Origin of the sequence: Pseudomonas sp. S36, from assembly GCF_016647875.1 — a bacterium.
In the GTDB taxonomy this organism is placed as follows: domain Bacteria; phylum Pseudomonadota; class Gammaproteobacteria; order Pseudomonadales; family Pseudomonadaceae; genus Aquipseudomonas; species Aquipseudomonas parafulva.
Genome location: NZ_JACVVG010000004.1, coordinates 1 through 115,343 on the forward strand (window position 1 = coordinate 1; position 115,343 = coordinate 115,343).

General features: G+C 60.7%; 92 protein-coding genes, 1 tRNA gene and 4 pseudogenes (1 of these 97 running past the window's edge). 55 read left to right on the forward strand and 42 right to left on the reverse strand.

Features of this window, described 5'->3' with window-relative positions; genetic code table 11:
- Window positions 1-227 precede the first annotated feature (227 nt).
- Complete coding sequence (locus IAE36_RS03070) at window positions 228-881, reverse strand: LexA family protein (protein WP_201164700.1); 654 nt, start codon at window positions 879-881, stop codon at window positions 228-230.
- 129 nt (window positions 882-1,010) lie between these two features.
- On the opposite strand from IAE36_RS03070, the gene IAE36_RS03075 reads away from it, so the two are divergent.
- The 3 genes from IAE36_RS03075 to glsB all read left to right on the forward strand — a co-directional run bounded on the left by IAE36_RS03075 (window position 1,011) and on the right by glsB (window position 3,257).
- A complete protein-coding gene (locus IAE36_RS03075) occupies window positions 1,011-1,322 on the forward strand; it encodes a DUF6124 family protein (protein WP_028632302.1) in 312 nt (103 codons plus the stop codon).
- 423 nt (window positions 1,323-1,745) lie between these two features.
- On the forward strand, window positions 1,746-2,258 hold the full coding sequence (locus IAE36_RS03080; protein ID WP_201210111.1) for a DUF4880 domain-containing protein: 513 nt from the start codon (window positions 1,746-1,748) through the stop codon (window positions 2,256-2,258).
- Window positions 2,259-2,336: 78 nt separating this feature from the next.
- A complete protein-coding gene (glsB, locus tag IAE36_RS03085; RefSeq protein WP_201210118.1) occupies window positions 2,337-3,257 on the forward strand; it encodes a glutaminase B in 921 nt (306 codons plus the stop codon).
- Here glsB and IAE36_RS03090 read toward each other — a convergent pair.
- The 4 genes from IAE36_RS03090 to IAE36_RS03105 all read right to left on the reverse strand — a co-directional run bounded on the left by IAE36_RS03090 (window position 3,226) and on the right by IAE36_RS03105 (window position 8,326).
- Complete coding sequence (locus IAE36_RS03090; RefSeq protein WP_201210285.1) at window positions 3,226-4,479, reverse strand: multidrug effflux MFS transporter; 1,254 nt, start codon at window positions 4,477-4,479, stop codon at window positions 3,226-3,228. The genes glsB and IAE36_RS03090 overlap by 32 nt on opposite strands.
- Before the next feature lie 20 nt (window positions 4,480-4,499).
- On the reverse strand, window positions 4,500-5,426 hold the full coding sequence (locus IAE36_RS03095) for a diiron oxygenase (RefSeq protein WP_201210120.1): 927 nt from the start codon (window positions 5,424-5,426) through the stop codon (window positions 4,500-4,502).
- A complete protein-coding gene (locus IAE36_RS03100; RefSeq protein WP_201210121.1) occupies window positions 5,423-6,484 on the reverse strand; it encodes a SagB family peptide dehydrogenase in 1,062 nt (353 codons plus the stop codon). Before IAE36_RS03100 ends, IAE36_RS03095 begins: the two co-directional genes overlap by 4 nt.
- A gap of 459 nt (window positions 6,485-6,943) precedes the next feature.
- Window positions 6,944-8,326: an aminotransferase-like domain-containing protein gene (locus IAE36_RS03105; protein WP_201210122.1), complete on the reverse strand. Its 1,383-nt coding sequence runs from the start codon at window positions 8,324-8,326 to the stop codon at window positions 6,944-6,946.
- 121 nt (window positions 8,327-8,447) lie between these two features.
- Here IAE36_RS03105 and IAE36_RS03110 point away from each other — a divergent pair, with 121 nt between their 5' ends.
- Entirely contained in the window at window positions 8,448-9,317 is an 870-nt protein-coding gene (locus IAE36_RS03110) for a DMT family transporter (protein WP_201210124.1), read from the forward strand.
- Window positions 9,318-9,504: 187 nt separating this feature from the next.
- Here the strand turns inward: IAE36_RS03110 and tssM are convergent, their stop codons facing one another.
- From tssM to vasI, 3 genes are read right to left on the reverse strand one after another with little or no spacing between them, the layout of a single operon-like run.
- Window positions 9,505-13,113, reverse strand: coding sequence for a type VI secretion system membrane subunit TssM (gene tssM / locus IAE36_RS03115; protein ID WP_201210293.1), 3,609 nt, complete (start codon window positions 13,111-13,113; stop codon window positions 9,505-9,507).
- Window positions 13,088-14,578, reverse strand: coding sequence for a type VI secretion system protein TssA (gene tssA, locus IAE36_RS03120; protein ID WP_201210132.1), 1,491 nt, complete (start codon window positions 14,576-14,578; stop codon window positions 13,088-13,090). The genes tssM and tssA overlap by 26 nt, the downstream gene beginning before the upstream one ends.
- The gene (gene vasI / locus IAE36_RS03125; RefSeq protein WP_201210135.1) at window positions 14,566-15,198 is read right to left on the reverse strand and encodes a type VI secretion system-associated protein VasI; all 633 of its coding nucleotides are present in this window, start codon (window positions 15,196-15,198) and stop codon (window positions 14,566-14,568) included. The genes tssA and vasI overlap by 13 nt, the downstream gene beginning before the upstream one ends.
- 327 nt (window positions 15,199-15,525) lie before the next feature.
- On the opposite strand from vasI, the gene tssB reads away from it, so the two are divergent.
- The 19 genes and pseudogenes from tssB (at window position 15,526) to IAE36_RS03215 (ending at window position 44,161) form a co-directional block, all read left to right on the forward strand.
- The gene (gene tssB / locus IAE36_RS03130; protein WP_201210138.1) at window positions 15,526-16,029 is read left to right on the forward strand and encodes a type VI secretion system contractile sheath small subunit; all 504 of its coding nucleotides are present in this window, start codon (window positions 15,526-15,528) and stop codon (window positions 16,027-16,029) included.
- A 16-nt stretch (window positions 16,030-16,045) separates the two neighbouring features.
- Entirely contained in the window at window positions 16,046-17,536 is a 1,491-nt protein-coding gene (tssC, locus tag IAE36_RS03135; RefSeq protein WP_201210144.1) for a type VI secretion system contractile sheath large subunit, read from the forward strand.
- Window positions 17,533-17,943 carry a type VI secretion system baseplate subunit TssE gene (gene tssE, locus IAE36_RS03140; RefSeq protein WP_201210152.1) on the forward strand — a complete coding sequence of 137 codons (411 nt, stop codon included), beginning with the start codon at window positions 17,533-17,535 and terminating at the stop codon, window positions 17,941-17,943. Before tssC ends, tssE begins: the two co-directional genes overlap by 4 nt.
- 3 nt (window positions 17,944-17,946) lie before the next feature.
- The gene (gene tssF, locus IAE36_RS03145; protein ID WP_201210155.1) at window positions 17,947-19,713 is read left to right on the forward strand and encodes a type VI secretion system baseplate subunit TssF; all 1,767 of its coding nucleotides are present in this window, start codon (window positions 17,947-17,949) and stop codon (window positions 19,711-19,713) included.
- Entirely contained in the window at window positions 19,677-20,693 is a 1,017-nt protein-coding gene (gene tssG / locus IAE36_RS03150) for a type VI secretion system baseplate subunit TssG (protein WP_201210157.1), read from the forward strand. The genes tssF and tssG overlap by 37 nt, the downstream gene beginning before the upstream one ends.
- The gene (locus IAE36_RS03155; RefSeq protein ID WP_201210159.1) at window positions 20,690-21,235 is read left to right on the forward strand and encodes an FHA domain-containing protein; all 546 of its coding nucleotides are present in this window, start codon (window positions 20,690-20,692) and stop codon (window positions 21,233-21,235) included. Before tssG ends, IAE36_RS03155 begins: the two co-directional genes overlap by 4 nt.
- Window positions 21,232-22,032 carry a type VI secretion system lipoprotein TssJ gene (gene tssJ, locus IAE36_RS03160; protein WP_201210161.1) on the forward strand — a complete coding sequence of 267 codons (801 nt, stop codon included), beginning with the start codon at window positions 21,232-21,234 and terminating at the stop codon, window positions 22,030-22,032. Before IAE36_RS03155 ends, tssJ begins: the two co-directional genes overlap by 4 nt.
- A 52-nt stretch (window positions 22,033-22,084) precedes the next feature.
- Window positions 22,085-23,422, forward strand: coding sequence for a type VI secretion system baseplate subunit TssK (tssK, locus tag IAE36_RS03165; RefSeq protein WP_201210168.1), 1,338 nt, complete (start codon window positions 22,085-22,087; stop codon window positions 23,420-23,422).
- 55 nt (window positions 23,423-23,477) lie between these two features.
- Window positions 23,478-24,281, forward strand: a complete 804-nt coding sequence (icmH, locus tag IAE36_RS03170) for a type IVB secretion system protein IcmH/DotU (protein WP_442967439.1) — start codon at window positions 23,478-23,480, stop codon at window positions 24,279-24,281.
- A 132-nt stretch (window positions 24,282-24,413) separates the two neighbouring features.
- Window positions 24,414-24,929: an Hcp family type VI secretion system effector gene (locus IAE36_RS03175; protein WP_201210301.1), complete on the forward strand. Its 516-nt coding sequence runs from the start codon at window positions 24,414-24,416 to the stop codon at window positions 24,927-24,929.
- 70 nt (window positions 24,930-24,999) lie between these two features.
- A complete protein-coding gene (locus IAE36_RS03180) occupies window positions 25,000-27,168 on the forward strand; it encodes a type VI secretion system Vgr family protein (RefSeq protein ID WP_201210173.1) in 2,169 nt (722 codons plus the stop codon).
- 65 nt (window positions 27,169-27,233) lie between these two features.
- Window positions 27,234-28,088: a DUF4123 domain-containing protein gene (locus IAE36_RS03185; protein WP_201210303.1), complete on the forward strand. Its 855-nt coding sequence runs from the start codon at window positions 27,234-27,236 to the stop codon at window positions 28,086-28,088.
- A pseudogene (locus IAE36_RS03190) lies at window positions 28,081-31,072 on the forward strand (T6SS effector BTH_I2691 family protein). Before IAE36_RS03185 ends, IAE36_RS03190 begins: the two are co-directional and overlap by 8 nt.
- Complete coding sequence (locus tag IAE36_RS03195; protein WP_201210175.1) at window positions 31,069-31,962, forward strand: DUF6708 domain-containing protein; 894 nt, start codon at window positions 31,069-31,071, stop codon at window positions 31,960-31,962. Before IAE36_RS03190 ends, IAE36_RS03195 begins: the two are co-directional and overlap by 4 nt.
- Window positions 31,959-32,144, forward strand: a complete 186-nt coding sequence (locus tag IAE36_RS23890) for a PAAR domain-containing protein (RefSeq protein ID WP_328822850.1) — start codon at window positions 31,959-31,961, stop codon at window positions 32,142-32,144. The genes IAE36_RS03195 and IAE36_RS23890 overlap by 4 nt, the downstream gene beginning before the upstream one ends.
- Before the next feature lie 102 nt (window positions 32,145-32,246).
- Window positions 32,247-33,441 (forward strand): annotated as a pseudogene (locus tag IAE36_RS03200) (IS256 family transposase).
- A gap of 855 nt (window positions 33,442-34,296) precedes the next feature.
- Entirely contained in the window at window positions 34,297-35,463 is a 1,167-nt protein-coding gene (locus tag IAE36_RS03205; RefSeq protein WP_201210177.1) for a hypothetical protein, read from the forward strand.
- Window positions 35,464-35,513: 50 nt separating this feature from the next.
- A complete protein-coding gene (locus tag IAE36_RS03210) occupies window positions 35,514-39,731 on the forward strand; it encodes a hypothetical protein (protein WP_201210179.1) in 4,218 nt (1,405 codons plus the stop codon).
- Complete coding sequence (locus IAE36_RS03215) at window positions 39,728-44,161, forward strand: RHS repeat-associated core domain-containing protein (RefSeq protein WP_201210181.1); 4,434 nt, start codon at window positions 39,728-39,730, stop codon at window positions 44,159-44,161. The genes IAE36_RS03210 and IAE36_RS03215 overlap by 4 nt, the downstream gene beginning before the upstream one ends.
- Before the next feature lie 819 nt (window positions 44,162-44,980).
- Here the strand turns inward: IAE36_RS03215 and IAE36_RS03220 are convergent.
- From IAE36_RS03220 to IAE36_RS03245, 6 genes are all read right to left on the reverse strand, one after another.
- Window positions 44,981-45,056 (reverse strand) — tRNA-Gly (locus tag IAE36_RS03220).
- Window positions 45,057-45,120: 64 nt separating this feature from the next.
- Complete coding sequence (gene pgsA, locus IAE36_RS03225) at window positions 45,121-45,681, reverse strand: CDP-diacylglycerol--glycerol-3-phosphate 3-phosphatidyltransferase (RefSeq protein ID WP_028632295.1); 561 nt, start codon at window positions 45,679-45,681, stop codon at window positions 45,121-45,123.
- 33 nt (window positions 45,682-45,714) lie between these two features.
- On the reverse strand, window positions 45,715-47,538 hold the full coding sequence (uvrC, locus tag IAE36_RS03230) for an excinuclease ABC subunit UvrC (RefSeq protein WP_201210183.1): 1,824 nt from the start codon (window positions 47,536-47,538) through the stop codon (window positions 45,715-45,717).
- Between the two features lie 5 nt (window positions 47,539-47,543).
- A complete protein-coding gene (gacA, locus tag IAE36_RS03235; RefSeq protein WP_201210184.1) occupies window positions 47,544-48,182 on the reverse strand; it encodes a response regulator transcription factor GacA in 639 nt (212 codons plus the stop codon).
- A 63-nt stretch (window positions 48,183-48,245) separates the two neighbouring features.
- Window positions 48,246-48,635, reverse strand: a complete 390-nt coding sequence (locus IAE36_RS03240) for a helix-turn-helix domain-containing protein (RefSeq protein WP_201210185.1) — start codon at window positions 48,633-48,635, stop codon at window positions 48,246-48,248.
- 105 nt (window positions 48,636-48,740) lie between these two features.
- A complete protein-coding gene (locus IAE36_RS03245; protein ID WP_201210187.1) occupies window positions 48,741-49,175 on the reverse strand; it encodes a GNAT family N-acetyltransferase in 435 nt (144 codons plus the stop codon).
- A 212-nt stretch (window positions 49,176-49,387) separates the two neighbouring features.
- On the opposite strand from IAE36_RS03245, the gene IAE36_RS03250 reads away from it, so the two are divergent.
- A complete protein-coding gene (locus IAE36_RS03250; protein ID WP_201210188.1) occupies window positions 49,388-50,998 on the forward strand; it encodes an inorganic phosphate transporter in 1,611 nt (536 codons plus the stop codon).
- Window positions 50,999-51,004: 6 nt separating this feature from the next.
- On the opposite strand, the gene IAE36_RS03255 is transcribed toward IAE36_RS03250, so the two are convergent.
- Together IAE36_RS03255 and IAE36_RS03260 are read right to left on the reverse strand one after the other, a co-directional pair.
- Complete coding sequence (locus IAE36_RS03255; RefSeq protein ID WP_201210189.1) at window positions 51,005-51,502, reverse strand: PaaI family thioesterase; 498 nt, start codon at window positions 51,500-51,502, stop codon at window positions 51,005-51,007.
- Window positions 51,503-51,559: 57 nt separating this feature from the next.
- Window positions 51,560-52,942 carry an amino acid permease gene (locus tag IAE36_RS03260; RefSeq protein ID WP_060481459.1) on the reverse strand — a complete coding sequence of 461 codons (1,383 nt, stop codon included), beginning with the start codon at window positions 52,940-52,942 and terminating at the stop codon, window positions 51,560-51,562.
- A 300-nt stretch (window positions 52,943-53,242) separates the two neighbouring features.
- On the opposite strand from IAE36_RS03260, the gene IAE36_RS03265 reads away from it, so the two are divergent.
- On the forward strand, window positions 53,243-54,493 hold the full coding sequence (locus IAE36_RS03265) for a 2-aminoadipate transaminase (protein WP_201210190.1): 1,251 nt from the start codon (window positions 53,243-53,245) through the stop codon (window positions 54,491-54,493).
- 3 nt (window positions 54,494-54,496) lie between these two features.
- Here the strand turns inward: IAE36_RS03265 and IAE36_RS03270 are convergent, their stop codons facing one another.
- The gene (locus IAE36_RS03270) at window positions 54,497-54,799 is read right to left on the reverse strand and encodes a hypothetical protein (protein WP_201210191.1); all 303 of its coding nucleotides are present in this window, start codon (window positions 54,797-54,799) and stop codon (window positions 54,497-54,499) included.
- A gap of 183 nt (window positions 54,800-54,982) precedes the next feature.
- Here IAE36_RS03270 and IAE36_RS03275 point away from each other — a divergent pair, with 183 nt between their 5' ends.
- A complete protein-coding gene (locus IAE36_RS03275; protein ID WP_201210192.1) occupies window positions 54,983-55,408 on the forward strand; it encodes a hypothetical protein in 426 nt (141 codons plus the stop codon).
- Between the two features lie 73 nt (window positions 55,409-55,481).
- On the forward strand, window positions 55,482-57,593 hold the full coding sequence (gene fusA, locus IAE36_RS03280; RefSeq protein ID WP_201210193.1) for an elongation factor G: 2,112 nt from the start codon (window positions 55,482-55,484) through the stop codon (window positions 57,591-57,593).
- 36 nt (window positions 57,594-57,629) lie between these two features.
- Here the strand turns inward: fusA and IAE36_RS03285 are convergent, their stop codons facing one another.
- A complete protein-coding gene (locus IAE36_RS03285; protein WP_201210195.1) occupies window positions 57,630-59,072 on the reverse strand; it encodes a SulP family inorganic anion transporter in 1,443 nt (480 codons plus the stop codon).
- Window positions 59,073-59,184: 112 nt separating this feature from the next.
- Entirely contained in the window at window positions 59,185-60,348 is a 1,164-nt protein-coding gene (locus IAE36_RS03290; RefSeq protein WP_201210196.1) for a hypothetical protein, read from the reverse strand.
- 141 nt (window positions 60,349-60,489) lie between these two features.
- Between IAE36_RS03290 and IAE36_RS03295 the strand changes: the two genes are divergently transcribed.
- The 15 genes from IAE36_RS03295 to nuoN all read left to right on the forward strand — a co-directional run bounded on the left by IAE36_RS03295 (window position 60,490) and on the right by nuoN (window position 78,714).
- Entirely contained in the window at window positions 60,490-61,224 is a 735-nt protein-coding gene (locus tag IAE36_RS03295) for a secretin N-terminal domain-containing protein (RefSeq protein WP_201210197.1), read from the forward strand.
- Window positions 61,225-61,714: 490 nt separating this feature from the next.
- A complete protein-coding gene (aceA, locus tag IAE36_RS03300; protein ID WP_201210198.1) occupies window positions 61,715-63,040 on the forward strand; it encodes an isocitrate lyase in 1,326 nt (441 codons plus the stop codon).
- Window positions 63,041-63,750: 710 nt separating this feature from the next.
- Window positions 63,751-64,164 (forward strand): NADH-quinone oxidoreductase subunit A, encoded by a 414-nt coding sequence (locus IAE36_RS03305; RefSeq protein ID WP_003251427.1) that lies wholly within the window; start codon window positions 63,751-63,753, stop codon window positions 64,162-64,164.
- 9 nt (window positions 64,165-64,173) lie between these two features.
- Window positions 64,174-64,851 carry a NuoB/complex I 20 kDa subunit family protein gene (locus IAE36_RS03310; RefSeq protein ID WP_008096180.1) on the forward strand — a complete coding sequence of 226 codons (678 nt, stop codon included), beginning with the start codon at window positions 64,174-64,176 and terminating at the stop codon, window positions 64,849-64,851.
- A 79-nt stretch (window positions 64,852-64,930) separates the two neighbouring features.
- A complete protein-coding gene (nuoC, locus tag IAE36_RS03315; RefSeq protein ID WP_201210199.1) occupies window positions 64,931-66,712 on the forward strand; it encodes an NADH-quinone oxidoreductase subunit C/D in 1,782 nt (593 codons plus the stop codon).
- Between the two features lie 2 nt (window positions 66,713-66,714).
- On the forward strand, window positions 66,715-67,212 hold the full coding sequence (nuoE, locus tag IAE36_RS03320) for an NADH-quinone oxidoreductase subunit NuoE (RefSeq protein ID WP_028632278.1): 498 nt from the start codon (window positions 66,715-66,717) through the stop codon (window positions 67,210-67,212).
- A complete protein-coding gene (gene nuoF / locus IAE36_RS03325) occupies window positions 67,209-68,573 on the forward strand; it encodes an NADH-quinone oxidoreductase subunit NuoF (RefSeq protein ID WP_201162940.1) in 1,365 nt (454 codons plus the stop codon). Before nuoE ends, nuoF begins: the two co-directional genes overlap by 4 nt.
- Before the next feature lie 130 nt (window positions 68,574-68,703).
- The gene (gene nuoG, locus IAE36_RS03330; RefSeq protein ID WP_201210200.1) at window positions 68,704-71,418 is read left to right on the forward strand and encodes an NADH-quinone oxidoreductase subunit NuoG; all 2,715 of its coding nucleotides are present in this window, start codon (window positions 68,704-68,706) and stop codon (window positions 71,416-71,418) included.
- Window positions 71,415-72,422: an NADH-quinone oxidoreductase subunit NuoH gene (gene nuoH / locus IAE36_RS03335; RefSeq protein ID WP_028632275.1), complete on the forward strand. Its 1,008-nt coding sequence runs from the start codon at window positions 71,415-71,417 to the stop codon at window positions 72,420-72,422. Before nuoG ends, nuoH begins: the two co-directional genes overlap by 4 nt.
- 11 nt (window positions 72,423-72,433) lie before the next feature.
- Window positions 72,434-72,982 carry an NADH-quinone oxidoreductase subunit NuoI gene (gene nuoI / locus IAE36_RS03340; protein WP_016488223.1) on the forward strand — a complete coding sequence of 183 codons (549 nt, stop codon included), beginning with the start codon at window positions 72,434-72,436 and terminating at the stop codon, window positions 72,980-72,982.
- Between the two features lie 10 nt (window positions 72,983-72,992).
- Entirely contained in the window at window positions 72,993-73,493 is a 501-nt protein-coding gene (gene nuoJ / locus IAE36_RS03345; protein WP_028632274.1) for an NADH-quinone oxidoreductase subunit J, read from the forward strand.
- Between the two features lie 3 nt (window positions 73,494-73,496).
- Window positions 73,497-73,805: an NADH-quinone oxidoreductase subunit NuoK gene (gene nuoK / locus IAE36_RS03350; protein ID WP_003251446.1), complete on the forward strand. Its 309-nt coding sequence runs from the start codon at window positions 73,497-73,499 to the stop codon at window positions 73,803-73,805.
- Window positions 73,802-75,655 (forward strand): NADH-quinone oxidoreductase subunit L, encoded by a 1,854-nt coding sequence (gene nuoL / locus IAE36_RS03355; protein ID WP_028632273.1) that lies wholly within the window; start codon window positions 73,802-73,804, stop codon window positions 75,653-75,655. Before nuoK ends, nuoL begins: the two co-directional genes overlap by 4 nt.
- 49 nt (window positions 75,656-75,704) lie before the next feature.
- The gene (gene nuoM, locus IAE36_RS03360; RefSeq protein WP_201162943.1) at window positions 75,705-77,237 is read left to right on the forward strand and encodes an NADH-quinone oxidoreductase subunit M; all 1,533 of its coding nucleotides are present in this window, start codon (window positions 75,705-75,707) and stop codon (window positions 77,235-77,237) included.
- 7 nt (window positions 77,238-77,244) lie between these two features.
- Complete coding sequence (gene nuoN / locus IAE36_RS03365; RefSeq protein ID WP_201162944.1) at window positions 77,245-78,714, forward strand: NADH-quinone oxidoreductase subunit NuoN; 1,470 nt, start codon at window positions 77,245-77,247, stop codon at window positions 78,712-78,714.
- 95 nt (window positions 78,715-78,809) lie between these two features.
- Here nuoN and IAE36_RS03370 read toward each other — a convergent pair whose 3' ends face one another.
- Window positions 78,810-79,073 carry an ogr/Delta-like zinc finger family protein gene (locus tag IAE36_RS03370; RefSeq protein ID WP_060481467.1) on the reverse strand — a complete coding sequence of 88 codons (264 nt, stop codon included), beginning with the start codon at window positions 79,071-79,073 and terminating at the stop codon, window positions 78,810-78,812.
- 201 nt (window positions 79,074-79,274) lie between these two features.
- Between IAE36_RS03370 and IAE36_RS03375 the strand changes: the two genes are divergently transcribed.
- Window positions 79,275-79,667, forward strand: a complete 393-nt coding sequence (locus IAE36_RS03375) for a helix-turn-helix domain-containing protein (protein ID WP_028632270.1) — start codon at window positions 79,275-79,277, stop codon at window positions 79,665-79,667.
- Here the strand turns inward: IAE36_RS03375 and IAE36_RS03380 are convergent.
- Genes IAE36_RS03380 through IAE36_RS03390 form a run of 3 tightly spaced genes read right to left on the reverse strand, consistent with a single transcriptional unit; the run spans window position 79,664 to window position 80,654 of the window.
- Window positions 79,664-80,026 carry a hypothetical protein gene (locus IAE36_RS03380; RefSeq protein ID WP_028632269.1) on the reverse strand — a complete coding sequence of 121 codons (363 nt, stop codon included), beginning with the start codon at window positions 80,024-80,026 and terminating at the stop codon, window positions 79,664-79,666. The genes IAE36_RS03375 and IAE36_RS03380 overlap by 4 nt on opposite strands.
- Window positions 80,019-80,360 (reverse strand): head completion/stabilization protein, encoded by a 342-nt coding sequence (locus IAE36_RS03385; protein ID WP_201210201.1) that lies wholly within the window; start codon window positions 80,358-80,360, stop codon window positions 80,019-80,021. The genes IAE36_RS03380 and IAE36_RS03385 overlap by 8 nt, the downstream gene beginning before the upstream one ends.
- Window positions 80,361-80,369: 9 nt before the next feature.
- On the reverse strand, window positions 80,370-80,654 hold the full coding sequence (locus IAE36_RS03390) for a helix-turn-helix domain-containing protein (protein ID WP_236408545.1): 285 nt from the start codon (window positions 80,652-80,654) through the stop codon (window positions 80,370-80,372).
- Between the two features lie 220 nt (window positions 80,655-80,874).
- On the opposite strand from IAE36_RS03390, the gene IAE36_RS03395 reads away from it, so the two are divergent.
- Entirely contained in the window at window positions 80,875-82,947 is a 2,073-nt protein-coding gene (locus IAE36_RS03395) for a TonB-dependent receptor family protein (RefSeq protein ID WP_201210202.1), read from the forward strand.
- 55 nt (window positions 82,948-83,002) lie between these two features.
- On the opposite strand, the gene IAE36_RS03400 is transcribed toward IAE36_RS03395, so the two are convergent.
- Window positions 83,003-83,563, reverse strand: a complete 561-nt coding sequence (locus IAE36_RS03400; RefSeq protein WP_028632266.1) for an NADPH-dependent FMN reductase — start codon at window positions 83,561-83,563, stop codon at window positions 83,003-83,005.
- Window positions 83,564-83,720: 157 nt separating this feature from the next.
- Here IAE36_RS03400 and IAE36_RS03405 point away from each other — a divergent pair, with 157 nt between their 5' ends.
- Window positions 83,721-83,939: a hypothetical protein gene (locus tag IAE36_RS03405; protein ID WP_028632265.1), complete on the forward strand. Its 219-nt coding sequence runs from the start codon at window positions 83,721-83,723 to the stop codon at window positions 83,937-83,939.
- A gap of 179 nt (window positions 83,940-84,118) precedes the next feature.
- On the opposite strand, the gene dnaQ is transcribed toward IAE36_RS03405, so the two are convergent.
- From dnaQ to IAE36_RS03420, 3 genes are all read right to left on the reverse strand, one after another.
- Window positions 84,119-84,823: a DNA polymerase III subunit epsilon gene (dnaQ, locus tag IAE36_RS03410; protein WP_236406218.1), complete on the reverse strand. Its 705-nt coding sequence runs from the start codon at window positions 84,821-84,823 to the stop codon at window positions 84,119-84,121.
- A 131-nt stretch (window positions 84,824-84,954) separates the two neighbouring features.
- Window positions 84,955-85,401 (reverse strand): ribonuclease HI, encoded by a 447-nt coding sequence (gene rnhA, locus IAE36_RS03415; RefSeq protein WP_201210205.1) that lies wholly within the window; start codon window positions 85,399-85,401, stop codon window positions 84,955-84,957.
- A gap of 13 nt (window positions 85,402-85,414) precedes the next feature.
- Window positions 85,415-86,188: a methyltransferase domain-containing protein gene (locus IAE36_RS03420; protein WP_060481473.1), complete on the reverse strand. Its 774-nt coding sequence runs from the start codon at window positions 86,186-86,188 to the stop codon at window positions 85,415-85,417.
- A gap of 85 nt (window positions 86,189-86,273) precedes the next feature.
- Here IAE36_RS03420 and gloB point away from each other — a divergent pair, with 85 nt between their 5' ends.
- The 7 genes from gloB to IAE36_RS03455 all read left to right on the forward strand — a co-directional run bounded on the left by gloB (window position 86,274) and on the right by IAE36_RS03455 (window position 96,052).
- The gene (gloB, locus tag IAE36_RS03425) at window positions 86,274-87,053 is read left to right on the forward strand and encodes a hydroxyacylglutathione hydrolase (protein WP_201162953.1); all 780 of its coding nucleotides are present in this window, start codon (window positions 86,274-86,276) and stop codon (window positions 87,051-87,053) included.
- Between the two features lie 100 nt (window positions 87,054-87,153).
- Complete coding sequence (locus IAE36_RS03430; protein ID WP_028632260.1) at window positions 87,154-88,584, forward strand: lytic transglycosylase domain-containing protein; 1,431 nt, start codon at window positions 87,154-87,156, stop codon at window positions 88,582-88,584.
- Window positions 88,585-88,685: 101 nt separating this feature from the next.
- Window positions 88,686-90,515 carry an extracellular solute-binding protein gene (locus tag IAE36_RS03435; RefSeq protein ID WP_201210206.1) on the forward strand — a complete coding sequence of 610 codons (1,830 nt, stop codon included), beginning with the start codon at window positions 88,686-88,688 and terminating at the stop codon, window positions 90,513-90,515.
- Window positions 90,512-92,347 carry an extracellular solute-binding protein gene (locus tag IAE36_RS03440; RefSeq protein ID WP_201210207.1) on the forward strand — a complete coding sequence of 612 codons (1,836 nt, stop codon included), beginning with the start codon at window positions 90,512-90,514 and terminating at the stop codon, window positions 92,345-92,347. Before IAE36_RS03435 ends, IAE36_RS03440 begins: the two co-directional genes overlap by 4 nt.
- Window position 92,348: 1 nt before the next feature.
- Window positions 92,349-93,422 carry a microcin C ABC transporter permease YejB gene (locus IAE36_RS03445; RefSeq protein WP_028632257.1) on the forward strand — a complete coding sequence of 358 codons (1,074 nt, stop codon included), beginning with the start codon at window positions 92,349-92,351 and terminating at the stop codon, window positions 93,420-93,422.
- A gap of 1 nt (window position 93,423) precedes the next feature.
- Window positions 93,424-94,443: an ABC transporter permease gene (locus IAE36_RS03450; RefSeq protein WP_201210208.1), complete on the forward strand. Its 1,020-nt coding sequence runs from the start codon at window positions 93,424-93,426 to the stop codon at window positions 94,441-94,443.
- A gap of 1 nt (window position 94,444) precedes the next feature.
- Window positions 94,445-96,052 (forward strand): ABC transporter ATP-binding protein, encoded by a 1,608-nt coding sequence (locus IAE36_RS03455; protein WP_201210209.1) that lies wholly within the window; start codon window positions 94,445-94,447, stop codon window positions 96,050-96,052.
- Here IAE36_RS03455 and IAE36_RS03460 read toward each other — a convergent pair.
- Window positions 96,007-96,462 carry a hypothetical protein gene (locus IAE36_RS03460; protein WP_042141255.1) on the reverse strand — a complete coding sequence of 152 codons (456 nt, stop codon included), beginning with the start codon at window positions 96,460-96,462 and terminating at the stop codon, window positions 96,007-96,009. The two genes, IAE36_RS03455 and IAE36_RS03460, sit on opposite strands and share 46 nt — an antisense overlap.
- 87 nt (window positions 96,463-96,549) lie before the next feature.
- Here IAE36_RS03460 and IAE36_RS03465 point away from each other — a divergent pair, with 87 nt between their 5' ends.
- Window positions 96,550-96,930 (forward strand): MerR family transcriptional regulator, encoded by a 381-nt coding sequence (locus IAE36_RS03465; RefSeq protein WP_201210210.1) that lies wholly within the window; start codon window positions 96,550-96,552, stop codon window positions 96,928-96,930.
- Here IAE36_RS03465 and IAE36_RS23990 read toward each other — a convergent pair.
- The 3 genes and pseudogenes from IAE36_RS23990 to IAE36_RS03475 all read right to left on the reverse strand — a co-directional run bounded on the left by IAE36_RS23990 (window position 96,911) and on the right by IAE36_RS03475 (window position 99,842).
- Window positions 96,911-97,360, reverse strand: coding sequence for a methyl-accepting chemotaxis protein (locus IAE36_RS23990; RefSeq protein WP_236408551.1), 450 nt, complete (start codon window positions 97,358-97,360; stop codon window positions 96,911-96,913). The genes IAE36_RS03465 and IAE36_RS23990 overlap by 20 nt on opposite strands.
- 87 nt (window positions 97,361-97,447) lie before the next feature.
- A pseudogene (locus IAE36_RS23995) lies at window positions 97,448-98,023 on the reverse strand (PAS domain-containing protein); the annotation flags it as partial.
- Between the two features lie 34 nt (window positions 98,024-98,057).
- A complete protein-coding gene (locus IAE36_RS03475; protein WP_201210212.1) occupies window positions 98,058-99,842 on the reverse strand; it encodes a sensor domain-containing diguanylate cyclase in 1,785 nt (594 codons plus the stop codon).
- Between the two features lie 243 nt (window positions 99,843-100,085).
- Here IAE36_RS03475 and IAE36_RS03480 point away from each other — a divergent pair, with 243 nt between their 5' ends.
- Entirely contained in the window at window positions 100,086-103,016 is a 2,931-nt protein-coding gene (locus IAE36_RS03480) for an aminotransferase (RefSeq protein WP_201210213.1), read from the forward strand.
- A 116-nt stretch (window positions 103,017-103,132) separates the two neighbouring features.
- Entirely contained in the window at window positions 103,133-104,038 is a 906-nt protein-coding gene (locus IAE36_RS03485; protein ID WP_028632250.1) for a LysR family transcriptional regulator, read from the forward strand.
- Window positions 104,039-104,056: 18 nt separating this feature from the next.
- Here IAE36_RS03485 and IAE36_RS03490 read toward each other — a convergent pair whose 3' ends face one another.
- The 11 genes and pseudogenes from IAE36_RS03490 to IAE36_RS03535 all read right to left on the reverse strand — a co-directional run.
- Complete coding sequence (locus tag IAE36_RS03490) at window positions 104,057-104,752, reverse strand: response regulator (RefSeq protein WP_201210214.1); 696 nt, start codon at window positions 104,750-104,752, stop codon at window positions 104,057-104,059.
- A complete protein-coding gene (locus IAE36_RS03495) occupies window positions 104,749-107,403 on the reverse strand; it encodes a sensor histidine kinase (RefSeq protein ID WP_201210215.1) in 2,655 nt (884 codons plus the stop codon). The genes IAE36_RS03490 and IAE36_RS03495 overlap by 4 nt, the downstream gene beginning before the upstream one ends.
- 97 nt (window positions 107,404-107,500) lie before the next feature.
- Window positions 107,501-108,052: a potassium-transporting ATPase subunit KdpC gene (gene kdpC / locus IAE36_RS03500; RefSeq protein WP_028632247.1), complete on the reverse strand. Its 552-nt coding sequence runs from the start codon at window positions 108,050-108,052 to the stop codon at window positions 107,501-107,503.
- A 10-nt stretch (window positions 108,053-108,062) separates the two neighbouring features.
- Window positions 108,063-110,117, reverse strand: a complete 2,055-nt coding sequence (kdpB, locus tag IAE36_RS03505) for a potassium-transporting ATPase subunit KdpB (RefSeq protein WP_201210216.1) — start codon at window positions 110,115-110,117, stop codon at window positions 108,063-108,065.
- Window positions 110,118-110,126: 9 nt separating this feature from the next.
- Window positions 110,127-111,821 (reverse strand): potassium-transporting ATPase subunit KdpA, encoded by a 1,695-nt coding sequence (gene kdpA / locus IAE36_RS03510; RefSeq protein WP_201210217.1) that lies wholly within the window; start codon window positions 111,819-111,821, stop codon window positions 110,127-110,129.
- Between the two features lie 9 nt (window positions 111,822-111,830).
- Window positions 111,831-111,920 carry a K(+)-transporting ATPase subunit F gene (kdpF, locus tag IAE36_RS03515; RefSeq protein WP_033727914.1) on the reverse strand — a complete coding sequence of 30 codons (90 nt, stop codon included), beginning with the start codon at window positions 111,918-111,920 and terminating at the stop codon, window positions 111,831-111,833.
- Between the two features lie 281 nt (window positions 111,921-112,201).
- Window positions 112,202-112,543, reverse strand: a complete 342-nt coding sequence (locus tag IAE36_RS23615; RefSeq protein WP_236408561.1) for a hypothetical protein — start codon at window positions 112,541-112,543, stop codon at window positions 112,202-112,204.
- Between the two features lie 210 nt (window positions 112,544-112,753).
- Window positions 112,754-112,978, reverse strand: a pseudogene (locus IAE36_RS23620) (RHS repeat-associated core domain-containing protein); the annotation flags it as partial.
- A gap of 105 nt (window positions 112,979-113,083) precedes the next feature.
- On the reverse strand, window positions 113,084-114,127 hold the full coding sequence (locus tag IAE36_RS03525) for an AI-2E family transporter (protein ID WP_201210220.1): 1,044 nt from the start codon (window positions 114,125-114,127) through the stop codon (window positions 113,084-113,086).
- Between the two features lie 12 nt (window positions 114,128-114,139).
- On the reverse strand, window positions 114,140-114,934 hold the full coding sequence (locus IAE36_RS03530) for a DUF4892 domain-containing protein (RefSeq protein ID WP_201210222.1): 795 nt from the start codon (window positions 114,932-114,934) through the stop codon (window positions 114,140-114,142).
- 109 nt (window positions 114,935-115,043) lie between these two features.
- Window positions 115,044-115,343, reverse strand: partial view of an alpha/beta hydrolase gene (locus IAE36_RS03535; RefSeq protein ID WP_201210224.1) — the end only. 555 nt of this gene lie beyond the right edge of the window; the window shows 300 of its 855 coding nt (coding positions 556-855); its start codon lies beyond the right edge, outside the window; it ends in the stop codon at window positions 115,044-115,046.

Below are 115,343 nucleotides of genomic sequence, written 5' to 3' on the forward strand. Positions count from 1 at the left end.
GAGACCGAGCGCCGCCCGCGCGGCGCATCGCGAGCTTTGCTCGCTCCTACGGTTGTTTTGGGCCAGTTACGCCTGTGACGGGCGCGCGCGACCGCCTTGTGGGTACGGCGCAAGATCGTGTTGCGCCCCCAGGAGTTCGCCGGCAGATAGCGCAGCAGAAAATGGCCCAAGGCACCCGTAGGAGCGAGCAAAGCTCGCGATGCGCCGGCACGGCGCTAACAGCACCGTCAAAACGACCCGTGCACACGCACCACCACACCCAGGAATTCGCAGCCGTCCTCACACAAAACCGTGGGATACCGCGCATTCAAGGGCCTGAGCATCTTGTCACCGCCCTCTTCCACCAATTGGCGCAACACCGCGGGACGCCCAGGTTGCCGCGCGATAACCAGGTTGCCTGGTTTCGCATCAAGCCCTGTGTCAACCAGTACTCGCATACCTTCAGGCACGCTCTGGCCGCTAGTTGCATTCATCGAGTCATTCTCAACAGCCAACCAGAACGCGTTGCCCGCAGGCATGTAATCAGTCTGTTCGTGGACTTCGCTGGCGTCCGGAAGCGGCCCTTGCAGGTCAGCCCATGCCAGCACTGGAAACCTGAAGCTGGCGTAAAGCAGTGCCTGGGGGGAAATCGGCCGTGCCGGCCCATAGTGTGGTGATGTCTCGCGCACGATATCGCGCTCAACCACCATCACTTGCGCTTCGAGATAGATAAGTCCCAGCTTTTCGAGCTTTTCATTGATGGTTTCCAGAGTCGGCCGTCGCGTGCCACGCAGCCAATGACCCACACCACCCTGGGTCATACCAAGGCGCTCAGCCAATTTCAGCTGGCTGAGGTTATGTTCGCGCTTGTAGCGCTTGAGAAATGCATTCCAATTTTCCATGGCCGAAACAATACGGACTGTATTACTGCCAGCAATACACAATCCGAATTATTTTTAAGCCGCCAAATAGTACAGATTGACCTATCCTAGGGTTTCAGTGTGTTTGACGGGAACTCATAAGGTATCGCGATGAAACCATCGAAAAACGACGAAACAGATCTCGACAGCGAAGCAGCCCGCCGCGCCCTCGATTACTACCTGAACCCCAACCCTCCACGCCCCACGCTGGAGAACAAAATCTGGACGCTGCATGAAGGCGTTACCAGCGAGCAGGCCCAGGAGCACGCCATCGCTCTGCTGCGATGCGCCGCCGCAACCGCCCAGGAAACGGCCACGCACCAGCATGGCAGCCAGCGGGAGCTCACGTTTGCGTTGATGCACATGATGGACATGGCGCGCGCACTGCTGGAGCACAGGCGCGGGCTGGAAACAGACGGGTAGAAAGAAGGGAAACGTGGTGGCCGCGTTAAGGCAATGGCCCCGATTGCCGGGACAAGGAAGCGCTCCGGTGATTTTTTTTACCGGATGAACAAAAAATCATTTGACTGCCAAATGATAACGATTATTATTGCACTCAGCTGATCGCGAGATCCGCTGGATAATCTGGAGCTTAGGTCGCTCTCAGATTATCTCCTCATCAGGCTAATCACGGTTTTTGACCCGGCTTTTTGCCGGGTCTTTTTTTTGGCTCTTCAGGCTAATGAAGATCGTGATGGCGCGGATGATAGCAAAGGTGTGTCAGAGCGTGAACGCTCATTACAAAACTTTGCTGAATCAGCACTTGAGAATCAATCTCGTTTCACCTACGCTCACTCCCATCACGGAAGACATCACGCCCCTACCCTTATCAGCAAGGAGCTGTCCATGACCCGCCTGCTGCTGCGCCTTGAGGCCCCAACCCCCAGCACCGCCGATGGCGACACTGCGCTACTGCACGCATTGAAGCGGCTGCCCCGGCGGGTACAACAAGTGTTTTTGCTCAGCCGCCTGGACCAGCTCGACTTCACCCGCATCGCCACACGCCTCGACTTGCCGGTGCGCAGCATCGAGCGCCACATGGCCCAAGCCCTGCACGCCGGCCTGCCGCGCCGTGACGTGTTGGCGAGCGTTGCCGGCCAATGGTACGTACGCTTGCAAAGCCCAGGCGTGTCCGCCTGCGAACGCATCGACTTCCGCCGCTGGCTCGATGCACACCCCGCCAACCTGCAGGCGTTTCACGATACCGAAATGCGCTGGCGCAGCCTGCTGGCACCGGCACGGCAACTGGGGCATGACGGTTGGTACCGCCAGGGCAAAGCCGCATTGTCTTTAGGGGGTTGTTCACTGGCCGTTGGCCTGGGTGTGGCAGCGCTGGTGGTGCTGGGGCTCTGGGCCTGATCCACACATCCGTTACGTGCCTTGCCGCCGTGGAGCGTCGTCTGTGACTACTCCACCTTCGTCCCCAAGGCCGTTGCGATGCAAGACATGCTGCAAGAGATCCTCGACCAGGTCCGCCCCCTGCTAAGCCAAGGTCAGGTTGCGCAATACATCCCCGCCCTCGCCCAAGTAGACCCCAACCAGTTGGGCATCGCCGTGCACAGCCTCGACGGCCAGCTGCACTGCGCTGGCGACGCACATACGCCGTTCTCCATCCAGAGCATTTCCAAGGTGTTCAGCCTGGTCCAGGCGATCAACCACAGCGGCGAAGCCATCTGGTCCCGCCTGGGCTACGAGCCCTCCGGCCAGGCGTTCAACTCGCTGGTACAGCTGGAGGTGGAAAAAGGCCGCCCGCGCAACCCCTTCATCAATGCCGGCGCCCTGGTGATCTGCGACATCAACCAGTCACGCTTCGCCACCCCCGCCCTGTCGATGCGCGACTTCGTCCGCCGCCTGGCAGGCAACCCGCGCATCGTCAGCGACGCCGTGGTCGCCGAATCCGAATACCAACACCGCGCCCGCAACGCGGCCATGGCCTGGCTGATGACAGCCTTCGGCAACTTCCACAACGACGTGGACGCCGTACTGGGCAGCTACTTCCACCACTGCGCGCTGTCCATGAACTGCGCAGATGTCGCCCGCGGCTTCGCCTTCCTGGCCAACAGCGGCTACTGCCCACACAGCGGCGAACACATCCTCACCCCCCGCCAGGCCCAGCAGGTAAACGCGATCATGGCCACCAGCGGCCTGTACGACGAGGCCGGCAACTTTGCCTACCGCGTCGGCCTGCCCGGCAAGAGCGGCGTGGGCGGCGGTATTGTCGCGGTGGTGCCGGGGCGGTACAGCATCTGCGTGTGGTCGCCGGCGTTGAATGCCTCGGGGAACTCGCTGGCGGGGATTCGGGCGTTGGAATTGTTGAGTGAGCGGATTACGGCTTCGGTGTTTTCGGCGGTGTTGTGAGGGAGTTGTGGTTACCACGTGGTTGGCGGCGGCCAGAAGCGCATCGCTGGGTGCGGTGGTAATCCGCTGTAGGCTGGCAGTGCTTGAGCACCTGAAGCAATAGCCATCCAAGCATACAGAAAGCAAGAAACATGAAACCAAGGTTCATCGGCGTCACCGTCTTCATGGCTGCCATGAGAGTGCTTGCGAGTCCACCGACCGCAAACATGAGAGTGGTGTTCAGTGCCGACGCCGCTCCGGCGTGACGGGGGTGCCGTGACAACGCCTGAGTGGTAGCGGCAGGCCGTACCAGTGTGGTACCCGCTGTACAAACGATCATCGGAACCATCAGCCCCGCCAAGGTCACTCCTTCTGTCATCTGCCAAAGCAGGAGCAAACAACTGGCAAACCCCACAAGCAGCAACCCCACTCCAACCTGGAGAAGTGGGTTGACCTTACGATTAAACCAGCCAGCGATCACGCCCCCCAATACGTACGACAGCCCATAGCACATGAACACCAAAGAAAATTCATGTGCGGAGAGCTCCAGCGTCCCCATGAGTAAAATGGGGGCTGTGATAACAAATGAAAAATGGCAAGCAAAGGCGAATGCTGATAACAGGGACAAAGACATGTAGGTCCTGTCTAACAACATCTTCCTGTACACATGGAGGATAGGGTCGCGACTACCCGATATCGTATGTTCGGGCGGGATGAATATAATCAGTAGGAATGCAACTAAATTAAGCACTGTGAAAACCAAAAAACTGGACTGCCACCCGAACGACGTTTCCAACATAACGCCAGCCACTGGGGATAAACAGATGAACACCCCACTTGCAGTCGTCAGCATGATACGTACCGCGTTTAATTGCCGCCCTTCATACAGATCTTGCACAAGTGCCTGGCTCAGCACAAAACTACCACACCCCAGCCCCTGAACGAACCGAAAGAACATGAAATCCGTGTAGCGGTTCGCAAGCATGCAACCGACAGCGCCTAGTGTGGCTAATGTCAGTCCAGCCATGAGTAGCCGCTTACGACCGATCCTGTCGGAGAGCGGCCCTATCAATAGTTGTGACAGCGCGACCACGAGAGCAAAACCACTCGCTGAGTACGCTATGTGACTCACATCAACGTCAAACCTGTCCGCGAGCGATGGAAAAGAGGGCAGAATTACATCTATTGGGAACACACCCATCAAGGTCATCAACAATAACAGAGCGAGCAAATAGATACGCATCACAGGTTGATACACGCCATTCACGAAAGTAAGCCTGCGGACTTGAACAATTGGTGATAATGCGTATTACGCAACATATCCGTCCGGCTAATTGCTTGAATTGTTGAAGCAGACAGAGACCTCATTCTTTCCACCCAGCCTCGCTTGAGGTCGGGAAGCACGTGAGACGCCGTAGTGGGGTGCGAGGCGAAAAGCGAATTCACGAAACGCGCTTCGGGCCGACTGAATACCGCCAGCACCTTAATTAAAGTTTCAACCACGTGATCACGCTCACCCGCCCCGAGCTGGCGCCAAAGAATCGAAAAACACTCGATAAAATATATTGAGTGACGCCCTTCGTCATGCAGGTGATCCATAAACATATTTGCCACAGGCCTGACGAGATCATCACGTGTCAGCTCAAGCAACTCGCGAACAATGACAGTTTCTGAAACGAACGCTATACAGAATCGGGTTAGATCTTTGTAGACCTCTGCACTGCTTGAGATAAGGCTATGCATATTTAAGATTCGAGAGGAACTCACCCTATCAAGGGCATAGCGAGTCGCCAATTGATCTGCCAAGTGAAGTGAAAATAGCGCATGATAGCCTTCATCCACATACAGTTGGATTCCCATTCTACGGTCCTCCGCGCTAAAATACTCACTAAGCCCACCGACTGACATACACTGAACAGCCTCATTCACCTGACCCATCTCAAGTTGAGCCGTGTAATCCATGAAATACAATAGATAGTGAATATGGAGAATTTTCCTATTCTCAACCGGCAAGGCACATACAGCTGGATGACTCAATGCAGGACCAAGCAGCGACGGGAACCACATTTCGGGGTCATTGATGGAAAAATCGTCTGGCGTTAGCTCATAGCAGTAGGCTTTCGAGCGCACTGTACTTGATGAGTCCCACGCTTTGAAAACTCTTGACCTGCGATTTAATACACCCATCATTTTTGATCCGCCTCCCGAGACGTCAATAAATCACGCATGCAGTCGGGTATGGCAGCACCCTCGCTGTATCCGCAGGCCACGAAAAATAGGACGTGCTCACAGGGGTTATCTAGCGCGATTCTTTGTTCAACGAGCGAGTCATTCAGAGCACCGGTTAACCAAGTCTGCATACCCGTCGCAGTGGCTGAAAGTTGGAAAGTCTGCGCAACATGCCCAACCTCAATCAGGGCCATCCTGTAGGCTCTCGAGTGCTTGTACTTCCACCACAGCTTGTCGAAACGCGACGTCAGAAATAATCCGACAGGTACATTATTAACGAAGTGCTGACCGGCGACTAAATCGCCGAGTTTTGAAACCAGCCCACCACGCCAGTGTAGGCTATGGTGCTGGGGATCATAGTAATAGAAGCCAGGGTGTAGACCCGTTACGTTTGAGACATATACATACCCTTCCGTCGCGTTGAGTCCACCTGCAGAAGGGCTCAAACGGCGCTGGGCAAACGGGTCACTCGTCATCGTACAGTCTGTCCGAGAACGTGCGACTGAGAAGCCTAATGTTTGCTGAAGGATACGACCAAGATCAACCAAAGAGACAGGCGTGTCTTTAAAATTTCTAACCGTTATACGCTGCCCCATTACACGGCTGACTTCGTCGCTATCATCCCATTGAGGCAACAAAAACCCGTCACCCTCTGCCGGGCCTGATGAAAATCTCTCTTGTTGCAGAGCTTCATCACAGTGAGCAAGATAGTGGACTGCCCACTCTGTTTCATTCGATGGCTGGTCGTCCGTTATAAGATCTTTTGTTCCAATATGGAAGATCCGTGAAAGGATATCCCAGTCCCACGGATGGGTTTGCGCACCCTCCTCTGCAATGATCCCGACACCTCTAAGATCAGTCATAACATCAACGCCGTCATCATTATCAGCGCCGCCATAAATGTGATTGATCACTTCAATCGCATTTGCTCTGGAGAGTTGGTACTGCTTATGCTGCTTGAAATCCCAGCACACCAATGAATCTTGGAAACCTATAAAAAAGCAATTTTCATTTATCATTTAACCTCCCAATTGAAGCGCAGGCCGGCACTGCACTTCAATTTTCAACACTCAGGGATTACTTGCACGCCTGAACCACAAGCGCAAAGTTTGCCAACTGGGTAGTTTCCATTTGGATAATTTTCATTTTTGTATCTCCATTAAGATGCCGCGTCATTGCGGCACTTCAGAGAGTAGTGCAGATGGAAAGATGTACAAGCTGGAGTGCCGTCGGAAACTTCCCAGGTAGTTGTGGGACTTTTTACCTGCGGGAATTTTATTAGCTAAAATCGTCACTTACATCGCCAGCAAACTCCCTAGTTGAAGCACTAAATGCTTCAGGTGGTCGCTGTTCAGCCGCAACTTCAAGCGCCTGCTCGGCCGGACACCGTTGGCGGAAGTGGCACGGATGAAGCAGGCCTATGCGTTGCCGCGCCGACTACACCCTCGCCGTTCGTGTCATCACACTAGCGCTCGCGACTATGCACCCAGCGCCCGTTTCAGCACTTCGTAGATCCTGGTGTCTTCCGCTTGGGCAACGTTGAACCGCAGGTAATCCCCCGCCGTCATGGACTGGCTGAACGCATTGCCGGGCGCCAGCAATACACCTTCCTTCAGGCAGGCCCGGGCCAAGGTTGCGGCATCCTTGCCTTCAGGCAGTTGGCACCAGACGTACATGCCTGCCCGGGGAATTATCCAGGGCTTGATACCGACGGCCTGAAGCCTCGCGACCGTGCTGTCCATGGCCTCGGCCAACCTGAGACGAACGCTCTCTAAGTGCTTTCGGTACCCGCTATCGGTAATCGCCTGATGGATGATGCCCGCGGCCAAGCGCCCAGCCCCGAAGGTGGTGGCAATCTTGAGGTCGACCAAGCTCTCAATCCAGTCGCCACGGGCGGCGATATAGCCACAGCGGATGGAAGCAGAGATGGTCTTGGAGAAGCTGCCTATCTGGATGACGCGATTGAGACCATCGAAGGCCGACAGCCGTGGCGCGGGGGTATGCTCGAAATCCGCGAAAATGTCGTCCTCCACGATCACCAGGTTGGATGTGTCGGCCAGCTTCAGCAACCGGTGCGCCGTGACCGGAGACAAAGTGGCCCCGGTCGGGTTGTGGATGCCGGAATTGGTCATGTACAACCTGGGCGCGTGCTTTAGCAGAGCCGCGCCGAACGCATCGATGTCTGGGCCGTTCTGCGTGTAGGGCACGCCTACGATGTTCACCCTGTGTGCTTTCAGTAGCGCGTGAAAGTTGAAATAGCAGGGGTCGTCAACCAGGACGGTGTCCCCCGGCTCCAGGAGAAAGCGGCAAATCAGGTCGATGGCCTGGGTGCCGGAGTCTGTGAGCATGATGTGCTCCAGCGGCACTTCAAGGCCGCTTCCTGCCAGCCGTCTGGACAGGAATTGCCTGAGCGGCGGATGCCCTAGCGGCGAAGCGTACTCGGTGAGTTGCAGTGTGTCGGAACGGGCTGCTATTCGAAGCGCCTTGCGCACGCCGGCTTCGTGCATCCAGGACGCAGGTAGCCACCCGCACCCCGGTTTCAGCGCTTCGCTGGAGCTTTCAAGCGACTGGCGCGAAATCCACAGTGGGTCGACTTCACGATCGAGCCTAGGGCCGAGCTCGGTCAGTGCCAACGGCGCCACGGGCCCGGCTACGTAGTAGCCCGAGCCAGGGCGTGAGCTGAGTACACCCTCGGCCATCAACCTTTCGTAGGCCTCGAGAACGGTGGAAACCGATACCTGCATGGCTTGCGCCATTGCCCGCACCGAGGGAATACGCGCACCTGGTGTGTAGGTTCGAGAGGCAATCCTGGACTGGACCTCGCCCATGACTGTCCGGATCAGCGTTGCACCGCGTTTCATCTCACCCTCAACTGTGCTGGATTGATGTGCATAACAGTTCGACCAAACTGTACTGGATTGTACATGGCCCGGTTGCGCCCGTAAGTGATGTACTGAACCCGCACTTACAGAGGGCTGGGCAATGCAAAGATCAACAAGCGGATGGATCAACGGCTTCATAGGCGTCGCAATCTTCGCGGGCTCCCTGCCGGCGACCCGTGTGGCAGTGACGGGCTTCGAACCAACGTTCCTGACCTCTGCCAGGGCAACGATTGCCGCCCTGTTGGGTGCGCTTCTCTTGCTGGTGCTGCGCCAGCCTCGACCTGAACGGCGTAACGTGTGGCCATTGGCTGTAACCGCGCTGGGCGTGGTTATCGGGTTTCCGCTGCTGACGGCCCTGGCCCTGCAGCACGTCACCTCTGCGCACTCCATAGTCTTCGTGGGGCTGCTGCCACTGTGTACCGCAGGGTTTGCCGTGCTGCGGGGCGGCGAGCGGCCCAAGCCATTGTTCTGGCTGTTCTCGATGATGGGCGCCGGGATCGTGGCAGGTTACGCGTTGATGAATGGCGGTGAGGCTTCCGCGGTGGGCGACCTGCTGATGATGGCAGCGGTAGTCGTCTGTGGCTTGGGTTACGCGGAAGGGGCACGTCTGTCGCGAACATTGGGGGGCTGGCAGGTGATCAGCTGGGCGTTGCTGGTGGCGTTGCCGCTGATGCTGCTGCTAACCATTATTAATCTTCCGGCGCCAGCTGCCTTCGCCAAGGTAAGCGCGCCTGCGTGGTTCAGCCTCGGCTACGTTTCACTGTTCAGCATGCTGATCGGGTTTGTGTTCTGGTACCGAGGGCTGGTCCAGGGTGGCATTGCAGCGGTGGGCCAGCTGCAACTGTTTCAGCCGTTCATAGGGCTTGGGCTGGCAGCGTTGCTGCTGCATGAGCAGGTCAGCTGGACGATGCTGGTGGTAACGCTGGGGGCCGTCATCTGTGTTGCAGGGGCAAAGAAATACGCGCTGTAGAGTAGGAACCGGGACAGGGAATAAAGCGTGGCGTATGCGCGGATGTGGACGGTTGCTCCATTTTCATGTGCCTAGTGTGCAGGATACTGCGGACGTCGCGATGGGTCGGTAGCGGTCAGTAGTGACAGGCGGCTTTCGACCCGAGGCGGCCTGTCACACACGGCAATAAGTTCTCCCCTCTCATTGCTTACAGCCCGGCCTGCGTCATCGGCCCGCCCCCTGGCGACGCCTGTAACAACCCCCGGGGCAGTCGGAAGCCTTTAAAAGGCGCTTGCGTAATGGGGTTGAATGCCTTCTCAGCGTTGAGCCTGTAACGCATCAGGCCATCGCCGGTTCTGAAGCTCAGGTCTACGCTGGTCGCAGTACGCCCATTGAGCGAGCCACGGCTAAGTAAGCGGAACATCGACCACGGACCACGGTACTCAAGGCTGCTGCTATTACCGTTCTGTCTGAGCAATGTCAGGTTGCTGCGGACCTGCTGCCTCAGGGTATTTGGCCACACGATACCCGTGATCTGGCCTAGGCCATGGGTGTAGGAAATCAGTTGCCCATCCAAGTCAAGCAAGCTGGTGCGCTGATTGGCACTCAGCCCCAGTGGCTCAATGCTGAACTGCACGCTCAGGTTACCGTGCTGATCGAAAAACGCCTCACGGATACGGTCTGCCTGCTCCAGCTGCTCCAGCACATCACCGCGCACCAGTGACCGACCCTGCTGGCCGGCTTGCAAGGCTTCGAGGTTATCCTTCAAGAAGACTTTCAGATACTGATCATGAAACTGCTGCAGTCGCCCCTTCGGCCCGAAGAAGGCTTCAAAGTCGTCGAGAGAGGCATCGGGCGCCCTTACAACGAAGGGGTAGCGCTCAGCCAGGCGCTGCTGGAAGAAACTATACACCTCGGCATCCCAGCGCCGCTCCAGCTCACGCAGGGCTTCCACATTCAGCACTTGTGCGGTTTGATCGGCCAGTTTTCTGACGTGGTGATTGATCGGTTCGGGTAGCCCAGTTGCCACCCGTTGCAGGGTGCCGATGGGGTCTTGACCCGTCATCGAGAAACGTTGAATTACGGCCTGCAGAGCGGCTTTGCCTCGTTCGGGGCTATCCTGCACTGCCTTGGCATAGTCGTGCACAGCGGCGATGGCATTAAGGGTTTCGTCGTAGTAACTAGGTTTCTCTGCGGCTGCCTGCAGCATGGCACTCAGCCCGGTGAAGGTACGTTGAATAGCCCAGGCGTGTCGCTGCTCAAGCTTGTTAGTCGTCGGTAGCAGCGATTCGGCATCCCCAGATGCAGCTGCAACCGTTGGCGATGAGAGCGACGTATTACTTCTGACAGTATCCAGCAGCCGATGCATGGGCGCAGCCGGCCCGGTCAGTTGCCCCAGCACCGCTACCCCGTGTTCCAGGTCGCGGAAGTCTGCCACCGCAAATGCATTCAAGGCACCTCGCCAGCTATCGATAAAATCAGCACTGTATAAGCTGCGCAGTCGCTCGCCCAGGGCTTCCCGGTCGGCATCCGAGTACTCGAGCTGGTCACGCTCTCCAAGCGCCCACTGGTCGATCATCGCCATCTCTGCAAACCGTTGACTACGAGGTTCGAAGTATTCTTTGAAACCTTTGGCGGTGAGCATATGCGCTATAAGCAAACCTCTACTTTGACTCGAGCCTGGCGAGGGCTGATAGACCACATCGAACGCAGGCCCGATCTGGTGGCGCAGATCCAGACTGGCCGGCAACTCGTTCCCGGCCTGCTGCTTGAGGCTTGCATACACTCGCTCGGGCAATGGCACCTTTTTCAAGACCTGCTGCACGCCTGCCACGCGCAGGCTGTATTGGGGTAAATCGGTGTCGGCATAAGCCAAGGCGTACTTCAGGTGCCGCATCAGGTCGCCTTGCAGTGGCCCTTGACCTGGAAACTTCACCTGCCAATGGCGGGCCATCCAGTCCTCCACCCATCCAGCCCGGCGACTGTTGCGGTCTTCGAGCATTCGGTAGACCCGAAGCGCAGCCATTTGCTGTTCACTTCCCGGCGGTGCAGCCTCCATGGCTTCCACAACGCCACTGGCCAAGGCGGGTAGGAACCGCTTGGACAACAATGTGATGTAAGCCTCATCAACGCGGGGGCCTATGGCGCGCCCCTGGTACAACCCAAGGTCAGAAATACCCGGCCACGCGGTGCGGTAATCGCCAAACACCGATACGGCATTGCGGATCTGGCCCAACGGCTCCAACAGATTGCGACCTGTGGGGTCCAGGCGCTGGTCCACTTCGTGGTCACTGTATTCCTTGCTCTTGGCAAGCACGCTGGCGGCTTTGGTACCATTGATAGCGTAATAGCGCTGCCAGCCGGCCATGACCACACAAAAAGCCAGTACTCCAACACCCGAGCCGATCCAGAACAGTTGGCGCTTTTTGCCCGCTACCCTGATGTTGTCCCCGGCAAGCCCCGCCTCTTTGTAGATGACGCTGCTGAAGGCGTGCTGGATGAAGTAAACCAGCGCCTTGACCTGCCCCTTGCCCTCTCGTAACGGCAGCTGGGTTCTATAGGGCTGGGCCGCTTCGCGAACGAACGCATTGAACATGTCGCCTTGCTGCACGACCGAAGACCAATAGACGCCACGTACCAAGGCAGGTGTGGTGAAACGATCACTGGCGAGTGTTTCTTGCAGAAGGTTCAGCAGTATCGGGCCTAGCCCAATCAACTGAGCATGTAGCGAGAACAGGCGTGAACGTAGCGGCGCATCCCCCAGGGCATTGAGCCGGTCCAACACCTGCTCGAATACCGTGCCGATCAGTTGATCATAATTTCTGCCGTATTCATCCAGCCATGCGTCGACCGAACCGGTTGCATCGAGCTTGAATGTGAAACCAAGCATCTGCTCCCTGGAGGCGGCCGAAAGGCCCGCATAGAATTGATCGAAGCCGTCCAGCAAATCGAACTTTGTCAGCACGACATACAGCGGCAGGCGCGAGCCCAATGTATTGCCCACCTCGTATAACCGCGCGCGCAGCCCATGAGCCAGCGCTACCCGTTGAGCTGGCGTGCCATGGAGCAGCGCTGGCAAGTCGACAACCAGCAAAAGGCCGTTGAGAGCCCGCTGGCTTCTGTTATGCACCAGCCAACCCAGCATGTGCTCCCACAGCCTGGCCGATGTTGCAGGTGGTATATCTGGCACGTCTGCCGGGTCCGTGACTGGACCTGTAAACGATCCCTGACGGATGAAAGCGCCCGGCGGGTCGATAATCACCGCGTCGTTGCTGATCCACCAACCTATCGGGTAGACCAGCGCTTGAGCTTGTCGCCCCCGCGCTTGCGCTTTATCGATGCGTGTCAGCGAAAAATTTTGCTCGGTATGATCCAGCAAGCTCGTCTTTCCCGCCTGTTGGTCGCCCAGCACCAGATACCAGGGCAGCCGGTACAGAGCACGTCGCCCGCCTGCGCTGTCCAGATAGCGCGCCAGCCCTTGGTCCAATGCCCTCTCTTGCGTCTGAACGAAAGGCAGCACAGGGTCCAACTGTGCGGCCGCTGAGCGGTTGCGCTCGGCCTGCAGGCGTCGGAAACGGGTGCGCAGTATCAGAAGCCAAAACAACAATGGCACCCATACAAGCGTAAGGCTCGCCAGGGCGCGGTGCGCCACGCTGGCCAGTGGCTGCTGTTCGCGCCAGCTCCATTCTGGGCCCAGCCACCAGATAGCCACCAACATTAGCGCCGCGCCCAGCCCTAGCAGCAGCGGCATGGCCGCGCCGACACGGGTCACCAAAGGCAGACCCCAGCGCTTAAGATGCTTCCATCGTTGACTCATCATGACTCCCGTTCGTTGATCCCGCCGGCCCGCGGTTAAGGGGTGACGCATACTGCCCAAGGCGCTTGAACACCTCGGGCTCCCAGCGGCTCGCTGTGGTTTCCTGCATGGTTCGGGCTACGCTTGCACACAGGTCCTGGGCCAACCAGGAAACACCTCGAGCGGCTAACAGGTCTGCGGCGATAACGGTGGTGTGGCAGCGCTCGCGCAGGCTGTGCAAGTCTGTTTGCATGCCCTGCAGCCTGAGCAAGACCGCCTCCACACCAGTGGTTTCCAACTGGCAGGCCAACTCTTCTCGCAAGGAGGCAAACTCCAGAGGGGCGGCACCCGGCTCGCAGCCAACCTGTGCCCCCTTGAGCCACGCCAGGCATTGGTCATCGACAAAGACCTTGCCGTTGCTAAAGCACAACTGCTCAAGCGCAGGCATGCGCTGCACGAAGCGCGCGGTCGCCGCGCGAATGGCCTCGGCCACCTCACCCATCGCCAGCCGCGTAGCGGCGGTGGCTGCCAGAAAGCTGCCGCGAATCCAGTAAGGGCAAGCCGTAAGGCTTTTTTCGATCCGCTGCAGCAAGACTGTGTCGATTGCAGTGCCGGCAAGGGCGTCTTCGTAGCCCCCGACAATTTCCGGTGGTACTGCCATCAGCTCAGTACGCTTGCCTTGCAGGCTGTGCGGCGGTGCCTGGATGTGCGCCCACAAACCAAACCGACGAAGTTGGTAGCCAGTTGGATCGTATGGGTCTTGCTGATTGACGAGCTCGGCCATGGCCAGCATCGCGCGCCGGGACTCACGTTCATTGCCCAACGGCGCACGTGACAGGGGCGCTGCGATCACTTCAGCGAGCTGCGCAGGCTGGATCGGTCTGCCCGGCGGGTTGTTGATGGTAGGCTGGACATGATCGTCTTGATCCTGCGCGTGCTTGTGCAGCAAGCGCGCCAGTTCTTCCAGCATCGCGTTATCGAGCTGCGCGGCATCGCACTGCAGTAGGAGGCGTTGCAGCGCGTCTTGCGCGGTAGCGGCTTGGGCGGGGCTATACGTGAAACGATCCAGGCGCGGCAAGGCGTGGATCAAGCGCTCAAGCATCAACCCGACCAACTTGCGTGTACCGAGATATCCAGTAGGGCCGGGCTTCGGGTACGCGCTTTCCCAATAGATCTCCACCATGCCGGCCAGTAGCGCCAGGGTAAAAACCCAACGTTCCCAGCATTGGCTGCGCAGCCAAGCGGCACTGAGGTGGGCGGTGATGCGCAAATGTTTACACTGATGCGCCAGGTAGTGCCGCGACGCTTCTTCGATAAAGGCCCAATCGATGGAGGGCGCCTGTAGACCACCCAGCTTGACCATCTCCTGATCAATGGCCTGGTAGGTTTCGTCCTCCACGTCGAACAGGCCGGCCACCTCCCTGGCGTCGATAGGCGCTAGCAGCCGGGCGATATCCTGCGCAGTGACTTCGGCTACCAGCGACATGCTTTACGTGCCTCAGCAATGAGCGGATCAAGCCCTTGAGCGTCGAAGGTCAGACCATCAATTGCCTGGTTGTCACTCTTGACCTCAATGCGATGGGCCTTGACCAACTGTTTGATCTGCTCGATGCCTGGCAAACCTCTGCCAGCGTCCAGTACCTGCCCGTTCTCTGTCACCTGCCAAGCAGTGGAGGCTGTCGAGGCACGCTCCCCTTTCAGGCGCACCATCACACGCCCAGCATCAACGGGTTTAGCGGTTATCAGTTGCAGCCTGGAAATATTCTGAATGCAACTGATCACCAGAAAGGGGTGCGGTGTTGACGAGGCGATTGCAGGGGCTGAGATCATCAGCCCGTCCTCTGCGCGCTTCAGGCGAAATGCCAGGTCTTCATGCGACCGCGTTGCCTCATGGGCCATTACACGAAGCCGTGTAGGCGAGTCCCGCTCTGGTGGAGACCATTGCACAGTTGCCCGATGCGCAGGCGTTCCGGCAGATCTGTCGAAACATGCCAGGCGCTCCAGATTGGACACGATCCCCAGGCAGTCCTGATCGGGGTACCCCAGCACCGGAATCAAACCCAGTATTAATGTAAAAACTAAGCCATAAGAATTTTTACCAAACATTGTAAGTAGATTCCCTATCAATGACGCGGACACCCTATACAGGCGGCGGCATTAAAACTTCCTTACAAGAACCGCCGTGGCGCTTGAATCGACGAAATCCTAGACCATAAAAAACATGTGCCACAAACAAATATTTTTTTACACTTTTAAACTCGACTAACTAACAGACCAAGGCGCATGGTTTTTAAAAGCGCATCCAAAGCCCTGAGTTCAGATCAGCGTGTTATTTCATTCAAGCACCCTGCAAAAGCGAAACTTCCTACAACTTATTCTCACAACCTACACTTACAACTTTACGGAACACACAAACCAAGGAGAGATTCTGCGATGTCAAAATCCACAGGGTCGGTTGCGCCAAAAGAACGCATCAACATTAAGTACGTACCCGCCACGGGCGACCAACAGGCTGAAGTGGAGCTCCCGCACAAGATGTTGGTATTGGGCGACTTCGGCCTTGCAGATGCCCGCGCACTGGAAGACCGCTCGGTCATACGTATTGACAAGCACACCTTCAATAACGTGCTGAATGACGCTGATGTAAGCCTGTCGGTGTGTGTGCCCTCCCTGCTCAGCACAGCCCTAGATGGGGAGCTCGCGGTCGACCTCACGTTCGACTCCATCAATGATTTCGGGCCTGACCGCATTGCCCGCCAAGTGCCTGAACTGAACAAGCTGCTGGACCTTCGCGAGGCATTGGTTGCACTCAAAAGCCCGCTGGGCAACGTGCCGGCGTTTCGCAAGCAGTTACAGGACCTGCTGAACAGCCCGCAAGCGCGCAAACAACTCGCCGAAGAACTGGACCTGGTGCTTGAGGCGCCAACAGAAGACTGAGACAACGGAGCGTCACATGCCAAAGCCCATCAGTACCCCTATCGCCGTTGAAACAGCTGACGGGATTATTAGCAATGCCACCTTGCTCGACCAGATTATGGCGCACACTCAGTTGCAGCCATCCCAGGAGGGTTATCAGGTGGCGCGCCAAGGTGTTTCGGCCTTTATCGCCGATATTCTCAAATCCCCCGACCCAGATCAGAGGGTCAACAAGCACCGCGTGGACCAGATGATTGCCGAACTGGACCGTGTGCTCAGCAAACAAGTGGATGCCATTCTGCATCAACCTGAGTTTCAGCAGTTGGAGTCCGCGTGGCGCAGCCTCAAACTCCTGGTCGACCGAACGGACTTTCGCGAGAACATAAAACTCGAAGTATTGCATGTCACCAAGGCAGAGTTACTCGACGACTTCGAACATGCGGCAGACATCACCTGCAGTGGCATCTACAAACATGTTTACACCGCAGGATATGGCCAATTCGGTGGTGAGCCTGTTGCCGCGATGGTGGGCAACTACAGTTTTGGGCCGTCTTCGCCAGATATCAAACTGCTGAGTTACATGGCCTCCATCGGTGCCATGTCACATGCCCCGTTCCTGGCGGCGCCCTCCCCTGAGTTCTTCAATTTGAATAGCTTTGAGGCGCTGCCCAACCTGAAGGAGATCAAGGACATCTTCGCCGGCCCACGGCACGCCAAATGGCGTGCGTTTCGTGAAAGCGAAGATGCCCGACATACCGGGTTGACCGGGCCACGCTTCATGCTTCGTTCCACCTATCATCCCCAAGACAACCCGATTCACAGCTTCAACTACTGCGAAGATATCGGCGGGCGGCACGACCACTACCTATGGGGCAACTCCGCCTTCTTGCTGGCCAGTTGTATTAACGACAGCTTTGCCCGTTACCGCTGGTGCCCGAACATCATCGGCCCGCAGTCGGGCGGCGCGGTTGAAGACCTGCCGGTGCACCTGTACGAGTCCCTGGGTCAGCTGCAGGCCAAGATCCCTACTGAAGTACTGATTTCTGACCGCAAAGAGTTCGAGCTGGCAGAAGAGGGCTTTATCACCCTGACCATGCGCAAGGACAGCGACAACGCCGCGTTTTTCTCGGCCAACTCGGTACAGAAACCCAAGCACTACCCCAAGACACCGGAAGGCCAACAAGCGCAGACCAACTATAAACTGGGTACGCAGTTGCCCTACTTGTTCATCGTCAACCGGCTCGCGCACTACATCAAAGTACTGCAGCGCGAGCAGATTGGTAGCTGGAAGGAGCGCAAAGACCTTGAGTCCGAACTGAACAAATGGATCAAGCAGTACGTCGCCGACCAGGAAAACCCCTCTGCCGATGTACGCAGTCGGCGCCCACTGCGTGCTGCAAGCGTCGAGGTGTCAGACGTCGCGGGAGACCCAGGCTGGTATCAGGTTTCGCTCGCCGTGCGCCCGCACTTCAAATACATGGGCGCAAATTTCGAGATCTCGCTCGTCGGCAGGCTTGATACCCAATGAGTGGGTTTTTCGATCGCCTGGTGGCGGATCAGTTCGCGAGCCAAGCGCCTTCCAGGCAAGAGAGCGCTTCGCAGAAGTTTGCCGCTATCAAGCGCCATTTGGAAACCTTGCTCAACGCTCGCCAGGGCTGCTCGCAAAGCAGCCCCGACTTGGGCCTACAGGATTTCAATGGACACGATGCCAGTAGTGGCGACCTGCTTAAGCAGGTGAGCGCGGATATCCGCCGCGCCATCCAGCGCTTTGAGCCACGTGTACAGGTGCGAACACTCAAGGTCGTCCCGGATGCCAATGCCCCGCTGGAGCTGCATTTCAAGCTGGACTGCATCGTGCTGGTCAACAACCACGCGCAGCAGTTGCAGCTTGAACTCCTGGTCAACGGCCATAACCGCCACACCCGAGTGAGGTAACCCATGTCGCTCAAGGATCGGTTCAACGAAGAGTTGCGTTACCTCCGTGAGCTGGGAAACGACTTCGCCCAGGACAACCCGCAACTGGCCCGCCTGCTCGGCAACGGTGCCAGCGACCCCGATGTCGAGCGGCTGCTGGAGGCATTTGCATTTCTCACGGCAAAGTTGCGCCTGAAACTGGAAGACGACCTGCCTGAGCTGACGCACCCCATGCTGCAGTTGCTATGGCCGAACTATCTGAGGCCCCTTCCGAGCGCCACGATTATCCGGTTTTTGCCGCGCCAGCAAGCGCTGAGCCAGTCCCATGGCATTTCCAAGGGCGCACGACTGTTCTCCAAGCCTGTAGATGGGGTGCAATGCGAATTCCGAACCTGCACGAACGTGAGCATCCACCCGTTCGAGATCGAGCGAATCAGCACAACACAAACTCTCGACAGCTCGGTGGCGCGAATCGGCCTACGAACGCTGGTCGAGCGGCCGCTGAACACGCTCGGCTGCGCCAGCCTTGATTTCCATCTGAGCGCGGATGCCCAGACGGCTCGAACGCTGTACCTGTGGATCGCCCAGTATCTCAAGCATGTCACTGTAACGATCAATAGCCAAAGCCGCCGGCTACCGGTCGGCTGCATCGCTTTCCCAGGCTTTGGCCCAGAGGAAGCACTACTGCCCTATCCCCAGAACGTATTCGACGGCTACCGGATTCTGCAGGAATACTTTGTATTCCCCGAGCGTTTCCACTTCTTCAGCGTAACTGGTCTGGAGAAGATCTGGCCCGCCCAACCCGCTCAGCAAGTGTGTATTGAACTTCACTTCACCCGCCAGCTACCTGACTCATTACGGGTTGGCAATGCTGACCTGTGCCTGTTCTGCACACCGGCCGTGAACCTTTTCAGCCACAGCGCCGAGCCCATCGACCTGTCCAGCCGGCACGCCCAGGTTGAGCTTACGCCCAAGGGTGAGGCACGGCACGCCTATGAAATATTCAGCGTCGATCAGGTCATCAGCACCCGAACGACCACTGATGGCAGGGCCGGTGAACACCTTCGCACGTTCCGCCCCTTTGAGTCATTCGCCCATGAGATCGAGCATGTGCAAGGACGCACGGCACTCTATTATCGCTACACACTGGAAGACTCCCTGCGAGGCGATGGGGTAACACACCGCATCGCATTTGTACGTGCAGACGCCAATGCCTACATCGGCGAGCTGGAAACGGCGTCCATTGACCTGACCTGCACCAACCGCGACCTACCGCTGGCGCTGGGCATCGATGACATCAATCTGATTTCCGAGGTTACACCGCCGCTGGCCACCTACAGCAACCTGTCGGTACCCACCCGCCCCTATCGGCCGGTACTGGACGGCCAACTGCAGTGGGCGCTGATTTCAAACATGTCGCTCAACTACCTGTCACTGCTCTCCGCCGAACCGCTAAAAGCGGTGATTTGTGCTTACGACTTCGCGGCCCTGCACGACATCCAGCACACCCGCACTACCCGCAAGCGCCTGGACGGCATCCGGGGTGTTCATACAGAACCTCTGGACTGGTTGATCAACGGCCAGCCTGTTCGGGGTTTGCGCACGCAATTGGAACTGGACCAAACCGCGTTTCTTTGCGAAGGCGACCTGTACTTGTTCGGCTGCGTCCTTGCGCACTTCTTCGCGCTGTACGCCAGCATCAATTCCTTCCATCAACTGGAAGTGATCAATACCACCAACAACGAGCGCTACACATGGCCAATCCAGACCGGCAAGCAACCGCTGATCTAGCCGACAAGCTGCTCGCCGTGGCGCACCAGTACAACTTTTTCCAGTTGCTGGAGCGCCTGCATGGCCTGCACGGGGATGACCTGGAGCCACGTTGGCCGGCTCAGGCCACCCGGCTACGCGTACGGCTTGCCAGTGACCCGCGGCTTAACTTCCCTGTCTCCGACATTTACAACGCCGAGCACATGCCTGGGGCAGCAGAGCGCTACCGCGTGTGCGCCACGTTCATGGGGCTGCACGGCACAGACTCACCTTTGCCCTCCTATTACCTGGAGCAAGTAGCTTATGAACATGCGCAGGGCATCGGTGTCCGGCCAGCATTCTTCGATTTCTTCAATCACTACATGCTCAGCCTGCTGCACCGTATCTGGCGCAAATACCGCTATTACATTCGCTTCCAGCCAGGTGCTAGCGATGGTTTCTCGCAGTATATTTTTGCCCTGATAGGGTTGAACGACAAACAATTGCGCGGTCATACGGCACTGCCCTGGAGCCGACTGCTCAGCTTTGCTGGCGTGATTGCCAGTCGCAGCCGTGCACCCGGAACGGTCGCCGGCATCATCGCGCATTGTTTCGACCTGACGCGTGTGCATATCCGCGAGTTCGAGACCCGCATGGTCTGCACCACGGCAAGGCAGTTGGTTAGCCTGGGGCGATGCAACGGCGAGCTGGGCAGCAGCTTCATGGTAGGCAGCCGCACACGCACACGCAGCAGCAAGTTCACCATCGTGATCAGCGACCTTGCCCCCGCGCAGTTGCATGACTTGCTGCCCAGCGGGATCAATTTCAGCCGCTTACGGGCGTTGATCGACTTTTTACTGCGCGATGGTCTGGCCTACGACCTGGAGCTGCGAGTCAAGCAGAACGCACTGTCGCCGTTCTGCTTGCACCGTGCCAATGGTGCATACCTGGGCTGGACCAGCTTCATCGATGACAGCCACGGCCATGTCAGCCCTGTCGTGCGATTCCGAGGGCGCTCATGAAGACCCTGACCTTGAGCGTCATCAACCTCGACCAGCTACAGCACGCCATCAGTGGCCGCCACTCATTCGATTGCGCAGGCGGCACCATCGGCAGTGACGGCACTACGTGGCAAATCAATGATCGCGACCACTCTGTCGCACCCCTCCACTGCGAAATTCGGTGGATCGAGGGGGGGTTCTGTGCACTCGACCGTTGTGGGCGTACTTATCTGAATGACAACAGCCAGAGTTTGGGGCCGCTGACCGCAAGGCGGTTACTTGAGGGTGACCGACTGCGCATTGGCGGCTATTGGCTGCGAGTTCAGTTTGCACAAGCCGATGCGCGATCGCTGGGGTATCTGCTAAGCGCTGAGCAGAGCACCCTGGACCACTGGTTGCTGGATGCTCCGGCCGAACCATGGGAACGCTCGGCAGCCGCTACTCCGTTAGCCGCAGACATCTGCTCGATGTTCGAACCAGGCATTGGCAATGATCCTTTGGCAGCATTCGATGCCGCACAGCACACCGCTCTGGAGCGCCTGATCGCAGGAGAGCACTCATGAAACGCCTTTCGCTCTCTGGTGCTCTGCTAATGACGCTAATCGCACTGTCGGGCTGCAACGCTCTGAGCAAAATTGGCCAGGTAATCATGGACCCCTCGTTGCCCGTGGGGCCACCGAAGGATCACCCGACGCTCATCGCCTTCAGCATCAATGCCAGCCCATCACTCAATAGCAACCCGAGCAGCCTGCATGTAGCGCTGGAGCTGGAGCTGGAGCCTGTCCTGGAGCCCAGCCCCTATGCCGTTAGCCTGAGCGCAGGCGACCCCTATGGGCTGATCGAAAAAGTCGGTGCCTTGTACGAACACCTCCAGGCACAGTTCCCCGCGATGTCGCCCGCCGATGATTTCTCGGGTGATAGTGATGACCTGGCGCGCTCCCCGATGGAGGAGAGCACCCCAGGCAGTTATGACGACCCGAGCGTAGCACTGACCCTACCGCAACAGCGCACTACAGGCATCGAACCCGTCGCTACGCCGATGGCTATCAAGATCCTGCAATTGAGCGATGACTCGCTGCTGCGCAACAGCGTGTACGAACAGCTGGACAAGGACCCTGCCGCAGCGCTGAGAAGTACCTACGTCCGCGATGACGATTACCTGCTTAGCCCTGGCCAGTTCAAGTTCATACCTCTTGCACCTATCGAGCCTGAAACCCGGTTTGTTGCAGTGATAGCGGACTACCGAAGCCAGGAAGACGCCGCCTGGAGCCAAGTGCTGCGCATTCCGCCCCGCGGCCACCAGATCATTCTCTCAGTGCTGCTTACCGACACACAGCTCCTGCTGAAACAGGAGGACTGATGGCACCTCCCATGCTGCCATTCTCGCCCACTCACATTGACACGGAGCGCCCATGAGTTCACGTAATCCCGTCCTGTGGCCTGAAGGCCTGTTTGTTAAACCACAGCACCTGCAACAAGCTGGGCGTGCCGCTGAAGCGGCCTTGCACCAGCGCCTGGGCAGCCTGACTGCGGCATTTTATGGCTTCAGCGAGCTGCAGCTTAACGACGAGTACCTGAGCCTGGGCAAGGTCGCCATCACCCGGGCACGGGGCATCATGCCGGATGGCACGGTCTTCGATATCCCGGCCGATCTGCCACCGCCGCAACCCCTGGAGATCGACGACCACGGCAGTAATGACAGCGAAATTTACTTGTGCCTGCCACTGCGCACGGAAGGCGGCCGTGAGGTGAGCTGGCCCGGTGAGCCCGCCAACTTACGTTTCTGTGCGCAAACTCAGGAAATTAAAGACACTCACAGCGCTGACGGCGACCTGGTGCAGGTTGACCTGGCGGTGCCCAATCTGCAACTCAAACGCAAGTCCGATGACAGCAGCGCTTACACGCGGCTGGCGTTGGCCCGGATTCTGGAACGGCGCCCAGATGGCAGCCTGTCGCTGGATGAGGGCTTCTATCCCACCAGCGTTTGTGTACGCGCAGTGCCTGCACTGCAACGCTTTCTGGAGGAGATCACACACTCTCTACGCGAGCGCGCACGTAACCTTGCTGCCCGTATCGGCGCTTCCGGGCAGTCTGGTATTGCCGATATTCGTGACTTCAACCTGTTGCAGGCCATGAACCGGTGGTGGCCTTGCTTCCAGCACTTGGCCAGGCAAGGCCAGATACACCCTCAGCAGCTGTATCTGTGCATGAGTCAGGCCTGCGGTGAGCTTGTGACGTTCACCGACGAAAGCAGGCTGCCGCAGGAGTATCCCGCCTACCACCACACCGCACTGCGCACATCCTTCAAACCACTGGAGGAGACGCTGCGGCGGGCACTGAGCACGGTCCTACAGCCTCGCGCAGTTTCACTGCCGTTGGAAATGCTCGATTACGGCTTGCTGACAACCACGATGGACGACCGCCGCCTGCTCCACGAAGCCGATTTCGTTCTGGCGGTGCGAGCGGATATGCCACCGCCAACATTGCGCCAACTGTTCGTACAAAAAGCCAAGGTGGTACCTCTGGAATCGCTGAATGAGGTGGTGCCGTTGCAACTGCCGGGGATTCCACTGATACCGCTACCCGTAGCGCCTCGGGATCTGCCCTTCCATGCAGGGTTCACGTACTTCGAGCTGGACCGCCGCGCCTCAGCCTGGGCAAGCCTGGAGGCATCCAACGGCTTCGGCATCCACGTGGCAGGTGAGTTCCCGGCGCTTGAACTGCAGTTCTGGGCAATCAGGAGCGAGTGACGTGAACACAGAAAACACGCGGGTATGCGAAACCGGTCGGCAGAGCTGCCCCCCGTTGGGTGGCACCCTCATCACAGAGCTGTCAGCACCGAAGGGCGCTGAACCCCATAACCCCGCTCCTTCCAGCGAGTCCATACCGCCGAGCTACGCAGCCGACCCCGATTTCCAACTGCGTGGTGGTTACAAAAACCTGATGCTGGATGCTGCCTCGCCTCTGTTTGGCCTGGTGATACGCCTGCGGACGCTGGATGCACTGCCCAACATCCAACAGGTGCACCAACAGGTACGCAACCAGATCGAAAATGCAAGAGAGGAGATGCGCCAGCACGGCTATGAACACGCGCAAATGCTGGCGTACTCCTACGGCCTTTGTCTGTTCATCGACGAAGCTGTCATGGAGAGGCCTTGGGGCAAGACCAGTTGCTGGAGCCAGGAGCCCCTGCTTAGCGTCTTCCACGACGAAACCTGGGGTGGGGAAAAAGTCTTCACGGTGCTCTCGCGGCTGATGCAGGAGCCGCAACGGTATCGGGACGTCCTGGAGTTCATGTACTTCGCACTGTGCCTGGGCCTGAAGGGTAAGTATGCCATCGCCCCCAGAGGCGAAGAGACCCTGAACGCGCTGATACGCCAGTTGCACGGGGTCATTCGCGAGCTGCGGGGCCCTGCGCCTGAAACCGTCTGCGACCCCTACACCAATGTCGCTCCAAGCAACTTCCGCATGGGTCGGCAATGGCCATGGTGGAGCCCCCTGGCTGGCTGCACCGTGGCCATGGCGGTGGCTTATGGCATCTACAGCTATCGCTTGCACCTTATTACCACTGAGGTGCTGGAGTCGCTGAACGGCATTTTGCAGCAGTAGAGAACCGGGACAAGGCTCAAGAGACTTCAAAGCATTGGCAAGGTGAATGCCTTGCTGAAAAGCCCATCGTTTCCGATGGCCACGCGGCTCTGAGTACGCGTGTTTATCCACATGGACGCAGGAGAGACTGCCATGCCAACACCCGCTTACATCAAAATTGAAGGCCAGACTCAAGGCAACATCACCGCAGGTGCCTTCACTGCCGACTCGGTGGGCAACGTGTTCGTCGAGGGCCATGAGGACGAGATCCTGGTGCAGGAAATCAGGCACCAGGTAACTGTACCCACCGATCCGCAAAGCGGCCAGCCCGCCGGCCAACGCGTGCACAAACCCTTCATCTTTACCAGCTCGCTGAACAAAGCGACACCCTTGATGTATCAGGCCTTGGCCAGTGGCGAAATGCTGCCGAGCGTAGAGGTAAATTGGTACCGCACCTCGGTGGAAGGCAAACAGGAGCATTTCTTCACCACCAAGCTTGAAGACGCCACCATCGTTGACATCAATACGGTGCTGCCACACGCCCAGAACGCAAAAAATGCGAACTACACACAACTGATCGAAGTGGCGATGTCCTATCGCAAAATTTCCTGGACCCACGTAACTGCCGGAACCGAAGGTTCCGATGACTGGCGTAAACCAATCGTCTGAGCCGGCTGATCATCCCTGGCAGGCGCGCCCTGCTGGGGGTTTTGGAACATGCAGACGGCGGAGGGTGCCTATGCCTAGCCAATCTGATTTGCGTTACAGCTTCCAGCCGCTGGGCGGCAGAGCTGAATTCGAAGTGGTGTCGTTTGAACTTCGTGAGGGCATCAGCACGCCCTTTCAGCTCGACCTGAAACTGATCAGCTTTGAACATGATATCGACTTCGGCCAGCTACTCGACAAACCGGCGCTGTTCACACTCTGGAATAGCGAGCGCCCGGTACGTCACGTACACGGACTGATCAGCCGTTTTAGCCAGGGCGAAAGTGGCTTCTACCGCACCTATTACCACGCGCTGGTGGAGCCTCAGCTTGCGCGGGCAAGCCTGCGCTCCAACTGGCGCATCTTTCAACAAAAAACAGTCCCGCAGATTATCGAGCTGATGCTCAAACGCCAGGGCATCGATCAGTATGAGCTGCGTGCCAGCACGGATCACCGTGTCCGCGAATTCTGTGTTCAGGCGGGCGAGACTGACTTGGCATTCATCGCACGGCTGGCTGCCGAGGAAGGCTTTGTCTACCGCTTCGCGCACAATGAAAAACACCACCGGCTGATCATCTCTGACCGAGTACAAGCATTCGGCCTGATCAGTCATGGGGCCGTCACAACGCAAGAGGACGGCCAAGGCGCTAACGACGATGGCGAAGCTCTAGACCCCAACACCGTCCTCTATCACACCAACAGCGGTGGCGACCAGGCGAGGCCGTGCCTGCGGCACTTGCACTACAGCGAGCAGGTGCGCACTGCGCGCCAGGTGCAGCGCGACTACACATTTACCCACCCAGCCTATCGCCAGGAACACACAGCGTCCGGCCCTTTTCTGCAACATCAATCGAACGACTACGAGCGCTTTGACTACCCGGGCCGCTACAAACGCGACGCCGTCGGTAAGCCGTTTACAGAAAACCGCATCACTGCGCTACGCCATGATGTACGCATCGCCGAGGTTAAGGGCGATGACATGCGCCTGCAACCGGGCCTGAGCTTCACTCTGATGGGCCACCCACGTGTAGACCTGAACGCCCACTGGCGGGTGAAATCGGTTATTCACACAGGCAGCCAATTCACCAGCCTGCAAGACGAAGCCGCAGGGGTGGATCAAGGTACTCGTTACCAACAGACCGCAATGCTGGTGCCAGGCAGAACTGAATGGCGCCCTGCCCCGCTGGAAAAACCCCGCGTTGACGGCCCGCACATGGCCACTGTGGTGGGGCCGCCTGGCGAGGAAATCTATTGTGATGAGTGGGGCCGGGTAAAGGTGAGCTTTCCCTGGGACCGTGATAGCAAGAACAATGAGTTCAGCTCCTGCTGGGTAAGGGTGTCACAAGGTTGGGCGGGTGGCAGTTGGGGTTGGATGGCCATCCCGCGGATCGGCCAGGACGTGATCATTCACTACGTGAACGGCGACCCAGACCAACCGATGATAACCGGCCGTACTTATTGCGGCGATCAGCTCCCTCCGTACGACCTGCCCGCCCACAAGACGCGCATGACCATCAAGAGCCAGACCCACAAGGGGAATGGGTTCAACGAGCTGCGTTTTGAGGATGAACTGGGCCAGGAAGAAGTATTCATTCATGCACAAAGAGACCAGAACAACGTTGTAAAGCAGGATGAAACCAGCCACATCGGCAACAACCGTAGTGAACGAGTAGATAACGACGAGTCCGTCACCATTGGCCGAAACCGCGCTACATCTGTTGGCAACGACCAACGAAACGAGGTGGGGCAGGACGCGTTTCTAAAGATTGGCCGGAACCATGAGGTTCACGTGGCTAAAGACCGCCAGGAGTTCGTCGGGAACCATAGACACGATCAGATCACTGCGGATCTTAACGTTCGCGTGGGTGGCAATGTTGAGCAATACGTGGAGGGTTATGTTGATCTGGAGGCACGCTCAGAAATACGTAACCGTACCCGACATTACACGATGCGGGCAGCTGAAACGCTCGTTATCCAAGGTCCTGGAGGGTCGATTCGCATTGACGACACTGGGATTACCCTGGACGGGTCCGTCATTCGGATCAATGGCCAACTCATCAAAACACCTACTGGCGGCGGTGCTACCTTCCCGATGGTGAGCGCTCCTACTGCAGGCCAGCCCCTCGACACGCTCTGCGGGCGACGGGCTGACGGCACTTGTCGATTGCCCAACTGCCCTTGCAAGCGGAGGGCAGCGCAATGATGCAGGCACTGTCGACGCCGGAGACTGGGCTTGATATCAGTCATCAGTGCCGGTTCTTACTGCTGATGACCCAAGCATTGGAATACTGGGCCTACATACCCGTGCCCTCGGAGGGCCCGTGGAAACCCGCCTACGCCCCCTCGATTCTCGACTTGATCAGCACAATAACAACACCGCCCCGACACGCCTGGATATGGAAACGCACCGCCATGGACGACCGTTATGATTTTGGTCCGCTGTTGTTGGACGTCTCTGAAACGCCCGAACTTCTGGCGCACGCAATCACTACCTGGATGCCGATGGAAGGTGCTATTGCAGTCGATGCAGAGGTGGAGCTTGGAACCTTAGGCCGACACTTATCCAGTTTGGCAACAGTGATGATGCCCGACCAGGGCAACGCCATCTTCCACTTTCAACCGGCGTACCTCTCACCTTGGCTCAATGCATTGACTGATGATAATCGTGCGCAGTGGCTCGGCCCCATTAGCCGGATGGCCTGGCGAGTCAATCATGGGCCCACGCATCAATGGGGTGCTATTGAACACACCCCAACTGAGCCCAGGGATTTGAGTAGCCCACCGCTTACGCTTCACACGCATGAACTTACTCAGTTGCAAGCTGGGTTGCATGAGCATTTTGTCCGCTCACTAGCACATGAAGTTTTGGCAGTACCTGCTTTCGCACACCGCGATCTGCCAGAAGTGCAGGCGTGGATTGAAAAGCTTCTGCCACAGATGAAGCGACTTAACTTCCGTGACGAGGACGTTGCGAGTCAGTTTATACGGCTGGTGGCCGCGCATATGTGGCTGATGAGCAACGACGAGGCGGCGAGGATTTATACAAACCCTGAAGAGTCTCCCCAAGCAAAGCTGCGTCAACTACAAGCGCTGATACAGCGTCAGGAGCACGCTGATGAGTGAATCCTACGTGAGCAGTGCCTCCTCTGCCCCGCCTTGCGGGGTACGCTTACCCATCTTGCCTGTGCGCTACGCGATCGTGCCACGCGACAACAACGCGTCACCCTTCCGCTATGCCGAAGCACCGTTCAAATTGGAACAAGGCTTCAGCCCATTGAAGCATTCCAGCTATACCCTGCGAGCGCTGCGGCCCGGCTACATCTATGTATTCATGAAAGGCGCTGCGAGTGAAAAGCTGGTCATTCACGAGTATGACGGTCAGGGTCACTACAAAGAATTGCGTTACAAAGCGCTTGAAGACTACAACCGTCGAGATCGCTATCTCTCAGGCATGTCGATGGGCTGGGTCTGGGCTGATGCCGATCCAAGCACTGCAAAAGAAGTATGGATCGCCTACAGCTCGCATTTGTGGACCAATGCCGCAACCGCGCGAATAACGTCCTCGATAGCCGCACGTAAACGACACATGGTTGCGCTGGACATGGCCGAGCTGACGGCGACTAATCAGGTGCATTCTGGCCAATCCCATGTACTGCCAGTAAGCGCCCTGCAAGAGCTGGTTGAGGACTTCAAGCCCGATCACCAGCGCATGTCACTCAGCTGGAGCAGTCATCCGGTAATGGAAAGTCTACCGGTAGCAAGCCTGACTGCAGCGGCGCGGGAGTATCGCTGGGTACAACCTAAGGTGCCGGTAGTCGTGGCACTGGCCGATGCCGAGGGCATGGCATTGGACCTTGGGCTAACTGCATCCGCCTACCAACATCAACTCAGTGACTTGCTACCGTCAGAGAATCTAGAGCATCCCAGCGCTGCACAAAGCTCGGATAAAGATTCCGTCCCCGTCTGTTACCAGCGAGACGTGGAGCAACTGAGCCCTGAAAGCCAAGATTTTCACCACCGCAACCTGATTGCCATTCTATTGAACAAGACGCTGGAAAGCTTGTACCCCGCTGATGCGCCAGCCGCACACCGGGTAGGCATTCACTTCAATGCGTCCGGTTCAGGTCAATCCCCAGCTGTCGCCAGGTACCGAGCCCTCACCCACCCAGATTACTCCCCAAACGGCGCACGTCTGGGGTTACGCATCGATACGGAAAAGTACTTCCGGTTTCTCGAGGAGCGCGAGCAACTCGACCAGCGCATCACGAGCTTACGTAACCAGGCGCTAGAGAGCAGCGATGACCATGATTGCTGGCTGGGCACTGCAGAGCGCGCGCATCTAGATGACCCCTACAGCCTGGCGGCAGCATTGGCGTGCTATGACCGGGATGAAGAGACGTCGGCCAGGGGGTTGGAAATCCTATTGGCACTGCTGATTGGACAGATGAGCCAGCCCCTAGTTGGAACTGAAGACCAGGATGCACGCTTCAAACGACTCGAACGTTGGCTGGACCAACACGACAGCCCACTTTATACAGCCTTGGCCCCATTTAACGCTTTCAAGGACAAGGCTGACGCGATCGGCAGCCTGCTCGGCGCTACTGATAACGTAATTGAGGGGTTGGCAGGCCGCTTCCCTGCCAGCGCGGGCTTCACAGATTTCACAGCCCAGGCGGTTAATGCAGTCGTGCTAAAGCGGATGCGTGGTAAAACACGCTGGGTAGCCAGCCGTAGTCTACGCCAACAAGTGCTCTTGGCTGCGCGTGAGGCCAATGCTGAGAAAGCGCTGGGCTTACTTGCTGCACGCTATCAGATAACCGACCAAGCGATCACGAACAATCCATTTAGCCAGGAGGTGGAGAAATACCTGAAAAAGGGGATGGCCAGTATTGAGGAAGTTAAAAAACTACGCCTCCATGGAAGTCGAACAGTCGCCCTAGAGCTGACCACTAGCCTCCATGTGAAACCTAAATTCATGGGGGTACTCACCTCAGCCGCTGGCGGCGGGCTCAATGCAGGTATGCTGTGGTTCAATGTTATAGCGATGAAGACTGCATATCATAGCTTGCAGAAAAATAATGACAATGAGTCCACTGCATCTTTCGCCGCATCGATTGTTGGCGTTATTGGCGCAGCGGCGGCAACATCTGTGAGTGCCCGAGCCACACAAAAATTGCTGATACTTAAATTAGGTCCATCACTTCCCGGCTTGGCATTTGGGAACGGTCTGGTAAAAGTTTTAGGTAGTAACGCATTTGCCAGGTTCTCAGGCTATCCAGCAATTGCATTGAGTTTTTTCTCGGACGCTTTAAAAGTAAGCCGTCAAATCGACAACGGAAATATTAAGGCTGCGATTTACACCGCAGCCAGTGGTTTAACCATCGGTGCGGGCTCCGTTATCGCGCTTGAAGCAGGACTCGCTGTTGCGGGCGTAACCTCTACCATTCCATTCGCCGGCTGGGCCGCTGCGGGATTGGTTGTGCTGGGTACTGCAATCGTCATGGGTGGTATTTACCTCCAGGCCTTGGCTCATGAACACATTCACCAACCAATTGAGCTCTGGGCTGCGAGATGCATATTTGGAAATCGATTGAACGACGGTGAGCGTCGAATTGAGATTATTTTAGACCACGAAAAAAAATTGCCTGCCTTTCGCTCAATTCAAGAAGAAATCAAGTCATGGAACGAGCAGCTCTTCTGCCCTAGATTGCTCTCAGCAGAAGAAATTTTGAGCCTAGGAGTTCCACAAATCGGCACTCAATGGCACTCTACAAATACATCGAGCTTGCCGGATTGGGGCGTTTTCTATTACCGCAACACAGCTGCCAATTTGGTAGCGGCCGAATTCGCCGTATTTCTGCCCGGCTTTGTAATCGGCTCAAGTGAATGGTCGGCCAGTTTGGATGAAATAAAAAATGATAAAACCCAAAGCGCTGTCACTGCAACCCCTACAGCGCATATAACTGATAAAGGAATTATTCTGCACTTTGCAACAAAGCTTGAAAGATGCGCGTTCAATTTCATTACACATTCTGTACAAGCCAAATAAAGCACTTGATAACAATTATCATTCAGAAAGAACGTTTACCCTCGGAGAACAGCGATGACCACTCACTGGCTATTTCAGTCAAGCGATTGCTCTGGCTACAAACCCGCCATCCGCGGGCAGCTCATCAGTTTATCAAATAACACTTTATGCTTGAGAAACCCGTGGGTGACAGATTCGGTTTTCATGGGAAAAATATACTGCGCAATGACGTTATGCTTAATTGTGGGCTTTGGTTATATTCTAATCCCAGGTAATAATTGGAAAAGTTATCTAGTGGACCCAATACTGTTTGGGTTGACTCTTTTTTCACCTTTCATTTTCTTCCCCTTCCTCCTCTACCGCATCTGGTTCATCAAGCGCCTGTCCTGCATCTGCTTCAACCGCTCCACTCAAAAAATCTACTACCGACGCCTCAGCAAAACGCTAGTCTTCGACTGGCACAACACAGGCGGTGGTGTTTTCAAGCGCATTGAAAACGGTGGCGCATCCTTCACCAAAATGTACGCCCTCGCCTTCGCGCCTTACCGTGAAGATGGCACGCTCCACCAAAAGGACTGCCTTTGGGTGGACAGTAACGAGCCCACCGAATCCGACATCCAGTACGTGGCCGAGGTTTGGGAGTATCTCCGCCACTTCATGGAACATGGTCCAGCTAAGCTTCCCGCACCGGGTGAGCCTGACTGGTGGCATAAACCACTTCACGCCATTTGCCTGACGCCAGCCGAGGCCTGGCGGCACTATGCGCCTTGGCGAACCGGGGAACCTGGAGAGATGCAGGGCAAAAAGAACTGGCAGTTGCCGTTCTGGGCTGTGTTATTCCCCTACAACCTGACGCTAGCCATTTGCTGGTGTGGCGTTTGCTGGCTGTTCAATGTCAAAGCAGCAACCCCTCCCCCCGAGGCCTTCGAGCTAGCCCCCGGTCCTGCCAGCAAAAGGAATGGCAAATGAGACCTATCGGGCTCATCGATCACGGCCACAGCTGCCCGATTTACGGTGAAGGCACGGTGGGAACAGGCGCCAGCGCTAAGCTGGTTGATGGCAGAGCCGTGGCACGGGTAGGCGACCGCATCACGTGCGGGGTCATGATTGAAACGGGTGATCCGCCGATCGTGTCCCGAGAAGTGGTGTAACTGAACCAACCGAATGCGTCCTGTGGGCGAAAGAGAGTGGTCATCGTGGTTCTTGGCTAACGTTGAGTTTGCGAAGACCTAACACTCACCATGGAAACCACGATGACCAAGCCCACTATCGCACTGACCGAGTTGGTTGAGAAAGGGGCAGACGCTGATCTGCTCAAGCAAATGATCCAGTTCGTTACCCAGCGCATGATGGAGTTCGATGTCGAAAGCCTGTGCGGCGCCGGCTTCGACGTTAAAAGCCCTGACCGGATCAACAGCCGCAACGCCTACCGGGATCGCCTCTGGCAAACCCGCGCTGGCGATGTCGATCTCAAGATCCCGAAACTGCGTCAGGGTAGCTATTTTCCCGGCTTTCTTGAGCCTCGTCGTACTGCCGAGAAGGCCATGGCGGCGGTGATCCAGGAAGCCTATATCCAAGGCGTTTCAACGCGTTCGGTGGACGAGCTGGTCAAGGCCATGGGCATGACCGGCATTTCCAAGAGCCAGGTGTCACGGCTGGCTGGCGAGATCGATGAACGCGTCCACGCCTTCCTTGATCGCCCTTTGGAAGGCGACTGGCCTTACCTGTGGATCGACGCCACTTACGTCAAGGTGCGGGAGGCCGGACGCATCGTCTCGGTCGCCGTAATAATTGCCGTGGCCGTGAACACTGATGGTGGCCGCGAAGTCTGGGCATGCGGGTTGGGCCGTCGGAGGCCGAGCCGTTCTGGACGGACTTCCTGCGAAGCCTTATGCGGCGGGGCTGCGTGGCGTGAAGTTGGTCATCTCCGATGCCCACGAAGGTTTGAAGGCTGCGGTTTCCAAGGTCTTCAACGCGACCTGGCAGCGCTGCCGAGTGCATTTCATGCGCAACGCCATAGCCCATGTCGGCAAGGGCCAGCGCACGATGGCAGCGGCGCTTCTGCGCACGGTTTTCGCCCAGGATAGCCGCGCTGAATGCCACCAACAGTGGCGCTTAGTTGCAGACCAACTGCGCGAGAAGTACCCCAAGATCGCAACACTCATGGACGGGTGCGAGGACGAAGTGCTGGCGCACATGGCGTTTCCCAAAGCGCATCGACAGCAATTGCATAGCACCAGTCCACTGGAGCGGCTCAACGCAGAGATCAAGCGCCGCACCGACGCCGTGGGCATCTTCCCCAACGATCCCGCGATCACAAGGCTGGTAGGGGCGATGCTGCTGGAGCAGAACGACGAATGGTGCCTGCAACGGCGATATATGCAGTTGGAGGCCTTTGAATCCGTCAGCGATAATCCACAGGCCAAGCTGTCGGCCGTGATCAACTAAACAGCAAACTCAGTGGCCAGCGCCGTGATGAGTTACACCACTTCCTGGGACACGATCCCTGCGGGCCAATACAGCAGTGTGTTGAGTGCATCGGCTGCAGGGTTTTCTGCTGTCCCCTCCTTGTTGAATGCCGATGGCAATCAGATATTTACCGTCCAGCGTGGTTGTGAGCCCTTCATACTTGCTTGCCTGCTTGCTTGAGTGTCTGGCTATCCAGGTACCAAGGCTGCCCAGCCAGCGGATTTTGATCGTCCAGCCCGATTGTAAAAATGGCAGGGTCACCAGGGTTGGGCATCTGCTTGTCGTTTGCCAGTACCACCTGCTTGTGCGAGTATAAGTCGAGCCTCAGGCGATCGTTTGATCGCGACCTGCTTTTAGCGTGGGTCGGCGTGAAGATATCTGCGATTCACGTCCCAAGCTTCATTTGATACTTCATAATACTTGGCCATCGCAGAATTTCTCTGCGTAGATGGCTGAAAAATTTACAGAATTTTGGCTTTCAGGGCACAGCAGTCCAGTTTGTCGGAATCTCAGATAGCACCTAGACCAAAAATATGAGTGGTAGTTGCGAAACACCACATTAGGCCACCGCGACTGCGGTCTGGCGCGTGAGCGGCGGGCTCGTTAGATCGCCCTTTTTGCCGGCGCCACAAGAGGCTCGGGTGGCGGGCATGGCAGTTTAGTCGATCATCAGGTTTATAAATCGATGCACTTGCGGCGCGACGGATGACTTTCTCGGGACTTAGTACAAAACCTGATAATTTTGTCAGGTGACAAAAGGCGATCCGAGCCGCAGCATCCGATTCAATGACTTTGCGTAGCAAATCTGACCGCCCACTAATCAGGAAATCAGCCATGAGTCGCTTCCTGGATGCTCGTATCGAAGGTTATAACAAAAGTGTTATCGACAGCGCAGGACTGACGAGAGGTCAGCGAATTCGTGTTAACGGCGATGGCTGTTGGTTTCTGGAGGCCGAGTCCACCCAGCTCCGCGTTCTGTATGTGGATAAGAATGGCAAATTTACTGAGGACTATGCTCACCGTTATCCCGTCACCTTGAGTTATGCGAGCATTTCAACGATCTCCGAGGTACCGCGCGCATCGATCAGCTTAGAAAGTCAAGACCCTTCTCACTATCAGCGGCTGGTACGAACCTATCAAGCGGGTTTTGCTGATCTGACCCGTGCAGGCGCCAAACTCGTAACACTGGACGGCATCGAAGAGCAATCAATACGGAGCGTGCCTGTATTGATTGAAATCAAGCCCGATGTGGTCGACACTCCCGACGCGATATATGGATATGGTGGGGCACTCGCCGACACGTATGGCGTTCTTTGTTATATGGATGCACCTCCATCCATGAACAGTACACACGTCAGCGTCTCGAGCGATCATATACTTGAAGAGTATGCATTTTCACTCGGCAGGGCTTATAGCATTATCAACCACTTTATAGTAGCGCCCATCGATAGCGTCAAGAAATCGAACATCCACGCCATTTACACATTGACGGACCTGCCTGAACTCGCCGATCTCAAGACGCTGTTGGTGAGGCGCGCTCAAACACGGAGCGCGCTGATTGCCGCAGGTGCGATCAGCGTAGAGCGCGCTCAGTGGGCAAAATTGATCGATCGATCAGGCCCCTTTCTGGTGGAACTCCACTCACCAGAAAATTTGGCGTCTTTTGATTGGGATGGAAAGGAAACAGTCTCGGTTGAACAAGTGGCAACGGCTTATGATGGCACGTTTGGCATGATCAGCAATATTGAGAGTTGGTCAGCATCTGAAGGCAGTCTGCAGGTCACCTGTGATCAAAGCACAAAAAAAATATATGAAGCACTCGTCACTCAGGTGGACGCTGCTTCGCGCTATGCGACGGTCGAAGACATTTCACTTGGTTGGGATAGTATAAAAGCCATCTACCGTATCGCCGATAAGTTGGAGCACGCCCCCCAAGAACGTGTACTCACCTGGTGGGGGAAAGCGAAACACCAGCTGATAATGATACCCTCCCGAACATGACTGGCTTCGAGCCTGCGCAGCTTGGCGCTGGCCAGGAGGTCTGGCGTAGCTTGAATTACCTGCTCGCGGATCGGGATTTGCAGGTTGATGAATACCTTCACGCCTGGGTCATCAATGAAACCGATGGAAGCATTGTCAAGCACGTGGCATGGAAAGCCACAAAGGCAACTTTAGCATTGGCCAACTGGCCAGAGGATTTTTTAAAAGCTGTCAATGCTGCTCCAGTTGACCCCCAGGGTTACAAATGGCTGTGCGCGGGTCATTTGACCGCAGCAGGTGAGCTGAGTGTGGCCAAGAGTGGCAGCCCTACCACGGCGGCTTTCACCGCGCTCACGTCCACCGGCAAAGATAAGCTCAACCGACTTTGGGTCTATGGAAACGGGCTGCGGCTTTTCACCAATGCTCCGTTCGTGGCCAATCAGGTCATTGTTAGTCGACTGTCCGATAGCCCCCCGCCGCCAGGTGAAAGCATTTCGGTGCAAGTGCGCGATCGTACTTCCTTGCGTTTGTATGAAACCTATCTGTTCGAGCCACCAATGGACCCCAAGCTTTCCAGCGACCCCAGCGCCACTGCAGCCGTATGGAGCAAGGGGCTGTGTAGCTACATCAATGCAAAGTGCCAGGATAGGCGTTACGGGCTACTGCGGGCGGGCGTACTGGGCAGTGATGGCGTCACCATTGAACCCGCCGAAAAAGGTAATGCCTTATGTGTTGCACAACACGCTGACGTGTCAGTGGAACTGGACTCGATGGTTTGGCAGAAGTACCGCACAGCCACTACGTTCACGCCACAGCCAGGGTCCGTCATCCAGATCCTGCTCTATGATCGCTATAGCGCGGTGCAACTGCCCGGCTCCCCTCTGCGGTACACAGTGAAAAGTACCGACGCTACAACAGCGAAATGTCTTGAATCACTCGCTCAGGCACTTCACGCATCGGACTTGGGCGAGTACCTACGCCTAGGCACGCTTGAGTCGGCGCAAGGCAAACCTACTGGCACCGAAGACTGGATGCTTTGGCATATGCCTTTACCTGTCAGGGTAGTGGTCACGGGTGTACCCGGGTTGACTAGTGACTATGAGCAGGCGCTTGAGACGCCAGAAGGGCAGCCACTAACGCTGGGTGGACTGCACGAAAATTTCAAGGAAGGACTGATGCTGGCACTGAGTGACCGCTGGACCGGGCAAGTCATGGATTCCTGGAGCTTCACGCAGGCAGTAGATGCATCGGACGCAGAGACCGACGCTGCGCGCTTTACGAAGTGGGTCAATGGGTTGGGTGAGCTGGTCGTACCGAGCTTTGCGATGTGGGGTACGCATTCAGCGCTCCTGACCAAGCCAGACATAGAGGCCAGCGACTTGGCCGATCAATCCCTATGGTTACCCACGGACGCTGAAGTTGTGCTGGTTGCTCACCGTCTCATCGCAGCGCCTTCATACAAGCCCAGCAAGCCGCCAACGCTCGAACAACGAATAATTTACAAGCGCAACCGGCTGATATGGGAAGAGGCACAGCATTACAGTTACTACAAGGAATGGCCTACCGAGACGAATTATTCGGAACAGTTTTCGAAGATTTTAAATTGGGAGGGTGATGTTCTTACCCCTCGCGATAGAAGTGAAATACGGCCTCGCTATAGAAACTACCCAACCTCTGTCCAGACGGTTACTTATGCCGACTTTCAATTTAAAGGTCCATCAGCCAATACACCCGTACTGGTGGCGTCCAGGCTTGCACGGGACGATTTTTTTTATGCGCGGAATGATGTCTGGCAACTTCAATACTCATCCGACCATGTCACCCAGCGTCTGGCAAGCAGTGAGGGCCACGTTGTCGTTCAATTTAACAAGCCAGATCACGACTATCTTTACCTATTGGGCGTACTGAGAGTTACTCAGGCGTCCTGTAACAATGAAAGCTCGAATGAGAAAAAGATGAGCCGCTCCGTAAGGGAGGCGATGCGGAGTGGGTGGTTTGATGCCACTGTAAAAAAACTCAGCAGCATCGATGCGTTGAGGCCTCAAGATACAGCTTGCTTGAAACAGGCCGACGAACTGATCTCAGAGTTGGCAAATACGGAGCTGCTGGCAGCAATCAGGTACTATAAAATCGCTGTGCTGCGTCACGCGAGCCGAGAGGACCGTGAATGGTTGAAAAGTAATTACAATGTTGGTTTATCTACAGGTCGGTCAGCGTTTTATGATCTTCCTTTGGTGACAGCATTAAAGGACAGCCTAGATGTTGCAGCATCCCAGGCAAGTCGAGATGAAATAAACGAAATTTTTGACAAGCTCGCCACACTGCCGGCAACATCACCTGAGTTTTCGAGCATAAAATCCAAACTTCTTGAACTTGCTAGGTATATGGTGCTCGGAGAGGATAAGACGCTCTCTGAAGCAACCTGGACCATCCTACAAGCTTTAGGCAAATTGAACATTACACATGAGTCGCTACTCGTTCAATTACTCTGCGGTGAACAGAACCCAGACCAGCATCACCTTCACCTTCAATTAACGCCAGCGGCCTGGTCTAAAGGAGTTCGCATCATTGACTACTCTGCGGACCTTTCTCCAGACATACGCCGTCTCTATGAGCTTTCACCGAACTTGCGTTCCTGGAACGGAGGCATTCACCTTTACATACCTGAAGGGGCAACGCTCGATCGCACCGATGGATTGTGCAGCGCCAGCTATATCAACCGCTCAGGCATCACCCCCGCCTTCAAGAATACAGTGTATTCACACGGGGCCTTGGAGCCCATGCCACTCACCATCGAAATGCCGTTCAAAGGCCGCACCTTCATCCCCAAGGACTCGCTTTGCGCCGACTACGCCGGCACCCTCGGTTCCGAGCTCTATGATGTCAGCGGTGCCAGCGAAAATGGTGTCGATAGCAAAACAGGCCTGTTTCACGCCCATTACCCCATGGGCGTCATACGCGGACTGGCAGGCAAAGGGCCGGAGCTTGACCTGACCCTGCATTACGCCGCCACCCGTGCCAACGAAAGTGCGTTGGGCGACGGCTGGGCATTTCGCTTCAGTGTTTACGACAACCGCCTCCACCGGTTGACACTTCATAGCGGTCAGACCATTACCCTGACTGACAAACACGTCGATCAAGCGAAAGGTAAAAAACGGCTGACCATCAATGGCATTACGCTCACCGGTGCCACGGGCAATCACGGCGCTTTGACCAGCTTGACCGTCGTGTTCCCAAGCGGGCGCAGTGAAATCCTGGCCAAGCCCGACCCTCATGATGGCAAGGAAGCAAGCGAAAACTACAAAGCAGCTTTCGTCAGCAAGGCAAAAAAACTCAAAGAAAACCTTGAGCAATGGCTCAAGGAGTCAGGTGTCAGCAAAGAGCAAAAAGAAACGCTACAGGCCAAAATCCAAGAGCTGAGCAAGCTCGAGAGCGATATCAAGCGCAAGGCGTATCTCCTGGTTCCTCGCAGTATCACGGCATCGCAAGGCGGTGTGCTCACGTTGTCCTGGGAAGGTAAAGAAGGCCACGTGCACTTGCAGCATATCGCTGATGGCGACATCAAGCTAATGATCGCCAGCCACGAGACACCTGTGGCAGAGGGTGAATACAGCTCGACATTCACAGTGTGGCCGGGTACCGAAGAGGCCTACACAGTCAAACTGTGTATCAAAGACTGTCTGCTCACCCAACTGACCCGTCAAGGCAAGAACGATGCAAAGCCGGTGCAGAGCGTGGTGTTCGGGTACGAAGGTGAACCGGTTCTGGACCGCGTGCTGTGCTCGATCACTGAGGAGGACGGCTCGCTGGAGGCCGTCAGTTATGGACCGACGTGGAAGGACTGGGATACCAGTAGCGACAGCCTCATTCCCTTGTCGCGGGTTATGCGCCACACGCTGGTGCCTGGTGCGGGTCAACTACCCATCACCCACATATGGGAGTGGCAAGGCAGCAGTTTGCTGGTGAAAGAAGGCTCAACGTTCTCGTCGACCTGCAGCTTGGACACCGGAAGCCATCTCGAAGGGCCTTCTACCTCACGTACCTGGACGCTCAAGAATGGTTTCATCGTCGAAACCCAGGTCATCGAGAAGCTTTCGCAACTAGTCCGGCAAACCACCCGCATGATCTACCCCGACTCGATCGCCAGCAGTGATCCCGCAGTCAGGTTCCGCCTGGCTACGCAGCCGATCAGCACGACAGTGACCACTGAAGATTTGCGTGCTCATTCTCAGCCCACTGCACCAGTGGACACCATTGTCGATAAATCCGCAGAGGAGCGTCATCCATGACTACCGACCTCAATGCAAGCCGCAGTGGCGAGGCGTTCACTGCAGCAGGAACTGTGAACAAGACGTCGAGCTTCACATACGATCAAGATTCAGCGTTGCTCACCAAAGCCGTGCTGGACGATGGTCAGACGACGCATCTGTGCTATTACCCGGTAAAGGCAAGCGCCGACAAGGCGGATCGTAGCGATCAGGTTCTTGTGCTGGCCTCGCTGTTGAAAGGGTTCAAGTTGGAGAAAGATGAGTCTGCTCTTTCTACAATAGCGCTGGGATGCCCTGAAATTCCCGATGTCAGCAACCCGCCTCTGCTTGCGCAATGCAGTTATCTGACGTTCCCGGACGGCAGTTACTCGGAAATGAACATCAGCCTTTATAGCTACACGAGCGCTCACAAAAACAGCGCTGGCGTGTTGATCCCTGACACGACACTAAGTCTGGAGGGCGTTGAGGTGGACACCTCCACTACGCCATGGACGCTTGCCAAAGCACCTGGTCGCCAAGGGCTGGTCGTCACCTTGCAGCAGGTCATCAACACATTAAGTGATACGGCTGTGATGACCGAAACGATCTCGACCCGTTGGTTCAAAGACAATAATGCCCGGCAGACGCAAAAGCTGACTGAAACCACCAACATCGATACCAGCGCCGGCACCTTGCAGGTGAAGAGCCAATCGCCTCTCAGAGTGGGAGCACTGAATCTCACTGCCACCTTGGCCCAACACATTCGCTCCGCACGCAGCGGCCGCGTGCTGGCCGATACCGAGCAAGATGAATTGGGTAGGCCAGTATCGATGGCTTACTACACGTACGATGCCTGCGACCGCTTGTTGATGAGCACCACGTATGCCTGGGATGCCAAAAAATTCTCCCCAGGGCCTAAAGAGCTTGAGGCCCTGTCGGTAACGACGCAGCAATGGATAGAAACAGGCAACGGAACCTGGATCGTCACGTTTGGCCCAGATGGTCGCAAGGGCCGCACCCTGCTCGATGGTCTGCAACGTCCTGTTCGGCGAGAACTGCAGCGCACAGCAGGTAGCGACGACTCAGCCCAGAATTACGTCTGCCTTGAGGAAGTCGTTTACGGCGCAGACGGCGAGCCGCAACAGCAGTGCATTTATGACTACCACCCAGGAGGGTTATGCGTTCGTAACGACGGCGCGAGCTTGCCTGCTTCACTAAGGGACTGGTTCTGGCAAGCCGAGGCGTGTGATGACCAGACCAAGCCAGATGGTACGCAGGTTCAACGGGTCGAAACATTCACCGGCACAATGCTACGAGGCCCTCTGCATAGCGTCGAGAACACCCAGACCAACCAGGCAGATGGCAGCGTCATGCTGGCGGTCAGTCATAAGCGCTGGGGCGCGGCGAGCCAAAAAATGGAGGCTACTGGACTGAGTCGCCAGCAACGAATCAACAACCGTGGCTTATGCGATCAGGTCATCGAGACGGTAGGCAACGTTAGCCGGGAATGGACGCTCGCCTACGATGACCTCGGCCGCCGCACCCAGACGACCGCGCCGGACGGCACCGTCGTGACATGGGCGTTCAAAGGACTCAGCACTGTTCCTACCAAAGTCAGTATTCAGGCCAAATCAGGTGCCGTGCGGGAATTGGGCAGACAGGCTGTGTGTGGTGTGGGAAACGACGGCTCGGATATCGAATCAAGAGTAGTGGGCGCCGAGGGCTCAACGCAAAAAATCACCTTCATAAGCGATGGTTATCAACGCCCTGACGGTACGAGTGTGTGGAATGAAAGCAGCGCCGATGGCAACAGTGTGTCGTGGTACACAAAGGGCAATCAAGCGAGTGCTGTCAAGGCCAAGGTGACAACCTTCACCTACAACGAGATCACCCAGGCCATCAATATCGAGCGCCTCGAAGCATCAGTAAACCTACAAAGCAAAATCAGCACCGAGAGCCTCTCGCCACGCTTGTTGGGGCAGACTTTGACAACCCGCACACTGCGTGGCATGCACCAGCGTGAGCATGTTCAGCAGTCGCTACGGGGCGACATCAGCCAAGCGAGCTTCAACAACGGCATCGCCACCCGCGTCTGGCACGATGGACAGAACAGACGGGCTCGGGTACGACGCATGGGACTGGACTATCGCTACCGCTACACTGGGCAGGGTGAGATCGACCGATTGCTTGTGAGTGATCGAGCTAACGGTAGAACACTGCTGGTGTCCTTCGATTACGATAACCTTGGCCGGGAAACTCGGCGTGCCTACCACCTCAATGGCGAGATCAAGAGCCGCTATGAACAAACATGGTCGGTAAGCGGGCAGCTCTTGACCAAGTCGTGGTTCCGTAACGGTGAAAGCGAGGCGACGCGTAGCGAAACCTTCGCCTATGAAACCCATCGCAACGAGCTCAAGCAATGGAGCGTTCGGGCATTCAAAGGCTACGAGATTCAAGACAACAACCAGAAAGGCATCCAAGACCAAGCCTACACTTATGACGCGCTAGGTAACCTGCTTACGTGCGTCACGACCTTCCTTGACGGCGCAAGCGAAAGACGAGAATTCCTTTACGGCAATGCATCGCAACCTACCCAGCGCACAGGCATCACCGTGACGCACACCCCTAACGGAGGCAAAGCGGGCAAGCCGATAACGCACACCCTGGTCAGTGACAAGAACGGCAGCCTTGCCACTGATGGCTCAGACCACCAATTTGTCTACACGCCCGTTGGCCAACTTCAATCTGTGACTAGCGTCAAGGATCGCACGCTGCTTGCCAGTTATGAATATGATCATATTGGTCGCCTGGCCTCTCAATGGGATGAAAAGAAGCAACAGCGGCGGGTCATGCAATACAAGGGCGACCAACTGTGCGGAGTAGTATGGTTAGATGCGAAGGACACGCCAGTCCGGGGCACTGTGTTGGATGAGGAAGCCAGTCTGGTAGTGCAGTGCGAGGAGATGAGCGAGGCGGCTCACGCCGCTCACTACTGCTTCAGATTGCCCGATCCGCAAAATGGTGGCGCAGAAGAGTACTCGATGGATGCCCACGGCGACTGGGTAAGTCAATCAATAGGCTTCACGCCGTGGGGCGAAGCTTCCCTGGATAGCCTGAATGCGCTCAACAGTGGTCTTGGCTACAACGGCCAGTGTGTCGACCCGGTAACAGGCGCCTACCACTTGGGTAACGGCTACCGCGTGTACGATCCTCGCTTCCAGGCTTTTTTCCAGAGCGACAGCCTGAGCCCGTTTGGTGAGGGCGGGCTGAACGACCGTGCGTATTGCGCAGGTCGGGATCCGGTGAACTGGCATGATCCGAGCGGGCACATCATGATCAGTCGCCGGGAAGAGGCTTCGACACTTGCGTCCCTGGACGAAATGATCCACGAAACTACCCCGCCTCATCATGAGCCTGCGGCGTGGTGGGAATGGCTAGTATTAGCGGGTGTTCTGGTGTTAGGGGTCATTGGCGCGATCCTTACAGGCGGTTTGCTCGGCGTCGTGTTGCTCGCCGTTGCTGGCCTTGCATTTGGATTGGGAGCAGCGGAACTGGCCCTGCGCCAGAGTAACCCTGCGTTATCGTCGAAATTGGGCTGGGCATCCATGGCGGTCGGTCTGTTTGATGCGTCTGGAAAAGGTATGGCCAAGTTGGGTAGCATGCTGCTTAGAGGTGCAAGCAAAGGTGTAAAAGCACTGAATACGTTGCGCTCCTCAATGCTGAGGCGGGTTGAAGGCTTGTACAGCTCACTGTCCAGAGGTGCTCGCCGTGGCTTCGGTAACATCAAGGAGCGGCTGTTGTACCGTGTTGAAACGGTATCTAAAGCGCCAGTCAAAACAATCCCTGGACGAGTATCGAAACAACAGAGGGATGCGCTCAATGCGAGTCGTCCTGCTACACCTCCCACCAATGTCTCACCACCGCGAACGCTTCATGTGCCTCATGTCGTCGCTGTCGACGACCTGGGTGATTATCAGCTTTATCGCAGAGCCTATGACCCATCAGACAGGGTCGTCATGTCATTCCACGGAATGAACTCAATGAGAGGAGGCAAAGTAGAAATTCCAGCACATGCGCAACTCAATCACTATGCCCCCGCCACGGGTACCGCGAACACCGATATCGCGTATATACGAGGAACGAATACAGTTGCACGAGATGTAGGGTTGGAGCGAGTCGCCGAAGGGACTGGCAATGTGACCAAGGTCGTACCAGGCAGTCACTTTACTTCCAACTATGTCATCGAGCATTTTGAAAAATTCTCCGATTTGCACCTGCGTCAACTGGTGGAAAAATACAATGTCGATATTTTGGTGCTCAAGCCGAAGTCGGGACCGCGACCACTCGCCAACGCCTTCAATACCCTGGACAGCGCTGGTCACTCCTACAAGGTTTATGACTTTGTCGCCTGTCGTGCATCCGAACTGAAAATGAATATTCCGTTCATGAAGTTACCATCTAGCAAAATCTAGAAAAGTGGACCACCCAAGTTTTTGCTATAAGTCGAAGGGTTTGAGGACTGGGATTTTTCGACGTTAGGGTCATGGCGCATCATGATGAACAGTCAGTTGGATTATCTCGGCCTGGGTCCTGTGAGCCACAGTACCCAGGCGAATTAGTTACTTCCATCCAGACTTTCGGACAGCCGATTTCGCGCAGCATCATAGACGAGATCCCGCGCATGCCATGCTCGGTCAGCAACCCCGCATACCTATACGGTGCAAGACCGTATCTAGCAATTCTGGTAGTAGCCGGATTGATTTCAATGGCTGACTATAGGAAGCAGAGTGCAATAAAACAATCAGTTGAGGTGCCTATGCATACCGAAAATGATGAGGGCGAACTCGTTATTCTCTCTCGACCTGAATACCTATGGAGAGAGGACGGCGATTCGCTGAAAAGGGTTGCCGAGGAGGGGCTGCCTGTCGCTCAACCGCTGTGTGTGGATCGAAACCGGAAACTCTATGGAAATTATAGGTGGGTGAGCCCGGAGGGCCGTGTGAAACAGGGGTACTGGCTACGCGACGAAACTCAGTCATCGCCTACCAACTTTGAATGAGTCTGGGTATGTAGTGTCCCAGCGCACACTGAGCTACGTGGCGGATGGGTCAATTACCCGTTGCCTTTATGAATAGGCTCCGGTAAGCATAGAAAATTGCTGTATTTAAATAATCTACCAAGATGCTATGGCCCATGGTGGATACAGATAAAAATGGCAGAAACGAAAAAAGACGCCTGAGCGTCTTTTTTCGATGACCTAAGAAACCAACAGGCCTCTGCAGATCTATATTTGGAGCGGGAAACGAGACTCGAACTCGCGACCCCGACCTTGGCAAGGTCGTGCTCTACCAACTGAGCTATTCCCGCGTCGTGATGGGTGCCATTTTAGCGATATCCAAAACGGCGTCAACCCCTTGATTCAAAAAAACTTTTATTTCTGCTCGGAGCCTTCGCGCAAGTGAGGCCAGGCGGCCAGCAGGTAATGCACCATCGACCACAGGGTGAGCCCCGCCGCCACCAGCAACAACCCGTAACCCAGAATCACCCAGAAGGTAACAGCCGGTGGGTTACCCAGCAGAATCACCAACGCCAGCATTTGTGCGGCAGTTTTCCACTTGCCCAGGTTAGACACGGCCACGTGCGCCCGGGCGCCCAGTTCGGCCATCCATTCACGCAGTGCCGACACCACGATTTCGCGGCCAATGATAACGGCCGCTGGCAGGGTGAGCCAGAAGTTGGCGTGGGTTTGCACCAGCAGCACCAGGGCCACGGCCACCATCAACTTGTCTGCCACCGGGTCGAGGAAGGCACCGAACGGGGTGCTCTGCTGCAACCGACGCGCCAGGTAGCCATCCAGCCAGTCGGTGGCGGCGGCTACGGCGAACACGCTGCTGGCCGCCATGTAACTCCAGTGGTACGGCATGTAGAACAGCAGGATGAAAATCGGGATGAGCAGAACGCGTAGAACGGTGAGCAGGTTTGGAATATTCATCGGTACGACTGGCCGCGGGTTGAACCCGGCATTCTACTCGCTATGCAGGCTGGCATAAATCGACTCGGCAAGCTTTTTACTGATGCCCGGGGCTTTGGCGATCTCGTCGACACTGGCGCGGTTGAGCTCTTGCAGGCCGCCGAAATGTTTCAGCAGGTCGCGCCGGCGCTTCGGGCCGACACCGGCCACATCTTCCAGGCTGGACACCCGCCGTGCCTTGCCGCGCCGGGCGCGGTGGCCGGTAATGGCAAAGCGGTGGGCTTCGTCACGGATCTGCTGAATGAGGTGCAACGCCGGGGAATCACCTTTGAGGGTGAATTCGTGGTGCACGTCGTTCAGGTACAGGGTTTCGAAGCCAGCCTTGCGGGTGACGCCCTTGGCAACGCCCAGCAGGGTCAGCTCGCTGAAGCCCAGCTCCTGCATCACGTCGCGGGCCATGTTCAGCTGGCCTTTGCCGCCGTCAACCAGCAGCACGTCTGGCAGCTTGCCCTCGCCGTCGCGGATGCGGCCATAGCGGCGGGTCAGCGCCTGGTGCATGGCGGCATAGTCGTCGCCTGCGGTAACGCCTTCGATGTTGAAGCGCCGATAGTCGGACTTCACCGGGCCTTCAGGGCCGAACACCACGCAACTGGCCACGGTGGCTTCGCCGCTGGAGTGGCTGATGTCGTAGCACTCCAGGCGCTGGGGCACTTCGTCCAGGCCCAGCACTTCGGCCAGGGCGTCGAAACGGGCTGCCATGTGCTGGCGGTTGGCCAGGCGAGCGTTCAGCGCCTGTTCGGCATTGGTCACCGCCAGCTGCTGCCAGCGGGCGCGGGTACCGCGCACCCGGTGGCTGATGGTGAGCTCGCGGCCGCGCAGGGCGTGCAGCGCCTCGGTGATGGTGACGAAGTCTTCGTGCACCACGTTGACGATCAGCTCGCCCGGGAGCTCGCGCTCGGGGTTGCCCACGTAGTACTGGGACAGGAACGCCGCCATCACCTCGGCCACGTCCTCCTCGATGCCCACCTGGGGGAAGAAGTTCTTGCTGCCCAGCACCCGCCCGCCGCGCACGCTGATCATGTGCACACAGGCGCCGCCCGGGTTGACGAAGGCGGCGATGACGTCGACGTCGCCCGTGCCGCCCTCGATGTACTGCTGGTCCTGTACGCGGCGCAGCAGGCCGATCTGGTCGCGCAGCTCGGCGGCCTTTTCGAAATTGAGGGCCATGGCGGCCCTTTCCATTTCGGCGTTCAGCTCGTTGCCCAGTTGCTGGCTGCGCCCTTCCAGAAACATCACCGAGTGGCGCACGTCTTCGGCGTATTCCTCGGGGGTGACCAGGTTGGTGCAGGGGCCCTTGCAGCGTTTTATCTGGTACTGCAGGCAGGGCCGGGTGCGGTTGGCGTAGTAGCTGTCTTCGCACTGGCGCACCGAAAATGCCTTTTGCAGCAGGCTCAGGCTCTCGCGAATGGCGCCGGCACTGGGGTACGGACCGAAGTAGCGGCCCTTGGCCTTTTTGGCGCCACGGTGGATGCCCAGGCGTGGGAACTCGCCATCGGACAGGAACACGTAGGGGTAGGACTTATCGTCGCGCAGCAGAATGTTGTACGGCGGCCGCCATTGCTTGATCAGGTTCTGCTCCAGCAGCAACGCCTCGGTTTCGTTGGCGGTGATGGTGGTTTCTACCTGGGCGATACGGCCTACCAGCGCAGACGTTTTGGGCGCCAGGCCGGTTTTGCGAAAATAGCTGGCCAGGCGCTTTTTGAGATTCTTGGCCTTGCCAACGTACAGCAGCCGGGCGTCGGCATCGAACATCCGGTAAACGCCCGGGCGACCGCTGCAGGTCGCCAGGAATGCGCTGGCATCAAAAACTTGGGACATGAGGTTTACAGGCTTGCGTCGACCATACCGTGGCGAACGGCCAGCAAGGTCAGTTCGACGTCGCTGGTGACCGAGAGTTTTTCAAAGATCCGATACCGGTAAGTATTGACGGTCTTGGGCGAGAGGCACAACTTGTCGGAGATGATCTGCACTTTCTGGCAGCCGACAATCATCAACGCGATCTGGATTTCGCGCTCAGACAGCGTATCGAACGGTGAGCCCTGGGGCTGGAACGATTTCAACGCCAACTGCTGGGCAATCTGGGGGCTGATGTAGCGCTGGCCGGCGAAGGCCAGGCGAATGGCCTGGACCATTTCGTCAAGGCCGGCACCCTTGGTCAGGTACCCTGCTGCGCCGGCTTGCAGCAGGCGCGTGGGGAACGGGTCTTCTTCGCAGACGGTAACGGCAATCACCTTGATGTCCGGGTGGCTGCGCAGCAATTTGCGGGTAGCTTCGAGGCCGCCGATGCCGGGCATTTTCACGTCCATCAGCACCACGTCGGGCTTCAGCTCGCGGGCAAGCTTGAGCGCCGATTCGCCTGAATCACCCTCACCCACCACCTGCAGGCCGTCGATATCGGCCAGCATGCGCGTAATACCGGCTCGTACCAGATCGTGGTCATCGACCACCAAAACCCTAATCAAGCACACACCTCTTCAGCAGGGCGATTGGATCCCGCCACCTTAACAAAAAATTTCACAGCGGGCCTAGCGTATTGCTTCCGTCAGAAACGGCTGACGGGTGGTGCCTGATCGCCTGGTGCCCTGCTGTACTTGCCTGTCGTCGGCCAAACGCCCCAACAGGTGCCAGATCGCCGCCTGGTCGTCGCTCGGCAACTGGCGGAAGGCACTCAGCAGGCCGGTTTCGCCCGTGCTAAGGCCCGCCAGCGGGGGCGGTGTGCGCTGGCCACTGAGCACATAAAGCGCATCCACCCCGCTGGCTGCCACTGCTGCCAGGTAGTCCGCACGCGGCGTGCGTTCGCCGCTTTCGTACTTGCCCTGGGCGTTGGGTTCAACCCCGCCGATATCACCGAATACCCGCTGGGTCATGCCCAGCCTTTCACGTTCTTCCCGCAGGCGCGGGCCGATTCCATTCATCCGGGCATCTCCTTATCCCTTTGCATGTGCATGGGGGCCAACCCCCACATGGGTCCATGGGGCCACTATGCCGATGCAACCCATCTACCACAAGCCACCCTGGCGTTATTGGTCGATCACGCGCTGCATGCGCACGAAGCATTCGTCCTCGCCCATTTCCACGAAACCGTGGCGCTGGTACAGGCCCCTGGCAGGGTTGCTGCGGAACACCATCAGCCGCAGCAAGCCCAGTTGCCGCTGGCGGCACCACTGGGCCAAGGTTTCCAGCACCCAGGCACCCACGCCGCAGCCCCGGTGCGCTGGCAACAGGTGCAGCTCGCGAATGAACAGCGCCTGGCGGTCCTGGCTCAGGCTGCAAAAACCCAACACCGTATCGCCCTGGGTGACCAGCCACTGCTCGCGCCAGCCCCAGGCTTGGTCGAACGCCTGCTCCACCCACAGCAGGTCGTATTCCCGGTAATAGGGCAGCATGGCTTGCCGGGTGAGGTTACGGGCGAAATCCAGGTCGTGGTCTGTGGCGGGGGTCAATTGCAGCGCCATTCACTTGCCCTTTATGAAAACCTGCAGTGTGAAAGGCCGGGTAGCCGAACCCTTCGTGCGGCCATCATTGTGCAGGCATCCTCAGGTTCAACCTAGCACCACCTGCTACCTGCGGCCTGGGTATTTCATTGACCGAGGTCACGGTGACATCAGCGTATGTTTTTATGCTGGGGGCCATTCGGCACCTTCGCCCAATGCCAACTGGAGCCCCCATGGCAACCCCGTCACTGGCCATGCACCCGCAACTGGTCCAGCGTGATTCGCGCCCGCAACTGCAACATCGGCCTGGGCGCGCCGCTGTACTGCTGTTTTTCGGCATACTGCTTGCCTGCATTGCCTACACCGCCTGGAGCCTGAAGCAGGATGTAACCGCCAGCGGCACCGTGGTCACTACCTTCACCCCTTTTGTGCTGCTTGGGCTGGCGTTGCTGATCGCCCTGGGGTTCGAATTCGTCAATGGCTTCCATGACACCGCCAACGCGGTGGCCACGGTGATCTACACCCATGCCCTGCCGGCACCCGTTGCGGTGGTGTGGTCAGGGTTGTGCAACTTCCTCGGGGTGCTGCTATCAAGCGGCGCGGTCGCATTCGGCATCGTCGCCCTGCTGCCGGTAGAGCTTATTCTGCAGGTTGGCTCCACCACCGGCTTCGCCATGGTCTTCGCGCTGCTGCTGGCGGCCATTATCTGGAACCTGGGCACCTGGTGGCTTGGGCTGCCGGCCTCGTCGTCCCATACGTTGATCGGCTCGATCATCGGTGTGGGGGTGGCCAATGCCCTGATGCACGGGCGCGCAGGCACCAGTGGCGTGGATTGGGCGCAGGCCAGCAAAGTGGGCTACGCCCTGCTGTTCTCGCCGCTGATTGGCTTTGCCTGTGCCGCGCTGCTGCTGGTGGCGCTGAGGGCGCTGGTGAAGCGCAAGGCCCTGTACCAGGCGCCTGAAGGCAACACACCACCGCCCTGGTGGATTCGCGGCGTGCTCATCCTTACCTGCACCGGTGTGTCATTCGCCCATGGCTCCAACGATGGGCAAAAAGGCATGGGCCTGATCATGCTGATACTGGTGGGTACCTTGCCCATGGCCTACGCCCTCAACAAGACCATGCCGGATGACCAGGCACAAGGCTTTGCTGCCATAGCGCAGGGTACCCGGCAGGCGCTTGGCAGTGCCGCGCCCATTCAGGGTGACCCGCGCCAGGTGCTCACGGCGTTTCTGGTTCAGCCGCAGGCCAGCCCGCAACTGCTGCCGGCGCTGGCCGCGCTCAGCGGCATGATTGGCGAGCAGGTCGCAGGCTACGGCTCGCTGAAGCGGGTACCCGCCGAGGCCATGGCCAACATACGCAATGACATGTACCTGGCAAGCGAAAGCATCCGCCTGATCGACAAGAACAGGCTGGTAGCGCTGGATGCCACCACAGCCCACCAGTTGAAACAGTTCAAGGCGGCACTGGACGACGCTACCCGCTACATCCCGCTGTGGGTCAAGGTGGCGGTGGCCATCGCCCTGGGGCTGGGCACCCTGGTGGGCTGGCGACGCATTGTAGAGACCGTGGGCGAGAAGATCGGCAAGCAGCACCTCAGCTACGCCCAGGGCGCCTCGGCAGAGGTAGTGGCCATGTGCACCATCGGCGCGGCAGACATGTTCGGCCTGCCGGTATCCACCACCCACGTGCTGAGTTCTGGCGTGGCCGGCACCATGGTGGCCAGCGGCTCAGGGCTGCAGAAACGCACACTGCTGAACCTGCTGATGGCTTGGGTATTGACCCTGCCCGCCGCCATGCTGCTTGCCGGCTGCCTGTACTGGGTGTTGAGCCAGGTGTTCTGAACGCCTTCAGCTGTGCCCGTGGGCCTTGAGCCTGAGCTTGTCGGTGTCTACCCGTACGAAAACAGAATCGGCGGTGACGGTTAGCGTATCGCCGGCCCACACCTCGCAGACCACGCGGCTCTTGCGCCCCACTTCCCCCTCTACCCGGGCCTTGAGCAACAGCTCGACGCCCATGGGCGTAGGCTTCAGGTAGTTCAGGCCGAGGCTGCCGGTCACGCAGTCGATGCGGGGCAGGCTGCCAGGCTCGCGCCCTTCGCAGCGGTAGTGGTAGGCCATGGCCGTCCAGTTGGAGTGGCAGTCCACCAGCATCGCCAGCAGGCCGCCGTAAACCAGGCCAGGCCAACCGGTAAATGTACTGTCGGGGGTGTGGCGGCAGACCAGGTGAATACCGTCCGCATCCCAGTAGCTTTGCACGTGCAGGCCGCTGGGGTGGGCGCAACCGCAGCCGTAGCAGATACCTTCTGGTGCGGCCAGGGCCTGCAGGCAAGTGAGGGTGTGGTTCATACGCTTCCTGTGCTTGTTGGAATGGGGGCGCGCAACGCCCCCATTAAAGCAGAAGCCTCAAGCCGTTTGGGCAAGCTGCGCGCCGCGCCGCTGGGTCAGCGACACCAGCAGAATGAACGCCGTCACCGCTGCCGTCATCAGCGTCTCGTAGCGGTAGGCGTCGCTGAACAGCATGTACCCCAGCACCATGACGATGGTGCCGATCACCAGCCAGGTCAGCCAGGGGAACAGCCACATCTTCAGCTCCAGCGGCCGCCCTTCCCGTTCGGCGCGGGCCCGCATGCGCAACTGCGACACGGCGATCACCAGGTACACCAGCAAGGCGATCGCACCGGTGGTAGACAGCAGGAAGCCGAACACCTTGCCCGGGAACACATAGTTGACCAGGCACCCAGCGAAGCCGGCCAGGGTAGAGAACACCACCGCCACGGTCGGCACGCCGGAGCCGGCGATGCGCCGGGTAACGCTGAGCGCCTGGCCGCGGGCACCCAGCGAATAGAGCATGCGCGAGGCGGTATACAGGCCGGAGTTCATGCAACTGGTCACGGCCACCAACACCACCACATCCACCAGCAGCTTGGCACCGGGCACATTCAACACCTCCAGTGCCCGCTGGAACGAACCCACCGCCTTCAGGCCGGGGTCGTTCCAGGCCACCAGCGACACCACCAGGAAGATCGATGCCAGGTAGAAGATGGCGATGCGGTACACCACCAGGTTGGTGGCACGGCGGATCTTATCCTTGGGGTTGGCCGTTTCGTCTGCCGCAATGGTGACGATTTCGGCACCGAAGAACGAGAAGATGGTAATCAGCACACCGCCCAGCACAGTGCCGAAACCGTTGGGCATGAAGCCGCCCTGGTCCCACAGGCGGCTGACCCCGGACACCTGCGCCAGCGGCCAGAAGCCGGTGACGGCCAGGGTACACACCACGATGAAGGCGATGATCGCCACCACCTTCACCAGCGCGAACCAGTACTCGAAGGCCCCGAAGTTCTTGACGCTGACCAGGTTGGTGCCCGATAGCACCAGCATGATCACGAAAGCGAACAGCCAGGACGGCACCTGCGGGAAGTACGCATGCAAGATATCGGCGCCGGCAATGGCCTCCACCGGAATGATCAGCACCCAGAACCACCAGTACAGCCAACCGATGGTAAAACCGGCCCACGGCCCGATGGCTTCGCTGGCGTACGTGGAGAACGAGCCACTGGTGGGGTTGGCAATGGCCATTTCCCCAAGCATGCGCATCACCAGCAGCACCAGCAGGCCGGTCATGGCATAGGAGATGAGAATCGCGGGGCCTGCCGTGGCAATCGCGTTGGACGAGCCAATGAACAGGCCGGCGCCGATGATGCCGGCGATCGAGATCATCGACACCTGGCGGGACGTAAGGCCATGTTGCAGTGAACGCTGTTTCTTATTGTTTGGGGAAGCCATGAGAACCCTCTACTGGATCGGCCATGCTTTTGATGGATCCGGGCCAGTATTCAACCTGCGACGGGGGGCAACAAACGACCTTTTAGAAGTATGTGATTCCACCAGGGAATGATATGGATGCCCATGCCCTCATCACCGGCTAACAGAACCTCACTGCATCGAAGAAGCCTGGCGCTCAGTTTGCCCTTCAGCTTAATTTTGCAGGAATACACGGAATGACCCCAATCGAATAATTCGTTTGCGCGGCTGCCGGCCAAAAGGCTTGGATAAGCACCTGACCGACCACAGGTGCCCGTACCCATGCTCCAGGAAAGTATCAGCCAGTCCATTGCCATCGTTCACCCCATCACCCTTTCCCATGGCCGCAACGCCGAAGTGTGGGGCACCGACGGCAAGCGCTACATCGACTTCGTCGGCGGCATCGGCGTGCTCAACCTGGGCCATTGCAACCCAGCGGTGGTGCAGGCCATCCAGGCACAGGCCGCCCAGCTGACCCACTACGCATTCAACGCCGCCCCGCACGGCCCCTACCTGGCGTTGATGGAGCGCTTGAGCCAGTTCGTGCCGGTCAGCTACCCGGTGGCAGGCATGCTGACCAACAGCGGTGCCGAAGCGGCGGAAAACGCCCTGAAGGTAGCCCGCGCGGCCACCGGCAAGCGCGCGGTCATTGCGTTCGACGGCGGGTTCCACGGCCGCACCCTGGCCACCCTGAACCTCAATGGCAAGGTGGCGCCCTACAAGCAGCGGGTTGGTGAATTACCGGGCCCGGTGTACCACCTGCCCTACCCCAGCGCCGACACCGGTGTTAGCTGTGACCAGGCGCTGGCGGCCATGGAGCGCTTGTTCAGTGTGGAGCTGGCCGTAGAAGACGTGGCCGCATTCATTTTCGAACCGGTACAGGGGGAAGGCGGGTTCCTGGCCATGGACCCTGGGTTTGCCCAGGCGCTGCGCCGCTTCTGTGATAGCCACGGCATTCTGCTGATCGTTGACGAGATCCAGTCCGGGTTTGGCCGCACCGGCCAGCGCTTCGGCTTTACCCGGCTGGGCATCGAGCCCGACCTCGTGTTGCTGGCCAAGAGCATCGCAGGCGGCATGCCGCTGGGGGCGCTGGTTGGCCGGCAGGCGCTGCTGGCCGCGCTGCCCAAGGGGGGCCTGGGCGGCACCTACTCCGGCAACCCGATCGCCTGTGCGGCAGCGCTGGCCAGCCTGGCGCAAATGACCGACGCCAACATCGCGACCTGGGGTGAGCACCAGGCCCAGGCCATTGCGCAGCGGTTCGAGCAATGGAAGGCCAGCGGGCTGTGCCCGGCGCTTGGCCGGCTGACCGGCGTGGGGGCCATGCGTGGCATCGAGCTGGTGGACGCCGAGGGCAAGCCCGCGCCCGCCCAACTGGCCAAGGTGCTGGAAACGGCGCGGGCCAAGGGGCTGCTGCTGATGCCCAGCGGCAAGGCCCGGCACATCATCCGCCTGCTGGCACCGCTGACCATCGAGGCCGAGGTGCTCGAAGAAGGCCTGGATATCCTCGAGCAGTGCCTGGCGGCGTTGAACTGAGGCTTACAGGCCCAGCTCTTCAGGGGTGAGCATGTCGGACTCGAACGCGATCCAGCCACCTTCGAGTTCGGCGTGACCATTCACGATCGGGCCGTAGTAAGTCAGGCCGTTCTCCAGGGTGACGCAGATGTGCGTGGCTGGCTTCTCCGGGGCAGCGAGGGTGCCTACGAAATGCACCTTCTTCAAGGTTTCGGTCACTGCCTCCAGGCCCACGCGCATGGCCGTATTTTCTGACGCTTCGGCGTCGCCGCCACGGTCTTCGGCGCTGATGGTGACGGTGGCGGTGTACGGGTACTTGCTGCTCAAACGGGTTACCTCAGGGGGTGGGTAGGGTTGTAGGGGCGTAGAGTACGGCAGGTGGTTGGGGTTGTCTCTAATGACCTGATCACGGGGCCAGCTACCTTGCAGCCAGCCCTGCAAAAGATGATCTGCCTGCCCCGATCTGTTAGGGTGCCCGCCGATGCACGCCACACCACACGAGGATACCGAGTGAGCGCCGAAGAACCCCTGATCGCCGACCTGTTCGATGTGGACAAACGCCTGTCCCTCAAGCCCGTGGTGGATTTCAACAGCTACCTGCGCAATGCCTTCGGCGAAGGGCCGTGCCGCTGCCACCGCTGCACCGAAGGCCAGGACCAGGCCGGCTACAGCCTTGCGCACAACTTTACCTTCGACAACCGCCAATGGCACCGGCGCTTCGCCAGCACCTGCGCCAGCGACGTGGCCCAGGTACTGAAAAAGGCCTGGCTGTCGTACACCAAGGCTGACCTGGGCCTGTTCGGCACGCTGGACCTGACCACCGTCAAAACCTTCACCGAGGCCAGCCTGCACCCACGCCTGCTGGCCCTGTTGCCCGCCAGTGGCCTGGCCCGCGAAGTGGACGGCCAGTGGCAGTTGCAGGCCCCGGCCGACTGACAGCCAGGCGGTACGGCAGGATCCCCCGCGTCTGCTAACGTGGGGGGATCCGCCTCTGCGCAGGTAACCTGTCATGGCCCGCACAACTCCCATCGAGCTGTACCGCAACATTGGCATCGTTGCCCACGTGGATGCCGGCAAAACCACCACCACCGAGCGAATCCTGTTCTACACCGGGGTCAACCACAAGATGGGCGAGGTGCATGACGGCGCCGCGACCATGGACTGGATGGCCCAGGAGCAAGAGCGCGGCATCACCATCACTTCAGCCGCCACCACGGCGTTCTGGCAGGGCTCGGCCAAGCAGTTCGCCCACAAGTACCGCTTCAATATCATCGACACCCCCGGCCACGTCGACTTCACCATCGAGGTGGAGCGTTCGCTGCGCGTGCTCGACGGCGCGGTGGTGGTGTTCAGCGGCGCCGACGGGGTAGAGCCGCAGTCCGAAACGGTGTGGCGGCAGGCCAACAAGTACCATGTGCCGCGCCTGGCCTACATCAACAAGATGGACCGCCAGGGCGCCGACTTTCTGCGGGTGGTCAAGCAGATCGACCAGCGTCTGGGCCATCACCCGGTGCCCATTCAGCTGGCCATTGGCAGCGAAGAACACTTTATGGGCCAGATCGACCTGGTGAAGATGAAAGCCATCTACTGGAACGACGCCGACCAGGGCACCAGCTACCGCGAAGAGGACATTCCCGCTGAGCTGCAGGCGCTGGCTGATGAGTGGCGTGCGCACCTGGTGGAGGCTGCTGCCGAAGCCGACGACGCACTCACCCTGAAGTTTCTGGAAGGCGAGGCGCTGACGACCGACGAAATCAAGGCCGGCCTGCGCAAACGCACCCTGAACAACGAAATCGTGCCCACCGTGCTGGGCTCATCGTTCAAGAACAAGGGGGTGCCGCTGATGCTCGACGCGGTGATCGACTACCTCCCTGCCCCCTCCGAGATCCCGGCTATCCGTGGCACCCACCCGGACGACGACACCAAGCACCTGGAGCGCCACGCCGACGACAACGAGCCGTTCTCGGCCCTGGCGTTCAAGATTGCCACCGACCCCTTCGTCGGTACGCTGACCTTTGCCCGGGTCTATTCCGGCGTGCTCAGCTCTGGCAATGCCGTGCTCAACTCGGTCAAGGGCAAAAAGGAGCGCATTGGCCGCATGGTGCAGATGCACGCCAACCAGCGCGCAGAAATCAAGGACGTGTGCGCCGGTGACATTGCCGCGCTGATCGGCATGAAGGACGTGACCACCGGCGATACCCTGTGCGACCTGGACAAGCCCATTGTGCTGGAACGCATGGATTTCCCCGACCCGGTGATTTCCGTGGCGGTGGAACCCAAGACCAAGGCCGACCAGGAAAAAATGGGCATCGCCCTGGGCAAGCTGGCCCAGGAGGACCCGTCGTTTCGCGTACGCACCGATGAGGAAACCGGCCAGACCATCATCTCCGGCATGGGCGAGCTGCACCTGGACATCATCGTCGACCGCATGCGCCGCGAGTTCAACGTGGAGGCCAACATCGGCAAGCCGCAGGTGGCGTACCGCGAAAAAATTCGCAACACCTGCGAGATTGAAGGCCGCTTCGTTCGCCAGTCGGGTGGCCGTGGCCAGTATGGCCATTGCTGGATTCGCTTTGCGCCGGGTGACGAAGGCACCGAGGGGCTAACGTTCATCAACGAGATTGTGGGCGGCGTGGTGCCCAGGGAATACATCCCGGCCATTCAGAAAGGCATCGAAGAACAGATGAAGAACGGCGTGCTGGCCGGCTACCCGCTCATCAACCTGAAGGCTGCGGTGTATGACGGCTCGTATCACGACGTGGACTCCAACGAGATGGCCTACAAGATCGCCGCCTCCATGGCCACCAAGCAACTGGCACAACACGGCGGCGCGGTATTGCTGGAGCCGGTGATGAAGGTAGAGGTGGTCACCCCCGAGGAGTACCAGGGGGACATCCTGGGTGACCTCAGCAGGCGCCGGGGCATTATCCAGGATGGCGATGAAACGCCGGCCGGCAAGGTCATCCGCGCGGAAGTGCCGCTGGGCGAGATGTTCGGCTACGCCACGTCGATGCGCTCGATGAGCCAGGGCCGGGCGAGCTTCTCCATGGAGTTCACCCGCTATGCCGAGGCACCGGCCAGCATCGCCGACACCCTCGTCAAGAAGAACCGCGGCGGGTAGGGGCGGTTTTAGCTGTAAACAGCCGGGCCTGAACCGTTAATGCTGCTCCCCTGCCCGCTTCAACAGCTTCTTGCACCGCTCAGACAGGTGCACCACCCGCAAATGCTTGCCGGCCTTTGCATAGCGCTCACGCAGGGTTTTCAGGGCGGCAATGGCTGAGTAGTCGACAAAGCTCAGGTGCTGGCAGTCCAGCGTGACCTGGGCGGGGTCGTTGGGCGTGTCGAACTGGTTGAGAAACGACGTGGTGGAGGCAAAGAACAGCGTGCCATGCACCTGGTAACGCTTGCCGCCTTCCCCGTCATCATGGCTGTCGGCATACAACTCTCGGGCATGCTGCCAGGCAAAGTTCAGCGCCGCGACGATGATGCCGAACAGCACAGCCATGGCCAGGTCGGTCAGCACCGTGACGATGGTCACCGCAATGATTGCCAGCACGTCGCTGGCCGGCACTTTGTGCAACACCCGCAGCGATGCCCAGGCAAACGTCTGCTGGGCCACCACGAACATCACGCCCACCAGCGCGGCCAGCGGAATACGCTCGATCAGTGGCGACAGGAACAACACGAACAGCAGAATCATCACCCCAGCGACCACCCCCGACAAACGGCCACGGCCACCGGAACTGAGGTTGATCACGGTTTGCCCGATCATCGCGCAGCCGCCCATGCCGCCGCACAGGCCAGACACCATGTTCGCCGCGCCCAACGCCACGCACTCGCGGTCGGGGTAGCCGCGGCTCTCGGTGATTTCATCGGTAAGGTTCAGGGTAAGCAGGGTTTCCAGCAGGCCGACCATGGCCATCAGCACCGCATAAGGGGCAATGATGCGCAGCGTTTCCAGGTTCCAGGGCACATCTGGCAGCGCCAGCGGCGGCAGGCCACCGGCAATGTGCGCCATGTCACCCAGGGTGCGGGTGGGCAGGTCGAGCAGGTACACCAACAGGCCCACGCCGAGGATCGCCACCAGCGCCGGGGGCACCGTGCGGGTCAGCTTGGGCAGCCCGTAGACCACCAGCATGGTCAGGCCCACCAGCCCGGCCATCAGGTACAACGGCGTGCCCATCAACCATTGCTCACCTTGCTTGAAGTGCTCCAGCTGGGCCATGGCGATAACGATGGCCAGGCCGTTGACGAAGCCCAGCATCACCGGGTAAGGCACCAGGCGCACCAGTTTGCCCAGGCGCAACACACCGAACAGGATCATCACCACACCGCCCAGCAATACCGTTGCCAGCAGGTATTGGGCGCCGTGCTGCACCACCAGCGCCACGATCACCACGGCCATCGAGCCCGCAGCACCGGAGATCATCCCTGGCCGGCCACCGAACAGCGCAGTCAGGGTGCAGATGATGAACGCGCCGTACAGGCCCATCAGCGGGTTGAGGTGGGCCACCAGGGCAAAGGCGATGCACTCAGGCACCAGCGCAAACGAAGTCGTCAGGCCGGCCAGCAGGTCGGCACGTAGGTTGGCAGGTTTCATGAGCATCCTGTGTTGCGGCCCGCGAAGGGCAGTGAAAAAGCAGGGGCGCGATGTTACGGAATTTGTCTGACAGCGGCCACCGTTCATCATCAGCGGCCTGCCCAGGTGACACCTACGCCAAACTGCCTTTCACCAACCACTCGGCCATGGAAGCATCTTCCAGCGCGTACTCGCCACGGTTGGCCTTCCACACCAGTTCCTTTTCGCGCAGCGCGTCCAGGGCTTTTTGTACGTTCGGCGTGCTGGCGTTAGGTTCCGCCTGCTGGCGCTCAAGGGTGCGGTTTACGTCGGCCAGGGTCTGCTCGCTGAACGGCGTGAACGGCTGGCCGGCCAGCGCCCGCCCAGCCATCACCGCCAACACCGCCTGCTGCAGCGGCGACAGGTCGTTCCAGGCACTTTCGTAGTCGCTCCACACGCCGGCTTGGTGGTTCAGCGCACCTGTACGCAACAGCGCCCCCAGGTTACCCGCCGCGCCGAGCCCCACACTTACCTCAGCCAGCAGCTTGCCGAGCATTTCTGGCCGCCGCCCTACCCGCTCGAAGGCATCCTCCAGGTCATCGGCCTTGAACTGGTTGCTGTCTGCCAGCCGGCTGTTCCACACATGGGTGATGAACTCGACAAAATCACGCCCCAGCAAGGGGAACGGGGTAATGCTGGCGCCGTAGAACGGCTGTTTGCTCTTGAGCACCAGGTTGGCCAGCTTGTCGCGACTGGAACCTGTGAATACCAGGCGCAAGCCGTCTGGCCGGTCACCCCGGTTAAGCTGGTCGCGTGCAGCCTTCAGGGCAAACATGGCATTCAGCCCGCCTGCGCTGTTGAGTGCATGCTGGGCTTCGTCGATGATCAGGATGACCATTTGGCCAGCCACCTGGTGCAGCACGGCCAGTGCCTGTGCCAGGGTCGTGCCGGCAGGCAGTTGCGGTCGGGTAAAGTCCCAGCTCAAGGTACGCAGCAGGTTGATCTTGTCGATGCCGGCCTTCTTCGCCGTTTTGGCCAGCGTGCCCTCGAAGCGGGCCAGTGCCGTGCCGATGGCCCCGCTGATGAGTTCGGCCGGGTCCGTATCGCGGTCCGACCACAAGTCGACGTACACCGGCAACCAGCCACGCTGCACGCACGCCGGCACAAGGTCGTTGTTGAGGAAGGTGCTCTTGCCGGTGCGCCTGGGCGCGGCCAGGAACATACCCGAGCTGTAATCCACCAGTGATTCACCGGCAAGGTCGCGCACCAGGGTCTCTGCCAGCGCGGTACGGCGGAAGATGGGGCGGGACGGGCTCATAGGTTTATCCTTGATTATCTAGCGAACTATATTTTATAGCTTAACGGATAAATATAGATAATAGGGCCTGGATCACTCAGGCTCAGCCACAGTGCTTTAGATTTGCCAACATGCCTATTCCACCATGCGGGGATCAACGCCATGCCGCTACGCCCTCTTGCCTTCGGCCTGCTGCTCATTGCCAGCTTTGCTGCCCACGCTGCCACCGAGGTACTGCCACTGCAACACCGCAGCAGCGCCGAACTGCTGCCTACCGCCAAGGCATTCATCGGCGGGGATGGAACGGTGACCGCCTTCGAGAACAAGCTGGTAGTGAACGCCAGCACGCAGCGCATCGATGATTTGCGCACCTTGTTGCAGCAGCTGGACACCGCCCCGAAACGCCTGCTCATCAGCGTGGACAACGACGACAGCAACTACCAGGATGACCGCGGCAACGGCCAGGTCATCCGCCACAGCACGCAGAACCGCGAAGGGGGCGTGCAACAAATCCAGGCCAGCGAGGGGCAACCGGCACTGATTCAACTGGGCCAGAGCATTCCTATTACCCAGGTGGGCACCGATGACTACGGGCGCCTGCGCAGTGATACCCAATACCGCAATGTAACCCAAGGCTTTTACGTAACCCCAAGCCTGAGCGGCGACACCGTCAGGCTGCAAATAAGCACCAATCATGACCGAATGAGTAGCGAACGTGCAGATGTAGTGAAAGTACAGAGCACCGACACGACCATCACCGGCAAGCTCGGCGAGTGGTTGCCCCTGGCAGGGTACAACCCGCAAAGCATCGCAGGGCGTAGCGATTCAAGCCGCACTTACGGCACGCAGCGGGGGGATAGCATGACGCTGCGGGTGAAAGTGGAGCTTCTTGAGTGAATCCAGGCCACTCAAGGGCTCGACCAACGGCCTTGAAACTGACTGACGAGTCGTATTAGACCAAAGATGTAGTAGACCTAAAAAAGCACTACAAAACGTTTGACAGGCTCTTTTTACCAAGGGCATGATGGCCTCGCTCCCGCTAATCAGGGGCCCTGAACGGGGCCTTCGAGGTGCACTCCGCTCACCCCAGGGGTAACCTCGCGTCCACACGGCCCACAAGGCGGTTCGACAGGATTGCGACTGCAACGAAGAAGTTGTCCCGAGGGACGGAAGCGCATCACCGCAGTACTGGCAACCGCAGCGCTGGGCAGCAAGGCAACCACGAGCCGACCTGCCGAAGCACATGTTTGCCTGGCCTGCATACCCTTCCCCTTCGCGCCTTCACCTTCGTCGTCGCACGCCTGCATACAGGACAACCGCCTGGCCCCTGACCGGCCCCGAGCATCAGCACAATTACCCCAAGATCGATGCGACGAGGTTTATTTCCATGGCACTGACACGCGAACAGCAAATTGCAGCCCTCGAAAAAGACTGGGCCGAGAACCCGCGCTGGAAAGGCGTGACCCGTACCTACACCGCCGCCGATGTCGTTCGCCTGCGTGGCTCCCTGCAGCCGGAGCACACGCTGGCGCGCCAGGGTGCCGAAAAACTGTGGAAGCTGGTCACCCAAGGTGCCCACCCGTCCTTCCGCCCAGAAAAAGACTTCGTCAACTGCATGGGCGCCCTCACCGGTGGCCAGGCCGTGCAGCAGGTAAAAGCCGGCATCCAGGCCATCTACCTGTCGGGCTGGCAGGTTGCTGCCGACAACAACTCGGCCGAGTCGATGTACCCCGACCAGTCGCTGTACCCGGTTGACTCGGTGCCCACCGTGGTCAAGCGCATCAACAACTCGTTCCGCCGCGCCGACCAGATCCAGTGGAAGGCCGGCAAGAACCCGGGTGACGATGGCTACATCGACTACTTCGCGCCGATCGTTGCCGACGCCGAAGCCGGCTTTGGCGGCGTGCTGAACGCCTACGAGCTGATGAAGAACATGATCGAGGCAGGCGCTGCCGGCGTGCACTTCGAAGACCAACTGGCCTCGGTGAAAAAATGCGGCCACATGGGTGGCAAGGTACTGGTGCCTACCCAGGAAGCTGTTCAGAAGCTGGTGGCTGCGCGCCTGGCTGCCGACGTGTCGGGTGTGCCCACCATCATCCTGGCCCGCACCGACGCCAACGCTGCTGACTTGCTGACCAGTGACTGCGACCCGTACGACCAGCCTTTTGTCATTGGCGAGCGTACCCGTGAAGGCTTCTACAAGGTGCGCGCCGGCCTTGACCAGGCCATCGCCCGCGGCCTGGCCTACGCGCCGTATGCCGACCTGATCTGGTGCGAAACCGCCAAGCCAGACCTGGACGAAGCCCGCCGCTTCGCCGAAGCGATCAAGAAGGAGTACCCGGACCAGATCCTGTCGTACAACTGCTCGCCTTCCTTCAACTGGAAGAAAAACCTGGACGACGCGACCATCGCCAAGTTCCAGCGCGAGCTGTCGGCCATGGGCTACAAGCACCAGTTCATCACCCTGGCGGGTATCCACAACATGTGGCACGGCATGTTCAACCTGGCGCATGACTACGCCCGTAACGACATGACCGCCTACGTGAAGCTGCAGGAGCAGGAATTCGCTGACGCCAGCAAGGGCTACACCTTCGTGGCGCACCAGCAGGAAGTGGGCACCGGCTACTTCGATGACATGACCACCGTGATCCAGGGTGGGGCGTCGTCGGTGACGGCGCTGACCGGCTCTACCGAGGAAGAGCAGTTCCACTGATAGTGGGTTGCGGTTGAATGAAGGCCCGGGGCTTGCGAAAGCCCCGGGCCTTTTTTGCATGGCGCCGAATAGCCGTTGTTTGCGCAGATGTGGCCGGTTTGAGTTGTGCGGCGGCGCGCAGATCGCGATGCGCCGCGCGGGCGGCGCTCGCTCTCACAAGCGCCACACCTCTTCCGCCAAGCACATGCCAGCCACACCCCAACAGCCACACCCCAACAGCCATCCCCGGCAAAACCCAGGATCAGGTCTATGCTTGAGACAACACAACCTGACCCCTCAACCGACAAACCATTGACCTGGCGCGCTACCCGCCCGGTCAAAAACTGCTAGAACACGCGCTTTTCGCATTTGCAAGTAGAGGAATCGCCAGATGAACTTTACACGGTGCAGAACAGCCAGATTACATAGCACCAAGTCAAATGATATTAATTATCATTCCGATATTTGTAATTCGTTACCACTCGCAAGAAACATAATTAACAAAACCGCGCGCAATCCACGAATCTCAAGGCTTTCAGCCAGTTACAAAGGTGTTTTGTACTAAATCCTACGAATAAATTTGCCACAGAAATTTTACTTGCACCGGGTTTACCCATAAAATCAGCGCGATTGATTCAGCTGCGACATTTGGTCACTGCGTCTGCGACACCAGGTCGCCGTACTACTTAATTCAGACTGCAGAGCTGGGTCTCTGTATAAGGAACTCAAGCATGTCCGATTCGGCAGGACTCATCGCCCACAACTGGGGCTTTGCCATCTTCCTTTTGGGTGTCGTCGGCCTGTGTGCCTTCATGCTCGGCCTGTCCAGCCTGCTCGGTAGCAAGGCCTGGGGCCGCGCCAAGAACGAACCCTTCGAATCCGGCATGCTGCCCGTTGGCAGCGCCCGCCTGCGCCTGTCCGCCAAATTCTATCTGGTCGCGATGCTGTTCGTGATCTTCGATATCGAAGCCCTCTTTCTCTTTGCATGGTCTGTGTCCGTCCGCGAAAGCGGCTGGACCGGGTTCGTCGAAGCACTCGTTTTCATAGCAATTCTGTTGGCAGGTCTTGTCTACCTATGGCGCGTCGGAGCTCTTGATTGGGCTCCCGAAGGGCGCCGCAAGCGGCAAGCGAAGCTGAAACAATGAGGCTTTGGCATGCAATACAATCTCACCAGAATCGATCCGGATGCGCCCAACGAGCAGTACCCGGTCGGTGAACGGGAAACCGTCACCGATCAACTGCTGGAGGACCAGGTCCACAAGAACATCTACATGGGGAAACTCGAAGATGTGCTGCGTGGTGCGGTCAACTGGGGCCGCAAGAACTCCCTGTGGCCGTACAACTTCGGCCTGTCCTGCTGCTACGTGGAAATGACCACGGCCTTCACGGCACCCCACGACATCGCCCGCTTCGGCGCCGAAGTCATCCGGGCCTCGCCGCGTCAGGCCGACTTCATGGTCATCGCCGGTACCTGCTTCGTGAAGATGGCGCCGATCATCCAGCGCCTGTACGAGCAGATGCTCGAACCCAAGTGGGTCATCTCCATGGGTTCGTGCGCCAACTCCGGCGGCATGTATGACATCTACTCGGTCGTTCAGGGGGTCGACAAGTTCCTCCCCGTGGATGTCTACGTGCCTGGCTGCCCGCCACGCCCTGAGGCGTTCCTGCAGGGCCTGATGCTGCTGCAGGAGTCGATCGGCCAGGAACGACGCCCGCTTTCCTGGGTAGTGGGTGATCAAGGCATTTACCGTGCCGAGATGCCCGCCCAGAAAGACCTGCGTCGTGAGCAGCGCATTGCCGTCACCAACCTGCGCAGCCCCGACGAAGTCTGATCCAGCGACCTGCCGCCCGCTCCTCAAGGAGCCGGCGGCCTGGCTTCATTCTTAACGCTGACCCAAAGCGACCGAGACCATGACAGCGGACAACGCTATTTTCATTCCGCCCTACAAGGCAGACGACCAGGATGTGGTCGTCGAATTGCACAACCGTTTTGGCGCCGAAGCATTCGTCGCCCAGGAAACCCGCACCGGCATGCCCGTGCTGTGGGTCAAGCGCGCCCAGCTCAAAGAGGTGCTCAGCTTCCTGCGCGGTGTCGCCAAACCGTACAGCATGCTCTACGACCTGCACGGCGTCGACGAACGCCTGCGTACCCAGCGCCGCGGCTTGCCGGCGGCCGATTTCAGCGTGTTCTACCACCTGTTGTCGGTCGAGCGTAACAGCGACGTGATGATCAAAGTGTCGCTGAGCGAAGGTGACCTGAACCTACCTTCGGTCACCAGCATCTGGCCGAACGCCAACTGGTACGAGCGCGAAGTGTGGGACATGTTCGGCATCGACTTTGCCGGCCACCCGCACCTGAGCCGCATCATGATGCCGCCCACCTGGGAAGGTCACCCGCTGCGCAAGGACTACCCTGCCCGCGCCACCGAGTTCGACCCCTACAGCCTGACCCTGGCCAAGCAGCAACTCGAAGAAGAGTCGGCACGCTTTAACCCAGAGGCCTGGGGCATGAAGCGCCAGGGCGCCAACGAGGACTACATGTTCCTCAACCTGGGCCCCAACCACCCTTCGGCCCACGGTGCCTTCCGCATCGTGCTGCAGCTGGACGGTGAAGAGATCGTCGACTGCGTACCGGATATCGGCTACCACCACCGTGGTGCCGAAAAAATGGCCGAGCGCCAGTCCTGGCACAGCTTCATCCCCTACACCGACCGCATCGACTACCTGGGCGGGGTGATGAACAACCTGCCCTACGTACTGGCGGTCGAGAAGCTGGCCGGCATCCAGGTGCCGCAGAAGGTCGATGTGATCCGCATCATGCTGGCCGAGTTCTTCCGTATCACCAGCCACCTGCTGTTCCTGGGTACCTACATCCAGGACGTGGGCGCCATGACCCCGGTGTTCTTCACCTTCACCGACCGCCAGCGCGCCTACACCGTGATCGAGGCGATCACCGGTTTCCGCCTGCACCCGGCCTGGTACCGCATCGGTGGCGTAGCCCACGACCTGCCGCGCGGCTGGGACAAACTGGTTAAGGACTTCGTCGAATGGCTGCCCAAGCGCCTGGACGAGTACACCAAGGCGGCCCTGCAAAACAGCATTCTCAAGGGCCGTACCATCGGCGTCGCTGCCTACAACACCCAGGAAGCCCTGGCGTGGGGCACCACCGGTGCCGGCCTGCGTTCCACCGGTTGCGACTTCGACCTGCGCAAAGCCCGCCCGTACTCCGGCTACGAGAACTTCGAGTTCGAAGTACCGCTGGCCCACAACGGCGACGCCTACGATCGTTGCATGGTCCGCGTGGAAGAAATGCGCCAGAGTATCCGCATCATCGACCAGTGCCTGCGCAACATGCCGGAAGGCCCGTACAAGGCGGACCACCCGCTGACCACGCCGCCGCCCAAAGAGCGCACCCTGCAGCACATCGAAACCTTGATTACCCACTTCCTGCAAGTCTCGTGGGGCCCGGTGATGCCGGCCAACGAGTCGTTCCAGATGATCGAGGCGACCAAGGGCATCAACAGTTACTACCTGACGAGCGACGGCGGCACCATGAGCTACCGCACCCGCATCCGGACGCCGAGCTACCCGCACCTGCAGCAGATCCCTTCGGTGATCAAGGGCAGCATGGTCGCCGACCTCATTGCGTACCTGGGCAGTATCGACTTCGTTATGGCTGACGTGGACCGCTAAGCATGAACAGCACGCTTATCCAAACCGACCGTTTCGCCCTGAGCGAAACCGAGCGCTCGGCCATCGAGCACGAAATGCACCACTACGAGGACCCGCGTGCGGCGTCCATCGAAGCCTTGAAGATCGTGCAAAAGGCGCGTGGCTGGGTGCCGGATGGCGCCATCCACGCCATCGGCGAAGTGCTGGGCATCCCGGCCAGCGACGTGGAAGGTGTGGCCACCTTCTATAGCCAGATCTTCCGCCAGCCCGTTGGCCGCCACATCATCCGCGTGTGCGACAGCATGGTCTGCTACATCGGCGGCCATGAATCGGTCGTCAGCCAGATCCAGAGCGAGCTGGGCATCGGCCTGGGCCAGACCACCGCCGACGGGCGCTTCACCCTGCTGCCGGTGTGCTGCCTGGGCAACTGCGACAAGGCCCCGGCCCTGATGATCGACGACGACACCTTTGGCGACGTGCAGCCTGCCGGTGTCACCAAGCTGCTGGAGGGTTACGTATGACCATTACTTCCTTCGGCCCGGCCAACCGCATTGCGCGTTCGGCCGAAACCCATCCTTTGACCTGGCGCCTGCGTGAAGACGGCGAACCGGTCTGGCTGGCCGAGTACGAGTCCAAGAACGGCTACGCCGGTGCCCGCAAGGCCTTGGCGCAGATGTCGCAGGACGACATCGTGCAGGCAGTCAAGGACTCCGGCCTCAAGGGCCGGGGTGGTGCTGGCTTCCCAACGGGCGTCAAGTGGGGCCTGATGCCCAAAGACGAATCCATGAACATCCGCTACCTGCTGTGCAACGCGGACGAAATGGAACCCAACACCTGGAAGGACCGCATGCTGATGGAGCAACAGCCCCATCTGCTGATCGAAGGCATGCTGATCAGTGCACGGGCCCTGAAGGCCTACCGCGGCTATATCTTCCTGCGTGGCGAATACACCACCGCCGCCAAGAACCTCAACCGCGCCATCGATGAAGCCAAGGCCGCCGGCCTGCTGGGCAAGAACGTGCTGGGCAGCGGTTTTGACTTCGAGCTGTTCGTGCACACCGGTGCCGGGCGCTACATCTGCGGCGAAGAAACCGCACTGATCAACTCGCTGGAAGGCCGCCGCGCCAACCCGCGCTCCAAGCCGCCCTTCCCTGCCGCCGTGGGTGTGTGGGGCAAGCCGACCTGCGTGAACAACGTCGAGACCCTGTGCAACGTGCCGGCCATCGTCGCCAACGGCAACGACTGGTACAAGGCGCTGGCCCGTGAAGGCAGCGAGGACCACGGTACCAAGCTGATGGGCTTCTCCGGCAAGGTGAAAAACCCGGGCCTGTGGGAACTGCCATTCGGCGTGACTGCCCGCGAGCTGTTCGAGGACTACGCCGGTGGCATGCGCGACGGCTTCACGCTCAAGTGCTGGCAGCCTGGCGGCGCCGGGACCGGCTTCCTGTTGCCCGAGCACCTCGACGCACAGATGTACGCCGGTGGCATCGCCAAGGTGGGTACCCGCATGGGTACGGGCCTGGCCATGGCCGTGGACGACAGCGTCAGCATGGTTTCGCTGCTGCGCAACATGGAGGAGTTCTTCGCCCGCGAGTCGTGCGGCTGGTGCACCCCATGCCGTGATGGCCTGCCATGGAGCGTGAAGATGCTGCGCGCCCTGGAAAAAGGCCAGGGTCGCGCCGAAGACATCGAGACGCTGCTGGGCCTGGTCAACTTCCTCGGCCCAGGCCGTACCTTCTGTGCTCACGCACCGGGTGCCGTCGAGCCCTTGGGCAGTGCCATCAAATACTTCCGGTCCGAGTTCGAGGCCGGTGTCGCGCCAGCAAGCGCTGCCGACACCCTGCGCCCGAACCTGGCCCAACCGATTACGGTTGGCGCATAACAAGATGAAACGCGGGTGGTCCGTGCCACCCGCCGGCCTTGCAGGCGCGCGCAGGTTTGACGCGAGCCGCAGGCCCACCGATTTCCATTAGCCACGCCCGCTCACGCGGGCCAACGAAGAACTTTGAACAATGGCCACTATCCACGTAGACGGCAAAGCGCTCGAAGTCAATGGTGCAGACAACCTGTTACAGGCCTGTCTGTCGCTCGGCCTCGACATCCCCTATTTCTGCTGGCACCCGGCGCTTGGTAGCGTTGGCGCTTGCCGGCAGTGCGCGGTCAAGCAGTACACCGACGAAAACGACACCCGTGGTCGTATCGTAATGTCCTGCATGACCCCTGCCTCCGACGGCACCTGGATCTCCATCGAAGACGAAGAGTCCAAGGCGTTCCGCGCCAGCGTCGTCGAATGGCTGATGACCAACCACCCGCACGACTGCCCGGTGTGCGAGGAAGGCGGTCACTGCCACCTGCAGGACATGACGGTAATGACCGGCCACAACGAGCGCCGCTACCGTTTCACCAAGCGTACCCACCAGAACCAGGACCTCGGCCCGTTCATCGCCCACGAGATGAACCGCTGCATCGCCTGCTATCGCTGCGTGCGCTACTACAAGGACTATGCCGGTGGTACCGACCTGGGCGTGTACGGCGCTCACGACAACGTGTACTTCGGCCGGGTCGAAGACGGCGTGCTGGAAAGCGAGTTCTCCGGCAACCTGACCGAGGTCTGCCCGACTGGCGTATTCACCGACAAGACCCACTCGGAGCGCTACAACCGCAAGTGGGACATGCAGTTCGCCCCGAGCATCTGCCATGGCTGCTCCAGCGGCTGCAACATCAGCCCCGGTGAGCGCTATGGCGAACTGCGCCGTATCGAGAACCGTTTCAACGGCTCGGTCAACCAGTACTTCCTGTGCGACCGCGGCCGCTTCGGCTACGGCTACGTCAACCGCACCGACCGCCCCCGTCAGCCGCTGCTGGCCGACGGCACCAAGTTGGGCCTGGATGCTGCATTGGACAAGGCCGCCGACCTGCTGCGTGGCCGTACCATCGTTGGCATCGGCTCGCCACGCGCCAGCCTCGAAAGCAACTACGGCCTGCGTGAGCTGGTGGGCGCCGAGTACTTCTACTCGGGTATGGAGGCCGGCGAGCTGGCCCGCGTACGCCTGGCGCTGAGCGTGCTGAACAACAGCCCGTTGCCGGTACCGACCCTGCGCGACATCGAAGACCATGACGCCGTGTTCGTGCTGGGTGAAGACCTCACTCAAACCGCCGCGCGCCTGGCCCTGTCGGTGCGCCAGGCCACAAAAGGCAAGGCCGAGGCCATGGCCGAGGCGATGAAAGTACAGCCTTGGCTGGACGCCGCCGTGAAGAACATCGGCCAGCACGCGCTGTACCCGCTGTTCATCGCATCCCTGGCTGAAACCAAGCTGGACGACGTGGCCGAAGAATGCGTACACGCCGCGCCAGCCGACCTGGCCCGCATCGGCTTTGCCGTGGCCAACGCCATCGACCCAAGCGCCCCGGCCGTTGCTGGCCTTGACAGCGAAGCCCAAGCCTTGGCGCAGCGCATCGCCGACGCACTCGTGGCTGCCAAGCGCCCACTGGTGGTCGCCGGTACCTCGCTGGCCGACCCGGCGTTGATCGAAGCGGCTGCCAACATCGCCAAGGCGCTGAAGCTGCGCGAGAAAAACGGCTCCCTGAGCCTGGTGGTGCCCGAGGCCAACAGCCTGGGCATGGCCATGCTCGGGGGCGAGTCGGTAGACGCTGCACTGGATGCAGTGATTGCCGGCAAGGCTGACGCCATCGTGGTGCTGGAAAACGACCTGTACGCCCGCGTACCGGCTGCCAAGGTCGATGCTGCCCTGGCTGCGGCCAAGGTGGTGATCGTGGCCGACCACACCAGAACCGCCACCGTCGAGCGCGCCCACCTGGTGCTGCCGGCTGCATCGTTTGCCGAAGGCGACGGTACCCTGGTGAGCCAGGAAGGCCGTGCGCAGCGCTTCTTCCAGGTGTTCGACCCGCAATACCTGGACAGCAGCATCCAGGTTCACGAAGGCTGGCGCTGGATGCACGCCCTGCGTGCCACCCTGCTGAACAAGCCCGTGGACTGGACCCAGCTGGACCACGTGACCAGCGCCTGCGCCGAAGCCGCCCCGCAACTGGCCGGCATCGTCAACGCTGCGCCAAGCGCCGCGTTCCGCATCAAGGGCATGAAGCTGGCCCGCGAACCGCTGCGTTATTCGGGCCGTACCGCCATGCGCGCCAACATCAGCGTGCACGAACCGCGTACCCCGCAAGACAAGGACACCGCATTCGCGTTCTCGATGGAAGGCTACTCGGGCTCTGCCGAACCGCGCCAGCAAGTGCCGTTCGCCTGGTCGCCGGGCTGGAACTCCCCGCAGGCGTGGAACAAGTTCCAGGACGAGGTCGGTGGCCACCTGCGTGCCGGTGACCCGGGCGTGCGCCTGATCGAATCCCAGGGCGATGGCCTGAACTGGTTCACTGCCATTCCGGGCGCCTTCAACCCGGCCCGTGGCAACTGGACAGCCGTGCCGTTCTTCCACCTGTTCGGCAGCGAAGAAAACTCGTCGCGCGCCGAACCGGTGCAAGCGCGCATCCCGGCTGCCTACGTGGCACTGGCCAAGTCCGAAGCGGACCGCCTGGGTGTCAACGAAGGCGCCCTGCTGAGCCTGAACGTGGCTGGCGTGGCCCTGCGCCTGCCGCTGCGTATCAATGAACAACTGGGCGCAGGCCTGGTGGCATTGCCCAAAGGCCTGGCCGGCATCCCGCCTGCCATCTTCGGGGCAACCGTCGACGGCCTGCAGGAGGCAGCACAATGAGCTGGTTCACCCCGGAAGTAATCGATGTGATCCTCAGCGTCTTGCGCGCCATCGTGGTGCTGCTGGCGGTGGTGGTGTGCGGCGCGCTGCTCAGCTTCGTCGAGCGCCGCCTGCTGGGCTGGTGGCAGGACCGTTACGGCCCGAACCGCGTCGGCCCCTTCGGCATGTTCCAGATCGCTGCCGACATGCTGAAGATGTTCTTCAAGGAAGACTGGAACCCACCCTTCGTCGACCGGGTGATCTTCACCCTGGCACCGGTGGTGGCCATGAGCGCCCTGCTGATCGCCTTCGTGGTCATCCCGATCACCCCGACCTGGGGCGTGGCCGACCTGAACATCGGCCTGCTGTTCTTCTTCGCCATGGCGGGCCTCTCGGTGTACGCCGTGCTGTTCGCCGGCTGGTCGTCGAACAACAAGTACGCCCTGCTGGGCAGCTTGCGGGCGTCGGCACAGACCGTCTCGTACGAGGTGTTCCTGGGCCTGGCGCTGATGGGCGTGGTGGTGCAGGTGGGCTCGTTCAACATGCGCGATATCGTCGAGTACCAGGCACAGAACCTGTGGTTCATCATTCCGCAGTTCTTCGGCTTCTGCACCTTCTTCATCGCTGGCGTCGCCGTGACTCACCGTCACCCGTTCGACCAGCCGGAAGCGGAACAGGAACTGGCCGACGGCTACCACATCGAGTATGCCGGCATGAAGTGGGGCATGTTCTTCGTCGGTGAGTACATCGGCATCATCCTCATCTCGGCGCTGCTGGTCACCCTGTTCTTCGGCGGCTGGCACGGCCCGTTCGGCATTCTGCCGCAACTGTCGTTCCTGTGGTTCGCGCTGAAGACCGCATTCTTCATCATGCTGTTCATCCTGCTGCGCGCCTCGATCCCGCGCCCACGCTATGACCAGGTGATGGACTTCAGCTGGAAGTTCTGCCTGCCGCTGACCCTGATCAATTTGCTGGTGACCGCTGCGATCGTGCTTTACAACACGCCAGCCGTCGCGGCCCAGTGAGGATTTGACCCATGTTCAAGTATATCGGCGACATCGTTAAGGGCACCGGCACCCAGCTGCGCAGCCTGGCAATGGTGTTCTCCCACGGGTTCCGCAAGCGCGACACCCTGCAGTACCCCGAAGAACCCGTGTACCTGCCGCCGCGCTACCGCGGCCGCATCGTGCTCACCCGCGACCCCGACGGCGAAGAGCGCTGCGTGGCGTGCAACCTGTGTGCGGTCGCCTGCCCGGTGGGCTGCATCTCGTTGCAGAAGGCCGAGACCGAGGATGGACGCTGGTACCCGGAGTTCTTCCGCATCAACTTCTCGCGCTGCATTTTCTGCGGCCTGTGCGAAGAGGCGTGCCCGACCACCGCAATCCAGCTCACTCCGGATTTCGAAATGGCCGAGTTCAAGCGTCAGGACCTGGTGTACGAGAAAGAAGATCTGCTGATCTCCGGCCCCGGCAAGAACCCTGACTACAACTTCTACCGTGTTGCGGGCATGGCGATCGCTGGCAAGCCGAAAGGCGCTGCGCAGAACGAAGCCGAGCCGATCAACGTGAAGAGCTTGCTCCCATAAGGACAGAAAGATGGAATTCGCTTTCTACTTCGCATCCGGGATCGCCGTGGTTTCCACCCTCCGGGTGGTCACTGGCACCAACCCCGTGCACGCCCTGCTCTACCTGATCATTTCGCTGATTTCCGTGGCGATGATCTTCTTCTCCCTTGGCGCGCCGTTCGCGGGCGCCCTGGAAGTGATCGCCTATGCCGGCGCCATCATGGTGCTGTTCGTGTTCGTGGTGATGATGCTCAACCTGGGGCCGGCCTCGGTAGCCCAGGAACGTGGCTGGCTCAAGCCGGGCATCTGGGCCGGGCCGGTGATTCTTGGCGCCCTGCTGCTGCTCGAGCTGCTGTATGTGCTGTTCGTCGCCCCAAGCGGCGCCGCCATCAGCGGCACCACCGTGGGCCCGAAGGCCGTTGGCATCAGCTTGTTCGGCCCCTACCTGCTGGTGGTCGAACTGGCGTCGATGCTGCTGCTGGCGGCAGCGGTCACCGCCTTCCACCTGGGCCGCAATGAGGCGAAGGAGTAAATCATGGGTGCTATCCCTCTCGAACATGGTCTGGCGGTCGCCGGCATCCTGTTCTGCTTAGGTCTGGTTGGCCTGATGGTCCGCCGCAACATCCTCTTCGTGCTCATGAGCCTGGAAGTGATGATGAACGCCTCTGCCCTGGCGTTCGTCGTCGCCGGCGCCCGCTGGGTGCAGCCTGACGGCCAGGTGATGTTCATTCTGGTGATCAGCCTGGCAGCCGCCGAGGCCAGCATCGGCCTGGCCATCCTGCTGCAGCTGTATCGCCGCTTCCACACTCTCGACATCGATGCTGCCAGTGAGATGCGCGGATGAACCTTCTCTTTCTGACTTTCGTCTTTCCCCTCATCGGCTTCCTGCTGCTGTCGTTCTCGCGCGGGAGGTTCTCGGAGAACCTGTCGGCCGTGATCGGCGTGGGTTCGGTAGGCCTGTCGGCGGCCACCGCCGCCTATGTCATCTGGCAATTCAACGTCGCCCCGCCTGAGGGTGGCGCCTATAGCCAGCTGCTGTGGCAGTGGATGTCGGTGGACGGCTTCGCGCCGAACTTCACCCTATACCTGGATGGCCTGTCGGTCACCATGCTGGGCGTGGTCACCGGTGTCGGCTTCCTGATCCACCTGTTCGCCTCCTGGTACATGCGCGGCGAAGCCGGTTATTCGCGCTTCTTCTCGTACACCAACCTGTTCATCGCCAGCATGCTGTTCCTGATCCTGGGCGATAACCTGCTGTTCATCTACTTCGGCTGGGAAGGCGTGGGCCTGTGCTCGTACCTGTTGATCGGTTTCTACTACAGCAACCGCAACAACGGTAATGCAGCGCTCAAGGCCTTCATCGTCACCCGTATCGGCGACGTGTTCATGGCCATCGGCCTGTTCATCCTGTTCGCCCAGCTGGGTACGCTGAATGTGCAGGAACTGCTGGTGCTGGCACCGCAGAAATTCCAGGCCGGTGACACCTGGATGGTGCTGGCAACGCTGATGCTGCTCGGTGGCGCGGTCGGTAAATCCGCCCAGCTGCCATTGCAAACTTGGCTGGCCGACGCCATGGCGGGCCCTACCCCGGTTTCGGCACTGATCCACGCCGCGACCATGGTAACCGCCGGCGTTTACCTGATTGCCCGCACCAACGGCCTGTTCCTGCTGGCGCCAGACATCCTGCACCTGGTAGGCGTGGTGGGCGGCGTGACCCTAGTGCTGGCCGGCTTCGCCGCGCTGGTGCAGACCGACATCAAGCGTATCCTCGCCTATTCGACCATGAGCCAAATTGGCTACATGTTCCTGGCCCTGGGCGTAGGTGCATGGGACGCCGCGATCTTCCACCTGATGACCCACGCGTTCTTCAAGGCCCTGCTGTTCCTGGCGTCCGGCGCGGTGATCGTTGCCTGCCACCACGAGCAGAACATCTTCAAGATGGGTGGCCTGTGGAAGAAACTGCCCCTGGCCTACGCCAGCTTCGTGGTTGGCGGCGCTGCGCTTGCGGCCCTGCCTATCGTGACCGTGGGCTTCTACTCCAAGGACGAGATCCTCTGGGAAGCCTTCGCCAGCGGTAACTCCGGGCTGCTGTACGCCGGCCTGGTGGGTGCGTTCATGACCTCGCTGTACACCTTCCGCCTGATCTTCATCGCCTTCCACGGCGAAGCCAAGACCGAAGCCCATGCGGGCCATGGCATCAGCCACTGGCTGCCACTGGGCGTGCTGATCGTGCTGTCGACCTTCGTCGGCGCCTGGATCACCCCGCCACTGGCTGATGTACTGCCGCAAAGCGCCGGCCATGCCGGCGGTGAAGCCAAGCACGCACTGGAGATCACTTCGGGCGCCATCGCCATTGCCGGTATCCTGCTGGCGGCGTTGCTGTTCCTGGGCAAGCGCAGCTTTGTCAGCGCAGTCGCCAACAGCAGCCTTGGCCGGGTGCTGTCGGCCTGGTGGTTCGCCGCCTGGGGCTTCGACTGGATCTACGACAAGCTGTTCGTCAAGCCTTACCTGCTGATCAGCCACCTCCTGCGCAAGGACCCGGTCGACCGTACCATCGGTTTGATCCCGCGCATGGCCCGCGGCGGCCACGTTGCCATGAGCAAGACCGAGACTGGCCAGCTGCGCTGGTACACCGCTTCCATCGCCGTAGGCGCAGTGCTGGTACTTGGCGCTGTGGTAGTGGCCGCGGTATGACCATGAACCTTGCGAACCTTGCGACCCTGCAAAAGGAAATGAACCCGTCATGATTTTGCCTTGGCTGATCCTGATCCCCTTCATCGGCGGCTTCCTGTGCTGGCTGGCTGAGCGCTTCGGCGCCACCCTGCCACGCTGGATCGCGCTGCTGACCATGTCCCTGCTGCTCGGCATCGGCCTGTGGCTGTGGGCTAACGGCGACTACACCCTGGCCCCCGCTCCGGGCGCCGAGCCTGCCTGGGCCCTTGAATACAAGGTCCAGTGGATCCAGCGCTTCGGCATCAGCATCCACCTGGCGCTGGACGGCCTGTCGCTGCTGATGATCCTGCTGACCGGCCTGCTCGGCGTGCTGTCGGTGCTGTGCTCCTGGAAAGAAATCCAGCGCCATGTCGGCTTCTTCCACCTGAACCTGATGTGGATTCTGGGTGGTGTGGTCGGCGTGTTCCTGGCCCTGGACCTGTTCCTGTTCTTCTTCTTCTGGGAAATGATGCTGGTGCCGATGTATTTCCTCATCGCGCTCTGGGGTCATAGCTCGGCAGACGGCAAGAAAACCCGCATCTACGCCGCCACCAAGTTCTTCATCTTCACCCAGGCCAGCGGCCTGATCATGTTGGTGGCGATCCTGGGCCTGGTGCTGGTCAACTACAGCAATACGGGTGTGCTTACCTTCAACTACAGCGACCTGTTGAAGGCTGACCTGCCGGCCGGTACCGAGTACCTGCTGATGCTCGGCTTCTTCATTGCCTTCGCGGTGAAGCTGCCGGTGGTGCCCTTCCACTCCTGGCTGCCGGATGCCCACGCCCAGGCGCCCACCGCGGGCTCCGTGGACCTGGCCGGTATCCTGCTGAAAACCGCCGCCTACGGATTGCTGCGTTTCGCCCTGCCGCTGTTCCCCAACGCCTCGGCCGAGTTTGCGCCCATCGCCATGACCCTGGGCCTGATCGGGATCTTCTACGGTGCCTTCCTGGCCTTCGCCCAGACGGACATCAAGCGCCTGATCGCCTTCTCCAGCGTTTCGCACATGGGCTTCGTGCTGATCGGGATCTACTCGGGCAGCCAGCAGGCCCTGCAGGGTGCCGTCATCCAGATGCTGGCCCACGGTGTTTCGGCTGCCGCGCTGTTCATTCTGTCGGGCCAGCTGTACGAACGCCTGCATACCCGTGACATGCGCCAAATGGGGGGCCTGTGGCACCGCATCGCCTACCTGCCGGCCATCAGCCTGTTCTTCGCCGCAGCCTCCCTGGGCCTGCCGGGCACCGGTAACTTCGTGGGCGAGTTCCTGATCCTGCTGGGTAGCTTCGTGCATGTACCGTGGATCACGGTCATCGCCACCACTGGCCTGGTGTTCGGCTCGGTCTACTCGCTGATCATGATCCACCGTGCCTACTTCGGCCCGAGCAAGGCCGACACCGTGCTGGCCGGCATGGACGCTCGCGAACTGATCATGGTCCTGGGCCTGGCAGTGCTGCTGATCCTGCTGGGCGTGTATCCGCAGCCGTTCCTCGACACCTCTGCCGCCACCATGAGTGGCGTGCAGCAGTGGCTCGGTTCCGCTTTCACTCAACTCGCTTCGGCCCGGTAAGAGCGCTATGGAATTCACCACTCAACACTTCATCGCATTGGCGCCGATGCTGATCACCACCCTCACCACAGTGGTGGTGATGCTGGCGATCGCCTGGAAGCGCAACCACTCGCAAACCTTCCTGCTGTCCACCGTGGGCCTGAACCTGGCCCTGCTGTCGATCCTGCCGGCGCTGAAGGTAGCCCCCCTGGCGGTTACCTCGCTGGTGACCATCGACAAGTTCGCCTGCCTGTACATGGCGATCATCCTGGTGGCAACGCTGGCGTGCGTCACCCTCGCCCACGCCTACCTTGGCGATGGCGCCAAAGGCTTCCCGGGCAACCGCGAAGAGCTGTACCTGCTGCTGCTGATGTCGGCACTGGGTGGCCTGGTGCTGGTCAGCGCCAACCACCTGGCCGGCCTGTTCATCGGCCTGGAACTGTTGTCGGTGCCGGTGTACGGCCTGGTGGCCTATGCCTTCTTCAACAAGCGGTCACTGGAAGCCGGCATCAAGTACATGGTGTTGTCGGCGGCAGGCTCGGCCTTCCTGCTGTTCGGCATGGCGTTGCTGTACGCCGACGCCGGCAGCCTCACCTTCGACCAGCTGGGCAAGGCCCTGGCCGCCACCAGCATGCCAAGCCTGCTGGCCCAGCTGGGCCTGGGCATGATGCTGGTCGGCCTGGCCTTCAAGCTGTCGCTGGTACCGTTCCACTTGTGGACCCCGGACGTGTATGAGGGCGCTCCTGCCCCGGTTGCCGCGTTCCTGGCCACGGCCAGCAAGGTGGCGGTATTCGCCGTGGTGGTACGCCTGTTCATGCTGTCGCCTGCTGCAAGCAGCGGTGTCTTGAGCACGGTGCTGGCCGTGATCGCGGTGGCATCGATTCTGGTCGGCAACCTGCTGGCGCTGACCCAGAGCAACCTCAAGCGCCTGCTGGGTTACTCGTCCATCGCCCACTTCGGCTACCTGCTGATCGCCCTGGTTGCCAGCAAGGGCCTGGCCATGGAAGCCATGGGCGTTTACCTGGTGACCTACGTGATCACCAGCCTGGGTGCCTTTGGCGTTATCACCCTGATGTCGTCGCCCTACGCTGGGCGTGATGCGGATGCGCTGTACGAGTACCGTGGCCTGTTCTGGCGCCGCCCGTACCTGACCGCCGTACTGACCGTGATGATGCTGTCGCTGGCGGGCATTCCGCTTACCGCAGGCTTCATCGGCAAGTTCTACATCATCGCCACAGGCGTCGAGTCGCAACTGTGGTGGCTGGTGGGTGCGCTGGTGGTGGGTAGCGCCATTGGTGTGTACTACTACCTGCGCGTCATGGTGACCCTCTACCTGGTAGAGCCGAACCTGCGCCGTCACGATGCCCCGTTGAAGTGGGAGCAGCGCACCGGTGGCGTCATGCTGCTGGCCATCGCCGTGCTTGCGTTCGTGCTCGGCGTGTATCCGCAGCCGTTGTTGGACCTTGTTCAACAAGCCAGCCTGCAACTGATCGGCTGATCGGTCCGGCAACACGAAAACACCCCGCTTGTGCGGGGTGTTTTTGTATCTGCGCCATCAAGGTGGTGCGCCATCCATGGCCACATCGTTGCGCCTCACTCACCGTGGCAGCTCAGCGCTGTATCCGGTAACGCCGCCTTGCGCAAGTCGCCCTTGGCTGGCGGCAGGTAGACGCCGGGGTTTGGCATGCCGCTAGGGGACAACTCGTGGGTCATCTCGAACTCAGCGCGCACTGACCAGCCGCACGCCTCGGTGGTGCATTGCAAATAAGCAATTCGCAAGAAAATATGACGGCCCTCGCTGGTACGTATGCGCATGCGGCTATGGCAATGCGGGCAGACCAGTTTGTAAGTACTCACGAGAAGTACCTGCTAGCATTGTCCATGCCCCTGCGATGCAGGCATGATCCGAACGCCACGTAGGTTTTGGCTGAATGCAGGGCTGGGTGGCTCATCTTCAAGTTCCTCATGCGGGAATCCTCCTAAAAAAACACAGGGCTGTATTCATAACGAGTAGTTTAAGCCCATGGAATATCATTAAACCAGTGATGGATATTTGTTATGAGTACTCATGTACTTGCTGCAGTGATGGACCGCCTCAAGCAGCTGACCGGTGCCCAAACTGACGCGGAGCTTTCACGGGCGTTGTCGATCAGCCCGCAGACATTGAGCAGCTGGAAAGTACGCAACAGTATCCCGTACTCCCTTTGCATAAAAATGGCTACGCACTATGCGTGCTCTCTGGACTGGTTACTGCTGGGCAGAGACCAGGCCGGCTTTAGCCCTCAAGACGACGCTGCGTGGGAGTCGGATTTGCTGGGGCGATTGCGCAGCCTGTCCCCTACTGACCGGCAAGCCATCTTGCTGGTGATCAAGGACAAACAACGGATACAGATGCTGGAACAGCGGCTGACCGAACTGGGCATGCACCCTGGCAGCAGTGGCATCCCTTAACCCCGCCGCCGCCAGCGCTGAATCAGCTCGCGCGGGTCCAGTGAATCCAGCCAGACCATGACCTTCAGGCTGATGGGTATGACCACAACAGCCGCGACGAAGGCCGACATGCCAGGGGTCAGCAAAGGCGCCACGGATGAAACCAAGGGTTCGAACAGGTGCCCTACCCCCACCGTCACGAACACCAGCAGCATTTTCTTGCCCAATGTAAGCCGCTTGGCCGTGTTGGTGATGAGCCGATCCCGGGCTGCGCTGACCAGCAAAGCGCCCAGCAAGGCGGCGAACAACACATTGGCCTCCCCGCTCAACAGCTGTATCACCGCCTGGGATAAGCCCCCTGCATCGAGTCGTTCAGCCATGGCGAACACCCCGGCGTGATGAGCGTATGTAGGGCACACCCAGGTAATGCATGATTGCCGCGTCCACGAAGCACAGGTAACACACCCGCAGCGCACGCCCATGGTCATGCCCGCACACATCATCCAGGCGTTTGTAGCCCAGGCTGCGCAACACGGCCCGCCAGTTGGCAAACTCGCGGGCGGCCTCGATCACAGCGCAACGAGCGGCCACCTCGATTGCTGCATCACCGGTGCTTCGCTGCAACCTAAGGCGCTTGCGGAGCTTATTGAGCTCAATGCGTGGCCAGAACGGGTCGTGGCAGTCGGCAACCCGTGCAGTGTCTTGATGATTCATGACCGTACCTCACGCTTCGGCCAACAGGCCGTAGCGAATGGCCTTGATCACTGCCCCTACCCGGGTAGGCACGTCGAATTTGCGCAGAATGTTGGACACGTGGAAATTCACCGTCGACTCCTTGCACCCCAGTATCTGCCCGATTTCCCACGAACTCTTGCCATAGGCGCACCACAGCAGTACCTGCTGTTCGCGGGGTGTCAGGCGTGCCGGGGCGCTTGTGGGTTCGCCGGTGGGCGCGCTTGTAGGGGTTGATGCGACGGATTGTTGCGGACCTCTTGCATCGTTAACCATGTTCGAACTCCAGGGTGGTTTGCGACCGGCGGTGCTGCCGACCTGTCGCCACCTTACGAAGCAAGTGCGTGCCCGCTCTAGCGACGGGCTTTGTAAAGAAACTTCTTACACTTGCGCCCTACCAAGAGTGCGAGAGATTTACTGGCTTTCGACGTGCTCCGAGCGCCATATCGCTCGTCTCAACGCAGTTGTTCACCCGCTTTCTACCTGGAGCCCTACGATGCGTCGCGTTTTGTCCCTACCCCCCTGCGTGGGCCTGCTGGGTGCGTTCATGGCTGCCCAGCCCGCGCAGGCAGCTGCACCGGTCGAACTGGGCCAGGTGTTGATCACCGAGGAGGAGCAGGACGACCTGAGCGCCGCAGGTGAACGCTTGCGGGCCATACCGGGCGCCAGCAACCTGGTGGACATGCACGGCGTCGGGCAGGGCCGCGTGGCCAGCAACCAGGACGTACTGGCCTACCAGCCGGGGGTATTCGCCCAGTCGGCAGGCAACGATGGGATCAAGCTGTCGATCCGTGGTTCGGGCATCAACCGGGCGCCAGGTGCTCACGGCTCGGGCGTGTACACGATGTTTGATGGCCTGCCCTTGACTGGCCCAGGCGGCACCCCCTATGAGCTGTTCGAACCCTTGTGGTTGAGCCGCGCCGAAGTGCTGCGAGGCGCCAATGGCTTCGACCAGGGTGCCTTGGCCCTTGGCGGCGCGATCAACTATGTCACCCACACGGGCCGCGACGCCGCGCCGTTACAGGTGCGCTACGAAGTGGGCAGCCGCGGCTACCAGCATCGGCATGTCAGCTCGGGCCAGGTGCTGGGTGACCTCGATTACTACGTAGCCCTGACTGACGTTGAGTACAACGGCTACCAGCGGCACAGCAGTGGCAGTGCCAAAGGGGTTGCCGCCAACGTTGGCTACCGCTTCAACCCGAACCTGGAAACGCGGTTCTACCTGCGTTACCGGGAAACCGAAAACGAACTGGCCGGCCGCCTGACCAAAGACCAGATCAAGCACCACCCGCGGGCAGCCAACCCGGGCTACCTGGCACGCGATGACAGCCGCCCGCAACCGGGCAGCACCTGGGTGGGCAACAAAACCACCTTCTACCTCAATGACGACGCCAGCCTTGAGGCTGGCCTGGTGTACCACGACTACCCCATGGACCTTCGCGAAGGGCCCATGCGCCTGAAGGTCGCCTACACCGATGTCAGCGGCACGCTCAGCTACAAGCGCCGCGACACGGTGTTCGGGCGCGAAAGCAAGACCACAGTCGGGTGGCGCACCACCAAGCACCTGCCCAACAGCGGCGCATCGCAGTTTGCACGCAATGGCGATGTGTTCGGCAACCGCACGCGGGACTTTACTTATCAAGGGTCCGATACCGTGCTGCACCTGGGCAACGACCTGGAACTAGTACCCAACGTATGGCTGACCACCGGGCTTGCCGCCATCTATACCCGCCGCGAGAGTGACGTAACCTACCCCGCCCAAGGCGGCAAGGTGTCTATGCACGATTGGGACTACGCGCCACGCGTGGGCCTGCGCTACGACATACGCCCCGACCTGCAGGTGTACGGCAACCTCAGCCGGTCGGTAGAGCCGCCGCACCCGTGGTCATTGATCTGGAGTTCGCCAAGCGTCGGCGGCAAGCAGATCCAGCCGATCAAGATGCAGAACCAGACCGCGACCACCCTGGAGCTGGGTGCCCGTGGCGACTCCGCACTCGGCCGCTGGGACCTCGCCTGGTATTACTCGCGGGTACGTCATGAGCTGCTGGCAGTTGAAGTGGTGCCCAATTTCACGTCCGAATTCAACGCCAGCGCCACGGTACACCAAGGTGTGGAAGCCGGCCTGCAGAGCACGTTGTGGGAAAGGCCAGGCACCGGCAAGCTCAGCGCACGCCAGGCCTACACGTTCAGTGATTTCCACTACCGCGACGACGACCGCTTCGGCGACAACCGCCTGCCCGGCATCCCCATGCACTACTACCAGGCCGAGCTTCGCTACGACTGGCCGAGCGGGTTCTATGCCGGCGTGAACACCCAGCTGGCGTCGAAAGTGCAGGTGGACTACGCCAACAGCAACTATGCCGATGCCTACGCGATCATGGGGGCGCGGCTGGGCTGGGACTCGCCAAAGCAGGACTGGCAGGCCTGGCTGGACCTGCGCAACCTGGCCAACAAACGCTACGCCGCCACGGTGACCCCGGCGTACGACGATGCAGGCAGGGACCACCCCCGCTCGACGCCCGGCGAAGGTTTTGGGGTGTATGCAGGGGTTTCTTACAGCTTCCGCTAACAGGCCTTTACACCCGGGAGCGCCGCCATGCGGCCCTCCTGGGCGTCAACAGCTATCAAACAGCGCGGTTAAGCTTCACCCAAGAGGCGAACTTGTCGATGAACGCCTGCAAGAATGGCCGGGTCTTGTCATTGAGCTTGCCTGATTCGTCGAACAGGTTGGCCGCGCCGCCGATGTAGGCCTCTGGCATCTGCATGCAGGGCATGTCGAGGAACACCAACGCCTGGCGCACGGCGTGGTTGGCGCCAAAGCCGCCGATGGCACCCGGCGATACACTGACGACCGCCGTGGGTTTACCCGCCCAGGCGCTTTGCCCATAGGGCCGGGAGCCGACGTCGATGGCGTTTTTCAGGCAGCCCGGTATCGAGCGGTTGTATTCCGGGGTGACGAACAGCACTGCATCGCTGTGGCGGATGTCATCGCGGAAACGGGTCCAGGCCTGGGGTGCAGCTTCAGCCTCGACATCTTCGTTGTACATAGGCAGGTCGCCGATTTCGACGATTTTCAAGGCCAGGCTTGAGGGGGCCAGTTCCGACAAGGCGCGGGCGACCTTACGGTTGTAGGACTCCTTGCGCAAGCTACCGACAACGACAGCAACCGAATACACCTGGGTCATGGCGATCTCCATACTTCACGGGTTCAAGGGACGATGTAGTTATAGATGACCCTTTTCAGGCGCTTTGGTTTTTTTTCGGGCGCACGAAAACTTCCCTGACCGTTCCACGGTCTATTACTCCATACATTTCTTACGCAATTCAGAGGGTTCCACCCAAATGGCAGCAGTAATGGTCGGCCAATTCCATGCCCGTGACGCCGAAGGCCGCATCTACCCCGTGCACGAGTTTCAGGAATCGACCCTGCAACTGGACGGCAGCACGACGGGCGCCCCTATCACCACCTATCGCCTTGCCATCGGCGACCGGGTCAACCACTTGGGTGAGAACCGCTTCGAGCTGGTACGTACGGGTATCGAGATCATCCGTATTCCGTAAGGCGGGCGATGTGCAGGGGCTGCCTTACCCCTGTCCCTGTGGGAGCGGGTTTACCCGCGAAGCAGGCAGCGCGGGGCATGGTACCGGCTTCGCCGGTGTTCGCGGGTAAACCCGCTCCCACCGTGATGACGCCAACTTTGAGATCTTGTGGAAGACAGTTGCCCCCACAGGCCCCCTCACTACCCGGCTGTCGCCTCATTCAAGGCCTGCCACATCGATGGGCCACCCGCCGACTTGGCGATGGCCGCCAGGCGTTCGGCATGGGCCTCCAGTTCATCGGCGCTAGCCATCACCACCCGCCCTGGTGCGCGACCGGTGATGCGGCGGATTTCACTGCCGCCACTACCCTGCCCGTCTCCATCAGCGTCAGTACCATGCCCCGCCAGCGACAGGCTGGTCTGGCCCCCGGTCATCGCCAGGTAAACGTCGGCCAGCAGTTCGGAGTCGAGCAACGCGCCGTGCAACTCACGGCCGGAGTTGTCGATGTCGTAGCGTTTGCACAGGGCATCCAGGCTGTTGCGCTGCCCCGGGTGGCGCGCCCGCGCCAGCAACAGGGTGTCGAGAATGGCGCAGTGCTGCGAGATGTCCGCCCGGTCCTGCTGGCCCAGCAAGGCATACTCGTTATTGATGAACCCGACGTCGAACGCCGCGTTATGGATGACCAGCGTGGCGCCGCGGATGAAGTCGAAGAACTCTTCGGCCACATCGCCAAACCGGGGCTTGCCGATCAGGAAGGCATCGGTGATGCCGTGAACGTTGATCGCCCCCTCGTCGCTCTCGCGATCCGGCTGCAGGTACACATGAAAATGCCGCCCCGTCAGCCGCCGGCCAATCACCTCGACACAGCCGATTTCGATGATGCGGTGCCCCTCGCTCACCGGCATGCCCGTGGTTTCGGTATCGAGGATGACGAACCGTTTGTCTTGCTGCTCCACGTGGCGTGCTCCAAGTTGCATCAGTTACAGGGGCGCGCAGTATACCAGCAAGCGCCAGGCACCACGCGCCAGCCTGTCGATCAGCGCCCGGCGCGGACCTCGTCGACGCCGCGGTTGGCCAACTGATCGGCGCGTTCGTTGCCGGGGTGGCCGATGTGGCCACGCACCCATTTCCAGGTCACGCGGTGGCGGTTGACCTGTTCGTCCAGCTGCTGCCACAGGTCGGCGTTTTTAACCGGTTCCTTGGCGGCGGTTTTCCAGCCGCGCTTCTTCCAGTTCACCATCCACTCGTTGATGCCTTTCATCACGTATTGCGAGTCGGTGGTCAGCACCACGTCGCACTCACGCTTGAGGGCCATCAGCCCCTGGATGGCGGCCATGAGCTCCATGCGGTTGTTGGTGGTTTCACGCTCGCCGCCCCACAGCTCCTTCTCCACGCCCTTGAATATCATCAGGACGCCCCAGCCGCCCGGGCCAGGGTTGCCCTTGCAGGCACCATCAATATACATCTCGACGCTTTCGCTCATGCACCACTCATGTTCAGTTCTGTTCGGTATCGGTACTGGCCGCAGCGCGGTTCACCTTGGCCAGCGGCAACGGCAGCAGCTTGCCCATCGGCTCGCGCCTTTCGGGTCGCAATGGGCGCAGGCCAACCACCATCTTGCGCGCCACTAAGAGGTAGACACCGCCGCCTGCACTTTGCCAGCCACCAGCGATGCGCTCCCAACCTTGCAGGCGTTGCTGCCAGGCGGGTGAAGCGAGCGGCGGACGATAGCACCCGAAGCGGCGTTTCTCCAGCGCGAAGCCCAGCAGGTTCAGCCAGTCTCCTACCCTGGATGCCGGGATGCAGCGGGCCTTGCGCAAGGCCCCCTGGCTGAAGCAATGGCGGATGCCCCAACTGCTCCACGGGTTGATGCCGATGATCAACAGGTGCCCACCTGGGCGCACGGCGCTGGCAGCCTCGCGCAGCAGGCCGTGGGGTGAAAGGCTGAAATCCAGGCCATGCTGCAGCACCACCACGTCGGCGGCGTGTTCGCTCAATGGCCAGGCCTGCTCTTCGCAGACGATTTCAACCCCCGGCAAAGGCGCGCCCAGGCGCACATTGCGTTGCACCTTGGGCGCACTAGGTGGCGCTTCGGCGCACGGGCCATAGTGCACGAGATAGCCACCAAAGAAGCGCCCCAGTTCCTCTTCGAGCAGCTTCTGTTCCTCCTGGAGCATCAACCGGCCCACCGGGCCGTTGAACCACTCACGGGCCAGGCTGGTCAGCGTGACCCACTCCGGGTCGGCCTGGGCAAAGGCTTGGTCGGTCATTGTGCTCTCCCTCGAAGGTTCTCGCGCCGCGCCATCGCGGCTAAGATGCCTTCATATGCCAAGCTAGGCGAATCGGATCCGCACCATGATACAGATCGATGCTCTCCCCGCTTTCTCCGATAACTACATCTGGTTGTTACAGGATAATGCCAAACGCCAGTGCGCGGTGGTCGACCCGGGCGATGCCGGCCCAGTGCAGCGCTGGCTGGCCGCGCACCCCGGGTGGACGCTGACGGACATCCTGATCACCCACCACCACAATGACCATGTGGGCGGGGTTGAACAGCTCAAGCGGCAGACCGGCGCACGGATCTACGGGCCGGCCAGCGAAGCGATCCCGTGCCGCGACGTGGCCCTGGGCGAGGGTGACCAGGTCACCGTGCTGGGCCAGACCTACCAGGTACTGGCCGTACCCGGCCATACCCTGGGGCATATCGCATTCTTCAGCGACCAACCCACACCCGCGGTGCTGTTCAGTGGCGACACGCTGTTCGCGGCCGGTTGCGGGCGCATGTTCGAGGGCACACCCGAGCAGATGCAGCCTGCCCTGGCACGCCTGGCGGCGCTGCCGGAGCACACCCAGGTGTACTGCGCCCACGAATACACCCTGAGCAACCTGCGCTTCGCCAAGGCGGTGGAACCTGGCAACGCGGACATCCAGCAACGCTTCGAAGACGTCAGCCGCCTGCGTGCAGAGGATCGCATCACGTTGCCCTCCACCATCGGCCTGGAACGGCGCACAAATCCATTTTTGCGCACCTCTGAAACATTAGTTAAACAAAAAGCAGACGAATGGAAGGGACATTCCAACACCACGCATGTCGCTGTTTTTGCTGCCTTGAGGTCTTGGAAAGACCAGTTCTGATAACCCCAAGATATATCGCAAGTGGTGGGGAAAGGTTGACCCGGTAGGGTGCGGTTCCTAGAATCGCCGAAATTTTTCGCCCGGATACCCGTACCCGCCGATGTCTTCCCGTAGCCGCAGAACCTCTCATTCCGTCGCGCTGACGCGCCTGGCCCAGGTCAGTGCGCTGGCCCTGGCCGCCACCCTGGTGGGTTGCCAGAGCACCCGTCAGCTCGAAGAATCCGACAGCGTTCGCGCGCACAATTACCAGGCGCGAATCAAGCCAAAGCCCGCGCCGCTGCTGGCCAAGCCTGTGGAGCAGGCACCGCGCGACGTCTGGGAGCGCATGCGCCAGGGCTTCGTACTGCAGGACTACATCGACGTCAACCCACGTATCGACCAGCAGCGCCTCTGGTTCGCCAGCAACCCCACCTTTATCGAGAGCGCGGGCGAGCGCGGCAGCCTGTACCTGCACTACATCGTCGAACGCCTGGAAGAACGCGGCATGCCGCTGGAGCTGGCGCTGCTGCCAGCCATCGAAAGCGCCTACAACCCGATGGCCTACTCCCGCGCCAGTGCTGCCGGCATGTGGCAGTTCATGCCGGCCACCGGCCGCCATTTCAACCTGCGCCAGACCAACTTCTATGACGGGCGCCGCGACGTCACCGCCTCGACCAACGCGGCGCTGGACTACCTCACCCGCCTGCACGACATGTTCAACGGGGACTGGCTGCTGGCCCTGGCGGCCTACAACGCAGGCGAAGGCACCGTGAGCCGGGCCATGGAGCGCAACGAAAAGCTCGGCCTGCCCACCGACTACTGGAACCTGCCACTGCCTCAGGAAACCCGCGACTACGTGCCCAAGCTGCTGGCCCTGTCACAGGTGGTGTCCACCCCTGAAGCCTACGGCGTCAACCTCACACCGATCGCCAACGAGCCCTATTTCGAGGCGGTAGCCATCAATGACCGCCTCGACCTAACCCGCGTAGCGGCGTTCGCCAACATCGACGAAGACGAGCTGATTCAGCTCAACCCGGCATTCAAGAAGCGCATGACCGTCGACGGCCCCAAGCAACTGCTGGTGCCTACCGCCAAGGCGCAGTTGCTCACCGCCAGCCTTTCCAACCTCAAACCCGAGCAACTGGTGACCCTGCAGCCGCCGCAGGCAGCCTTCGCCCGGGCCGTGGCAGAGGCCAAGGCACCTGCCGCAGCCCGCAGCTACCGGGTCAAGCGCGGGGACAACCTGGGTGCGATTGCCCAGGCCAACCGTGTATCGGTGCAGGACATCAAGCGCTGGAACCGCCTGAGTGGCAACAACCTGCGCGCCGGCCAGGTGCTGGCCCTGCGCGGCGGCAATGCGCCGAGTGCAGCAGCCAACCGGGTCGCCAGCGCTGCCCAGCGTTCTACCCAGTACAAGGTGCGTAAAGGCGACTCCCTGTACCTGGTGGCCAAGCGTTTCAATGTGGAGATGACCCACCTCAAGCGCTGGAACCCACGCAGCGGCCATGCCCTGAAACCCGGCCAGACCCTGACCGTCTACCTCGGCCACTGAAAGTGTGCAGCTTCGGGCATGCAGCCTGAAGCTTTTTCCTACACTGGCAAGCTGTTACTGTACCCCGATCAAAGCCCAATGCCTCTGGATCGGATGCCGACTTGATACGTCCCCTCCTGCTTACGCTCAGCCTGGCCTTGAGCTTTCCCACAGTCGCGATGGTGAGCGAAAGCCACGGATACGCGCAGTTCGGCACGCTCAAATACCCAGCCACCTTTACCCACTTCGACTGGGTCAACCCGCAAGCACCCAAGGGTGGCACCTTGCGGGCCATGGCCTTCGGCACGTTTGACACCCTCAACCCCTATACCTTCAAGGGGTCGAGCCCGGTCACCACGCCCAACTTCCAACAGTACGGCGTCAGCGAGCTGAACGAAACGCTGATGGTAGGCACCGGCCAGTACGACCCCTCCGGCGACGAGCCCACGTCCAGCTATGGACTGATCGCCCGTTCGGTCGAATACAGCGAAGACCGCAGTTGGGTGGTGTTCAACCTGCGCCCCGAAGCCCGCTGGCACGATGGCAAGCCGATTACCTCGGCAGATGTTGCCTTCAGCTACCGCACGCTGCTCAAGGAAGGCCACCCCCTTTACCGCACCAACCTGCAGGAAGTGCAGCGGGTGGACATCCTTGGGCCGTTGCGCATCCGTTTCGTGTTCAAGCGGGCGGGCAACCCGCTGTTGATCCTGCGCCTTGGGGAAATGCCGGTGCTGCCCAAGCACTATTGGCAGAACCGCGATTTCAAGGCCACCACCTTCGAGCCACCGCTGGGCAGTGGCCCCTACCGCATCACCGAGGTCCAGCCGGGCCGCCGGCTGGTGTTCGAGCGCGTGAAGAACTACTGGGGCAAGGACCTGGCGGTGAACCGCGGCAAGTACAACTTCGACCGCGTCGAATACGAGTTCTACCGCGATGCAACGGTGGCCTTCGAGGCGTTCAAGGCGGGTGAGTTCGACATCTATATCGAGCACCAGGCCAAGAACTGGGCGAACGGCTACAACTTCCCCGCCGTGCGCCGGGGCGAGGTGATAAAGGCGCAGATCCCCCACCGCATCCCCACGCAAACCCAGGGCCTGTTCATGAACAGCCGCCGCGCCACCTTCAGCGACCCGCGGGTGCGTGAGGCGCTGGGGCTGATGCTGGACTTCGAGTGGACCAACCGCGCGCTGTTCAGCAGCGCTTACCGCCGCTCTACCAGCTACTACCCCAACAGCGAATTCACCGCCGAGGGCCTGCCAAGCGGCAAGGAGTGGCTGCTGCTGGCGCCGTTTCGCGATCAACTGCCGGCCAAGCTGTTCACCGAACCCTACCAGGTGAGCCACACGGATGGCCGTGGCATTGGCCGCCAGACCCTGCGCAAAGCCCTGGGCCTGCTGGGTGAAGCCGGCTGGAAGCTGAACGGGCAGCGCCTGGTCGACGCCAAGGGCCAGCAGCTGCGCATGGAGGTGCTGCTGGTAAACCCCAACCTTGAACGCATCCTGCAACCTTATGTCGAAAATCTGTCCAGCATAGGTATCGACGCACACTTGCGCACCGTGGACCGCGCCCAGTACAAACAGCGGCTGGACCAGTTTGATTTCGACATGATCCTGATGACCCTCAACCAGACCCTCAGCCCCGGCCTTGAACAGTGGCTGTACTTCCACTCCAGCCAGGCGGCAACCAAGGGCAGCAAGAATTACGCAGGCGTCAAGGACCCTGTGGTGGACCACCTGCTCGACACGCTGCTGGCCGCACGCACCCGCGATGACCAGGTTGCCGCTGCCCGTGCACTGGACCGGGTGCTTTCGTGGCAGTACTACATGATCCCCAACTGGTACCTGGACAACCATCGCCTGGCCTACCGCAACCGCTTCGCCTTCATCACCACGCCGCCCTACACCCTTGGGCTGAACAGCTGGTGGATCAAGACTTCGGAGAAAGCCCAATGACGCCAACCCACCGACTGCGCCGGTTGGCAGGCAGCCTTCTGCTGGCCTGCCTGAGCCTTCCCGCCCTGGCGGCCCCCCAGCATGCACTGACCTTGTATGACGAGCCGCCCAAGTACCCCGCCGACTTCAAGCACTTCGACTACGTGAACCCGGACGCCCCCAAGGGCGGCACCTTCCGCCAGTCCAGCTTCGGTGGCTTCGACAGCCTCAACCCGTTCATCAACAAAGGCGTGTCGGCCGAGAACATCAGCGTCATCTACGACACGTTGATGCGCCAGAGCCTGGACGAGCCGTTTACCGAATACGGGCTGGTGGCCGGCAAGATCGAAAAAGCGCCGGACAACAGCTGGGTGCGCTTCTACCTGCGCCCCGAAGCGCGCTTCCATGACGGTACGCCGATGCGTGCCGAAGACGTGGTGTTCAGCTTCAATGCGCTGGTAAAGGACGGCGCGCCACTGTACCGGCAGTACTACGCCGACGTCGAAGACGTAATCGCCGAAGACCCGCTCAAGGTGCTGTTCAAGTTCAAGCACAAGGGCAACCGCGAGCTGCCGCTGATCCTCGGCCAGTTACCGGTGTTGCCCAAGCACTGGTACGCCACCCGCGACTTCAAGCGTGGCAACCTGGAAGTGCCCCTGGGCAGCGGCCCGTACAAGGTCGCCGAGGTCAAGGCCGGGCGTTCGGTGCGCTATGAGCGGGTAAAGGACTACTGGGCCAAGGACCTGCCGATCAACCGCGGCCTCTACAACTTCGATGCAATGACCTACGACTCCTACCGCGACACCACGGTCGCCCTGGAGGCGCTGAAGGCAGGTGCATTCGACTACGCGCTGGAAGTAAGCGCCAAGAACTGGGCCACCGCCTACAACGTGCCTGCCGTACGCGATGGCCGGCTGATCAAGGAAGAACTGCCCAACGGCAACCCTACCGGCATGCAGGGCTTCATCTTCAATATCCGTCGCCCGGTGTTCCAGGACGTGCGTGTACGCCAGGCACTGAGCCTGTTGCTGGACTACGAATGGACCAACAAGCAGCTGTTCAATGGCGCCTATACGCGCACGGGCAGTTACTTCGAGAACTCGGACATGGCAGCTCGCGGGCTGCCCAGCCCCAGCGAGCTGAGCATCCTCGAGCCATTGCGCGGCAAAGTGCCAGACCCTGTGTTCAACCAGGCTTTCCACAACCCGGTCAGCGACGGCAGCGGCATGATTCGCGACCAGCAGCGCCAGGCCTACAAACTGCTGCAGGAAGCCGGCTGGAAGATCGTCGACGACAAGATGGTCGACGCCCAGGGCAAGCCCGTGAGCATCGAGTTTTTGCTGGCGCAAACCGAGTTCGAACGGGTTCTGCTGCCCTTCAAGCGCAACCTGGCTGACCTGGGCATCGAGCTGAACATCCGCCGCGTCGACGTTTCCCAGTACATAACCCGCCTGCGTTCGCGGGACTTCGACATGATCGTGGGCAGTTACCCGCAGTCCAACTCGCCCGGCAACGAACAGCGCGAGTTCTGGTCCAGCAATGCCGCCGACAACCCCGGCAGCCGCAACTTCATCGGCCTGCGCGACCCGGCCATCGACCAACTGGTGGAAGCGCTGATCAACGCCGATTCGCGCCAGAGCCTGATCGACCATTGCCGCGCCCTGGACCGGGTGTTGCTGTGGGGCTACTACGTAATCCCCAACTGGCACATCAAAACCTGGCGTGTGGCCTACTGGAACCACATAGGCCACCCCAAGGTTTCGCCCAAATATGACATCGGCATCGACACCTGGTGGATCAAGCCCGACGTTACCCCGGCCGTAAGCGCCGCCCCCGCGAACGAGGCCAACTGAGATGCTGGCCTACATCCTGCGGCGCCTGCTGCTGATCATCCCGACCCTGTTCGGCATCCTGGTCATCAACTTCATCATTGTCCAGGCTGCCCCTGGCGGCCCGGTGGAGCAGATGATCGCCAAGCTGGAGGGCTTTGAAGGCGCCACCAGCCGCATTGCCGGCGGCGGCGCCGAAGTGTCCGTGGCCGGCTCCAACTACCGGGGCGCCCAGGGCCTGGACCCGGCGTTGATCGCCGAAATCGAGCACATGTACGGTTTCGACAAATCACCGCCCGAGCGCCTGTGGATCATGATCAAGAACTACGCCCGGCTGGACTTCGGCGACAGCTTCTTCCGCGATGCCAAGGTGATCGACCTGATCATCGAGAAAATGCCGGTGTCGATCTCGCTGGGGTTGTGGAGCACCTTGATCATGTACCTGATCTCGATCCCCCTGGGCATCGCCAAGGCTGTGCGCCACGGCAGCCATTTCGATGTATGGACCAGCTCGGCGATCATCGTCGGCTACGCCATCCCGGCGTTCCTGTTCGCCATCCTGCTGATCGTGCTGTTTGCCGGTGGCAGCTACTTCGACTGGTTCCCACTGCGCGGCCTCACCTCGAACAACTTCGACGAGCTGAGCACCACCGGCAAGGTGCTCGACTACTTCTGGCACCTGGTACTGCCCATCACCGCGCTGGTCATCGGCAACTTCGCCACCATGACCCTGCTCACCAAGAACAGCTTCCTGGACGAGATCAACAAGCAGTACGTGGTCACCGCCAAGGCCAAGGGCCTGAGCAGGCCGCGGGTGCTGTACGGGCATGTGTTCCGTAATGCCATGCTGCTGGTGATCGCCGGTTTCCCGTCGGCGTTCATTGGCATCTTCTTCACCGGTTCCCTGCTGATCGAAGTGATTTTCAGCCTCGACGGCCTGGGGCTGATGAGTTTCGAGGCGGCCATCAACCGCGACTACCCGGTGGTCTTCGGCACCCTGTTCATCTTCACCCTGCTGGGGCTGGTGGTGAAACTGATCGGCGACCTGACCTACACCCTGGTCGATCCGCGCATCGACTTTGCCAGCCGGGAGCACTGACATGGCCTTGTCCCCTCTCAACCGCCGGCGCTTCGAGCGCTTCAAGGCCAACCGCCGTGGCTGGTGGTCGCTGTGGTTGTTCCTGATTCTGTTCGGCCTGAGCCTGGGCGCCGAGCTGATCGCCAACGACAAACCCATCGCCGTGCGCTACGACGGTGAGTGGTACTTCCCGGCGTTCAAGCGCTACCCGGAGACCACCTTCGGCGGTGAATTCCCGCTGGAAGCCAACTACAAGAGCCCGTACATACGCGAGCTGCTGGCGAAGAAGGACAGCTTCGTGCTGTGGGCACCGATCCCGTTCAGCTACCAAAGCATCAACTACGACCTGCGCGTGCCGGCCCCCGCGCCGCCTTCGGCGGACAACTGGCTAGGCACCGATGACCAGGGCCGCGATGTGCTGGCCAGGGTCATCTACGGTTTCCGCATTTCCGTGCTGTTCGCCCTCACCCTCACCGTGCTCAGTTCCATCGTGGGGGTGATCGCCGGGGCCTTGCAGGGCTTCTACGGTGGCTGGGTAGACCTGGCCGGGCAGCGCTTTCTGGAGATCTGGTCCGGCCTGCCTGTGCTGTACCTGCTGATCATCCTGGCCAGTTTCGTGCAACCCAACTTCTGGTGGCTGCTGGGCATCATGTTGTTGTTTTCGTGGATGAGCCTGGTGGATGTGGTGCGCGCCGAGTTCCTGCGCGGGCGCAACTTGGAATACGTGCGCGCCGCCCGGGCATTGGGCATGCGCAATGGCGCCATCATGTACCGGCACATTCTGCCTAACGCCATGATTTCGACCATGACCTTCATGCCCTTCATCCTCACCGGTGCCATCGGCACGCTGACCGCCCTGGACTTCCTCGGCTTCGGCCTGCCGCCAGGGGCGCCGTCGCTGGGCGAGCTGGTGGCCCAGGGCAAGTCCAACCTCCAGGCGCCCTGGCTGGGCATCAGCGCTTTCGCCGTGCTGGCCCTGATGCTGAGCCTGCTGGTGTTCATCGGCGAATCCGCCCGCGATGCCTTCGACCCGAGGAAGTGACATGAGTGAACAGAACCTGATCGAAGTGCGCGACCTGGCCGTGGAGTTCGTGACCGGCGAGCACGTCAACCGTGTGGTCGATGGCATCAGCTTCGATATCCGCAAGGGTGAAACCCTGGCGCTGGTGGGCGAGAGCGGGTCGGGCAAGTCCGTCACCGCGCACTCCATTCTGCGCTTGCTGCCCTACCCCCTGGCACGTCACCCGGCGGGTAGCATCCGCTACGAAGGCAAGGACCTGCTTCAGCAAAACGAAAAGAGCCTGCAGCGCATCCGCGGCGACCGCATTGCGATGATTTTCCAGGAGCCAATGACCTCGCTGAACCCTTTGCACAGCATCGAAAAGCAAATCAACGAGATCCTGCTGCTGCACAAGGGGCTGACCGGCAAGCAGGCCACTGCACGCACCCTGGAACTGCTGGACATGGTGGGCATACCGGAGCCACACAAGCGCCTCAAGGCCCTGCCCCATGAGCTGTCCGGCGGCCAGCGCCAACGGGTGATGATCGCCATGGCACTGGCCAACGAGCCCGAACTGCTGATTGCCGACGAACCCACCACGGCGCTGGACGTGACCGTGCAGTTGAAGATTCTCGACCTGCTCAAGGCGCTGCAGGCACGCCTGGGCATGGCGCTGCTGCTGATCAGCCATGACCTCAACCTGGTGCGGCGCGTCGCCCATCGGGTGTGCGTAATGCAGCGCGGCAAGATCGTCGAGCAGGCCGAGTGCGCGACGCTGTTCAGCGCACCGCAACACCCCTACACGCAGATGCTGATCAACGCCGAGCCCAGCGGGCTGCCGGCCCACAACCCGCAGGGTGCACCGCTGCTCGAGGTGGATGACCTGAAGGTCTGGTTCCCGATCAAGAAAGGCCTGCTGCGCCGCACCGTCGACCATGTAAAGGCCGTGGATGGGGTGAATTTCAGCCTGCCCCAGGGCCAGACACTGGGCATCGTCGGTGAGTCCGGCTCGGGCAAGTCCACATTGGGGCTGGCCATTTTGCGCCTGATAGCCAGCCGCGGCGCCATCCGTTTCAACGGGCAGGACCTGCAAGGGCTGAATCAGCAAGCGGTGCGCCCGCTGCGCCGGGAGATGCAGGTGGTGTTCCAGGACCCGTTCGGCAGCCTGAGCCCGCGCATGAGCGTGGCGGACATCGTTGGTGAGGGCCTACGCATTCACCGTATCGGCACCGCCGCAGAACAGGAAGCGGCGATCATCGCGGCGCTGGAAGAGGTCGGGCTCGACCCGCAAACCCGTCATCGCTACCCGCATGAGTTCTCTGGTGGCCAACGTCAGCGCGTCGCCATCGCCCGGGCCCTGGTGCTCAAACCTGCCCTGATCCTGCTGGACGAACCCACCTCCGCGCTGGACCGCACCGTCCAACGCCAGGTGGTCGAGTTGCTGCGCAACCTGCAGCACAAGTACAACCTCACCTACCTGTTCATCAGCCACGACCTGGCCGTGGTCAAGGCGCTGAGCCACCAGTTGATGGTGATCAAGCATGGGCATGTGGTGGAGCAAGGCGATGCCCAGGCGATCTTCCAGGCCCCGCAGCATGCCTACACTCAGCAACTGCTGGAGGCGGCATTTCTGCAGGCTGAAGTGTCATGACAGGCAGCAGCTGGCGCCTTAGCCACAGGCGCCAGCTGCGCAATCGCCCACAGCACTTCCAGCACCAGAATGCCCCACAGCAACGCGGAGGCCCCGTTGGCCAGCGCATACAGCTGCCAGGCAGAAAACAGCACCCGGCCTGCGGCGTCGTAGCGGCCGAACAACACCTGCGGGTGACGGATCCGCAGCCACGCCCACACACACACGATCGAGCCCATCAGGTTGGCCATCATCACGTGCATGGGTTCGAACACGGGTATTTCCCCTGCAAGGCCGAGGGTGCCGTGTAGCGTGCTGAGCCAGCCATGCAGCCAGGCAAAGGTCCAGGGGGTGGCGAAGCCTACAGTGATCAGCAAGTCGTAGAGGCCGCTGGCTCGCACCAGCTGGCGATACTGGGTGTTGCTCCACATGTTCGATGCCTTCTGCAATTCAATGAAGGCAGCAGGCTAAAGCCTGGAGTATGCTCCAGGGTCAAGCCCATGTTCAGGAAAAACACAGTGCGTATTGGTCAACTGGCCCAGGCCTGCGGCGTCAGCCGTGACACCCTGCGCTTTTACGAGGAACGTGGGCTGATCCGCTCGCACCGGTTGGCCAATGGCTACCGCGACTACGATCAGGAAACCGCCCAACTGGTCGCGTTCATTCGCACTGCGCAGCAGTTGGGGTTCAGCCTGAACGAGATCGGCAGCAACGTGCAGACGCTCTGGGCCGCCCCAGACCCGGACCGCGTAGTGGAGGCGCTGCTACGGGACAAACTGGCCTTGGTGGAACAGCGCCTGGCAGACCTGCAAGCCCTGCGTGCTGCCTTGCAGCAACGCCTGACCCTGGCCTGCCCGCTGCGCCCGGAGTTACCCGCCGCTAGCGCAGGTCCTCGCTGACCCGCTCCACCGCCGCCACCACCCGTTTGGCGCCTTCCTGTATACCCGTGATGACATGGCCGGCATGCCCGGCCAGTTGCAGCCCATTGGCGGCTTCGGTGCGGCTGCTTTGCACTTCGCCAACGGCCTGGCTGACCAGGGCCTGGTTGCGCGCCACCACAGCATCGATTTCGGCCGTGGCAGTACTGGTGCGGCCGGCCAGCTTGCGCACTTCGTCGGCCACCACCGCAAAGCCACGCCCCTGTTCACCCGCCCGGGCAGCCTCGATGGCGGCATTCAAGGCCAGCAGGTTGGTCTGCGAGGCGATGGCACCGATGGTCTGCACGATCGCGCTGATGACCGTGGACTGTTCACCCAGCGCACTGATGGTATCGCCAGCCGATTGCAACTGACGGGCCACACCCTGCATCGACTGCCCCACCTCGTGCATCACCAACACACCCTCGCTGGCGCCGCCGTCGGTACGCCGCGACACTTCCAGGGCCACCTGCGCGGCCTGGCGCACCGCCTCCTCGCGCTGCACCTGGTCGGTGACCACCGAGGCGAATTTCACCACCCTCACCAATTTGCCACTGGCGTCGCTGACAGGGTTGTAGCTGGCTTCCAGCCACACTTCATGGCCCTGTTTATCGAGGCGTTTGAAGCGGCCGGTCACATAACGGCCGGCATTGAGGGTGCGCCAGAAAGTGGTGTAGCCGTCCCCGGACACTTCCTCGGCGCTGCAGAACATGCGGTGGTGCTGGCCGACCACTTCTTCCAGCCGATACCCCAGGGCGTTGAGGAAGTTGGCGTTGGCCGAGAGCACCTTGCCGGTCAGGTCGAACTGGATGACTGCGCTGGAGCGTAACAGGGCATCTACCAGCGCCTGGCTCTCCTGGGCAGGTTCGGCCAGCCACTGGGCCAGCGGTTGCCCCACTACTTCGCCAGCCTCTACCGCCAGCGCCGCAGCAAAGGCCGGGCTGCAGGCGGCGACGCGGCGCTGGTCGTCCAGGCGCAGGAAAGCGCCGCTTTCCAGTTGTTGAAGGCGCTGACGGAGTTCAGCGAGTTCGGCATCACGCGCGGCTAGCGTTGCTTTTAGTTGGCGATTGAACATGAATGTCACCTGCGGGTGGAGTGCGCCATTGTCATTAGCCGGCGACCTGATCGATCTGCCGGGTGTTGCAGAACCATTGCACGAAATCGGCGACCGGCATGGGCCGGGCGATATGGAACCCCTGGGCCTCGGCGCATCCCCAGGCCGACACCTGGGCGAGCTGTTGCGCCGTTTCAACCCCTTCTGCCAGTACCCGGTATTTCAGGTGGCTGGCAAGGTCGATCACCGACCGCACCAGCAATGCCTCTCTGCAGCCTGGCAGCGCGTGGTGCACCAGCGACCTGTCGAGCTTGACGATGCTGGCCGGTATCCGCGCCAGGTAAACCCAGTTGCAGTAGCCGGTGCCAAAGTCGTCAATGGCAATGTCGATGCCGGCTTGCTGGGCGCGTTGCAACTGCAACTGCAACGCCTCGGGCTGCTCGATCAGCACACTTTCGGTGAATTCCAGTTGAACCCGCCTGGCGGAGATGGCTGCGCCCTGCAATGTGCCCAACAGCGCATCCATGAAGGTCGGGCTCTCTAGGTCACGGGCCGTGACGTTCAGGCTGATGCTGAAATCCATCCCCCGGGTATTGTCCAGAATGCCCACCACAGCGCGCATCACCCAAAGGCTGAGGCTGGCCATGAGCGCAGTCTTCTCTGCCAAGGGAATGAATTCTGCCGGGGATACATTACCCAACTGGGGGTGGTGCCAGCGTAGCAGCGCCTCTGCCGACCGGCATTGGCCAGAAGGCAGTTCAATGCGCGGTTGCAGGTGCAGGCTGAGCTCACCTTCATTGAGCAAGGCGTGCCCCAGGGATGCCAGCAGCAGCAACGCACGGCGCTGGGCGGCATCGACCTCCGGCACATACCAGGCATAGCGCCTCACATTGCGCCGCGCCGAGTCCGCTGCAGCCACCGCCCTGCGTAACCATTCCAGGCTGTTGCGTTCGTCGGCCGGGGGGGTGATTGGCGCAATGCCGATGCCGGCATCCAGCAACACCGGCACCTGGTGGCACTGGGCAGGCGCCTGCAGTGCAGCCACGATGCGCTGGCACAAGGGCTGAACGCTGCCAACGTCTTCCAGCAAGACCGCAAAGCGCGTAGGGCTTATCTTGTACAGGCATAGCCCACCGTCCAACTGCGTAGCAATGCGTGCCATGGCCTGCAGGGTCAGGTCGTGGGCGAAGTTGTAGCCCAACCCGCGGATGATGTCGTTGAGCGCCTCGGGGGGCATGATGTCTACCGCCAACAGGGTCAACGCCTGCCAACGGCCCAGCGCCGCGCTCACGTCGTATTCGAGCTTGAGGCGGTTGAACAGGCCAGTGTCCTGGTCCGTGAATACATTCCGGCGCAAGCCAGAGATGATCTGCATGGCGGTTTCGGCGAAGGCCACCAGCATGGCTTTTTGCGCGTCGTCCAGCGGTGGACGCGTGGTGGTGTCGATGATGCAGAAACTGCCAATCGCAATCCGCTGCCCGACCATCAGCGGCGCACCGCAGTAGTAGCGTACGCCGGGTTCGCCGGTGACCAGCGGGTTGCGCGCGAAGCGAATATCGGCAGTGGCGTCCAGCACTTCCATGGGCTGGACCTGCAAAATGGTGTGAGCACAGAACGAAATGTCCCGGGGCATTGTCTGTGCATCCAGCCCGGCCCGTGCCGCAAACCACTGCTGGCACTCACCGACGATCGAAACCACGCAGGTGGGCACCCCGAAGTAGCGGCGCGCCAGGTCGACCAGCGCCTTCAACTCGGTACTGGGCTCATGGTGCAACACGCACCACTCGGCAACCTCTGCCAGGCGGTCCTGTTCGTTGATCGGAACGGGTGCAACCATCATCTCGTTTCACCAGTCCTACAGGGCAGTGGATCATCAGAAGGGGAATAATGGCGCTACGCTACACCAAATACTTGTACAAACCTAACTACTTGTACAAGTTTTTTGAAGGATGTTGCCGAGTGGTTGATCTCCGTCAAGCTATCGGGGCTGCTGCTTTTCAGAAAAACTGAAAATGATCGTCTTTCGTTGTCTGGCAAAAACCGCATAAATACGGGCTGCCTCCACCTCGATGACGGTAGCCCCATGCACAACTTTCCAGCTGACGCCTCTACACCCTTGATCGACCAACTGGCTGCGCGGGCCAGCCTGGCAAGCCCTGTGCTCGGTGCCAGCCAGGCAGCCACCCTGTTGCAAGCGCATTACGGCCTCTCGGGGGAACTGCAGGCGCTTGGCAGCCAGCAGGACTTCAACCTGCGCGTGGAAACGTCGCAAGGGCGCTACGTGCTGAAGGCCTGCCACGGCAGCTATGCTGAAACCGAACTGCAGGCGCAACATGCCGCGCTGGATCATCTGAAGGCCCAAGGCCTGCCCGTGCCTGCGGTGATCGCGGCACACAGCGGCGACACCCTGCTGGTAGTGAACGTCGGCGAGCAGCCGCTGCGCGTACGCTTGCTGGAGTATCTCGACGGCCAGCCGTTGACCCGTGTCGCCCACCTGTCACCGGACGTGGTGGGCCGCCTGGGCGCACTCTGTGCACAGGTCGACAGGGCGCTTGCCGGTTTCGACCACCCGGGGCTGGCCCGCACGCTCCAATGGGACCCCCGCCATGCCCGCACCCTGGTCAACCACTTGCTGCCGTTGATTGAAGACGCCGGCCAGCGCGCCCGGCTGCACGAAGCCGCCCGTGTGGCAGGCGAGCGCCTGGCGCCGCTGGTCGATCGGCTGCCTACGCAGGCTGTGCACCTGGACATCACCGATGACAATACCGTGTGGGCCCTCGACCCACAGCGTCAATGGCGGCTGCAGGGCGTGATCGATTTCGGCGACCTTATCCGCACCTGGCGCATCGCCGACCTGTCGGTCACCTGTTCTGCCCTGCTGCACCATGCCGACGGCGACCCGTTCATGATCCTGCCCGCAGTGAGCGCTTACCAGGCAGTCAACCCATTGACCGAGGCGGAGCTGTGCGCCCTGTGGCCGCTGGTGCTCAAGCGCGCCGCCGTGCTGGTGCTGAGCAGTGCCCAACAGCTGGCCGTCGACCCCGGCAACCAGTACACCCGTGACAATGTCGAGCATGAATGGGCCATCTTCGACACGGCCATGGCCGTGCCACTGGCCCTTATGGAAGCGGCCATCCTCCAGGCGGCGGGCCTGGAACCGAGGGGCCATGCGCTGGACGGCTGCCTGCCGTTGCTGCCTGGTTTGGCCGGGCAACCTGTTACCCGGCTCGACCTGGGGGTGCTCAGCGTCCACTGCCAAGCCGGTAACTGGGAGCAACCCGGTTTCGACCAGCGCCTGCTGGCCGCCCAGGCGGCGCCTGCATGCACGCTGCACGGGCAGTATCGCCTGTCCCAAACCCATATTGACCGCGCTGAGGCGCCCGCCACCTGCGCCTTGGGCGTGGAGCTGCACCTGGCGCCAGGCAGCCCGGTGCAGGCACCCCAGGCCGGCACCTGGGAGGCCCACGGTGACGGCGCCGGTTGCTTGCGCACTGCCCGCTGGAGCCTGTGGCTGTACGGGCTGAGCACAGGCCTGCTGGATGGGCAACGCGTGCATCAGGGCGAGCCCCTTGGCCAAACCGGTGACAGGCTGAGCGTACAGCTGTGCCTGGACAGCAGCCTGCGGCCGCCATTCTTCGCCACGCCCGCCCAAGCCCCGGCCTGGCTGGCATTATGCCCCTCGCCGGCAGCATTGCTGGGCGTTGACTGCGACGCCGATCCCCTGCCAGACCCACAGGCGCTGCTGGCGCGGCGCGATGCCAGCTTTGCCCGCTCGCAGAAACACTATTACGCCCAACCGCCACACATCGAGCGGGGCTGGCGCAATTACCTGATCGACATGCAAGGCCGCTCGTACCTGGACATGCTCAACAACGTGGCCGTGCTGGGCCATGGCCACCCGCGCATGGTGGCCGAGTCGGCGCGGCAATGGTCGTTGCTCAACACCAATTCACGCTTCCACTATGCGGCCATCACCGAGTTCTCGGAGCGGCTGCTCGACCTGGCGCCCGACGGCTTCGACCGGGTGTTCATGGTCAATAGCGGCACCGAGGCCAACGACCTGGCAATCCGCCTGGCCTGGGCCTACAGCGGTGGGCGCGACATGCTCAGTGTGCTGGAGGCCTATCATGGCTGGTCGGTGGCCACCGATGCCATTTCCACCTCCATCGCCGATAACCCCAAAGCCCTGGAAACCCGCCCCGCCTGGGTGCACCCGGTGGAAGCGCCGAACACCTTCCGCGGGCGCTTTCGCGGTGCCGACAGCGCCGCCGACTACCTGCGCGACGTGGACGCCAAGCTGGCCAGCCTTGACGCCAGCGGCCGGCAGTTGGCGGGCATCATCTGCGAGCCAGTTTACGGAAATGCCGGTGGCATCGCCTTGCCGGCCGGCTACCTGAAAGCCGCCTACGCCAGCGTGCGGGCCCGTGGCGGGGTGTGCATCGCCGATGAAGTGCAGGTGGGGTACGGCCGCCTGGGTGAGTATTTCTGGGGTTTCGAAGAGCAGGGCGTGGTGCCGGATATCATCACTATGGCCAAAGGCATGGGCAACGGCCAGCCCCTCGGCGTGGTGATCACCCGCCGCGAAATTGCCGAAGCCCTCGAGGCCGAGGGTTACTTCTTCTCTTCGGCCGGCGGCAGCCCGGTGAGTTGCCGCATCGGCATGGCGGTGCTGGATGTGATGGAAGATGAAGGCCTGTGGGACAACGCCCGCGACACAGGCCGCTACTTCAAGGCCAGGCTACAGGCGCTGGTAGACCGACACCCACTGGTGGGCGCTGCCCATGGCTCAGGCTTCTACCTTGGGCTTGAGCTGGTGCGTGACCGCCACACCCTGGAACCGGCCACGGAGGAAACCATGGTGTTGTGCAATCGCTTGCGTGACCTGGGTATTTTCATGCAGCCCACGGGGGATTACCTGAACATCCTCAAGATCAAGCCGCCGATGTGCACGACGCGGGCCAGCGTGGATTACTTTGTCGACAGCATTGACCGGGTGCTGGCTGAAGGGGTGTGATGGTTGGGTGTTCGCCTTGAAGCAGTTGGCGCTTGCAAGCTCGAGCGCCGAAGTGCTTTTTCATGCTGCATCCCCTACCCTCCAAGCCCCGCGTCTGTGCTTTCAAGGTAACCACCATGGCCTTCACCAGCGACTCCCTGGCAATTTTCCTGGCAGTGCTGGAAGCGGGCTCCTTTTCAGCCGCGGCACGCAAGCTGGGGCGGGTGCCATCGGCTGTCAGCATGGCGATCGCTCAGCTGGAGGCCGAGCTGGACCTTGCGCTGTTCGACCGCACCACGCGCAAGGCCCTGCCCACCAGCGCCGCGTTGGCGCTGGAGCCGCAGGCCAGGCAGGTAATCTGCCAGCTGAACCTGCTGGATGCCCAGGCGCTGCAGCTGCACAAGGGCCTGGAAAAACGCCTCACCATCGCCATGGCCCCCGAGTTGCAAACCGGCGCCTGGAGCCAGCCGCTGCAGGCCCTGGCGCAGGAGTTTCCCAGCCTGGAAGTGGAGATCCGCTCCGCCACCCAGACCGAGGCCATCCGCCTGCTGCACGACGGCAGTGTACAACTGGCCCTGGTGTTCGAAAGGCCTGGCATCGACGAGCGCGAATCCTTCCTGGAAGCAGGCAGCCAGTTGCTGGTGGCCGTGGCTTCACCGCGCCATCCCGCAGGGCAGAACGGCGGCATGCCCCTGCCTGAAGAGGCCTTTGCCGAGCAGCGGCAGATCATCGTGGCATCCGGCAAGGCCACAGGCTCCGACCCGCGCATGGTGCTGTCACGGCGTATCTGGCTGACCGACAGTTACCTGGCCACGCTGGACCTGGTGCAGTCGGGGCTGGGCTGGGCTTACCTGCCGCAGCCACTGGTCGAACCGCTGATCGCCTCTGGCGCGCTGGCCGAAGTGCGCTTCGACAACATGGCCAGCCGGTTGCGCCTGTGGGTAGACATCATCTGGGTCAAACCGCGCCCGCTGGGGCTCGGTGCCCGGCGCTACCTGGAGATCATGCGCAAACTGTTCGAACAGGAGCCGCCCAGGGCATGAAGCCCCTTGCCGGCCGGCTCAACCCGCCGGCGCCACCAGCCGATAGCCCACCCCGGGTTCGGTGATGATGTAGCGCGGCGCAGTCGGGTCGTCGCCAAGCTTTTGCCGCAGATGCCCGACCACGATGCGCAGGTAGTGGGTATCGTCCACATGGGTGGGGCCCCAGATATCCTTCAACAGTTGCTGCTGGGTAATTACACGGCCTGGGTGGCGGGCCAGCTGCGCCAGCAGCGCATATTCCTTGCGCGTAAGGGCCACCTCGGCCCCATCGAGGGTGACACGGCGAAACGCGAGGTCCACGGTCAGCGGCCCAAGGCGCAGTGCAACCTCGGCGCCCTCTGCTTGCGGCACCTGGCGCAACAGCGCCCGCACCCGCGCCAGAAACTCCTGGATGCCGAACGGCTTGGTCACGTAATCGTTGGCGCCACCGTCCAGGGCATCCACCTTCTGCAGTTCGCTGGCGCGCACCGACAACACCATCACCGGCACCGCACTCCATTCACGCAGCTCGCGCAGCACGTGCTGGCCGTCCATATCTGGCAGCCCCAGGTCGAGCACCACCAGGTCAGGCTTGCCCAAGGCGGCCTCGGCCAGGCCCTGGGCGCCGGTGGCCGCCTCGAGCACCTTGTAGCCCTGGGATGCCAGGCTGATGCGCAGGAACTTGCGAATCTGCGGTTCGTCATCAATGACCAGCAAGGTGGCGGTTTGGCTCATGGCATTTCACTTTCGCTTTCAGGTTGGACGGGGAGCGGCAAGCATAAGGTGATGCAGGTGCCCTTACCATCAATGCCGTCGTCGACCAGAATCTGCCCCCCATGCGCTCCGATCATGCCCAGGCAGATCGCCAGGCCCAGCCCGGTGCCCTGCCCGCCCCGGTCGCCACGGGCGGCGGTGTAGAACATGTCGAAGATCTTCGCCCGGTCAGCCAGGGGAATGCCGGGCCCTTCGTCGCTGACGGCCATGCGCAATTGCGGGTGGTGCACGGTTACCTGCAACTGCAAACGGCCTGCAGGCGGCGAAAAGCGCGCGGCGTTTTCCAGCACGTTGACCAGTGCCTGCTCGATCAGCGCGGCGTGCACGAACAGCAGCGGCAATTGCGCAGGCACGTCAGTGTGCACCTGCAAGGGCGCCAGCACTGCACGCAGGCGCTGCAAGGCACTGCCGACAATGTCGGCCGGGGCTACCCAGTCACGGGCCAGCTTGAGGCTGCCGTGGCCCAGGCGGGTCATGTCCAGCAGGTTCTGGATGTAGCGGTCCAGGCGTTCCGCCTCGTTGCGGGTGCCCTCCAACAGCTCGCGGCGGTCGCTCACCGGGATCGCTTCGCCCAGTGCCAACAGGCTGTCGATACTGCCGCGCATGGCCGTCAGCGGCGTACGCAGGTCATGGGACACCGATGCCAGCAAGGCACTGCGCAGTTGCTCGGTTTCACCTTGCAGGCGCGCCGCCTCCAGCTGTTCGGCCAGGTCCGCGCGGGCCAGGGCCTGGGCCAAGGGTTGCCCCAACGCCCGCAGCAGGCGCCGGTGCGGGTCGCCCAGGGGCTGGCCGGAGCGCAGGCAAACGCCCAGCAGCGCCAGGGGGGCTTCATCGACCACCAATGGCCACCACCACCAGCGGCCATCCGGCAGCGTATCACTGCCGCGGCCTGCCGCCTGGCAATGCTGCCAGGCCCACTGCGCCGCCGCCTGTTCAGTGGCGCTGAAGCGCGGCACCTCGCCACTGGCCACCTGCAACTGGCCCTCGGCATCGCGCTGTAGCAGGCAAACCTGCAAGCCTTGCTGGCCATCGAGGTACTGGCTGGCCGCAGTGAGCACCGCCTGCCGGTCGGTTGCCACCGTCAGCCGGCGTGACAGGTCGAGCAACTGACTGGTTTGCGCCTGGGTTTCACGCAGGGCCTGCAACTGGCGGCGCTGACGGGCCGCCAGGTTGCCGGTGAGTGCAGCCATCAGCAGGAAGAACACCAAGGTCAGCACGTCTTCTTCGCGCTGGATGCTCAACGAGAAATTCGGCGGGATGAACAGAAAGTCGTAGGCCAGAAACGACAACAGCGCGCACGCCAACGCAGGGCCCAGGCTGCTGCGCACTGCCACCAGCAGCACTGCCGCCAGAAATACCAGCGATATGTTGGGCAACGCCAGCACGCTGGCAACCGCCCAGGCCAGGCCGGCTGCCGTGACCGTAGCCAACAGCGCCAGCACGTAATGACGCCAAACCCAAACCTGCCGCACCACTGGCCGTGGTGCCGGGCGCTGCGCGTCACGGGCCAGTACGTTGACCTCCAGGCCGTGGCTGGCACGCAGCAGCCGCGTGGCCACGCCCGCCCCGAACAGCCGCCGGCGCAGGCGCTGTCGGGTCTGCCCCACCAGCACCAGGCTGGCGCGCCGCTCGGCCGCGTGCTGAATCAACGTGTGCGCCACCTCCCCTGCCCGCAGCACCACCACCTCGCCGCCCAGGCGCTCGGCCAGCTGCTGCGCCGCTTGCAGGCGCTGGCGGCCTGCTTCGTCACGTACCCCGCCGTTGTCCACATGCACCAGGCTCCACGGCAGGTGCCGGCGCTGCGCCACACGACTGGCATGACGCACCAGCCGCTCAGCCTGATCGTCACCGTCAACGCCCACCAGCAAACGCCCACGCAAGGCCGGCGCCGCCTCACCGCGCTGTCGGTAACCTTGGGCAACATCCACGTCCACCTGGGCCGCTGCGGCCTGCATGGCCAGTTCCCGCAGGGCGTTGAGGTTGCTCGGCGAGAAGAATGCATCCACCGCCGCCCGCGCCTGTTCTGGCACGTAGACCTTGCCGGCACGCAGGCGCTCCAGCAGCTCGCGGGGCGGCAGGTCGATCAGCAGCAGTTCGAAGGCATCCTGCAGCACCCAGTCCGGTACGGTTTCGCGGACCCGCACGCCGGTAATGTCCTGCACCTTGTCATTGAGGCTCTCGAGGTGCTGGACATTGAGGGTGGTGTACACATCGATACCAGCGGCCAGCAGTTCCTGCACATCCTGCCAGCGTTTGGCATGGCGGCTGCCGGGGGCGTTGGTGTGGGCCAGCTCGTCGACCAGTACCAGGCCGGCTGCGCCCTGAAGCACGCCATCAAGGTCCATCTCCTCCAGGGTGACGCCGCGGTACTCGCTGCGCAGCAGGGGTTGCTGTTTCAAGCCCGCCAGCAGCGCCTCGGTTTCGGCGCGCCCGTGGGTTTCCACCACTGCCGCCAGCACCGCCTGGCCCTGGCGCTGGCGGGCGTGGGCGTCCTTGAGCATGGCGAAGGTCTTGCCGACACCGGGGGCAGCGCCGAGAAACACCTTCAAGCGGCCCCGGCCGGTACGCGGGAGCGTGGCCAGCAGGGCGTCGGCGCGGGCGGAATCGCTCATGTTTCGGTCCTTGGGTTCTGCTTGGGTGAGGTGCGTCGTTCGGGCCTGCTGGGCACGCCGTCGCGAGCTGCGCGCGTGCCTGCCATTGTCTCGACGGCTAGTCGCTCAGGCGTGCCAATGCTTGGTTGAGCGCCAGCACATTGACCACCGGCGGGCCAATCAACGGGTGCAGGGTGGCCTGTTCCAGCAGGCCTTGCAAGCGCGCCGGGGGCAGGTTTCGCGCTGCTGCCACGCGCGGGATCTGGTAGGCCACAGCCTCTGGCGGCAGGTGCGGGTCCAGGCCGCTGCCAGAGGTTGTGAGCAGCGCCAGCGGTACCGGCCCGAGTTGCGCCTGGTACAGCTGCGCAGCGTCGCCCTTCACCCGCTCGGCCAGGGCCGGGTTGCCCGGCGACAGGTTGCTGGCCGCACTGGCGACGGTGGCATAGGCACCTGCCGAAGGCCGCGAATGGAACCACGCATCGCCCGTGAACGCCTGGGCAATCAACGCCGAGCCGCGCACCTGGCCCTGCTCGTCACGCACCAGGCTGCCGTTGGCCTGGGTGGGGAACACAAGCTGGGCAATACCGGTCACGGCCAGGGGGTACAGCGCACCCGTCAACAGGGTCATCAACAGCACCAGGCTCAAGGCCGGGCGTAGGTAAGCATTCATGTTGGCCTCCTCAGACCAGGTGCAAGGCGTTGAGCAGCAAGTCGATCAGCTTGATCCCCGCGAACGGCACGACGATGCCGCCCAGCCCGTAGATCAGCAGGTTGCGCCGCAGCAGCTGCGCGGCGCTGGCGGCCTGCACCCGCACCCCGCGCAGCGCCAGCGGGATGAGCACCACGATGATCAGTGCGTTGAACACGATGGCAGACAGAATCGCGCTCTGCGGGCTGGCCAGGTGCATCAGGTTCAGCGCCCCCAGTTGCGGGTAGATGGCGGCAAACAACGCCGGCAGGATGGCGAAGTACTTGGCCACATCGTTGGCAATGGAAAAGGTGGTGAGTGCGCCACGGGTCACCAGCAGCGCCTTGCCCACCTGCACCACGTCCAGCAGCTTGGTGGGGTCGCTGTCCAGGTCGACCATGTTGGCGGCCTCGCGAGCAGCCTGGGTGCCATCATTCATGGCCATGCCTACGTCCGCCTGGGCCAGCGCTGGGGCGTCGTTGGCCCCGTCGCCGCACATCGCGACCAGGCGCCCGTCGTTCTGCTCCTGGCGAATGCGGGCCAGCTTCTTCTCGGGCGTTGCTTCGGCCAGTACGTCGTCAACCCCCGCCTCAGCGGCGATGGCAGCGGCCGTCAGGGGGTTGTCACCGGTCACCATCACGGTGCGGATACCCAACTTGCGCAATTCGGCAAAACGCTCGCGGATACCCGGCTTGACCACGTCCTTGAGGTGGATCACCCCCAGCAGGCGCTTGTCGACACATACCAGCAATGGCGTGCCACCGCTTTGGGCAATGCGTTCTATCTCGCGGGCCAGCGCGGCTGGCACGTCCAGGCGCTGCATGCCAACGAAGGCCAGCACCGCGTCCACCGCGCCCTTGCGGTAGCGGCGCGGGCCCACATCAATGCCCGACAGCCGCGTCTGCGCGGTGAATGCCACCGGCTCGAACTGGCCAGCAGCTGGCTCGACGAAGCCGTGCAGCTGGCGCAGGTATTCCACGATCGATTTGCCTTCGGCCGTGTCATCGGCCAGCGACGCCAGCAAGGCGCCCTCCCCCAGCTCGCGCGGGGTAATGCCAGGTGCCGCATGCAAGGCACTGCAGCGGCGGTTGCCGAAGGTGATGGTGCCCGTCTTGTCGAGCATCAGCGTGTGCACGTCGCCGGCCGCCTCCACCGCGCGTCCCGAGCGGGCGATGACGTTCAGGCGTACCAGGCGGTCCATGCCGGCGATGCCGATGGCGGAGAGCAGCCCGCCGATGGTGGTGGGGATCAGCGTGACCAGCAATGCGGCCAGGAAAATCAGCGGCAGGCTGCCACCGACGAAGTGGGCGAACGGCTGCAAGGTCACCACCACGATCAGAAATACCAGGGTGAGCCCGATCAGCAGAATATCCAGGGCAATCTCGTTCGGGGTTTTCTGCCGGCGGGCGCCTTCGACCAAGGCCACCATGCGGTCCAGGGTCGATTCACCGGGGTTGCTGACGATGCGGATCACCAGCCAGTCAGACACCAACCGTGTGTTGCCGGTAACCGCCGAGCGATCCCCGCCCGACTCACGAATCACCGGGGCGGACTCACCGGTAATGGCGGCCTCGTTGACGGCGGCGATGCCTTCGATGACCTCGCCGTCGCCGGGGATCATCTCGCCAGCCTCCACCCGTACCACATCGCCTTTGCGCAGCGCACTGGCGGCGACCGTCTCGTAGCTGCCATCGCCCAGGCGCCGCCGGGCAGCCAGGCCTTGGCTGCCTGCCTTGAGGCTGTCGGCGCGGGCCCTGCCGCGGCCTTCGGCCAAGGCTTCGGCGAAATTGGCGAACAGCACGGTAAACCACAGCCACAGCGCGATCTGCACGGCGACGCCCGTGCTCACCCCGCTGTCGGGTGTCAGGCACAACAGCGTGGTCAACAGCGCAGTGATGGCCACCACCAGCATGACCGGGGAGCGCTTGAGCTGGCGCGGGTCGAGCTTGATGAACGCCTGCACCAGGGCCGGGCGCCACAGGGCAGCCAGGCGGGTCTGGTCGACGGAGGCGTGCCGGGCCTTCACTTCAGGAATGGGCATGTTCATGGTGAGTCCTCAGTAGACCTGGCTCAGGTGTTCGGCGACCGGCCCAAGGGCCAGTGTGGGCAGGAAAGTCAGCCCCCCTACCAGCAGGATGGTCAGCAGCAGCAGGCCGGTGAACAGCGGCCCATGGGTCGGGAAACTGTTAAGCCCCTGCGCAGCGCTGCGCTTCGCCGCCAGGCTACCGGCCAGCGCCAGCACCGGGAGGATGTAGCCGAAGCGCCCGATCAGCATCGCCAGCACGATCATCAGGTTGTGGAACACGGTGTTGGCGCCAAACCCGGCGAACGCCGAACCGTTGTTGGCAGCACCCGAGGTATAGGCATACAGCAGTTGGCTGAAGCCGTGGGGCCCTGGGTTGCTGATGGCCGCTGCAGGGCCTGGCAGGCTGGCAGCGATGGCCCCGAGCACCAGCACGCCGACCGGCATCACCAGCAGGGTCGCCACCAGCAGTTGCACCTCACGGGCCTGCAGTTTCTTGCCCAGGTATTCGGGTGTGCGGCCAATCATCAGCCCGGCCAGAAACACCGCGATCAACACGAACAGCAGCATGCCGTAAAGGCCCGCCCCCACCCCGCCGAAGATCACCTCACCGACCATCATGTTGATCATGGCGACCATGCCGGTCAGTGGGTTGAGGCTGTCGTGCATGGCATTGACCGAACCATTGGAAGCGGCCGTGGTGGTAGCCGTCCACAGCACCGAGCCCGTTACGCCGAAGCGGCTTTCCTTGCCCTCCAGCGGTGCGGTCTGCTGCACCTGGCTGCTTTGCAGGGCCGGGTTGGGCTGGTGTTCGGACCACAGCGCGGTGGCGCCACCGATCAGGAACAGGGCCAGCATGCAGGCCAGAATCGCGCGGCTCTGGCGCAGGTCTTTTACGTAGTGGCCGAAGGTGAATACCAAGGCCACCGGGATGACGATGATCGCGCCTACCTCCAGCAGGTTGCTCAACGCCGTGGGGTTCTCGAACGGGTGCGCCGAGTTGACGCCGAAGAAGCCACCGCCGTTGGTGCCCAGCTGCTTGATGGCGATCTGGCTGGCAGCAGGGCCCAGCGGGATGACCTGTTCGGCACCTTGCAGGGTCAAGGCATGGGCATAGTCGGTGAAGGTTTGCGGTACGCCCTGCCACACCAGCAGCAGTGCCAGCACCAGGCACAGGGGTAACAGGCCGTACAGCGTGGCACGGGTCAGGTCGACCCAGAAATTACCCAACGTGGCCGACGTGCGCCGTGCAATGCCGCGGCACAGGGCAACCAGCACTGCCAGGCCTGTGGCGGCGCTGACGAAGTTCTGCACGGTCAGCCCGAGCATCTGGCTCAGGTAGCTGACGGAAGCCTCCCCGCTGTAGGCCTGCCAGTTGGTGTTGGTCACGAAGCTCACGGCCGTGTTGAGTGCCAGTGACCATTCCTGCCCTGGCAGGTGCTGGGGGTTCAGGGGCAAATGGCCTTGCAGCAACAAAACCCCGAACAGCAGCACGAACCCGGCCAGGTTGAACGCCAGAAGGGCCAGCGCATAGTGCCGCCAGCCCTGCTCATGCCCTGGCGACACCCCTGCCAGCCGGTAGCACGCCCGTTCGACCGGGCCCAGCACGGGGGTGAGCCAGGTGCGCTGGCCTTCCATGACGTTGTAGTAGAAGCGCCCGAGCCAGGGTGCAGGTAACAGGACGATGGCAAAAAATGCCAGCAGCAACGCGATGTCGTAACTGTGCATGGGCGCCACCTAGCTGCGGTCGGCGCACAACAGCGCCACCAGCAGGTAAACCGCCAATGCCACTGCCAGCAGCAGTGACAACCCGTCGAGTACGTTCATGAATGGTTCTCCCCTTGGTGCGGCAGTGGCCGCTTTGGGGGAATTGTCCGGTTCAGACGCGTAAAGGGGCGAGATCGCTCAGGGAGGGTTGGTATAAAGAATGCGTAAAATTCTCACCGGTGTTGACCGCGGCTAGAGCGAAGGCTGTCCTGCCCAGCTTACTAATGTAAGCGCCGTGACGGTCAAGCTCCATCTGATGATAACCGTAAAAATGGCATCCCGTCGCGTGACGAAGCACGAGAACAGCGCGGGAGCAAAGATGCGGCGAGCGTCGCGGGAACCTATGTACCAGTCTTCCGGACTCGCCTGATGGCTGAGGCTATGTTGGAACGAGCCCCATCAAGCTGTCTGTACGTTTTCGTATCCCCGTTAGGAAGACCATTCAGGAACTTTCTTATCTGCTCCATATAATAACCATTTTCCAAGCGCACTGGCTGATCGGTTACTAGGCTGTCGAGAACAGCACCTCGAAGCTCCTGACTATCCTTAACAGATAAACCGATCATTCTCTTGTTGCTGGATTCGTACTGACGCAGTTCAACTCGCTGCTCGGGGGTAATGGACAGCACGCCATCGTTTTTTGCGAAACCATTAGGGGCTAATCTGTCGTAGTGACGACCCATGCGATCTTTATCTATCGCTCTCCTGTCCAGCTTAGCTATGTGTCGCTTCTGCTCTTCTGCCTTAAGGCGCTGATAGGACGGCGGATATGTGCTTGGTTCACGTACTAGAAGGGGTGGTTGAACAGTGGGCGGATTTGGCCTATCCAACCAGGCAACAGACAGCCGAGGTGGACCTGGAAATTTTGGTACCGGGCCCCGGCCACTGGGATCTACCAAATTCACGGGGTCATTTTCGCAATATGCATAGCTGTTCAAACCACCTTGGCCGAATGGGCTTAAATGGTCAGGCGAAATGAACCGCATGAGCGCCGCTTCATACCCCCTGTGGCCGTTTCCCAGCAAATAAAAAGGACCTGACTGGATCTGCCCGTTGAAGCCGAGAACAGAGCGCAAATGCGTCAAACAGTGGAGATATCCATAAGCCGTAAAATACATTCTTATGTCTCGTCATTGACTGGAAGATCTCAACTTTATGTGAACTGCGCGCGTACCGATACTGCCAAAAATGATAGGCAAACAACCACTCCCCTGCCTCTTCGGCTATCTACCTGATTCCGTGTTGCGGCTCCAGTCCAGCAGCAGGCTGTAGCCCACCGCCAGCAATGTCGGCCCGATGAATAGCCCAATGAAGCCAAAGGCCAACAGCCCGCCGAAAACGCCCAGCAGCACGATGACCAAGGGCAGGTCGCCACCGCGGCTGATCAGGTAGGGCTTGAGCACGTTGTCCACGCCGCTGATGACGAAGGTGCCCCAGATGCTCATGAACACGGCCATGCCGTAATCCCCCTTCCACACCAGCCAGCCGGTGACCGGAATCCAGGCCAGCGGCGGGCCCATGGGGATCAGGCTGAGCATGAAGGTAACCAGGCCCAGCACGATGGCGCCGGGCACACCCGCAATCAGGAAGCCGATCATGGCCAGCAGGCCCTGCGCCGCGGCAGTGCCGATCACCCCGTTGACCACCCGTTGCACGGTGCCGGCGACCAGGTTGAGGTAATACTCGGCACGTTCGCCCATCAGCCGGTGCAGCAGGCGCAGCACGAACGCCGACAACCGTGGGCCGTCACGGTAGAAGAAAAACACGAATACCAGGCTGAGGGTGAGCTCCAGCACCCCGCTGCCGATCTGCGCGCTGCGGGCCAGCAACCAGTTGCCCACCTGCCCCAGGTAAGGCTTGACCGACGCCAGCAGTGCAGCGCCCTGCTGGTCCAGGGACTGCCACCCACTCACCAGCCGTTCACCGACGAAAGGCAGGCTGCCTACCCAGGCGGGGGCGTCTGGCAGGCCATCGACCTGCACATCCCGCACGAATGCCGTGGCGTCACGAATGTGGTCGGCCAGGTTGAAGCCCAGCCATACCAGCGGCAGGGCCACGATAAGAATCCAGGCGGTGGTCAGCAGGCTGGCTGCCAGGGTTTCTCGACCGCCCAATGCGCGGGTGAGCAGGCGCATCACCGGCCAACTGGCGAAGGCCAGGATGGCGCCCCACAACAGGGCCGAGATGAAAGGCGCCATGACCCACAGGCCAGCGCCCAGCAGTGCCAGCAGCAGGATCTGGACCAGCAGGCGGTCGTTGTTAAGCATGGTGTTGCTCGTTCAGCGGATCAGTTCGAGGTGCAGGCCATCGGTTGGCGCATCACCCGTTTCAAGGCGCGCACTGCGTACCCCGGCCTTTATCAGTGCCTGGCGCCAGTCTTCGGCCTTGGCACCGCTGAGGCTTGCCCGCAGCGTGCTGTCGAGGTTCAGGCTACGCGCCAACAGGGTGGCCCAGTCAGCGTTGGGCGCTGCCAGGTCCGGGTAGTCGAGCTTGCCGGTGTCGCGCATTTCGCGCAGTACGGTGGCGGCGGTGGGCAACAGATCGCCAAGCGGGCTGGCTGCGACGAATTCTTCGACATGCAGGTAGGCACGGCGGTTGCCGCGGGTGACGCTGTACAGCGCGACCAGGGTGTCGGCTTGCTCTGCGGAGCGGCGCAGCAGGATAAATGCCTGCTGCTCGTCACCCCCATTGAGGCGGGCATTGGCGAACACGTCGTTGGCCCAGATGCTGGCCTCGCCACAATCGCGGCCCTGGCACCAGAACAGCGGGTAGCCGCCCGCCTGCTGCAGGGCCTCGCGGGCACTGGTGAACGCTTCGCGGGCGGTGCGTTCGACCGGCAGTTCGTAGGTAACCGAACTGACCTGGCCACGGCTTTCGACCTTGTTTTCAACCCGCAGGCGGCCACTGATCTTGCGCAGCGGGCCCATGGGGTAAATGCGCTCCTGCTCCACCGATGGCCGCTGGTCGACCACCTTGGCATCTACCGGCACCGGCAGGCTGCTGGCCCACAGCAGCGGGCTGGCCAGCGCAAGGCCGGCCGCCAAGGCGCAACGCAGGGCAATGGGCGCGCTCATTGGCGAACCACGCGGCGCGCGGCGCCGAGGTGAAGCATGTGGATGTCTGGCAGCTGCATGGTTGTCTCCCTGATCAACCCGCCAAGCCTCGACACTTGTCCGGTGCAAGTCAAGCAAAGCCAAAGAAGCGATTGAAACAGTCTGCGACAAGCTGCGCCCCCTGCTCATCGTTCAGGTGCAGGTGATGGCCACCGGGCAGTGTCACCTGCTCGAAGGGTAGCTGCTCCAGCAGCCCGGTGTTGCGTGCCAGCATGCCACTCTGCGCAACCACCAGCCGCGCCGGGCAACTGACCCGCATCACGTAGGCCATCGCCTGGGCTTCGCTGAGGCGCACCGGCGACGGCAGGGTCAAGCGGCTGTCACTGCGCCAGCTGTACCCCCCCGGCACCGGCATCAGGCCCCTCTGTGC

Bases quoted from the DNA above. Each gene is read 5' to 3' on its own strand.
- IAE36_RS03390 (WP_236408545.1), bottom strand. From the start codon at position 80,654: ATGGTTAACGATGCAAGAGGTCCGCAACAATCCGTCGCATCAACCCCT.
- IAE36_RS03430 (WP_028632260.1), top strand. From the start codon at position 87,154: ATGTCTTCCCGTAGCCGCAGAACCTCTCATTCCGTCGCGCTGACGCGC.
- IAE36_RS03105 (WP_201210122.1), bottom strand. From the start codon at position 8,326: ATGAAACGCGGTGCAACGCTGATCCGGACAGTCATGGGCGAGGTCCAG.
- IAE36_RS03420 (WP_060481473.1), bottom strand. From the start codon at position 86,188: ATGACCGACCAAGCCTTTGCCCAGGCCGACCCGGAGTGGGTCACGCTG.
- nuoC (WP_201210199.1), top strand. From the start codon at position 64,931: ATGACAGCGGACAACGCTATTTTCATTCCGCCCTACAAGGCAGACGAC.
- kdpB (WP_201210216.1), bottom strand. From the start codon at position 110,117: ATGAACATGCCCATTCCTGAAGTGAAGGCCCGGCACGCCTCCGTCGAC.
- IAE36_RS03195 (WP_201210175.1), top strand. From the start codon at position 31,069: ATGACCACTCACTGGCTATTTCAGTCAAGCGATTGCTCTGGCTACAAA.
- IAE36_RS03250 (WP_201210188.1), top strand. From the start codon at position 49,388: ATGGCAACCCCGTCACTGGCCATGCACCCGCAACTGGTCCAGCGTGAT.
- tssK (WP_201210168.1), top strand. From the start codon at position 22,085: ATGAGTTCACGTAATCCCGTCCTGTGGCCTGAAGGCCTGTTTGTTAAA.
- IAE36_RS03440 (WP_201210207.1), top strand. From the start codon at position 90,512: ATGACGCCAACCCACCGACTGCGCCGGTTGGCAGGCAGCCTTCTGCTG.
- IAE36_RS03260 (WP_060481459.1), bottom strand. From the start codon at position 52,942: ATGGCTTCCCCAAACAATAAGAAACAGCGTTCACTGCAACATGGCCTT.
- IAE36_RS03460 (WP_042141255.1), bottom strand. From the start codon at position 96,462: ATGTGGAGCAACACCCAGTATCGCCAGCTGGTGCGAGCCAGCGGCCTC.
- IAE36_RS03100 (WP_201210121.1), bottom strand. From the start codon at position 6,484: ATGATAAATGAAAATTGCTTTTTTATAGGTTTCCAAGATTCATTGGTG.
- IAE36_RS03310 (WP_008096180.1), top strand. From the start codon at position 64,174: ATGCAATACAATCTCACCAGAATCGATCCGGATGCGCCCAACGAGCAG.
- IAE36_RS03110 (WP_201210124.1), top strand. From the start codon at position 8,448: ATGCAAAGATCAACAAGCGGATGGATCAACGGCTTCATAGGCGTCGCA.
- fusA (WP_201210193.1), top strand. From the start codon at position 55,482: ATGGCCCGCACAACTCCCATCGAGCTGTACCGCAACATTGGCATCGTT.
- pgsA (WP_028632295.1), bottom strand. From the start codon at position 45,681: ATGAATATTCCAAACCTGCTCACCGTTCTACGCGTTCTGCTCATCCCG.
- IAE36_RS03385 (WP_201210201.1), bottom strand. From the start codon at position 80,360: ATGAATCATCAAGACACTGCACGGGTTGCCGACTGCCACGACCCGTTC.
- nuoJ (WP_028632274.1), top strand. From the start codon at position 72,993: ATGGAATTCGCTTTCTACTTCGCATCCGGGATCGCCGTGGTTTCCACC.
- dnaQ (WP_236406218.1), bottom strand. From the start codon at position 84,823: ATGCCGGTGAGCGAGGGGCACCGCATCATCGAAATCGGCTGTGTCGAG.
- IAE36_RS03090 (WP_201210285.1), bottom strand. From the start codon at position 4,479: ATGCGTATCTATTTGCTCGCTCTGTTATTGTTGATGACCTTGATGGGT.
- nuoI (WP_016488223.1), top strand. From the start codon at position 72,434: ATGTTCAAGTATATCGGCGACATCGTTAAGGGCACCGGCACCCAGCTG.
- tssC (WP_201210144.1), top strand. From the start codon at position 16,046: ATGCCAAAGCCCATCAGTACCCCTATCGCCGTTGAAACAGCTGACGGG.
- tssA (WP_201210132.1), bottom strand. From the start codon at position 14,578: ATGTCGCTGGTAGCCGAAGTCACTGCGCAGGATATCGCCCGGCTGCTA.
- IAE36_RS03495 (WP_201210215.1), bottom strand. From the start codon at position 107,403: ATGAGCGATTCCGCCCGCGCCGACGCCCTGCTGGCCACGCTCCCGCGT.
- IAE36_RS03450 (WP_201210208.1), top strand. From the start codon at position 93,424: ATGGCCTTGTCCCCTCTCAACCGCCGGCGCTTCGAGCGCTTCAAGGCC.
- nuoL (WP_028632273.1), top strand. From the start codon at position 73,802: ATGAACCTTCTCTTTCTGACTTTCGTCTTTCCCCTCATCGGCTTCCTG.
- tssG (WP_201210157.1), top strand. From the start codon at position 19,677: ATGGCCAATCCAGACCGGCAAGCAACCGCTGATCTAGCCGACAAGCTG.
- IAE36_RS03405 (WP_028632265.1), top strand. From the start codon at position 83,721: ATGGCAGCAGTAATGGTCGGCCAATTCCATGCCCGTGACGCCGAAGGC.
- IAE36_RS03205 (WP_201210177.1), top strand. From the start codon at position 34,297: ATGAGTCGCTTCCTGGATGCTCGTATCGAAGGTTATAACAAAAGTGTT.
- IAE36_RS03265 (WP_201210190.1), top strand. From the start codon at position 53,243: ATGCTCCAGGAAAGTATCAGCCAGTCCATTGCCATCGTTCACCCCATC.
- IAE36_RS03245 (WP_201210187.1), bottom strand. From the start codon at position 49,175: ATGGCGCTGCAATTGACCCCCGCCACAGACCACGACCTGGATTTCGCC.
- IAE36_RS23890 (WP_328822850.1), top strand. From the start codon at position 31,959: ATGAGACCTATCGGGCTCATCGATCACGGCCACAGCTGCCCGATTTAC.
- IAE36_RS23615 (WP_236408561.1), bottom strand. From the start codon at position 112,543: ATGGGTCGTCACTACGACAGATTAGCCCCTAATGGTTTCGCAAAAAAC.
- IAE36_RS03290 (WP_201210196.1), bottom strand. From the start codon at position 60,348: ATGAGCCCGTCCCGCCCCATCTTCCGCCGTACCGCGCTGGCAGAGACC.
- IAE36_RS03400 (WP_028632266.1), bottom strand. From the start codon at position 83,563: ATGACCCAGGTGTATTCGGTTGCTGTCGTTGTCGGTAGCTTGCGCAAG.
- IAE36_RS03485 (WP_028632250.1), top strand. From the start codon at position 103,133: ATGGCCTTCACCAGCGACTCCCTGGCAATTTTCCTGGCAGTGCTGGAA.
- IAE36_RS23990 (WP_236408551.1), bottom strand. From the start codon at position 97,360: ATGCACGAGGTGGGGCAGTCGATGCAGGGTGTGGCCCGTCAGTTGCAA.
- IAE36_RS03305 (WP_003251427.1), top strand. From the start codon at position 63,751: ATGTCCGATTCGGCAGGACTCATCGCCCACAACTGGGGCTTTGCCATC.
- nuoF (WP_201162940.1), top strand. From the start codon at position 67,209: ATGACCATTACTTCCTTCGGCCCGGCCAACCGCATTGCGCGTTCGGCC.
- nuoE (WP_028632278.1), top strand. From the start codon at position 66,715: ATGAACAGCACGCTTATCCAAACCGACCGTTTCGCCCTGAGCGAAACC.
- IAE36_RS03490 (WP_201210214.1), bottom strand. From the start codon at position 104,752: ATGAGCCAAACCGCCACCTTGCTGGTCATTGATGACGAACCGCAGATT.
- IAE36_RS03475 (WP_201210212.1), bottom strand. From the start codon at position 99,842: ATGATGGTTGCACCCGTTCCGATCAACGAACAGGACCGCCTGGCAGAG.
- vasI (WP_201210135.1), bottom strand. From the start codon at position 15,198: ATGTTTGGTAAAAATTCTTATGGCTTAGTTTTTACATTAATACTGGGT.
- IAE36_RS03285 (WP_201210195.1), bottom strand. From the start codon at position 59,072: ATGAAACCTGCCAACCTACGTGCCGACCTGCTGGCCGGCCTGACGACT.
- IAE36_RS03395 (WP_201210202.1), top strand. From the start codon at position 80,875: ATGCGTCGCGTTTTGTCCCTACCCCCCTGCGTGGGCCTGCTGGGTGCG.
- kdpA (WP_201210217.1), bottom strand. From the start codon at position 111,821: ATGCACAGTTACGACATCGCGTTGCTGCTGGCATTTTTTGCCATCGTC.
- IAE36_RS03215 (WP_201210181.1), top strand. From the start codon at position 39,728: ATGACTACCGACCTCAATGCAAGCCGCAGTGGCGAGGCGTTCACTGCA.
- IAE36_RS03530 (WP_201210222.1), bottom strand. From the start codon at position 114,934: ATGAGCGCGCCCATTGCCCTGCGTTGCGCCTTGGCGGCCGGCCTTGCG.
- IAE36_RS03070 (WP_201164700.1), bottom strand. From the start codon at position 881: ATGGAAAATTGGAATGCATTTCTCAAGCGCTACAAGCGCGAACATAAC.
- nuoK (WP_003251446.1), top strand. From the start codon at position 73,497: ATGGGTGCTATCCCTCTCGAACATGGTCTGGCGGTCGCCGGCATCCTG.
- glsB (WP_201210118.1), top strand. From the start codon at position 2,337: ATGCAAGACATGCTGCAAGAGATCCTCGACCAGGTCCGCCCCCTGCTA.
- uvrC (WP_201210183.1), bottom strand. From the start codon at position 47,538: ATGTCCCAAGTTTTTGATGCCAGCGCATTCCTGGCGACCTGCAGCGGT.
- IAE36_RS03175 (WP_201210301.1), top strand. From the start codon at position 24,414: ATGCCAACACCCGCTTACATCAAAATTGAAGGCCAGACTCAAGGCAAC.
- tssJ (WP_201210161.1), top strand. From the start codon at position 21,232: ATGAAACGCCTTTCGCTCTCTGGTGCTCTGCTAATGACGCTAATCGCA.
- nuoH (WP_028632275.1), top strand. From the start codon at position 71,415: ATGAGCTGGTTCACCCCGGAAGTAATCGATGTGATCCTCAGCGTCTTG.
- IAE36_RS03155 (WP_201210159.1), top strand. From the start codon at position 20,690: ATGAAGACCCTGACCTTGAGCGTCATCAACCTCGACCAGCTACAGCAC.
- nuoG (WP_201210200.1), top strand. From the start codon at position 68,704: ATGGCCACTATCCACGTAGACGGCAAAGCGCTCGAAGTCAATGGTGCA.
- IAE36_RS03525 (WP_201210220.1), bottom strand. From the start codon at position 114,127: ATGCTTAACAACGACCGCCTGCTGGTCCAGATCCTGCTGCTGGCACTG.
- IAE36_RS03095 (WP_201210120.1), bottom strand. From the start codon at position 5,426: ATGATGGGTGTATTAAATCGCAGGTCAAGAGTTTTCAAAGCGTGGGAC.
- IAE36_RS03295 (WP_201210197.1), top strand. From the start codon at position 60,490: ATGCCGCTACGCCCTCTTGCCTTCGGCCTGCTGCTCATTGCCAGCTTT.
- tssM (WP_201210293.1), bottom strand. From the start codon at position 13,113: ATGAGTCAACGATGGAAGCATCTTAAGCGCTGGGGTCTGCCTTTGGTG.
- IAE36_RS03075 (WP_028632302.1), top strand. From the start codon at position 1,011: ATGAAACCATCGAAAAACGACGAAACAGATCTCGACAGCGAAGCAGCC.
- rnhA (WP_201210205.1), bottom strand. From the start codon at position 85,401: ATGAGCGAAAGCGTCGAGATGTATATTGATGGTGCCTGCAAGGGCAAC.
- IAE36_RS03080 (WP_201210111.1), top strand. From the start codon at position 1,746: ATGACCCGCCTGCTGCTGCGCCTTGAGGCCCCAACCCCCAGCACCGCC.
- IAE36_RS03480 (WP_201210213.1), top strand. From the start codon at position 100,086: ATGCACAACTTTCCAGCTGACGCCTCTACACCCTTGATCGACCAACTG.
- IAE36_RS03240 (WP_201210185.1), bottom strand. From the start codon at position 48,635: ATGAATGGAATCGGCCCGCGCCTGCGGGAAGAACGTGAAAGGCTGGGC.
- tssF (WP_201210155.1), top strand. From the start codon at position 17,947: ATGTCGCTCAAGGATCGGTTCAACGAAGAGTTGCGTTACCTCCGTGAG.
- tssB (WP_201210138.1), top strand. From the start codon at position 15,526: ATGTCAAAATCCACAGGGTCGGTTGCGCCAAAAGAACGCATCAACATT.
- gloB (WP_201162953.1), top strand. From the start codon at position 86,274: ATGATACAGATCGATGCTCTCCCCGCTTTCTCCGATAACTACATCTGG.
- kdpC (WP_028632247.1), bottom strand. From the start codon at position 108,052: ATGAATGCTTACCTACGCCCGGCCTTGAGCCTGGTGCTGTTGATGACC.
- nuoM (WP_201162943.1), top strand. From the start codon at position 75,705: ATGATTTTGCCTTGGCTGATCCTGATCCCCTTCATCGGCGGCTTCCTG.
- nuoN (WP_201162944.1), top strand. From the start codon at position 77,245: ATGGAATTCACCACTCAACACTTCATCGCATTGGCGCCGATGCTGATC.
- kdpF (WP_033727914.1), bottom strand. From the start codon at position 111,920: ATGAACGTACTCGACGGGTTGTCACTGCTGCTGGCAGTGGCATTGGCG.
- IAE36_RS03255 (WP_201210189.1), bottom strand. From the start codon at position 51,502: ATGAACCACACCCTCACTTGCCTGCAGGCCCTGGCCGCACCAGAAGGT.
- IAE36_RS03455 (WP_201210209.1), top strand. From the start codon at position 94,445: ATGAGTGAACAGAACCTGATCGAAGTGCGCGACCTGGCCGTGGAGTTC.
- IAE36_RS03180 (WP_201210173.1), top strand. From the start codon at position 25,000: ATGCCTAGCCAATCTGATTTGCGTTACAGCTTCCAGCCGCTGGGCGGC.
- tssE (WP_201210152.1), top strand. From the start codon at position 17,533: ATGAGTGGGTTTTTCGATCGCCTGGTGGCGGATCAGTTCGCGAGCCAA.
- IAE36_RS03375 (WP_028632270.1), top strand. From the start codon at position 79,275: ATGAGTACTCATGTACTTGCTGCAGTGATGGACCGCCTCAAGCAGCTG.
- IAE36_RS03185 (WP_201210303.1), top strand. From the start codon at position 27,234: ATGACCCAAGCATTGGAATACTGGGCCTACATACCCGTGCCCTCGGAG.
- IAE36_RS03380 (WP_028632269.1), bottom strand. From the start codon at position 80,026: ATGGCTGAACGACTCGATGCAGGGGGCTTATCCCAGGCGGTGATACAG.
- IAE36_RS03445 (WP_028632257.1), top strand. From the start codon at position 92,349: ATGCTGGCCTACATCCTGCGGCGCCTGCTGCTGATCATCCCGACCCTG.
- aceA (WP_201210198.1), top strand. From the start codon at position 61,715: ATGGCACTGACACGCGAACAGCAAATTGCAGCCCTCGAAAAAGACTGG.